We start from the raw sequence: 108,059 nt of genomic DNA, 5'->3' as shown, positions 1-108,059 counted from the left end.
TTTTATTCTACCTCCAACCTTATAAAATAAACATATTACTTTTTGAAGTTTACACGAAAGTCTTGACAGACTCAAATTTAAGAATTTTGCCTCCTATATCTAAAGTATCACCATCACTTACAACCAAAAATTCTCTATTATGAAGCCTGTACATCTCTTTAAGTTCATTTACAGCCGGCTCTGTGCATGCAATTACAGCATTTTTTGCTTTTGCTGCTAGGCTTCCAAGGGCACCAGAATGATCAGGTTCTGTATGATTAATTACAATATATTTAATTCTATCAAGTTCAATCTTATTATTTAAGTTTTGTACAAATTCTCTTCCAAAACTCATATCAACAGTATCAATTACTGTAGGCTTTTCTGTCATTAATAAATAAATGTTATAAGTAGTTCCTTTAGTTAAAGTCAATCTATGAAAAGGCACATCTCTATCATCTACCTTACCAATCCAAAATATATTTTTACCTAGCATAATGTTTTGTTCCATAATATAAAACCTCCATAATTTTTATTTGTTTTTATATTTCAATTAATTTTCTATGTTGTTGTCTTTCGATATTTTTATTGTATACCTATCTAAATTATAAAAATATGATTCAAATCAAAATATTAAGATTAAGTTTTTATGAGTTTTTCATTATAATAATACTAAGGAGGATATTGTTTGAGTGGTTTTAGTTAGGATTAAATATACAAGTGACACAACTTAATGTAAGATATTATTTGGAGATATATCTTATATGTAGGAGGATTTGTTATGGATATTCACTGTGGTAATTGCTGCAATAATTGCAGAGGAGGACTTTGTGCTAGTAAGGTTCCAATATTTGAGAATTTAAATAGAGACGAATTAGTGGAGATTGTAAATAAAATTAATCATAAAGAATTTAGTAAGGGCGATGTTATTTTTACTGAAGGTAATATAGCTAGTACACTTTATTTTATAAATGAAGGAAAAATAAAATTATATAAATATACTAAGGATGGTAAGGAACAGATACTACATATACTTTCAGAAGGAGATTTCTTTGGGGAATTAGAACTTATAAAACCATCTAAATATGGATTTAATTCCAAAGCTATAGAGGATGTTAAAATATGTACTCTTACTAAGGAAGAAATGAAAGATATAATGATGAAGAATCCGGAGATTGGAATAAAGGTATTAGAAACAGTAGGAGAAAGATTATCAAAAGTTGAAAATCTTGTTCAGAATTTAGCAACTAACGATGTTGACTCAAGAATGGCTTATTTAATTATAGAGCTTATGGAGAAGTATGGAGAAAATGTTGAAGGTAATATTTCTGTAAAACTACCCATATCAAGGGAAGATATGGCGAGTTATATTGGGGTGACGAGGGAAACCATAAGCAGGAAATTAAAGAAATTAGAAGATGAAAATTTAATAAAAATAATAGGAACAAAAACAATAATCATTATAGATGAAGAAGGCTTGAAGAACTATATATAAAATAAATATTCATTATTGCTTATTAATGTAATAATGAATATTTATTTTTATATAGATATCAAACTTGCGTATATCAGATTTTTTCTTGATTTGATTTCAATCACATTTTATTTAAATTAATAAAGTTATACTTATATCAAGAAATAGATAAAAAATAAATTTTTAAGTTAAAAATGATTGGAGGAAGTTATATGAAAATTATATATTTTAGCCAAACAGGAAATACAGAAAAAATGGCAAACTTAATTCTAGAAGGAATAGAATCAGAGGGGAAGAAAGCCGAATTAGTTGAAGTATCAAATGCAACACTTGATGATGTTAATAATGAAGAAATACTTATTTTAGGATGCTCAGCTTATGGATCAGAAGAATTAGATGAAAGTGAAATGGAACCTTTTGTTAAATCATTAGAAGGAAGTTTGCAAGGAAAGAAAGTTGCTCTTTTTGGTTCATGGGGATGGGGCAATGGTGAATGGATGACAGAATGGGAAAAGAGAATGGAGTCATATGGTGCTATATTAATAAGCGAAGGTTTAACCGTGCAGGAATCTCCTGAAGGTGAAGATGAAGACAAATGCAGAGATTTTGGAAAATTAATAGCAAGATAGGAATAACAAAAACCATGCAATAAGGAGAATTATCTCACTTATTGCATGGCTTTTAATTTTATACAGTGGTTTTATGCATTTTACAATAGAACAATTTATTGTCCAACTTCAAAGTTTAGCCTAATATTTGTTTTAAATCCTCATCAGGAGTACTGATTGGTTTAAGATCGAAATTATCAACTAAGAAATTTAATACATTAGGAGTTAAGAAAGCAGGTAAGCTTGGCCCAATATACATTCCTTTTACGCCTAATGAAAGTAATGCTAGTAAATCACATACAGCTTTTTGTTCATACCAAGACAATACTATTGATAAAGGTAAATCATTAACTGTACAGTTAAATGCATCAGCTAAAGCTAAAGCTATTCTAACTGCTGAGTATGCATCATTACATTGTCCAACATCAAGCAATCTTGGAAGTCCTGCAACTTCACCAAATTGTAATTTGGTGAAACGATACTTTCCGCATGCTAAAGTAAGAATAATACAGTCACTTGGAATTTTTTCAGCAAACTCTGTATAATAATTTCTTCCAGGCTTTGCACCATCACATCCGCCTATTAAGAAGAAGTGTTTAACTTTTCCGTCTTTAACTGCATTAATAATTGTTTCAGCATGACTTAAGGTTGCCTTATGCCCAAAGCCTACTAAAATTTCTTTAACTTCTTCGTCTTCTGCGAAACCACCAAGTTCAAGTGCTTTATTTATTATTTCAGAGAAATCCTTATATCCATTTTCATCTTTTTCAATATGTTTAATACCATCAAATCCAACAACACTTGTTGAGAATATTCTATCTATATAAGAATCTTTTGGTCTCATTAAGCAGTTTGTTGTCATTAAAATACAACCAGGTATATTATCAAATTCTTTTTGTTGATTTTGCCATGCACTTCCGAAATTACCAACTAAATGAGGATATTTGTTTAATTCAGGATATCCATGTGAAGGTAACATTTCGCCATGAGTATAAATATTTATTCCTTTACCCTCAGTTTGCTCAAGTAACATTTCTAGATCTCTTAAATCATGTCCAGAAACTACTATGAATGGACCTTTTTTAATATTTACATTAACTTTTGTAGGTGATGGAGAACTATAAGTAGTATTATTAGCAGTATCTAAAACTTCCATAATCTTAACACTCATAGTACCTGTTTCCATTGCAAGTTTAATCAAATCTTCAAGATTTAAACTATCATCAGCTAAAGCTGCTAAAGCCTTAAAATAGAAGTCATTTACTTCATCGCTAGTATATTTTATAAATCTAGCTTGATGAGAATAAGCAGCGATTCCTTTTAAACCATATTTTATAGTTTCTCTAAGAGAACGAATATCTGGATCTAAGTTTTCATCGTACATTATTCCAGCTTTTTCAGCATCTTCAAGTATAGATTCTTTAGAACCACTTAGGTTGTACAACGCTTCAGGAGAGGTGATATTTTCAGATTTAACCTTTGCTCTTAAAGACTCTTTAATTTCTTGAGACTTTTTAAGTTGAATAAGGTGAGCCTTAGGGTCAAAATTAACATTAGTTAATGTCATAAATAAAGAATCTTCAACAAAAGAGGCTACCGATGTGTCAACCTTTTCATTTTTATTTAAAAGTTCTTTTGCGTAAACACTGATTCCTTTTAATTGATAAATCAATAAATCTTGCATTGCTGCAATTTCAGGTGTTTTACCACACACACCTATTTTAGTACATCCCTTACCCCCAGCAGTTTGTTCACATTGATAACAAAACATTTTTTCTACCATAATAAAAACTCCTCTCATATTTACATAATATAATGCTACGGATATATTATACAATAAATTGGATAAAAATAAAATATAATAATATAATTTTCATAAAAATGTAAAAATAACCACAATAAATAACGAATTTTTGTCAAAACTTTGATTATAATTTAAAAAATGTGTGATGTTTTGCTGATTCTTCTATGAGAAATTCCGAAGTTATTTATTTAAATAATAATACTATCGAAAGGAATTAAATCTTATAAAGTTAAGGATTGGAAATAGAGTATAGCATTTTTAAATTATTATAATCATATACTTTAGCTGTAGATATGATTGAAAGTATTTGGAATCTAAACCAGTACATAATTTAGTATGTATTAATGATAATTGTTATAGAAAATGAAAAGTTTTAACTTTTTAATAAGAGAAAGGAAGTAATAAATGATGGAGGAATTAAATTGACAAGTGGCAAAGAATGTCCACTTACAAAAGCTAAGATTCATACGTCAAAGAGACTTGCAAATGATGTTGTAGGAATGCTAAAAGATAAAAAGACTAAAAAGATGAATGCTATATGGCTGGAAGTGACAGGATGCTCAGGAAATATAATTTCCTTACTTAACAGTGAAAATCCAGGACTTTATGATATTTTAACTGACATGGTGAATTTTACTTATAATAACACACTTATGGGATTAGAAGGGCAGCTTGCTTTTGAAAAGTTTTTAGAAACGTTAGATACAGAGTTTATATTATTAGTGGATGGGGCAGTTTCAACAAAAGAAAAGGGACGTTATAACATTGTAGCAAATTATAATGGGACAAATATCACAGCGTTAGAGGCAATACAACTAGCAGGCGGAAAAGCGAAGTATGTTGTAGCAGTAGGGACTTGCGCTTCTCACGGGGGCATATCGGCTGCGAAACCAAACCCTTCAGAAAGTAAAAGTGTACAGGAAGTTTTAAATCGCCAAGTTATTAAACTACCAGGTTGTCCTTGCCATCCAGATTGGATAGTAGGAACTTTAGCACATTTGATTGGTTATGGCGTACCTGAATTAGATAGTGAGGGAAGACCATTACTTTTCTATGGAGTTACAATTCATGATAATTGTACAAGGCGAGGATTTTTCGATAAAGGTATATTTGCACAAAAGTTTGGAGACGAAGGCTGCATGATCAAACTAGGATGTAGAGGGCCTGTCACAAAAACTGATTGCCCAAGGAGAAAATGGAATGGATACGTTAACTGGCCTATTGGAGATAATACAAATTGTATTGGGTGTGCAAATGCGCAATTCCCAGATGGAATGGAACCTTTCGTAAAGTATTAGGAGGAGTTATGGGCAAAATAATAACTATAGATCCGCTAACAAGAATCAGTGGTTTTTTGGAAATAAAAGCAGAAGTAGAAGGGAATACAATTGCTAAAGCAAATGCAAGTGGACTACTCTTCAGGGGATTTGAAAAAATGTTAATAGGAAGATCACCTTTAGATGCTGTATATTTTACAGAGAGAATTTGTGGAATATGCTCTACTGCTCATTCAATGGCTTCTACTTTAGCGTTAGAAGATGCATTAAAAGTAACAGTTAGTTTAAATGATAATTACATTCGAGATATTTTACATGGCTTTGAATTTATACAAAATCATTTGAGACATTTTTATCTTCTGTCTATGCCAAGTTATGTAAAAATATCAAACATAAAATTAATAGAAGAACAACAATATACTGATTATAGACTACCAGATAAAATAAACAAAAAAATAGAACAGGACTATATAAAAAGTATTGAACTCAGTAGATTAGCTCATGAAGGATTAGCACTTCTAGGAGGAAAAGCGCCTCATAACCATGGGATTTTTGTAGGTGGAGTTACTGTGAATATAGATGCATATAAACTAGAAAAAGTAAAAAGTATTATTAGAAAGATAGAATCTTTTGTAAAAAATATAATGAAAGAAGATGTAGAGATAATTTCTAAATATTACTCTGATTATTTTAAAAAAGGACAATCTTATCCATATTTTATGACTTATGGAGTATTTGATAAATATGAAGATCCTGAGATTACGTATGTTAAGTCAGGAGTAATGAAGGATAATGTAAAATATCCTTTGGAACCAGATAAAATCACAGAGCAAATCCATTATTCGTGGTATAAAAAGGACGAAGGATTGGAAGAAGTAGATTTATCTAAATTAGATGCGTACACTTTTATAAAAGCTCCCCGTTATTTAGGACTTCCTATGGAAGTTGGTCCTTTAGCAAGGTTAATAGTGAGTGGACAATACACAAATGGACATTCATGTATGGATAGAAATATAGCAAGGGTATTGGAAACAGAAAAGATTATAGGAATAATGAGTAAGCTTATTGAAAGAGTAGAACTAAGACCTAATAATCAAAAAACTTATAATATTCCAGAGAAAGCTTATGGTGCAGGTTTAACTGATACTACTAGAGGTGCTCTTGGTCATTGGATTGAAATAGATAAGAATGTTATTAATCATTATAATATCATAACACCAACCGTATGGAATTTATCACCTAAGGATGAGTCAAATCTTCCTGGAACTATAGAAGGAGCCTTGATTGGAACTAAATTAAACAATATTAGAGAGCCTATAGAAATCGGTCGTATTGTAAGATCATTTGATCCGTGTGTATCTTGTGCAACTCATTTGATTGGATCAGCAGGTGATACAGAAATAGTAGAGGTTTTGGTTTAAAAATATATGCATAGATAAATAAGTTAAAAATCATACTTATGTGATAACTCGCCGGAAGAATGAATACTCTGTTGTTTCGGTTACTGGAGAATACAGCTGTGGATTTCTAATAGCAGAAGTTGCACCCACTGTTGCATGCTCCTGAGGGAAGCTCATGACAAGCAACAGTGGAACAACTTCTGCTAAAGAAATACCTACAGCGATATTCTCAGATGCAACACTATACAAAAGAGTATTCATTCTTTCTAGTGCGGAATACATTTTAAAGTACAAATTTGGATCGAAATTCGTTTATCTATAGAAAGTGGAGAAATATATATTATGGTAAACTCTAATATTAAAGTGATTGCGATTGGAAATGTTTTAATGAGGGATGATGGTATAGGAATTGAAGTAGCAAAAAAGATAGAAAAGAAGCTTTTAGAAAAGAATATTAAAGTTATTTATGGAGAAACCGATGTTCAATACAGTATTGCCAGTGTAAAAGAAGATGATTATATTTTTATTTTAGATGCTGCATATTATGGAAAGAGTCCAGGTGAAATCACTTGTTTGCAGTTAGATGATTTTGTTTCTAAGAAAAAGGGATATTCCCAGCATAGTTATAATTTCTTGGATTTATTAAAACTTTTTTATCCTAGTGCTAAAGGGCAAATTTATGGAATCGAAGTTAATGATGTTGGAATTGGCTTTGGATTGAGCGAAGAATTACAAGAGAAATTAGAAGGGATTTCTAAAAAGATTTTAGATGAAATAGAAACATATGTACTTAAGTTACAGTCAAAAAATAAATGAAGGGATAGTGAAAAATATGCATGATACTATTTTATTAAGTAAGATTTCAGAAGAATTGAAGAATATATGTGAAGCTAATAATATTAATAAAGTTAAAACATTCACTGTTATTGTAAATCATAGAAGTCATGTTAATGAGGAGAATCTTTATGAACATCTTCAGAATTTTAATTCAAAGTTAGTTGGAAAATGGACAAAAATTAATGTACAGAGGGAAGATATACAGGATCAAACAGCAATTCTTAAAAGCATTCAAGGCGAACAAAATGAAAATTACTTAATACGATAGCTCATAACATATAAATAGAGAAGGTCTTTAATATATGAGATATATAGTAAAAATTTACGGAATTGTTCAGGGCGTTGGATTCCGTCCATTTGTATATGAAAAGGCAAGGGACTTTAAAATTCGTGGATCTGTTCAAAATATAGGTGGTGCCGTAGTAATTGACTGTTTAGGTGAGAGGGAAAACATAAAACGGTTTATGTTTAATGTTATAAAAAGACCTCCGAGTATTGCAAAAATAGAAAGAGTTGAGTGTACTTTAATTAAAAAAGATCTAAGTACTATTTCATGTTTAGATGAAAATAAATTCATAATTAAAGGAAATATTGATAAAAAATTTGTTATTAAAGAAAGTGCTGAACAAAAGAATGAAATGAGATTTGTTTCACCTGATATAGCAGTTTGTGATGAATGTTTAGAAGATATTCGAAGTAAAGGAAACCTTCGTTATAAATATGCTTTCACAAATTGCACTCAGTGTGGACCTAGGTATTCAATTATCAAGGCTTTTCCATATGACAGACAGAATACTACTATGAAAGAATTTTATATGTGCGAGGAATGTAAAGACGAATATGAAAATCCACTCAGTAGGAGATTTCATGCGCAGCCAAATTGCTGTGAAAATTGTGGACCTAAACTCTTTTTAACAAATAATCATGGAGAACAAATTAAGTGTGAAGATCCTATTAAAGAAACTATTTCACTTATTGAGGAAGGAAAAATATTGGCGATTAAGGGAATCGGAGGATTTCATCTGGTTTGTGATGGAAGAAATGAGCAAGCTATTAATTTGCTTAGAAGTAGAAAACAAAGGAAAGATAAACCATTAGCTTTGATGGCAAAGGATATTGGAATTGTTAAAGAGATTTGCTATATATCTGATAAAGAAGAGGAAGTAATAAGCAGTAATAAGAGACCCATTGTAATTTTAAAGAAGAAATATCCTTTTGTATTACCAGAGGCTATAGCACCAAAGCAAAATAGTTTAGGAGTAATGCTTCCGTATACTCCCCTTCATTATCTATTATTTAATGAAAAGTTAGATCTTTTAGTTATGACTAGTGGAAATATAAGCAGTATGCCAATGGAATATAAAAATGAAGAAGCACTAAAACATTTAAATACAGTGGCAGATTATTTTCTGATGAATGACAGGGAGATTTACGTCCAGGTTGATGATTCTGTTGTAAAAGTCATAGGTCAAGTAGAAAAGGTTATTCGTGGTTCAAGAGGATATAGACCTTATTCATTAAAAGCAGGAGTTAAAAATGAAATTATAGCGGTTGGAGGACAGCAGAAAAGTACTATTTGTGTTTCTAAAAATGGATACGCATATTTGAGTCAGTATTTAGGTGATTTAGGAGAATTTAATTGTTATAAGAATTTTAAATATGTACTAAAACATTTTTGCAATTTATTTGATATTAATTCGGATGTATTGGCGTACGATATGCATCCAGCATACTCAAGTACTAAATATGCAAAGGAAAAGAAAATGAGAAAAATAGAAGTACAGCATCATCATGCTCATATGGTTAGCTGCATGGCTGAACATTCTATTTATGATTCTGTAATTGGAATTATATTCGATGGAACTGGATTTGGACTTGATGGCGCAGTATGGGGTGGTGAATTTTTGGTTGGAAATCGAAGAGTATTTAAAAGAGCAGGGCAATTGAAATATGTAAATCTCCAAGGAGGAGAACAAGCTATAAAAGAACCTTGGAGATGTGCTTCAAGTTATTTATATGCTTTAGGTTATGATCCAGAAAAAATAATTCAAGGAGTAGATAATGAAAAAATTAAAGTAGTTAAACAAGCTTTAGATTCAAAAATAAATTGTTTTGTATCTTCAAGTGTTGGAAGATTGTTTGATACAGTAGCAGCCTTATGCGGAATCAGAAATAGTATATCTTATGACGGACAGGCAGCAATAGAACTAGAAAATATTATTGATTATAAAATTAAAGAAAGTTATTCATGGGATATTAAAGAGGAAAATGGTATTTTTAATATTCAATACAAAAGCATTATTGAAGGAATCTTGGGGGATATTCAGAAAAAGGAATTGATTTCTAAGATATCGTCTAAATTTCACAACTCACTTATTAAAGCTTCATGTGATTTAGTTTGTAAGCTTAGAGAAAAGGAGAATATAGATAAAGTTGTTCTTAGTGGTGGTGTTTTTGAAAATCATTATCTTTTAAAAGGAATATATGTAAATCTGATTAAGCAAGGATTTAAAGTGTTTTATAATGAACAAATCCCAACTAATGATGAGGGAATTTCTTTTGGCCAGCTCCATGTGGCAAATGCAATTATTGAAAAGAAATAATATATTTAAATTTGTTATGTATATTTTTCATAGGACTAAGAAGCAAAGTGAATTCATATTGTATTCACTAAGTTAATCTACTAATGTTATGTTAGAAAAATAGGTTGTCAGATTGATTTACGATTTTTATAAGTGTGAATAAAGAAGGAAGGTAAGTTTATGTGTCTTGCAATTCCAGCACAAGTTAGAAACATAGATAACTATAGTGCAATAATGGATATTATGGGATTAGAGAGTAGAATTAATATTCAGCTTATTGAAGAACTAAAAGTGGGAGATTATGTTTTAGTTCATGCAGGCTGTGCTATTCAAAAGATTGACAAGGATTATTTTGAAGAATTACAAAGGATATTTAAATCAATACTTAATAGCGAGGAAAAAGTATGAATAAAGAAATCTTGATTAAAAATATTCTTAACGAAATTCAAAAGTCTCCAGTCAAAAAGTTTAATGTCATGGAAGTTTGTGGAACTCATACTCAAGCGCTCTCAAAACTTGGAATTAGACAATTGGTTAATCCTAATATAAATTTACTGTCAGGACCAGGGTGTCCAGTTTGTGTTACTCCAGAAGGTTATATAGATGCAGCTATAGAATTACTTAAGAATTCAAATGTGATTTTAAGTACTTTTGGAGATATGATTAAAGTAAATGGAAGTAGAGAGAATTTAATTAAGCAAAGAGAAAAAGGAAAAAATATTAAAATATTATATTCACCTCTGGATTCAATAACACTTGCAGAAGAAAATAAAGATAAGGAAATAGTTTTTCTTGGAGTAGGCTTTGAAACTACAACTCCTATAATTGCTTTAGCTGTAAAGATAGCACAGGAAAAAAATATAAGAAATATTTCATTTTTAATAGGAATGAAAAGAATGGAGCCAATACTCCATTACATACTTAAGCAGCCTAATCACAATATAAATGGATTAATGTGTCCAGGACATGTAGCAGCAGTAAAGGGAGCAGATTATTTTAAATTTATTGTAGAGGAATATAATATTCCAGCAGTAATTGCAGGTTTTCAAGCTCTAGATATTGCTAGTGCTTTATATTTTTTAACGAAAGAACAAAATAAAACTGAAAAAAGTTTTGAAAATCTATATAAAACTTGTGTAAGCCAAGAAGGAAACAAAAGAGCAAATGAATTAATGAGTAAAGTATTCACATATTGCGAACATGAATGGAGAGGAATAGGAGTTATTAAAGATTCTGGATTTACTTTGAGGGAGAAATATAAAAAGTATGATGCTTCTGAAAGATTTGGAATAAATTTAAGTAAGACTTCTGAGAAAAACTATATTAGAACTTGTGCATGCAGTGAAATTTTATTGGGGAAGAAATTACCTAATAAATGCGAGCTTTTCGGAAAAGGTTGTACACCAGAGCATCCAATAGGACCTTGTATGGTATCTACGGAGGGATCTTGCTCTATTTTTTATAAGTATGGGGGAGTGGAATAAATGAATGAAATGATTAAGCTTATTCATGGTGATGGAGGAAAGCATACAAAAATATTAATTGAGCAGCTTTTTTACAAATATTTTAATAACAATATTCTTTTACAAGAACAAGACTCAGCAACATTTACAGCAGTACAAGGAAAAATGGCTTTCACCACAGATTCTTTTGTGGTAAAGCCACTGTTTTTTTCTGGGGGAAACATAGGAAAGCTTGCAGTTTGTGGTACTATTAATGATTTAGCTGTATCTGGAGCAAAGCCATTTTATTTAAGTTCGAGTTTTATAATTGAAGAAGGATTTTCAATGCAGAGCCTTGAAGAAATTGTTAAGTCTATGGGGCAAACCTGTTTAGAATGTGGGGCTAAGATAGTAACAGGAGATACAAAGGTAGTTGAAAAGGGAAGTGTAGATGGAATATTCATTAATACTAGCGGAATCGGATATATAATTAACGGATATGAAGTAAAAACTATTGAAGAAGGAGATAGAATTATAATAACTGGTGGAATCGGCGAGCACGGAACAACAATTGCAGTAGAGAGATATAACTTAAAAGTAAAAGGAGACTATAAAAGTGATTGTGCACCACTATTTGCTTTTATAGAAGAACTTAAGGAACAGTTTCCTTCAATAAAAATAATGAGGGATCCAACTCGAGGCGGATTAGCCACTGTATTGCATGAATTTTCATCACTTTGCAAGCTTGGGATACACCTAATAGAAAAGGAAATTCCAATTAGTGAAAGTGTTAAGGCTATAAATAATCTTTTAGGATTAGATCCATTGTATATGGCTTGTGAGGGAAGAATGGTACTAGTTGTTAAAGAAACCGAGTCTAAAAAAGTACTTGATATAATTCGCTCACTTGATCAAGGAAAAGGAGCGAGAATTATAGGTGAATTTGTTAAAGACTCTAATCAGGACATATTTATAGAAAACGGATTTGGTGGAAAGAGATTATTATCGCCTTTAGAGGGAAGTATGCTTCCTAGAATATGCTAAGGTGAGTAAATAAGAAATAACATAATAATGATTTTAATTTTGTAAATATGATAATATGGAGTAAAACTGCTATAGATAATTAATATTATTTATAGCAGTTTTACTTGTTCCTATATTTTGCTTTAATGGGTTTGGATAAAAGTATATTTATATTATTTATTATTATGATATTTTATGGTGAAAAGTAAAAAATATGAAAAATTATATTGACAATTCAGATAAAAATGGTTAGAATTAAAAACAACAAAACACACTAACCCTATAGGGGATAAGTAATAAAGTCTTTTTATTATATATAAAGGGAGGACTTTTAATGATAGAGTTGAAAAATATACAAAAAATATTTAATAAAAAGGGCGTAAAAGTAGAGGCTTTAAAGGGCGTCAACTTACAAGTTGATAAAGGAGATATTTTTGGCGTTATTGGATTTAGCGGAGCGGGAAAAAGTACGTTAATAAGGATGGTAAATTACTTAGAACAACCTACTTCAGGCGAAGTGATTGTTGATAATAAAAATTTGGGAAAGCTTACAACTAAAGAACTTCGTGAGGTTAGGAAACAGATAGGAATGATATTTCAACATTTTAATTTACTTGAGTCTAAGAATGTTTTTGAAAATATCGCTATTCCTCTTGTATTAAATCATAGAACAAAGGATGAAATTGAAAGCAGGGTAAATGAACTATTAGAGTTTGTTGGACTTGAGGATAAAGCTAAAGCTTATCCTAGTGAATTATCAGGAGGTCAAAAGCAAAGAATTGGTATAGCGAGAGCACTTGCTACTAATCCATTAATACTTTTATGTGATGAGGCAACTTCAGCATTAGACCCTCAGACTACAGGATCTATATTGCAGCTACTTAAGAAAATAAATAGAGAGTATAATATAACAATTTTAATGATTACTCATGAAATGGCTGTAATTAGAGAAGTTTGTAATAAAGTAGCTGTTATGGAAAATGGAGAAATTATTGAACAAGGCAATCTATTAGAAGTATTTGGTAATCCTAAAGAACAAACGACAAAGAATTTTGTTAAGACTGTTGTGCATGACGAGGTACCACAAGTTATATTGGATGAAATTAATAGTGAAGATGAGAATAGCAAAGTCTTAAAACTTAAATTTATAGGTGAAAATTCAAAGAAGGCTATACTTGCAGAAGCATGTAGTGAATTCAATGTACAACCAAATATATTATTTGCTAATGTTACGGAATTACAAGGGAACATACTTGGGAATCTCATAGTTGAATTAAAAGGTGAAAAAGAAGATATAGAAAATGCTCATAAATATATGAAAGATAGAAAAGTTGGAGTTGAGGAGGTTTTGATATGACAACAATAACAGGACCGCAGATTATTAAGGCTATTATTGAAACTTTACAAATGGTAAGTGTGTCGCTTTTGATTGGCTCCCTTTTGGGAATTCCACTTGGAATATTACTTGTTATTACTAATAAGGGAGGAATTATAAAAAACAAGGCTGTATATTCAGCACTAAATAATGTGATTAATATTGTTCGTTCAGTACCATTTATAATTTTGCTTGCAGCAATTGTTCCATTTACAAGACTTATTGTTGGGACCTCAATTGGAACTAAAGCAGCAATTGTTCCGCTTATAATATATATAATTCCTTATATTGCAAGGCTTATAGAAAATTCTTTGCTGGAAGTTAATGATGGAATAATTGAAGCAGCAGAGTCAATGGGAGCAACGCCAGTACAAATAATATGGCACTTTCTTTTGCCGGAGGCAATGGGATCTTTAATATTATCGCTAACAACAGCAACAATTGGATTAATCGGAGCAACTGCAATGGCAGGAACCATCGGAGCAGGAGGAATAGGTGATGTGGCTATTTCTTATGGATATCAAAGATTTGATACAAAAGTAATTCTTATTACTGTAATAATATTGATAATTTTCGTACAAGCTATTCAGAATTTTGGAAATAAATTAGCTAGAAAGGTAAGAAGGCATTAACAAATAGTATGCCAATTATTATAAATTTATAAGAATAAATAGAATGGTTATACCTTTAAATGCTAGTGAAACCATAGGAAATATAAAAATAGAACTAAATAATCAATAAGTTAGGAGAATAAAAAATGAAAAAGAATATAGTTACTAAAATTATTATAGGTTTAACAACAAGCCTGTTTGCATTAGGGTTAGCAGGATGCGGAAACAGTGGAAGTACTGATACAAAAGCTACGGAAAAGAAGGATTTAACAATAGGAATATCTCCTGGACCATATAGTGAGCTATTTACAAGTGCTGTTAAGCCTATATTAGAGAAGAATGGTTATACAATTAAAGAAGTGAATTTTTCTGATTTGAGACAAGCTGATGTGGCCTTAACAGAAGGAAGTATTGATTTTAATGTAGATCAACACAGTGCATATGCAAATAATTTCGATAAAGAAACTAACAATAAGCTAACTCCAATTACGCCTATTCCAACAGTTCCAGCAGGAATTTTTTCGAATAAGCATACTTCAATTGACCAAGTAGCTAAAGGTCAAAAAGTAGCAATTCCTAATGATCCATCAAATACAGCAAGAGCTTTTAGACTTCTAAAAAAAGCTGGATGGATTAAGTTAAAGGAAGATGCAAATTCAACAACATTAACTATAAATGATGTAAGTGAAAATACTTACAATCTTGATATAACACTAATGGATTCAGCACAAATTCCACGTGCGTTAGATGATATAGACTTCGCAGTACTTCCTGGAAGTATGGTTTACGCATCTAAAATAGATCCTTCAAAATCATTATTATCAGAAGATGTTAGTAAAGAATTACAACTTCAAGTAGTTGTTGATGAAAAGAATAAGGATAGTAAATGGGCAAATGATATAGTAGAGGCATATAAATCTAAGGATTTTAAAGATTATATGGCAGAACACAATAAGAATAATTACTGGTTCATACCAGATGAAATAAAGTAAGACAGTTTTATATAAGCAATTATATATTGATATTTAATATTAAAAGGTTACTCTGATTAATTTTTTTAAAAGAGTAGCCTATATATTTATTGAATATGAAATTATAGAATATTACTAACTTGAAAGACCGATGAAATTACGATTAGTAGATCTATTATAAAAGGAGGAAATAATTATGAATGAAATTGAAAAAAAGATAATAGATATCATTGATAAAAATAGAGATAAAATTATTGCTTTTGCAACAGATATATATAAGCATCCAGAGCTTGGCTATAAGGAAAAGAGAACATCAGAAAAGGTATTGAAAATTTTAAAAGAGAATAGTGAAGAAATTGAAACCAATCTTGCAATTACTGGTATAAAGGGGTATTTAAAGAGGAGAAATTCAGAGGAGATAAAGGTGGCATTAATTGGTGAGTTAGATGCTGTTGTATCACCAGATAACCCATTTGCTGATAAAAAAACAGGAGCCTGTCATGCATGCGGTCATCATACTCAATTGGCTGGAATCATAGGAGCGGCATTTGCACTGTCAGATGATGAAATAAAGAATTCATTAGATGGAAATGTAGTGTTTTTTGCGGTACCCGCTGAAGAGTATGGTGAAGTAGAATTTAAACTTTCTTTAAAAGAAAGGAATTTAATTAAGTATGGAGGAGGAAAAAGCGAGCTTATTAGAATAGGAGCATTTAATGATATAGACCTTTCTGTGGTACATCATTCTGATCCTACAGGAGCTGATATTGTAGTAGGAGATAGTACAAGCAATGGGTTTGTATCGAAAGTTACAAAATATAAAGGAAAAGCATCTCATGCAGCAGGAACACCACACTTAGGTATTAATGCTGTAAACGCAAGTTCACTGGGCTTGAATGCAATAGCATATCAAAGAGAAACTTTTAAAGATGAAGATTCAGTTAGGGTTCATTCAATAATAACCAAAGGAGGCGGATTAGTGAATGTAATTCCTGATGAAGTAGTAATTGAAAGTCTAGTCAGAGCAAAAAATGTTGAAGCTATTAGAGATGCCAGCAGAAAGGTGGATAGAGCCTTTAAGTCTGGTGCTTTAGCAGTTGGAGCGGAAATAGAGATAATTACGGCACCAGGTTATCTTCCAGTAGTACCTTTAAGACCGTCAAAAGAAATTTTAGAAATAGCACATGAAATACTGCCTAATGGAAGGGTTGAGGAAGTTGATCCTAATAAACATACAGCAGGTTCTAGTGATGTTGGGGATTTGACTCATATTATGCCAGTATTAAAATTTACTACAGGTGGAGTTGAAGGCGGATTACATTCAGAATATTTCAAAGTAGTAAATGATGAAATAGCTTATATTGCTACTGCAAAAATCATGGCTTTAACAGCCTATAGATTACTAAAAGAAAAAGCAAAGGAAGCTAAAAAGATTAAGGAAGAATTTAAACCTAAGTTTACTATTGACGAATATAAAGAATACATGGATAATTTTGATGAGATATTTAAGGGTGATTATAAAAATGAATAAACCCGATAGCAGGCACATTTAGTGAATCAAGAATATATTGTTCACTAAATGTGCTTTATGCTTAAAAGACAGATATGTAAGCATAAATAATAATTTGGAACTAGAATTAAGGAACAAGCAAAAAAAATAACAATTTAACCACATTGCTTAAATTAAAACTTATATCCATAATGGCTAAAAGATGATATACTAATATGAGAAAGGGAGCGAGTTTCTTGGAAGCATATAAAAGTTTTGAATCGTTAAATGATAGGTGCAGATATATCTTTCGCGTTATACAAGAAAATGGTCCTATATCTAAAAATGAACTGGCAAACATAACTAAGATAAAATTAACTACATTAAATAGAGATCTTAAAATATTAATTGAAGAAAAAATCATTGTGGAAAGTGACATTGGAGAATCTACAGGGGGAAGAAAGCCTAGTTTATATGATGTTAATCATAGTGAATTTTATATTATTGGAATTGATATTTCAAGAATTTACACTAGAATAGTTATAACAAATCTGAAATTAAGAATAATAGAAGAAAAATTATTAAGCCATGAATATGATATGGATACAATATCTGAAATTATACCTAATGTTATAAAAGAATGTTGTATGAAATTAAAAATACAAAAAGCATCAATTGTTGGAATTGGAATAGGAATAGTTGGTGGATTTAATTCAGATCAATTAAAAGATGAACTAAAAAGAGAATTTGATACAATAATATGTATAGATAATGGTGCTAATGCAGCTGTTATAGGTGAATATAACTTTGGGACTGGAAAAGGTAAAAAGAATATTGCATATATTAACTGCGGTGTAGGAATAAGAACTGGGATTATATCATCTGGAGTTCTAATTCGAACTATTAACAACGTAGAAGATGCATTTGGACATATGGTTGTTGATGCTGACGGGGAATTGTGTTCCTGTGGAAATTATGGATGTATAGAAAGTTATGTATCAATACCCAATATAACAAAAAAGTTTATAGATGAAATAAAAGAAAATGAATCATCTTTGTTAAATAAAAATTTAAATGATATTAATTATATAGATGTTTGTAGCCTTGGAGAAAAAGAAAATGAAGCGGCTATGGGTATTATAAAAGATTCAGCTTTATATTTTGGAATAGGACTTTCAAATTATATTAAGCTATTTAATCCAGAGCTTATAATTTTAAGTGGTCCATTAATACAACAATCAAAGTTGTTTTATGAAACTACAAAAGAAATAGCTCTTCAGAAGTGTCACATAAAAAACAATAATATTCAATTTATTAGGGGTGGATATTTTGAAGATAAATCTATAGCTGTAGGAGCTTGTGCTATGGTTATACAAAAAATACAAAATTAGAAGATAAGGAAGTGAAATTATGAATCCAGTGGCATTTTCAATTGGAGGATTTGATATTAGGTGGTATGGGATATTAATTGCAACAGGTATTATGCTTGGAATACTAATATCTCAATATAATTGTAAGTGGAGAGAAGTTGATTATGATAATTTGCTAAACATTGTATTATTATCTATTCCAATTGGTATAATAGGTGCAAGACTATATTATGTAATATTTGAATTTGATAACTATAAAGATAATATTATTGATGCTTTTAATATAAGAAATGGCGGACTTGCAATACATGGAGGCCTGATTTTTGCATTAGGAACAGCATTAATTTATACAAGAGTTAAAAAATTAAGCTTTATTAAGTTTGCAGATGTGGCAGCACCGTCAATTATTTTAGCTCAGGCACTAGGAAGATGGGGAAATTTCTTTAATCAAGAGGCACATGGTGATGTAGTTAGTTATGAATTTATTAAGCATTTTCCTATGTTCATTCAAAAGGGGATGAATATAAATGGATTGTATTATAATCCAACTTTTTTATATGAATCTCTCTGGAATTTAACTATATTTATAATACTGATGATTATGCTTAGAAAATGCAAAAAAAATGGAATAGTATTTTTTACATATATAGGATTGTATTCTATAGGTAGATTCATAATTGAAGGAATGAGAACAGACAGTTTAATGATAGGAAGTTTTAGAATGGCTCAATTGGTAAGTTTAGCAGGAGTCATTGTATGGATAATATTTATAGCAGCAAGTTATTATAATAGCAAATCTAAAGGGAATAATTATAAAGAGTAAATATTATAATTTTATCTACAAAAAAGGAACTCAATTTAAGAGTTCCTTTTTTATAGTATTTTAAAATAGCATTTGTTTAGTAAATGAAATTTTACAAATAACTTAATGGAGTTAGAATAATGTTAAGTAAAAGGTAAGCTGATATTTTAATGATATATGGGCTTATCTTTTTTTGCATTAATATATATGTTGCAAAAATAATTCTTCATCACAGTTATAAAAATATTGCAAGAATTTCAGCCATAATTGTGAAATGTGTATTGCAACATATACATAGTTTTATTGTGTGATAAAGTTACTGATAATAGAGGAGCAATTTTATAAAATAAAAAAGAGCCAAACAAGTAAGGTTAGAAGTTTAGCTGCATTTTAAACTTTAGAATAATGAAAGAAATAGGAGGAATGTTTAGTGGAAAAATTTTTGAAATTATGGAAGAAGTATTCATTTACGCTATTAATCACATTCATAGTGTTAGGTATGATTGATTTAAGGTTTGGGTTTGTAGCAGTCATTTGTATGATAGCGCCTATAATCGTTTCTATTTTTAAAGGAAGATTTTGGTGTGGGAATTTATGCCCAAGAGGAAATTTTTATGATAATGTGGTCTCAAAATTTAGTAATAAAAGGATACCACCAAAGTTATTTAAATCATATTATTTTAGATCTGCAATGTTGGGAGTAATGATGGTAATATTTATTTCAGGTGTATATAAAAATTGGGGAAACCTTTATGGTATAGGAATGGTATTTTATAGAATGATTGTTGTAACAACTATAATTGGAATAATATTATCTTTAGTATATAATCATAGGGCTTGGTGTAACTTTTGTCCTATGGGGAGTCTAGCATCAATTATTGGAAAGCTTAAAGGGAGCAAAAAGGTATTACATGTATCATCTTCATGTATTTCATGTAAATTATGTGAAAAGAAATGTCCGCTTGGTTTAGTACCATATAACTATAAAGGTGATATATTAAGTCATCCAGATTGTATTCAATGTGGAAAGTGTGTTATTGAATGTCCTAAAAAAGCAATTGGATATAATAAAATTACTATAAAGTAAGGAACTAAGCACAAAATTGTGTTTTGAAATATAAAATTTAAAACTTATATCCAAAATGGTTAAAAGGTAGTGTATAATATAGGAGAGTTATATTAATATAATTAATAGTTTTTAAATTTTAGAAACTTGTTTAATTATAATGCATAATTGTTATGGAAGAAGGTTTTAAATTTGATACAATTTTTATGGTTAACCCCCTTGGGATTTTTAATTGGAGCATTTGGAACTCTAATAGGGGCAGGAGGAGGATTTATACTGGTACCTATCTTATTATTGTTATATCCAGATAAGAGCCCAGATACAATAACGAGTATTTCTCTAGCAGTTGTATTTTTTAATGCATTATCCGGCTCTTTTGCTTATTCGAGGATGAAACGTATTGATTATAAATCAGGAATAATTTTTGCAATAGCAACTCTACCAGGATCAATATTAGGATCAGTGATAACATCATACGTACCAAGGCAGCTTTTTAATGGGATATTCGGTGTGTTACTGGTTATTATATCCGTATTCTTGATATTAAGGACCAAGGAGGAGAAATCAGAAAATAGATTAGTAGTTAAGAATGGCTATATTACAAGAACAGTGGTAGATATTGAAGGGGTAGAACATACATTTTCATATAATCCTGTAACTGGAATAGTTGTAAGTATTTTTGTTGGCTTTATGTCTAGTTTTTTAGGTATAGGAGGAGGAATAATACATGTTCCAGTACTTGTCAATATATTGAATTACCCCGTTCATATTGCAACTGCTACTTCGCATTTCGTTCTAGCAGTAATGTCATTATCAGGAACTATGGTTCATATAGTCAATGGAGTGCTTCAGTCAAGCTTTATCCAAACAGCTGCATTATCTATAGGTGTATTATTTGGAGCGCAGTTAGGTGCGACGCTTTCAAAAAAGATTCACGGAGTAGCGATAATTAGAAGCCTTGCAGTTGCGTTAGCTATTGTGGGTGTACGAATATTTATTATGGCATTTTAAATTTCGAACCATTAAATATTTTAATGGTTATCATTAGGTATTTATATTTTATTTATTATCATATATCTATTATACTGAAACAAAATGAGAAAGAATTAGTAATTCATAGTTAGGGAGATGTATGATTATTATGGTTAATGAGAAGAGACAAAAAGAAATGAAGGCATTAGGTTTTTTATTACAAAATGATAGGGAACATTACGCAGTAAGGTTTTTAAGTAGAGCAGGAAATTTTACAGTTGAAGAATTAAACAACATAAATGGGATTGCTAAAAAATATGGACGAGGGTATTCAGGACTTACAACAAGACTTCAAATTGAAGTTCCTTGGATTAAAGATGAAGATGCAGAAAAAGTAATGGAAGAAGCAAAATCTTTGGGACTGCGTCATGGTGGAACTGGTCAGAAGATAAGGCCATTAGTTGCATGCAAAGGAACTGTATGTCTGCATGGTAACATTGATACTCAGGCAATTTGCAGAGAACTAGAGGAAAAATATTTTGCTACAGATACTCCTCATAAGTGCAAAATAGGAATAGTTGGTTGTGCAAATAATTGTGCAAAAGCTAATATAAATGATATTGGAATAATGGGAAAGACAATCCCAGAATTTAATTTGGACAACTGTGTTGGATGTGGAATTTGTGTTAAAGGTTGCAGGCAAAAAGCATTAGAGGTAGTAAATAGAAAAGTAGTATATCATGAAGAATTATGTGTAAGTTGCGGTGAATGTTCTAGACTATGTAGAACCAATGCAGTTGGTATTAAAGAAAAAGGTGCAGAAATTTTTGTTGGTGGAAGATTTGGACGAGGAATAAGAATAGGAGATTCTTTAGGAAAGATATTTAAAGAAAAAGACATAGTATTTGTAGTTGATAAGATTATGGAATGCTATAGAGAAATTGGAGTAAAAGGAGAAAGAATCTCGACAGTAATGGATAGAGTGGGAAAAGAAAAATTCATATCTGAAGTATTAAGCAGACAATAAGACATTTTATTTATTTTCCTTTATAAACCTTATGCTTAGGTATTAGTTAGAGAGAAAGGCTATGAATTGGTTTGTTCTCTCTTTTTTGTTACAAATTGTTTATGTGACTATGTCACTTATATTTTCTAAAGATTTATATATAATAAAGTCATGGAAGGAAATAGGTAAATAATCGTGGAAAATAAACATAAGGCAACTTAACAGAATTTTCAATAATTGTGATTAACTTAATTAGCAGAATACTAATAAGTATAAAAAGAAAATACATAGAGCTTAATAGGTATAAAATCATAATTGATAGAGATTTATATTAAAATTATAAGTTGAGGTTAGGAGGAAATGGTCATGAAGAAAAAAATATTAATAGTTGGAGGAGTTGCGGGTGGAGCATCTGCCGCAGCAAGACTTAGAAGACTTAGTGAAGAAGATGAAATAATAATGTTTGAAAAAGGACCTCATGTATCTTTTTCAAATTGTGCACTCCCATATCACTTAAGTGGAATAATAGACGAGGCTGATAGGTTGGTTCTAATGAGTCCTGAAAAATTTCTTGTTCAATATAATATTAAAGCAAGGGTGAACAATGAGGTTTTATCAATAAATAAGGAGGAGAAGTATATAACAGTTAAAAACTTAGAAAATGGTGAAACATATAAAGAAAACTATGATAAGTTAGTATTATCTCCAGGAGCTAAGCCAATTGTACCTAATATTCCCGGAATTGAAGAAGTGAATATTTTTACAATAAGAAATGTTGTTGATATAGATAAGTTAAATAAATATGTTAAATCAATTGATAAACAGGATATTGCAGTTATTGGTGGTGGATATATAGGAGTTGAAGCAGCAGAAAACTTAAGAGATGCTGGTTATAATGTATCCCTAATAGAGGCAACTGACCAAATATTAAGACCTTTTGATTATGATATGGTTCAAATATTTCATAAAGAATTATATGATCATAGTATAAATTTAATTGTTGGAGATAAAGTTGAAAAGTTTGAGAAAGATACGGTGATACTATCATCAGGCAAAAGAATTAGTGCGAAGGTTGTTGTAATGGCAATAGGAGTTTCACCAGAAACAGCCTTAGCAAAAGGTGCTGAATTAGATATCGGTGAAACTGGTGCAATGAAAGTAGATACAAATTACAAAACTAATGATGATAGTATATATGCAGTAGGAGATGCCATAGAAGTTTATAATTCATTAACCCATTCCAATGTGAAATTATCCCTTGCAGGCCCAGCTCAAAAGCAGGCAAGATCTGTTGCAGATCATATAAATGGAAAGAAAGGTTTAAATAAAGGATATATAGGTTCATCAGCTATAAAAGTTTTTGATTATAATGGAGCATCAACGGGGTTAAATGAAGCACTTATAAATGTTCTCAACATGAATATACAATATGATGTTGTAAGAGTAATACTTACAGATAAAGTTGGAATAATGCCTAATTCATCGCCTGTACATTTAAAATTATTATATGAAGTTCCAACAGGAAAAATTTTAGGAGCTCAAGCTATAGGTAAAGGTGATGTTACAAAAAGAATTGATGTAATTGCTACTGCTATAAAGTTTGGTGGAACAGTAGAAGATTTAAAAGATTTAGAATTATGTTATGCACCACCATTTGCTACAGCAAAAGACGTTGTTAATTATGCTGGTTATGTTGGTTCCAATCTTTTAAATGGCGATTTTAAGCAGGTTAATATAGATCTAGTCAGAGGACTTGTTGAACGTAATGCTTATATAATAGACGTTAGAGAAAGAGGAGAATATGCTAATGGGCATATTAAAAACGCAATTAATATTCCATTAAGTGAACTTAGACAAAGGATAAATGAGATACCAAAAGATAAACCAGTATATTTACATTGTAGAACTGGTCAAAGAAGTTATAATGCAACATTAGCACTACAAAACTTAGGTTTTAATAATGTTTATAATATTACAGGTAGCTTCTTAGCACTATCATTTTACGAATATTTTAACGACCAAACTAAGAATAGGGAAAGTATAGTTACTGAATATAATTTTAAGTGATTTGTCATATTAAATTTATTAGTTGCAAAAGGAAAAGTAAGTAAATTATAATATTCAAAAGGTTCAAGTGTTGAATAAAAATAGCACTTGGACCTTTTATTAAATGCAGATGTAAAAAATAATTAGATATATGGTATCTTCATAATTCCTCCACAGTTAAGCTGTAAAATAAATATATAAAGAGAAGATGATTAAAAGAGTGATATGGGAAGAATATTATAGAACAATAAAATTATAGTCATATGAAAGGAAAGATTTAATACTTTTTTACATGACTTTTATGTATATTAGTTGTAAATAATAAACTTAGTTATCTGTAAAGTTATTTGATTTATAATAGCTAATAGATTAAATATTAAATCGAATCACTATGAACTAAACCTTTGAGAAAATAGATTAAAATATAATTTGTATTACTATCATCGACTTCTTCATAAAATCTTTACAAATATTTTGTATTATAAAATAAAAAAGATTAAAGATCTTGATAAGGAGAAGAGATCAATGGGATTTAAAACAATAATAAAACTTATGGATATAAAAACCCTTGTTGCAGGGTTAGTTCCTGTAATTTTAGGTTCAGTTTATTCAAAGTATGCTTTTGGAAAGTTAAATGCTTTGTATGTTATATTATTAGCAATTGCTATGATATTGATTCAAAGTGCTACTAATATGATTAATGATTACTTTGACTATAAACGTGGAGCAGACAGTAATAAGAGTGGAGATGAAAAAGCTCTAGTTAGTGGTGAAATCACATCTAAGCAAGTATTATTTATAATAATCTTATATCAGTTTATTGCTCTTATGATTGGTCTTTTTTTAGCTAGCCAAACAAGCTATTACATTTTACTAGTCGCTGTAATAGGAGGTCTTATTTCAATTTTATATGCTTTTGGTCCTTTACCTATTTCATATACGCCATTTGGAGAGATTATATCTGGAGTTACTATGGGGATTGGTATAACTACTACAGTGATTTATATTCAATCAGGCATATTTAATATAAATACAATTTTGGTTGCAGTCCCTACAGTATTATTTATTAGTACTATATTACTAACAAATAATTTAAGTGATATAGAAGAGGATAGTGAAGCTGGAAGAAAAACACTGCCTATTATGATAGGTAAAAAAAATGCAAATAAGCTTTGGGTTTTTAATATAATAATGTTACTTGTACTAACAGTCTGTTTAGTGTTAATGAGCATTTATCCCATTGTCGTGTTATTACCTGTAATTTTAATATATCCCTATAAATCAATTAGGAGTTTTCTTTCATATGAAAAAAGTTCTAAAACAAAAGGTAGGAGTATGGGACTTATAGGACAGGTTGGTCTAAAATATCATTTGGCTGTAGTTATTGGATTGATAATTGCAATTATAATGTAAAAAATTATTATGATGTAATGTATTAAAATTTAGATTCTGTCTGATTTGAAATTATAAAAATTCTATGAATATGCAAAAGGTTCAAGTGTTACAATCAATATAGCACTTGAACCTTTTATTATATATAATTAGAATATTTTTTTATATTATCTTCATAATTACTCCATAATTGAGTAGTAAAATAAGCATATAAATTAAGAAGAAAATTAAAGGAGTGATACACAATGAAAAAGAAGGTTATGATTCTAGCATTAGCAGGTATATTAACTGTAAGCGGAATATCACTTGCATATGCGGCAGATAAAAATAATACAAGGTTTAATAAATTTAATGGACAAATGATAAATGTGCAAAATGGTGAGGTTAAATCATCATCAAATTATAGAGGAACAATGATGAGCATGATGGGGTCTGGGGCGCAATCAGATGATAATATCAATAAAATGATTGAACTAATGAAGGAGAATGGTTTTAATGATGAAGCAAATGCTATGGAAAATAGAGATTTTAATGCCATGAAAAATTTAATGTCTAATATAAGTGATGAGGATTATAACAAGATGATTGATGTAATGAAAAATAACGGATATGGATCTATGGCAAATATGATGCAATCTGTAGGAAAAGAAAAGATGGCAAAACTTCATCAAAGCATGATGAGGAATTAGTATCATTAAATTTTAAAAAATCGAAATAAATTTAGAATGATAATATGAGAATGGAAGGATAATTAGATATGATGGGAGGATGGTCTGGAATGATGATTATACCAATAATTTTAATTATTGCTGTTATATATTTAATTTTCAATCAAGAAGAAAGTAAAAAGCTTAAAGTTTGCAGTGTTAGAGATAATTCTCTAAATATACTAAATGAAAGATTTGTTCGCGGAGAAATAAGTGAAGATGAATATAATAGAATAAAAAGTACATTAAGATCATAGGTAACAGTAAAAAGTCATGTAAAAGGAGTATAGATAACTCTTCTTTTACATGACTTTTTCTGTATAGAGAAAAGGAGTTATCTTAATACATATTGATCGATTTGTAAGAATTTTAATTTTCAGATTTAATAAGAGCATAATTTATAGCTTTACGAAAATTTTTTCTACATAAAATCTTTATAAATATTTTGTATGATAAAAAATAAAAGTTAAATAATTAAATATGTGTAATAAGTCGCTTATTAATAGGAATAATGCAGTAAAACAGAAGTTTGTATTTTATAAACCTCTGTTTTTTTGATATTTATTATGAATGGCTTTAATAAAAAATTCTTTAAATTTACTTTAATAATGTCTCGGATTTCATCGGCACATGTGGAATAATTTGAAAATTATGTGTTAACCTATAGGATTTCTACATAATAACTTCATAAAAACTTGTTAATATGTGAGCAGATATAAAATTATTAATAACGTTTAGAATTTGTACCTGTAGAAGGAAGGTTTGAACGTGTTGATTTTGATTTTAAAGTAAATTGAAAGGGGATAAAAATGATACAAGATTATTTGATTATTGGAATTTTTCTTATAGCTTCATTTATTTTTGGAATGGTCGTCTTATTAACGGCTTCACTAGTAAGACCGAAGAAGCCAAATAAAGAAAAATTATCTACTTATGAGTGTGGCGTTGAAACTACTGGTTCAACGTGGATTAGATTTAAGGTTAGTTACTTTATGTACGGCTTAGTATTTCTACTCTTTGATGTTGAAACAGTATTTTTATTGCCATGGGCAGTGAAATTTAAATCATTAGGATTATTCGCACTTTTTGAAATGGTTATTTTTATAGGCATTTTAATCATTGGTTTATGGTATGCGTGGAAAGAGGGGGCATTAGAGTGGAAGTAAATTTTAAACAAGATAAAGAGATTCAAGAGCAAATAGAAAAAAATATTATTTTAACTAAATTAGATGATACTTTAAATTATTTCCGCGCACATTCTTTTTGGCCGTTAACATTTGGACTCGCATGTTGTGCTATTGAAATGATGGCAGCAGGAGGTGCTCGTTATGATATTGCACGTTTTGGATATGAAGTTTTCCGTGCTTCACCAAGACAAGCAGATTTGATGATTGTTGCAGGAACAATTACTGAAAAAATGGCACCTATAGTTAAAAAGATTTATGACCAAATGCCAGAACCTAAATGGGTAATTGCTATGGGAAGCTGTGCAACTAGTGGGGGACCGTTTGTAGATTCCTATAATGTCGTTCTAGGTGCTGACACATTTTTACCAGTAGATGTTTATATTCCAGGATGCCCTCCACGGCCAGAAGCATTAATCCATGGGCTTTTAACTTTAAAAGAAAAAATTATTCATCCGAAAGAGGTGGGAAGAAGTGAGTAAAACTTGTGAAAATCTAATCTTGGAACTGAAAGCAGAATATAAGCAAGATATTGAAATCATAGAAAATACGCAGATTGCTATTCACACAGAAGCAAGTAAATTTCTAGACGTTATAAAAAAGGTAAAGCAATATGGATTTGATTTTTTAGTTGATTTAACAGCTATTGAAGATGATGTATTAAGCTGCGTTTATCATTTTATGTCATTAACTACTCATGAGCTGATTAGAATTAAGGTAAAACTTAATGAAAAGCTTGAAATTCCATCATTAACTAAATATTGGCTTGCAGCAAATGTTCAGGAAAGAGAAGCTTATGATTTATTTGGAATTAATTTTATTGGCCATCCAGATTTAAAAAGGATATTATGTCCTGATGATTTTGTAGGACATCCGCTTAGAAAAGATTTTAAGGTTGAAAAGCGAAGGTAGAAAGGAGGAAGTTTGAGAATGGAATATGACAGAGAGTTGCACACTGAAGAAATGACTTTAAATTTTGGACCACAGCATCCTAGTACCCATGGTGTATATAGAGCAATCTTTACTTTAGATGGTGAGCATATTGTCAATGTAGAAAATATCATAGGCTATTTGCACAGAGGGATGGAAAAGCTAGCTGAATCCAGAACTTATACTCAATTTATACCTTATACTGATAGATTAGATTATTTATCTGGAATGTTAAATGAGTTAGGTTACGTTCAAACAGTAGAGAAGCTTGCTTGGATTGAAGTTCCAGAAAGAGCAGAATACATTCGTATAATAATGGCTGAATTGCAGAGAATAGCAAGTCATCAAGTTTTTTTAGGAAGTATGGCTCTTGATTTAAATGGGCATACCCCTTGGATGTATTTCTTTAGAGATAGAGAAAAAGTTTTGGATTTATTCGAGATGGTTTGTGGTTCTAGAATGACTACAAATTATATGCGTATCGGTGGAGTAAGCTATGATCTGCCTGAGGAATTTATGCCTAGCTTAAAAAGCTTTCTTAATGATATGGATAAGAGCTTTATAGAGTATGAACGAATCATCACTGGCAATGAAATATTTCAAGCAAGAACTAAAGGTGTTGGAATAATTAGTGGAGAAAAAGCTTTAGCTTATGGTTTAACAGGTCCAAACCTTAGGGCTTCTGGTATAGACTTAGATTTAAGACGTGATGCGCCATATGGTATTTATGATCGTTTCAATTTTAAAGTGATTGTCGGTAAAGATGGCGATTGCTATGAAAGATGGATAATGCGTATTGGTGAAATGGAAGAGAGTATAAAAATAATTAAACAGGCGCTAGAGCAAATAAAAGAAGGTCCAGTTTTAGCTAAAGTTCCAAGACTAATAAAACCACCCAAAGGAGATATTTATCATCAAATTGAAGGAGCTAAAGGTGTGCTAGGTTATTACATAGTAAGTGATGGATGTGATAAACCTTATAGAATTCACATTCATGGACCATCTTTTGTTAATATAGGTGCCTTTCCTGAAATGGCGACTGGAAGCACTATTCAGGATGCTGTTGCAATACTCGCATCACTTGATCCTATATTAGGCGAAATTGATAGGTAGTTCAGGCGCATTCAAAAAATAACAAGTCCATTTGCCAGCCTATTTTCCATCATGCTGCATCGGTAAATTGCCCTGATAGGCCCGCTATGAGGGCAACTTGTCTCCTTGCCTGATGAAAAATAATCATGGCAACTTTGAACTTGTTATTTATTTTCATGTGCCTTAGGAGGTTGGAATGGAGAATATATTTTTAAACATATCTAATTGGATTAATGGTTTAACTTCGGCATTGGCAATACCAAATGCCTTTGTAAGTATTATTATGAGCTTAGTTTATTTTATTGGGATTGTAGCTTTTGTTTTATTAAATGCTATGTTTTTGATTTATTTAGAAAGAAAATTTTGTGGTTATCTTCAGCAGCGTCCAGGGCCTAATAGATTTGGGCCACAAGGAATATTTCAAAGTGTAGCTGACGTTGTTAAGCTTCTAGGTAAAGAAGATATTATTCCAGAAAAAACAGATAAATTAGTTTTTGTAATGGCATCATTGTTAGTTATGGTTCCTGCTTTATTAATATATGCTGTGTTACCTTTTGGGAAAAATATGGTTGCTGTAAATTTAAATTTGGGATTGCTTTATTTCTTAGCCATATCTGGAGTTTCCTCAATACCTATATTAATGGCAGGTTGGGGATCTAATAATAAGTATTCCCTTTTAGGTGGAATGAGAGTAGTTGCCCAAATGATAAGTTATGAGATACCTATGATTTTTTCTCTTCTTGGAGTAGTTATGATAAGTGGTTCTTTAAATTTGACAGAAATTATAACAGCCCAAAATAGCGTGTGGTTCATTTTTTTACAGCCTGTTGCATTTATTATTTATCTTATTGCCGCGACTGCAGAGTTAAATAGAGCTCCTTTTGACTTAGCTGAAGGAGAGCAGGAAATAGTAGCTGGTCCATTCACAGAATATAGTGGAATGAGATATGCACTTTTTTATCTTGCTGAGTATACTAATATGTTTGCAGTTTCAGCACTTACAGCCACTTTATTCTTAGGTGGGGCAAGTGGACCTATTTTACCCTCTTGGATTTGGTTTATCTTGAAAACTTATGTAATAGTATTGGTGCTAATGTTAGTTCGATGGACTTTTCCTAGATTTAGGTTAGATCATATGATGTCTTTAAACTGGAAATACCTTATTCCTATTTCTCTAATAAACATTTTACTAACTGGAATTGGTATTAAAATATTTCAGTTAGGTATATGAAAGAAAATAATAAGTCCATGATGCGATGTATATTTTCAGTCAGACAAGGAAGTATTTTTATCTCATAGTGGGCCTATTAGGTAAAAATGCTGACGTAGTATGACTAGAAATAGACTAGCATGATGACTTATTATTTCTTGAATATGCCAAAATTAGTTAAGAGGTGAATTTAATGTTTGGTAAAGGATTATTAAATGGTCTTAGAGTAACACTTGGACATTTATTTGAAAAAAATATTACTCAGCAGTATCCAGAAGAACATCCAAAGCTTCCATTGCGTTCTCGTTGTTCTTTTAGACTGGATTCAGAAAAATGTATTTCATGCAGCATTTGTGCTTTGAGCTGCCCAAATAGAGTTATTAATGTTGAAAGTTATAAAGATGAAAATAATAAAAAACATTTAACTAAATATGAAATGCAATTAGAATATTGTCTTTTTTGCGGATTATGCGTTGAAAGCTGCCCAACTAAGGCACTTCAGGTTACTTCGGATTTTGAACTAAGTGCTTACAGTAGAGCAGAAACTAAGTTAACACTATTTGATGAATATTCAAAGAAGTAACAGGTCAGAATACTTTTTTGCATGATGAGAAACATGCATTATATTAATGACCAATATTTACTTCATATTCTTAACAAGGAGGATTTATAATGATTTCAGCTTTTGTTTTTTGGCCTATAGCATTTTTAATTATAGCTTTTGCTATAGGTGTCGTTTATTCAAAAAATATTATCCATAGTGCTTTATCAATGATTTTAACATTCATAGGTATAGCAGTGGTTTTCATCTTGCTTCAAGCTGATTTTCTAGCTTTAGCACAGATTTTAATTTATGCTGGAGCAATGTCAATCTTAATCGTATTTGCTATAATGCTTACACGAAAAAATGATATGAAAAACAGTAATCCCTTTAATAAATTAAGATGGACAGGTTTAGCATTTTGTTTAGGATTCTTTGGGCTTATTACACGTTTAATTTTACGTAGTAACTTTACTTATAAGAATTTAAATATAGAAAATACCATTAGTGCTATTGCAGATGGATTCTTTGGAAATTATATGATTCCCTTTGAAGTTTCTGCATTACTCTTATTAATAGCCTTGGTAGGCGCTATTATTTTAGCAAAAGGAGTGAAAAATTAGATGGTTGGTTTAGAAGGTTATTTAATACTCGCAGCAGCTCTATTTTGTATTGGTCTTTACGGAGCAGTTGTTAAAAGAAATGTTATCAGTGTATTAATGTCAGTAGAAATCATGATGAATGCAGTCAATATTAATTTAGTAGCTTTTAATAGATTTTTAGCACCAGAAAAGGTTACAGGACACCTTTTTGCTATATTCGTTATTGTTGTTGCAGCAGCTGAAATTGCTGTAGGTCTAGCTATTATCTTAAATATTTATCGAAGTCTACCTACATCTAATGTAGAAGATTTCAATATTTTAAAATGGTAGGTGTTATGATGAGATTTATAGATTTAGCGTGGATGATTCCCGTATTTCCTGCAATTGCATTTTTAATTATTGGGTTTATTACAAAAAAATCTAAAGTAATTAGTTCAGCAATTGCAATAGGTGGGATGGTTCTCTCTTTTATATTTTCTTTAGGTGTTTTTTATGAGGTTATTACTTCGAAAGTTAGCATAAATAAACCTGTTGAATATGCTGTTTCGTGGCTATCAGCTCCAATTAAGATTGAAGTAGGAGTATTAATTGATCCACTTACAGCAACTATGCTTATAATCGTGACTTTTATAGGTTTATTGGTTGAAATATATTCCTTGGGTTACATGAAAGGAGAAAAAGGTTTTTCAAGATTTTTTGCGAATTTATCTCTATTTACAAGCTCAATGTTAGGACTCGTAATTTCTAATAACTATTTTCAAATGTTCTTTTTCTGGGAACTCGTAGGGTTATGTTCTTATCTTCTAATTGGTTTTTACTATGACAGGCCTTCAGCTGTAAAGGCTAATAAAAAGGCGTTTGTCGCTAACAGAGTTGGAGATTTCGGATTTTTAGTCGGAATGCTTTGCCTTTTCATGGCTTTTGGAACTTTTAACTTTAGAGAACTAGCTGCAAGTATTCCAGCATATCAAGATGTTGTTTATTTAACTATAATAGCATTATTAATTTTTGCAGGACCAGTAGCAAAGTCAGCTCAATTTCCACTTCATGTTTGGCTTCCAGATGCCATGGAAGGACCAACACCAGTAAGCGCATTGATTCATGCAGCTACTATGGTTGCAGCTGGAGTATATCTTTTAGCGCGTGGCTATATATTATTTTCTTCTTTACATGAAGTAAGTTTAGTAATTGCGTACATTGGTGGAATAACTGCATTCATGGCAGGTACAATTGCAATAGTTCAAAGAGATTTAAAAAGAATATTGGCTTTTTCAACTATGAGTCAATTGGGATATATGGTTATGGCAATGGGAGTAGGCGGATTTACTTCTGGAATGTTTCATCTTACAAGCCATGCATTTTTTAAGGCATTATTATTTTTAGGTGCAGGTAGCATTATTCATTCTATTGGTGTACAGGACATTTTTAAAATGGGCGGCTTAATTAAAAAAATGAAACTTGTAAGTATAACTTTTATAATTGCATCTTTATCACTAGCAGGAATTCCACCTCTATCAGGCTTTTTTAGTAAGGATGAAATTTTAACTGTAACTTATGAGCATGGCTATATATTTTTATATTACTTAGGTTTAATTACAGCATTTTTAACAGCATTTTATATGGCTCGTTTAGTTTTAATAGTCTTCTTTGGAGAGGAAAGAGAAAAACATTCTGTCCATAAAACGCCTTGGTGTATGACTGTTCCATTAATCATATTATCAGTTTTTTCAGTATTCTATGGTTTTATAAATGAAACATTTGCTTCATATATATACTTTCAAACATCTCAAATTCCTGAAGCAAATTTAATGGTTATGAGTGAATCAGTAGCAGCAGCTTTTAGTGGAATACTGCTCGGGTGGCTTATATATGGTAAGAAAATAATATCAAGTGAAGCTCTAAGTGTGAAGCTTAGACCAATTCATCAATTTCTTTTTAATCAATATTATATAAATGAACTTTATCAATGGATATATGAAAAAGTAGTTTTAAATATTTCTTATCTTTTTAATTGGTGCGATCGTAACGTAGTAGATGGAATTTTTGATAACACGACTTCTTTCATAAGCAGAATAGGAGATAAGCTTAGACTTATTCATTCGGGCAGAGTGCAAAATTATGCTCTAATTTTTTTCATAGCAATTGCTTTGATAATTATTTGGCTCGCAGCACCGATTTTAGGAGGGATGTAGATGCAATTTCCGATATTAACATCAATATTATTAGCACCTATTTTGGGTATAATCATAATACTTTTGCTTCCAGAAAGTAAGAAAAAGGAAATAAAGGTTACAGCAGCAATTGTCACGTTTATTTCATTGTTGCTTTCGATTATAGCTTTTGTTACTTACAATAAGGAAATGGGAGGACTTCAATTTCAAGAAACCTATTCTTGGATACCTGCCTTCGGAATTAATTATTCTGTAGGGGCGGATGGTTTAAGCATACCTTTAGTATTGCTTACAGCTATTGTTATTTTTGCAGGTGTTTTTGCATCATGGAAAATGGAAAAAAGAATAAAGGAATTTTTCATATTTCTGCTTTTACTAGTTGCAGGTGTTTTTGGGGTATTCATTTCAAGAGATTTATTTTTATTCTACGTATTTTTTGAAATAGCTGTTATTCCAATGTATATCTTAATTGGAGTTTGGGGAAGTACAAGAAAAGATTATGCCGCAATGAAACTTACTTTATATTTATTAGTAGGAAGTGCATTTATTCTAATTGGAATTATTGCGACCTTTGTATATGCTAACAATTTAGGAATAAGAAGTTTTGATATACAAACTCTTAGTACTATTGAATATAGCGCCAGCTTTCAAAAATTTACTTTTTTCCTAATGTTAATAGGTTTTGGTATATTAGTTCCTATGTGGCCTTTTCATACATGGTCTCCAGATGGACACGTAGCTGCGCCAACAGCTGTAAGTATGCTTCATGCAGGGGTTTTAATGAAACTAGGTGGTTATGGAATTATCCGCGCGGGGGTGTTTTTATTTCCAGAAGGTGCAAAATACTGGGTTCCTTTAATTGCAGTGCTATCAATAGCTAATGTAGTATATGGTGCTATGGTTGCTATGGCTCAAAAGGATTTGAAATTTGTAATTGGTTATTCTAGTGTAAGCCATATGGGGTACGTACTACTCGGAATTGCTTCATTAAACTTTGAAGGAATAGATGGAGCAGTAGCTCAGATGTTTGCCCATGGTATTATGACAGCGTTGTTCTTTACGCTAATAGGAAATATTTATCATCAGGCTCATACAAGAGAAATAGCTAAGTTTGGTGGTTTAATACATCAAATGCCAAGAGTGGCAATTGGTTTTATAATTGCTGGTTTTGCGTCTTTGGGACTTCCAGGGCTAAACAATTTTGTTGCTGAATTTCTAATATTTTTAGGATCTCATGATGAACCAAGAACATTATTTTCAGTAATACCTTTTAAAGCAATCTCAATAATGGCTATTCTAGGAATTGTTATTACTGCGGCTTATATATTAAAGGTAATTCAAAGCACTTTTCTTGGTCCAAGAAAAGAAGAATGGAATCATTTAGAGGATGCAAAAGGAGTGGAAATGATACCTATAGTGATGCTCGCAGGTGTATTAATATTTTTTGGTTTATTCCCTTCACCACTAATTGACCTTATTCATAGTGGAGCAATGTCACTTATGGGTAAGATATCAGACATAGGAATGATAATGGGAGGATTTTAATTATGAGTTATATAGTTGAACTTTTAACTGCAGCTTTATGTATTGTACTTTTGATAGCAAGTTTATCACTGCAAAGGTATAAAGAAAAGCTTAGTTTATTTACAGGAATATGTCTATTTATAATTTTAATAGTATCATTATTTAGTGAGGCACTATTGAATGGGAGTCAGTCACAATCTCTTTTTGGTGGAGCTTATATTAATGATCCTTTTAGTACTTTTTTTAAACAGCTTTTCTTGATAGCTGCAGTATTAACAGTGTTAATTTCTAGAGATCATCTAGTTTCAAAACAAGGAGAGTTCTATGCATTAATTGTGTCTGCGCTACTTGGAATGATGATTATGGTATCATCGGGAGAACTCATTGCAATATATATAGGGCTAGAATTAATGACTATATCATTTTGCGTTTTAATTGCTTATAAAGGTGATGATAAATCAAAAGAAGCAAGTTTAAAATACCTTATTTTAAGTGCAATGTCTTCAGCAATTTTCTTGTATGGATTAAGTTTAATATATGGGATTACTCAAACAACGGCTATTAAAGAAATTGCAGAAGCACTGGTGACAGGACAGATAGCACCATTAGAAATACTAGTCATGATATTTTTAATTGCAGGTTTTGCTTTTAAAATAGCCATTGTTCCTTTTCATATGTGGGCTCCAGACATTTATGAAGGAGCACCTACTTCGATTACAGTATTTTTAGCGGTAGCATCTAAAACAGCAGGTTTAGCAGTTTTATTAAGATTATTTATGACTGGCATGTCATCTGCGTCTAGCTACTGGATTGATCTAATAATAGTATTATCTGTTATAACTTTAGTGCTTGGAAATTTAGTTGCTATTCCCCAAACTAATATTAAAAGGCTGCTTGCTTACTCAAGCATTTCACAAGCAGGTTATTTTTTACTAGGGATTATTGCGAATTCAAGTCTTGGCATCGCATCAATTTTGCTTTATAGTTTGTTTTATCTGTTTGCAAACATGGGAGCATTTGGAGTTGTAATTGCAGTTTCAAAGGCAACAGGAAGTGATCAAATTAAAGATTATGCTTATTTAGCTAAAAGATCACCATTTTTAGCTGCTGTTATGCTTATTTCCTTACTTTCTTTAGCAGGAATTCCACCTTTAGCAGGATTTATAGGCAAGTTCTATTTATTCTTATCTATAATAGAAAAGGGACAGATATGGTTAGCATTTTTAAGTATTGGTATGAGCGTTATATCAGTATATTACTATCTTAAAGTTGTTAAGGTTATGTATTTTGGAGAAAGTCCTACTAAACTTGAATCAATTCCGGTATCCATAAGTACAAAATTAGCATTAACTATATCTATGACAGTACTTGTTATTCTTGGAATTTATCCTAGCCAAGTAGTAAATGTAGTTTTGTCAGTATCTAAAGCATTTTTATCCTAATATAAGAATTACTAAAAATTCTATTTTGTAATAATCATTATTTTCATAATTTCTACATAATTTTAATGTACAATAAGAATCATTTTCAAATGATAGATAGTAGGAAGGATGAGGAAAATGGTTGCTACAATATTAATAATTGCAGTTGTTGCTTTTATAGTTTTTAGAGTATTCAAAGGCGGTGGAGGATGCTGCCATTAAGGATGTACTTCAAAATGATTTTTTTATCATTTTGAAGTACTTTCTTTTATTAAGTGTAACAGAATTTGAACTTTAAAATAATAAAAGAACTTATTGGAGGAATAATTTTTAGTTAAATTATTAAATATATGATAAAGTAATATTAAAATTAACTATATGGGGGGAATATTATGAACAACATTTTAATAATTGAAGATGAAAAAAGCGTATCAGACGTTGTAAAAGCATATTTGGAAAGAGAAGGATATGGGGTGTATTCCACTGAAAATGGATTAGATGGAATTGAAGTTTTTAGAAAAGAAAGGATTGATCTTGTAATTTTAGATTTAATGCTTCCAGATATTGATGGTGAGGAAGTTTGTAAGATATTAAGAAAAATATCAGATGTATATATTTTTATGTTAACTGCTAAAAGTACATTAAGCGATAAAATTGAAGGCTTAAATATTGGAGCAGATGAATATCTAACAAAACCATTAAGCCCAAGAGAACTAACTGCTCGTGTAAATGCATTATTTAGGAGAGTTGGATGTAAAAAAGAAAACGTAATTTCTTTTAATGATAACAAATTAATAATTGATGTTGATAAGAGATTAGTTAAATTGAGTGGAGAGGAAATAAATTTAACTCCAAATGAATTTGATATATTATATATTTTGGCTTCAAATCAAGGAAAAGTATTTACACGGGAAGCAATAATAGAGAGAGCTTTTGGGATGGAATTTGATGGATCAGATAGAAGTATAGATGTTCATATCAAAAATTTACGTAAGAAAATTGAAGAAGATACCAAGTCTCCTCAATACATAGTTACTGTTACAAAAATTGGTTATAAATTTGGTGATAAATTATGAAGCAGAGTATTAGAAAGCGTCTTAGTATAATTATTATATCTTGCTCTGTAGTTGCTGTACTTTTGTCAGCTTTATTAGTAAATATAACTATAACGAATACATTCAATAAGTATATGGAGAAGATACAAACTCAAAGAAATACAAGGTTAGTAGAATACTTTCAACAAGTTTATAAAAGTGATGGTGGATGGAATAGTACTTCAGGGGAAGAAATGATGCATGAAGCGTATATGAGTAATTACTGTTTAAGTCTTTTGGATGATAATAAAAAAGTTGTATGGGAAATGAACCATGAAGATATACAAAATAAAAATCATATGACAGTAAATGGCAAGGAAGAAACCGGAGTGTATACTTCCAATACTTTTGATATAACTGTAAATGGAAAAACAGTAGGGTATATTATTGTCGGACAGTATTCGCCTGTTCTGCTTTCACAGGAAGACATAAGCTTCAAGGGACAAATTAATAAGAGTATTGTGTTTAGCGGAGTATTAACACTGATAATAGTTGCAGCAATAAGTTTGATTTTATCTAAGCAATTTTCTGAACCAATAAAAGAAGTTTCAAAAACTTCTGTAAGTTTATCAAAAGGAAATTATAATTCTAGATCAAATATAAAAAGTAATATTGAAGAAATTCGGAATTTAACTGAGAGCATAAATGATTTAGGTGAGAAATTAAATAGTCAGGATTTACTAAGAAAGCGTCTTATTTCAGATATATCCCATGAAATTAGAACTCCACTAAATGTGTTACAAAATAATTTAGAGGCAATGATAGATGGAATTATACCTGTAACTACTGATAAGCTTAATAGCTTAAATGATGAAGTAATAAGATTTGGCAAGCTTTTAAATAATTTGAATTCACTAAAACAAATAGAGTCAGATGAAATAGTGCTTAAATTAGGAAGGGTTAATATAGGGGAGCTTATTTCAAATGTAATTAGTGATTTTAATATTGCTGCTGATGAAAAAAATATAAAGTTAATTATTAATAAAGAAGAAGGTAAAAATTTTATTGTAGTAGGCGATTACGATAAATTGAAACAAGTATTTATAAATCTTATATCTAATGCAATTAAATTTAACAATATAAATGGAACTGTATGGGTTAATATTAGTAGCGATATAAACTCAGTTATCATTAAAATTAAGGATAATGGAATTGGAATTAAAAAAGAAGATTTACCTTATGTTTTTGAAAGAATGTATCGTGGAGATAAAAGTAGACATAAAATTGAGGGAAGCGGAATAGGTCTTACACTTGTAAAGAAGATATTAACTTTGCATTCTGGAACAATAGATGTAGAAAGTAAGGAAGATAAGGAAACTGTATTTACAGTATGCATAAACAAAAGTAATTAATACATAAATTTTTATCACAAACTGCATAAAAAAAGAAGGTATCTATAAACACTTTAAAAAGTGATTTTAAGATACCTTTTTTGTTTTTTGAGAATTATTAAATTGACATTTATTTCCTTGAAATATAGATGATTTATTATGTTTTAACAATAGCATATAACTACCAATATAATTTGACAGAAATTTCATATATCATCCTTATAGAATCTTCATAACTTTTTATTATACTTTACTATATAATAAGTGACTTTTTTCTGAAATAAAATATTTATAATTATAGAGGTGACAAGCATGAATATTATAAGAAAAGTTAATAAAGCAATATATAAATGTTTAAACAACAGAAAATATGTAAGATTATTTGCTATAGGTGCAATTATTCTATTATTTAGTACTATTGTATCAAGTTTTGATATGAGTGAAAAATTAAAACATAACTTATCAGTAAATAAAGCTAATGCATCTCGCTTAAATATAGCTAATGCGTCTATTGAAAATGGGGTTCAGGTAGTAAGAATAACAGTAGATAATAATGGTTATACCCCTGATGTTATTTATGTTCAAAAAGATATTCCTGTTAAGTTGATATTTGAAGGAGATCAACTTAATTCGTGTAATAATGGAATAGTATTACCATCTTTCAATATAGATAAAGATTTCAAATCAGGAGAAAATATAATAGAATTTATCCCAAAAGATGAAGACATAGAGTTTAGTTGCTGGATGGGAATGATAAAAGGAATAATTAAAATTACAGATAGCATTGAGTCCATAAATGAGACCGAAAAGTTTTAATAGAAATTCAGATTTTATTGTGAAAGTTATGTAATATAAGCACTAATTATATAGAGGATTACATTTATCCTGATAATTAGATTTTAATTAATATTTAAAATTTATTTTTATCTACACAATATCTTCATAACATTTATTTATAATGTATTTACAGGGAGGCGATAGTGATGAAAAGCTATAGTTTACGTTTTAAACAAGAAAATATGCTTTGTCATAGGTGTCTAATGAATGTTGTAAAAACATTAAGCTCCATTCAAGGTTTATTAGGAGTTGATGTTAGTTTAGAATCAAAGAAAATTAAAGTAATCTATAGAGATAAAGAGATATCAAGAGATGATATTAAAGAAATAGTAAATAGATCAATTTTAAGTGGTAAAGTAGTTAAGCTTAAACATTAATTATAATGAGAATATGAGGGGGAATTTATTATGAATTGTCATGGAAATAATAAAAATGAAGGAAATAAAAAACACAATCCAATAAAGCATATGTTAATGATGGTGCTTTGTTGTGGATTACCTTTTGTGATTATAGCAGTACTTCCTTTTTTAAATATTGGAACAGGATTTAAAACGGCAATAGGTGGGATAGCACCTTTCATATGCCCAATAATGATGGTACTTATGATGGGAATGATGTTTAAAGGCAAGCATGGAAGCTGTTGTAGTGAGAAGAAAGAAGTTAATGAAAATCAAAATAAAATAGAGCAATAGGCTAATAAAAAAGAAGTTAACCAGTATCGCATGTTACTATTAACTTCTTTTTTAGTTAGACAAAGAAATAAAGAATGAACAGTTATTAGATTGGTTTTGGGTATAATAAAGGGGAATTTACAAATAATAGATTAGGTATTTAAAATATCTAAATATTATTTGTAATTTAAATTTAACATAATATAAAATATATTTAATAAAAGGGAGTGAATGAAAATGAGAACAATAACATGGGTATTGGTTGTTGCAGCCGCTATAAGATTGGGGATAATAGGTTTTTTGGGAGATGATTTCATAGGGCTTGCCTTTGGTTCTGCACCTGTAACAATGTCTTGGCTTGATCGGATAGTTTGTGGCATTGTTGGTATAGCAGGGATATATGCAATTTATTTATTATTCAAAGGAACGAATAGTGAAGTAGCCTAGAAGGATAAGAAAAATAACACAATCATTTTAAATATGTTTAAGCAAAAGTACCATGGATATGTAAAAGGCTCAAGTGCTGTAAAAGCTAAAATTTGAGTCTTATTTTATTTGAATTGATTATAAGAATGTTGTAAAATAGCAGATAGTAATCAAGATAGTACGTGATAAATAGATGGCATTTAGAAATTAAGATTTTAAGTTAGAATATTAATAAAGGAGAAATCCATGTTCAATATAAATGATGTAGTGGAGATCTTGAGAAATAATATCTCTATTGCGATACCTATAAGTCTAATAATAAGTATAGTCATTTCCCTTGCTGGTATATTACCGTCAGTATTTATAACAGGAGCGAACATAGTTTTCTTCGGGCCTATTAATGGCTTTTTCATATCTCTGTTAGGTGAAACAATAGGAGCATATATTACTTTTATTATCTATAGATTAGGTTTTAAAAGGAAGATTGAAAAATTCACAGATAGAAATAGGTTAATTTCTAGAATAGTTAAAAGTGATGGAAGAGAGGCGGGGCTACTAATATTTCAAGGAAGAATAATTCCATTTATACCATCAGGAATTATAACACTTGCAGCATCAATAAGTAATGTTGATAGTACAATATTCACTGTTGCAACATTGATTGGAAAGGTTCCATCTATAGCGTTAGAGGCACTTGTTAGCTATGACATAATTAATATTTACGATAATTGGATAAGGCTAGTCATAACATTTATTAGTCTAATAGTTATTAAATTTACAATTGCAAAGAAAAAAGATGATCAGGTAAATAAATGAATTAGAATGATCTCATATTAGAGACTTCTAATTCATTTTTTATTAAAGCTAGTTATTATTTATCTAAAGTTTTGATATAGGCTTTCATTTGAGTTCAAATCTTTTAATTTAAAATCAATGGCTAGCAAACGACATTCCAATAATTATTGAGCTAAAAGGACATTTAATTTTATTTACATGGTGTGAAATTTATTATAATTAGACAGCGTAAAATTAGGAAATCAGAAATTGAATATATTATTATAAATTGGAACATTCTTCATAAGTTCTTCATAATAGAATGGTATTATTTGAGTTGCTAAAAGTTAATATTTTAAGAATGATTTAGAAAACAAAATAATGTGTGTATTCAATTAGGAAATAACATATAAACTGAGGAGGAACAATATGAAAATATTTAATAATTTAAAACTTGCACAAAAACTTATATTTTGCTTCTTATTAATTTCATTCCTTATAGGGATCATTGGATTTAGAGGGATATCAGAAATAAAAAAAATAAATGCAAATTCAACATCTATGTATGAAGATAATTTGAAACATTTAAAAACAGTTGAGGAGTTAAAAGCAAACTTTTTACAGATACACTCAGATTTATTAGCGCTTTTAACAACAAAAGATGCAGCTAAAAAACAGGATATTGAAAGTGAAATAGAAAAATTAACAAATGAAGATATGATGATTTCTGAGGAATTTAAAAATGCAGGTGAAACAGGTGAAGAAGAAAAATTATTAACAAATTTTATTAAGCTTCACGAAGAATATATGATGTCGCGTAAAGATTTTATGGATTTAATAAATGCCAATAGATATGATGAAGCACAAACGGCTTTTCAAAAGGTAACTGAGGCTAGGGATAAAACTTTTGATAGTATTAATAAAATAATAGATTCAAATATAAAAGAAGCTGAAAATGCAAATAATGCTAATAATTTAATATTTAAAAATTCATTCGATTTAATGATTGGTATAGTTATCTTCGGTTTCATATTTGCAATTTTACTTGGAGTTCTGATTTCAACATTAATATCAAAACAAATAAATAAGGTTTTAGTATTTGCAGATGCTCTAGGTAGAGGTGATTTAACTCAGAGAATAGATTTCTATTCAAAAGATGAAATAGGAAAAATATCAAATGCTTTAAATAAAGCTGCTGAAAACACTAGAAGTCTTATATCAACAATAATTTCAAATTCTAGCAGTATAAAAGAATCAAGTGAAGAAATCTATAGCACTATAGAAGGAATCTCTACAAAAATGAACAATATTAATGAAGCTACAAAGGAAATAACAACTGGTACAGAAGAATTAAGTGCAACATCACAAGAAGTAAATGCATCAATTGAAGAAATAACTTCAAATTCTATTGAGTTATCAAATAAGGCAAAGGATTGCGATCAAGCTTCTAATGATATTCAGATACGTGCCTCAGAAATAAAAGATAAGGGATTAAAATCAATAAATATTTCTAAGAAAATATATAAAGAAAAGCAAGAAAATATATTAAAAGCAATAGAAGAAGGAAAAGTTGTTGAAAAAATTAAAGTAATGGCTGATTCTATAGCAAATATAGCATCGCAAACAAATCTTTTAGCATTAAATGCAGCAATTGAATCGGCAAGAGCTGGTGAAATGGGGAAAGGTTTTGCTGTAGTAGCAGATGAGATACGCAAACTTGCGGAACAGTCAGCAGAGAATGTTTCAAACATACAAGAAGTTATTACTCAGGTAAACAATGCTTTCAATAATCTTTCGCATAACACTCAAGAGATATTGGCACATATTGATAATAATGTAAATCCAGATTATGAACTTTTTTTAGAAACTGCTTTTAAATATGAAAAGGATGCAGTCTTTATTAAATCTATGTCAAAAGAAATTGCAAATGGTACAAATCAAATACTTAGTTCCATAGAGCAAACTAGTGCTGCAATAGAAACAGTTTCGTCTACTGCTCAGCAATCGGCAGAAAGTTCAGAAGGGATATTAAATAGTGTAGATGAAACAACTATCGCGACTCAAGAAGTTGCGAATTCCGCACAAAGACAAGCTGAATTATCTGAAGAACTTAATTTCTTAGTGCAAAAATTTAAAATATAGATAATATGTTGTATAAAAATATAAAGGGAATGGTACTATCGCAGTGGGAAAAGGACCTACTCAAGTTTACATTGAATCAGATGATAAATATGCATTCGTAGCAAATAAAGTAACAGAAGATGCACTATCAAATAATGTTTCAAAGATAGATATGACAACTGAGAAAGTAGTTGAAACAATAGAAACTGGAAAAGGAGCTCGTGGAGCAGTAGTTAGACCTGATAATAAATATGTTTATGTTACTAATATGTATGATGGGACTGTAAGTGTTATTGACAATAACACGGAAGATTATTAAGACAACAAAAGTCGAAAATGAGGCAAATGGAATAAGCTATAGATAAATAATATTATAGGGAGAATTAATTTAATTGAGTCAATTAAATAAGTGAGCTATACCAATCATAGATCATAATTTTAAAATATAAGAAAAGCGTATTGAATTCTAAAATAATTAGTTTTCAATGCACTTTTTTTATATGTTTTATTTATAAGATAGCAAATATGTTTATAACACATATATTTCTTCATATAATCTACATATTGTCTTGTTATAATCTTTAACTAAATAAGCTAATATTTTTAGCCATTAGAATAGAAAATATCAAATTTTAAATTAAGATATTGTAGTTGGAGGTATGAATGATGGTCATTGAAGTAGCAATAACGATAGTAGTAGTTTTATTTGTTGCGCATATTCTTTATCACAAAGTAATAAAAAATACTTCAGGGGGATGCTGTTGTAATAAAGATAGAAAGTCTAAGAAAAAGTGTAGTAAATAGTTTTATAGTTATTTTAAATTTGTAGGAAGGAAGTTAATAGTATGAAGGAACTGTTTAGTTTTGGCCCGATACATATATACTTTTTTGGATTAATGATAGCAATAGCAGCAATTACAGGCGGAGCATTTGCAATTAAGCAAGGGGAAAAAAGAGGAATAAATGAAGACATAATATTTAATCTAATTTTTATTGTTGTTATAGCGGGTGTATTAGGAGCTAGATTATTTTATATTCTTTTTTATAATCCATCATTTTATTTTAGTAATCCAGGAGAAATATTTAAAATAAATGAAGGTGGGTTATCTATTCATGGAGGAATTGTTTCAGCTGTGCTTGCAGGATACCTTTACTCAATTAAGAGTAAGATATCATTTTTAAAACTTGCAGATATCGCTGTTGTTGGAATAGCATTAGCTCAAGGTATAGGAAGAGTAGGTTGTGACGTATTTGGTAAACCAATGACAAATATAATGCTATGGGGAATTAACTATAATGGGCAAATACTTCATCCTGCACAAGTATATGAATTTATTTTAGATTACATACTATTTATAGTTCTATGGAGAAGAAGCTATAAGAAAAAGTTTGAAGGTGAGTTGTTTGTGATTTACTTAATTGCTTTTGCCTTAATAAGAGGTATTGTAGAATTCTTTAGAATAAATCCTGTTATATGGGGACCATTTTCAATTTCGCATTTATTAAGTCTTGCTTTAGTTATTATTGGGTTAGCTATTTATATATTGTTAGCCAAGAGAAATACAGAAAGTCAAAGGATTTATGTGGAAGATAATAAATTAAAAGTAACAACTTCAATAATTATTTTAGCTGCGTTAATCCTAGTATCTATATTTGTATTTTATTTTGTACAAGGGTAGCTAGGGTAATTGCCGAATTGTGTGAGTAACTGAATTAAAAAAGAATAAAATATTATAAAATTAAAGAGCTCTAATAAAACTTTGGTTTTTATTGGAGCTCTTATTATATTTTTAATACTATCTACTACATATGGCAATGATTAAGTTTGGATTAAATCTAAAAAGTAATGAATCAATTAACATTTTGGTTTTTAAAAATTATCTTCATAATTTCTACACATGTTCTTTGTATACTCTCTAAAGAACAGTAATTCAATTATATAAAAATTAAAATAAATAATTATATTAAAAGATTAGATTATTGAGAGGTGGTGAGGTCATGTCAAGTTTTATAAAAGCTAAAAATGCTGTGAGTAAAGAGCTTTGTGAAGTTGAGATGATTTTAAAAAATATTGGAAAAGATTTCAGTTCGGGCTCAACTCAAGAGATATTTGAATATTTTTTTAAGGTTCCAGGAAAATATCTTCGTCCTAGTTTGATAATACTTTCAGCTAAAGCTATAAATCCTGAAATGACTATAGATGAGAGAATGAAATTAATTAATTTATGTGTAGCAATTGAGCTAATACATAGTGCTAGTTTGGTACATGACGATATAATTGACAATGATTTATTTCGCCGTGGTCAAAAGACGTTAAATAATATATATGATAGAAAGATAGCGGTTCTCGCAGGGGATGCCTTTTATGCTAAAGCATTTTCAATATTATTAAAACTACCAACAAATGATGCAGAACAAATAATTACACAAGTTATTGAAAAAATGTGCGTTGCAGAAATTGAACAAGCTCAAAATCATGAAATTACAAAGCAGGATTACTTTAACATAATAGAAGGCAAAACTGCATCCTTTATGGCTGCCTGCTGTAAGCTTGGAGCAAAAACAGTTAATGCAAAAGAAGAAGAAATTGAAGCCTTGGAAAATTACGGCTTAAATTTAGGAATGTTATATCAAATCATTGATGATTGCACAGATGGTGATTCTAACGCTATTAAAAATAATATAACGGTTGAAGATGCTAAAGAGTTTGCTTTAAAAGCTGAACAAGCAATTAAAAATTTAGAGACTTCGGTTTATAAGGATAGCATGAATAGTCTTTTAAATCATATACTTGAATCTTCAAATAAGAAAACAAAAAATGCTTAATCTTAAATTCATAATAAATATCACAAGGGAGATGACATTAAATGAGATTTTTTAGAAATAAATATTTAGTTCCTGTGTGGACAATTTTGCGTATATGGCTAGGCTATCAATGGATAGTTCCAGCAATAGAGAAACTTAAGGATCCAACTTGGGTAGGAAGTCAATCAGGTGTAGCGATAACAGGATTTTTAAAAGGAGCCTTAGCTAAGTCAACAGGTGATCATCCATCGGTACAGTGGTGGTATGCAAGATTTGTTGAAAGTGCTGCTTTGCCAAATGTAGGAGTATTCACATATGTAGTTCCAGCCGGAGAACTTCTAGTTGGTATAAGTTTAATACTTGGAGCTTTTACTATAGCAGGTTTGATTGGTGGAGCATTTATGAATTTAAATTACTTATTAGCAGGAACTACTAGTACGAATCCAATTTTATATACTGCAGCTATAATTTTAATGGCAGCTGGAGCAAACGCTTATAAAATTGGGATTGATCAGTTAATTGTATCCTTTTGGAAAAAGAAATATGGTAAACAATAAATATAGCATAGAAAATTAAAATATAACAAAAAAGAAATTAAGTCTTTAGACGCAATAATGAAGGGAGTCAAAAACAATGAAAAAGAAAACAATTAGAGGTGCAATATTAAGTTTAATTCTTACGTTAGGTCTTTCAACAGCAGCTTTTGCTGATGGAATGGGTAACATGGATATGGGAAAAGGAACAGAAAAAAGTGTAAATGGTATAAATGCAGAATTAACGTTTAATAAAGATAACAAAGTTAAAACAGGTGATAATGATGTAATGATCACATTGCATGATGATAAAGATAAAGAAATTGGAAATGCTGATGTTAAGATAAGTGCAGAAATGGACAAGAACTCTGATATGGGCATGGATATGAATGGCAAAAAGCCAATTGAAGTATCATTAGAAAATAGTAAAGATGGTCAATACATGGGAAAAATTAATTTCACTGATAAAGGTAAATGGGTTATTACAGCTAACATTATGGTAAATGGAGAACAGAAGGATGTACAGTTTGATGCGGATGTGGTTAGCAGTGGACCAAACTGGGTAGTTATAGGTGGATTTGTAGGAATAGTGGCAGTAATAATTATAGTAGCTGCAGTAAAGAAAAAAAGTAGCAAATAAAGATAAAGAATAGAGGTGATAGTTTAATGTCAAAGTTGGACAAGAAACTTAGTGATGAAACAAAGGCATCACAAGAGCAAAGAGGAAATAATTTATTAAATAATAAAATACTTAAGAACTTCATTAAAAGTAAGTGGTATCCAGGAATATTTCAGTTATTTGTAGGAATAGTATTTGCATTCATCGTGTTTGAATTACTAACTGGACCTGACGAAGCTCACGATAACTTTGGTACAGCGGGAACTTGGGTATTGTGGTGGCCTATACTTCCAATACTATTATTTTTAACAGGTAGGTTTTGGTGTGCTATATGTCCATTTGGAGCCTTAAGTGATGTAGTACAAAAATTTGTAGGAAGCAAAAAGCCAGTACCTAAATTTCTAAGAAAATACGGAGTATGGCTTATAGATGCAATGTTCTTAGCAATTACATGGAGTGATCACGTTTTTGGAGTCGTTGAATCACCTAGAGGTTCAGGAACATTACTCCTACTTATTACAATTGGTGTAATATTCTCAGGTGCTTTTTGGGAACGTAGAACCTGGTGCAGATATCTATGTTTCTTAGGCGGATTATCTGGAAATTATTCAAGAGCAGGGATGCTGCAATTACGTGGAACAAAAGATATATGTGCTAAATGTACAGCAGCACATTGTTATAAAGGGAGTGAAAGGGCAGAAGGATGTCCTATGTTTGAATTCCCAAAAACTATGGAAGATAATGCAGAATGTAATTTCTGTGGTAATTGTGTAAAGAATTGTCCTAACAATTCAATTCAAATATCATTGCGTCCACCTACTAAAGAATTATGGTTTATTAGAAAGCCACGATTAGATGCATCATTTTTAGCTGTTGTAATTATGGGTATAGTATTTGTACAAAACATTACAATGTTAGAAATATGGGATGGAATGCTTGCATGGCTTGAAAATGTAACAGGAACACAAAATTATGCTATTACTTTTACTATAACATTTATTATAGCTATGGCTATACCAGTAGCATTGTTATCTATAACAGGATTAGTTGCAAAAACATTTAATAAAGCTTCATTAAAAGAAAATTTCACGAAGTATGGATATGCGCTCATACCATTAGATATGGCTGCACATATAGCTCATAATTTATTCCATTTACTAGCAGAAGGAAAATCTGTATTCTATACATTTATAGAATTATTTGGAGTTGAAATTCAACATACATCTTCAGCTATTTTAGATGACCCAACGATACAAGCGTTTCAGTTTATATTAATAGCAATTGGAACTCTTGGTTCAATATATACTGTATATAAAATATCGAAGAATAATTATGAATCTAAAAAAGTTAGCACAACAATAGTATATTCTATTCTTTTAATATTACTAGCAGTAGTTAATATAATGTTATTCTCACTACCTATGGCAATGCGTATGTAATAATTCTTTATAGCTTATCTAAAAATTATTTTAGATAAGCTATAATATTATTTTTCTTGCACCTTGTAAGAAGAATAAATTAATACAAATGAAGAAAGATTAGTTGATAGAGGAGATTAAAAGAAAATGACAATTGAAAAAATTAAGTTATTTATCAGAGCTTCAAGACCTTTTTCTTTAACAGCTTCAGCAATTCCAGTTGTGCTTGGGGAAATATTAGCATTAAAAGAGCCTAATTTTAATCTTGAATATTTTACACTTTCAATCATAGCAATTGTTTTTCTTCAGGCTTCAGTTAATTTACTGAATGATCATGATGATTTTATAAATAAAGTTGATACAAAGGAATCTCATAGTTCTAGCGGAGTTGTTGTTGAAGGCTTGCTGACTTTAAAAGAAGTTTATAGAAGCGGTATTCTATTACTTATTTTAGGATGTTTAATTGGTTTGTTTTTAGCTTACAATGTAGGCATTATGATTCTCATTTTAGGGATTGTTGGAGCTTTATGTGGATATTTTTATACAGGAAAACCGTTAATGATCAAATATAGAGGATTAGGTGCACCTTTAGTATTTACAATTTTTGGACCATTGATGACACTTGGAGGGTATTATTTGCAGATGCAGGAGTTTACCGTGCAGTCGTTTTTAATATCAATCCCAACAGCACTTCTTACTACTGCAATATTGCATGCTAATGATATTAGGGATATAAATCATGATAAGAAAGCTGGCATTAAAACACTGTCAATAAGTATAGGATATAAGAATGCACAAAAAGTATATTCAAGCTTGATTATACTTTCATATATTTCTCTTATCATAATGGTTATTTTTAAATATATTCCTTATCTAAGTTTAATCTGTTTATTAACAGTACCAGCTGCTATTAAAAACACTAATAAATTAAGAACTTCTGGAGATTCAAGTAGCAATATTGCCGAGCTTGATAAAGAAAGTGGAAAGCTTCAAGGTCAATTTGGAATTCTTTTAATTTTATCTATAATTTTATCTTATATTTTATAGAAAGGTGGAAAAGTTTTGGAGATACAGAAACGTAAGAATAAGATTATTATTTCTTCATTAATTATGGCTACAATATTGTGGTTTGTAATATTTGTATTAAAACCATTTAATTTTTGGATTGAAATGGGAGTATCCATATTAGCGTTAGTAATGGTAGCTTTGTTTTCTGAAAAGAACTTAATTTCATTTAGAAATATAAAGTTAAGACACATATTAATCGGAATTATTTCAGCAATAATATTGTACTTTGTTTTTTATGCTGGAAATATAATTTCAGGATATTTATTTCCGTTTAAAGATGCTCAAATTGCATCAGTTTATAGCAATAGAGCACAAGGAAATTCATTACTTATTGGAGCTCTATTATTATTTATAATAGGGCCGGGAGAAGAAATATATTGGCGTGGATTTATACAAAACAATCTTGCAAAAAAATTTGGAGAAGATAAAGGATATATATTTGCAACGCTATTGTACGCTGGTGTTCATATAATTACATTGAACTTTATGCTTGTGGTAGCTGCCTTAGTATGTGGAATATATTGGGGATGGATTTATAAGAAAGAAAAAAGTCTTGTTCCAATAATAATATCTCATGCAATTTGGGATTTCACAGTATTTGTTTTGTTTCCACTAATGTAATAAGATATATGGAAATCAAAAATAGTAGTTAAAAAGCTTAATTTAAAGAAATATAACTAATTTAAATACTTATTAGGTTTTATAAGCGTAAAATAAAAGAATGTGTGGTGGTTATAATGGCTGAAATTAATGTAACAGATGTGGAAAAGATTTTTTCTGTTATTGCAAAGAGATATGATATGTTAAATTCAATATTAACTTTAAACATCGATAGATTATGGAGAAGAAAAGCAATAAAGATATGTAATATTAAGGAGGGGCATCAAGTATTAGATCTGTGCTGTGGTACAGGACAAATGATTAATTATGAATGTAAGGCGGTTGGAAAAAATACAACAGTTATTGGTGTAGATTTTAGCCAAGAAATGCTTAACGTTGGGGCGAAAAGGCTAAATCAATCATTAAAGGATTATACGTATGAATTAATTAAAGGCAGTATTTTAGAATTGCCCTTTGAAGAAAATACTTTTGACTGTATCACAATTGCTTTTGGGTTAAGAAATATTCCAGATAAAAATAAAGCATTATCAGAAATGTATAGAGTTTTAAAACCAGGAGGGAAAGTGGTATGTTTAGAGCTTTCTAAACCTAATATACCTATTTTAAAAAATATATACGACTTATATTTTAATCATGTGTTACCAGCAGTAGGTTCAATAGGTACAGGTGATAAAAAAGCGTATTATTATCTTAGAGATTCGGTAAATAATTTTATGAATAAAAAGCAGCTTAAGGATGCGCTTGAGAAGATAGGTTTTAAAAATTCAGAATATGAATCTTTAACTTTTGGAATTGCATCTATACATTATGGCAATAAATAAAGTTAAAGTTACATCTAATATATTTATTATAAAATAGAATGTTAAACCATAGTAATATTAAACAATATAAAGGCAGCTAGCTATTAGCCGCCTTTATTTATTTTGATGAATTAAATACAAGTATTAACACAAATTTGAAGCATTTTATTTAATCTAGTATAATTAAATATATGGTTTCATTAATAAACTTATATTTAAACTTTTAGTAAGTAAAGTAAGGTACTTGATTAAGAAAAAAATATAGGAACTTAACCTTATCATATATATCAATATTTATAATAGATTTAGGTATTACGTGCTTTAAATATATAGTAATCCAAGGAGGATAAAAAAGTGGCAAGACCAACTAAATTTAGAAGAGTGGAATTTTTCCCAGAAGATGATTATTTTGTACCATGTGGAAAGCCAAAATGTCAAATCGAAGAAATAGCTTTAAAAGTGGAAGAACTTGAAGCCATGAGATTAAAGGATATTGAGGAGTTAAATCAAGAAGAATGTGCTGAAAAAATGCAGGTATCGAGGCAGACATTTCAGAATATAATAGATAGCGCAAGAAAAAAAGTAGTTACAGCTCTAACAGAAGGTAAGGCAATAAGGATAAGTGGTGGTCATTATACTACAAAGCTTTGTAAATTTAAATGTGCAGAATGTGAAACAATTTATGAAATAAATTATGATCAAGATAGAGCGGTATGCCCAAGTTGTGGATCTGATAAAGTTATGTGCAATAAAAAAGCAGGATTTTGTAAAAATTGGTGTAAAGGAAATAATATAGAGTAGTAAGTTATTTAAAGTTATAGAAGCTTAAGCTTATGAAAGTAAATAATAATAGACCAATATAATATTGAGTCTATTATTATTAGATATATTAGTTATGACATTCGTGATTGTGACACGAATCTCCAGAATCTATAAGAGAACCTTCAAGCCATTTTTCAGCAACTGCTTTTACATCTCCAGAACATCCACGTAATACTTCTATTCCTGCGTTGCTTAAAACTCTTACCGCTCCTTCACCCATATTGCCAGCAAGTAAAACTTTAACACCCATATCAGAAAGCGTAGATGCTATATTAGATTTGCAGCCACATCCAGCTGGAGATTCAAGGGTTTCAGAATCTATTATTTTTTTGGCTTGTGTATCAACTGTGAAGATTGTGTAATATTCACAGTGTCCGAAATGATCATCGATATTGTTATTACGTGAGGGTAATGCAATTTTCATAATATAAACCTCCAATAAGTATATAAATGTAGCATATGTAGCAAATAAAATTGTTGGCATATGCTATTTATATATTATAATAAACTTATTAATGGCATATGTCAATAATATAAAATTAATAAAAAAATATGTAATCTCAGTTAATTACAACATAAGTCTAAGTTAGTAAAAGCTATTTATCTATATATTAGGTCTTTATTAAAATGTGACTAAATCACATAAAAATTTTAATAAATAATTTATAATGTATAATAAAGGTAATATATTATAAAATCTCATGTTCATAAGGAAAGGACAAGCTATGGAATATTTTCTATTATTTTTAGAAGGAATTATAACATTTATATCACCATGCATTTTGCCTATGATACCTCTTTACATATCGTATTTTGCAGGAGACAATATAACAAATAATAAGAATAAGTATAATGCATTAGTAAATTCTTTAGGGTTTGTCTTGGGATTTACAGTGATATTTACGCTGCTTGGAAGTCTTGCAGGGTCTTTTGGAAGTTTCATAAAAACTGAAAGTAATATCATTAATATAATAAGCGGATTAATATTAATTGTTTTTGGAATCAATTATATTGGGTTATTTAAAATATCATTTTTAGAAAGAAGTTCAAAGATAAATGTGCAAATAAAAACTTTTAAGTTTTTATCATCAATTTTATTTGGAATGATTTTTGCAATAGGATGGACACCTTGCGTAGGCACATTCTTAAGTGCAGCTTTAATGATTGCAGTTAACTCTCACGATATATTAAAAGGGACACTAATGCTTTTAATATACAGTATAGGACTTGGAATACCTTTTATAATATGCGCTATTTTAATAGATAGCTTAAAAGATACTTTTAACTTAATAAAACGAAATTACAAAATTATAAATATGTTATCTGGGTTAATCCTTATAATTGTGGGAATTGCAATTATGACTGGATATCTAAACAAATTAATTTCATTCCTTACAATCTAGGAGGTTTTTATGAAAAATAAAAAATTAATATTAACAGTAACAGCAATAGGTTTTGCAGGATTTTTAGCTATATCTTATTTGGCATATAACTCATTAGGTCCCAAATATGATAAGAAAGATATAAACATAAGTAAAGATACTTCTCAGGATAAAGAAGAAGAGACTGACAATCCTACTGTACAAGATAAAAAAGCGGAAAAGGACTTTGTTGTATATGATGAAAAGCTTAATAAAGTGAAGTTATCAGATTATAAAGGAAGACCTGTTATAGTAAATTTTTGGGCTAGCTGGTGTCCTCCTTGTAAAGAAGAAATGCCTCTATTTAATAAACTTTCAAGTAAATATAAAGCAGAAGAATTAACAGTTTTAATGGTGGATTTAACAGATGGTCAAAGAGAAACAATGGATAAAGCTAAAAAATATATATTAGATAATGATTATGATATGAAAATTTTATTTGATAATGATGGAACTGCTTCAATAAATTATAATATTATATATATACCTAGAACTCTATTTATTGATAAAGATGGAAATATAACTGAAGATGAATTAAAAAGTCAAGTGCAGCTATTATTGAGTAAATGAGATAAACATTAAATTAAAATTAAAGTATTGATTAATCAAAGAAGTAAAATATATGGTGATTAAGTCACAGAATTAATTTGAAAATAAGACTATACTTTAAGTATAGGAAAAGAAAAATTTAAATTATAAATTGGAGGAGTTAATTATGGCTAGAATAATAAGCAGTAATGAATTTATTGAAAATGTTGAGAACTCAAAAGGAATAGCAGTTGTTGATTTTTTCGCAACTTGGTGTGGACCATGTAAAATGTTAGCTCCAGTATTTGAAGAAGCTAGTATGGAAGCTAGGGGGAAAGCTAAATTCTTTAAAGTTGATATAGATGCAAGTGAAAGAATAGCAGAAAAGTACGGAATATATGCAGTACCGACTATGATTGTATTTAAAGATGGGAAACCAGTGGAGAATTTAGCAGGCTTTATGCCAAAACAAAATATACTAAATAAAATTAATGCACATTTATAAATAATAGAATATAGGTTTAAATTCAGGCGGATTGCAAAAATCTACTTTTAAAAGTTTCGCTTTGTTTGAATAACTTTTAAAAGTGTATGAAGGCAGATTTGCAAATAAAGCGGTGGAATATGTTTAATCCATCGCTTTATTTAGTATAACTGTATCTAGATTATTATGATTATATATTCTGTATAGCTTAGCTTTAATCACACTTATTCTTACATTTAGCGCAATTAGGATTATACTCTGAAGATTCTAAGTGAATCATAATTTCGGAGTAATTTAGAGATTTTTTTATATCATTTTCAATTCTATCACATACGTCGTGAGCATCTTTAATTCGCATATTTTCAGGAAATACTAAATGTAATTCGATATACCTAATTCGTCCAGATTTTCTTGTTTTAAAGTTATGGTAGTTACAATAGATACTCGAAAACTTATTTATGCTATTTTGAATAATTTTGATTTCATCATTAGATAGCTTAGTATCTAAAAGTGGATTGAATGCAGATATTAATAGTTCAATGGCTTCTTTTAATATAAATATGGCAACTAAAATAGCCACAACTGGGTCTAAAAAATTCAACTTAGTTATCCATATAAGAAACAAACCAATTCCTACACCTAATGATGTATAAACATCAGCTTTTAGATGAAGAGCATCCGCTTCAAGAGCTATAGAGTCTTCTTGTTTAGCAACCTTATATATTTTTCTGGAAACCATAAAATTTATAGCAGAGGAAATAAACATAACTATAAATCCAAGGCCAATTGATTCCACAGATCCAGGAATTGTTAATTTTTTTGCTGCTTCAATTATTATCCAAATAGAAGCTGATAGTATAAGAATTGCTTCAATTACGCCAGAAACATTTTCTATTTTTCCATGTCCATAGGGATGTATATCATCAGCTGGTTTATCAGATATTTTAACTGAAAAAAACGCTATTATAGCGGCTAACAAATCCATAGTCGAATGTATAGCTTCAGATATTATGCTTACTGAACCAGTAGCAAGTCCAACAATTAATTTTAGAGTTATTAGGATGCTATTTGATAATAGAGATAATCTTGCAACTTTAACTTTTGCATTCATATAAAACGCCTCCATAATTTAACATAAGTTTTATCATTTGATAAAACAAATTAACACTATAATATATTTATATGCTTGAAAAGTCAATAGGTTAATGTTGAAGTGTGTTATCAATTGATAATGATAGCTATTGTGATAAGAGTTAGTGTTGGAATTGAGATTATAATGATTAAATTAATCATTAGCTATGGAATAGGGTATAAGAATTATGCTAGATTTAAAATATATAAAAAATATATTACTGCGCAGGTCAATATGGCCCTTTTGAAAAAATGATTAGTAAATTTAAAGCCTGGAGATAGTGGCTCAGATGTTTTTGAGATACAAAGAAAAATGAAGGAAAAAGCTTATTATCCTGGAAATTTAGATGGCATATATGGAGAAGGAATGAAGCAATATGTAATAAAATTTAGGAAAGATAATAGTATTAAAGAATGTCATGATATTAATAAGGAATTCTATGAAAATCTTGGGATAACCCTAGTAGATTAAGTATATTTAATCTACTAAAGCTAACCAATTATTACATCATCAGCTGCAGCTGATTTAGCAGCATTATTATTATTATTATTGGTGTTGTTGCTGTTATTGTTGTTATTTTGTGTAGAATTAGAATTCCTAGATTCCTGTAGTACAGTTAAATACTGTTGTTGTGAGGCTATTGTCAGTAGTAAACAACCTATACCCACAAGGAAATTTCCAATAACATTTATTTCATCAGCGTTTTTACCTTTTGCAAGTGAAATAGCAATTGCATTTGTTAAAATTAAAGAATCTTCAGGAGTTAAGTTTTCAAAACCTGTCATGACTTACACCCACTTATATGTAGTTTATAATTAATAACTATGATATTTACTTAAATAATATGAGTATATGATGTATTAAATAAATAATTATAATCTTCACAAGACGTCTCTAAATCTTTATGCTTTAAAGTAGATGTTAAAAATTAGAAAATATCTTTTAATACGAATATTTACTAAAAAATAGAACATTCATGGAATTATAACATATTATATTTTTGAAATAATAAACAAGGAAGAAAAATATGAATAATGATGGAATGTATTCAGTAGATTATTCATCTGAAACATCAGATTATAACTTAGAGAACGGATACAATAATAATTGGACATATCAGAATTCTAATTTCAGGTCTGTTCCATATTCTATGCTATTTGATGAAATGGAGTACGATTATAGGGCTGATATTCCACAATCATCAACTGGAAATAGCAAAATGGATTTGAAAGACTATGGACCACAACCTTTGGTAATTAACATTGATAAAGCTACAAAGCAAAATACCAACTTTCGTACTGCTTTATGGACAGGAGAGCATTTCCAAGTTACATTAATGAGTATCGATGTAGGCGATGATATAGGCCTAGAAATCCACCCAGATACTGATCAATTCATACGTATTGAAGATGGTCAAGGAATTGTTAAAATGGGAAAAAGCAAAGATAATCTAGAGTTTCAAGCAAATGCCCGTAATGACTTTGCAATCATTATCCCTGCTGGTACTTGGCACAATGTTATTAATACAGGTACGAAACCTCTTAAGGTATACTCTATTTATGCGCCACCTAAGCATCCACGTGGAACAGTGCATGTAACTAAACCTTCTGAATAAATTTTTTTATAAAATTAGAATTAAACTAATGCGAGTCTAACCTAGTAATTTATGATCATAGGGTTAGACTTTTTTAGTCAGTATAAATATACTGATTAGTATAAAACTGTTAGAATTATGTTAAGAAACTACAATATATGACAAATTAGTGCTATAATTACTTATATTGTTGCAATAGATTAGAACATAAGGGGGGACACGTTGCATGATTAAAAAGTTTAATTTAGGGACAAAAATAAGCATAATAATAGGATCAATAATTCTTGTGTGTTATATAGGAGTGTTTGCAAGTATATTAGTACAAATAAAGTCTAAAAGCATAATGGATAGTGAAACTTTAGCAAAAGAAATATCTTTATCTTATGCAGCACAAATCACATCTAACTTTGAAAAGCTAGAAACAATAGGTAAGGATTTAAGGGGGGCACTAACCAATGAAATTAAGCTTAATTCTCAGAATAGAGATCTTGTTATTGAAATTCAAAAAGAAATATTAAAGACTGATCCTGAAATTTTTGGAGTTACAGTTGCATTTGAGGCGAATGCATTTGATGGAAGAGATGATTATTATAAAGGCAGAAAAGAGTTTGCAGAGGATGGAAAGTTCATACCTTATGCAAGTAGAAATGGAGATCAAACAGTAGTATTACCAGCCTATGATGATCAGACAGATATGACATGGTACAATAAGCCAAAGGAATTAAAAGGAACTTATATTACAGAACCAACAGTTTATACTGTTAATGGACAAGATATTTCAATGGTATCTTTAGCTATGCCTATATTGGATGATAGTGGAAAGTTCTTAGGAGTAATATCTATAGATTATAAGCTCGATACATTAGAAAAACTTGTATTGGAAAAAACACCACTAGGAGGCACTGTTGAACTAATATCTAATCAAGGTATTTATGTGGCAAGTGGTGAAGATCCAAGCCTAAAGATGAAAGATGCAAAACAAAATAATGCTACTTGGGAGAAAGTTATAAGTGAAACTTCACAAGGTAAAGAATTTTATACTTATGGAACTTCTTTAAAAAAAGGACAGGAAGTTTTAATGGTAGCAGATCCGGTTAACTTAGAAAATACAAAGACTAATTGGATACTATGCAGCCAGATTCCAAAAGAGAAAACATTAGAAAGCTATAATAAAATATTTAATGTTATTTTAATTTCAGCAGTTTTATCATTATTAATTGTTATTGCTGTAATACATATTGTAATTAAAAGAATGACAAAAGGAATAAGATACGCGGAAGAACAAATGGAGTTACTGGCTAAAGGAGATCTTACAGTAGAGGTTGACAAAAAATATGTGGATAGAGAAGACGAAATAGGAAAAATGTTTAAGTCTATAAATGAAATGCAAAAATCATTAAGGAATATAATAACTGGTGTTAAAGGTGAATGTAATGTGGTTTTAGATTCAATAAACTTTACACAAGAGAATATAGTAGACTTAAACAACCAAATTTCAGATGTATCCGCTACAACTGAGGAGTTATCTGCAAGTATGGAGGAAACGGCAGCATCTACAGAGGAAGTAAATGCTTCATCAGTAAATATGAAATCCATAATAAAGACCATGGAATCAAGAGTTGGAAGCGGAGAGGTAACAGCAAAGGAAATTGAGGAAAGAGCTAAAAAACTTAAATCTGATGCATTGCAATCAAGGGAGCAATCTAGCAGCATAACTTTGAAAATGCAAGAAAGCTTAAGCGTTGCAGTGGAGAAATCTAAAGCAGTAGATAAAATAAATGAATTAACAGTTAGGATATTAGAAATAACCGAGCAAACAAATCTATTAGCACTAAATGCAGCAATAGAATCAGCAAGAGCAGGAGAAGCTGGTAAAGGATTTGCAGTTGTTGCAGATGAAATAAGGAAACTTGCTGAAAACTCAAAAGAAACGACAATGGAAATACAGCAGATAAATAAAGAGGTTGTTGTGGCTGTGAATGACCTTAAAGGAACATCAAATGAAGTTATTAATTTTATTGGAACTCAAGTGATGAAAGATTATGACAAACTTGTAGACACAGGGGAACAATATAGAAATGATGCTATTGTATTTAATGAATTAGTTAGCACTATAGGTGAAATATCAGATGAGCTGATTAATTCCACAGAAGATATTATAACAGCTATAAATGAAGTTGCAGAGGCAACTAATGAAGGCGCTACAGGAACAACTTTAATTGCAAATAAGTCAAATGAGGTAGTTAATTTAACAGAAGAAGTTGTAGAACAAACACATAAGACAAAAGAATGTGCAGATAAATTATTAGAAGCAGTATCTATATTTAAGATATAGGGAATTAACATAGAAAAATAGAAGCTTATAAAGGCTTCTATTTTTTATATAAAACTAATCTACTTTAAATTTTGAAACTTGTCTTTGATTTAATTGGGCACCAGATTTTTTAACTAAATCTCCATAATTCCTCCATAATTGACTTGTATAATTAGTTACATAGAAAATAATCAATTTATAAGTGTAAGGAGGAATTATATATGTTTTGTAGTGGTTTTGGAGGATATGGCGGTTTTGGGGCAGCAAGCTCTATAGGATATGGGGGAATGTTTTTAGCTATGGGAGTTAGAATGTTAATATTTATTGCATTAATTGTGCTTGCTTTTAAATTATTTAAAAACTACACCAATAAATCAAATGATGCAATGAAAATACTTAATGAAAAATTTGCTGGAGGAGAAATAACTCAAGAAGAATATTTGAAGAGAAAATCAGTACTTTCACAAAAGAATTAGGTTTATTATTAAGATTAGAGTGGAGAGATGTTTATGATTTAGTGTCTCGCTCTAGTCTTTTTTATAGGCTTACACTATAATATAATCACAAAAAGAGTGCTGGAGGTGTAAATGTGAATAATAAATTCAAAATATTAGTTGTAGATGATGAACAAAATATATTAGATGTAATAAAGGCATACCTCGAAAAAGACGGCTTTGATGTTATTACAGCCATGGATGGTAAAAGTGCGTTAGATATATATAGTAACGAAAATATTCATTTGATTGTTTTAGATTTAATGCTTCCTAAAATGACTGGTGAAGAAGTATGCAATAGAATCAGAGCAGTATCGAGTGTTCCCATTATAATGCTTACTGCAAAATCAGAAGAGGACGAGAAAATAGAAGGCATATCGATGGGAGCTGATGATTACTTAACAAAACCATTTAGTGTTCGTGAGCTTGTAGTAAGGGTTAGGGCATTGTTAAGGAGAGCTTACAGAGATTTTTCTCCAATGGCAGATATTTTGACTTTTAATAGTGGAGATTTAGAAGTAGATATTAAAAAGATGGTAGTTAAGAAACAAGGCGTGGTTGCAAATTTGACAACAAATGAATTTAAAATCTTAACAGTTTTTCTTTCAAATCCAACACAAGTATTTTCAAGAGAAAAATTAGTGGAAAAAGCTTTTGGAGCAAACTACGAAGGGTTTGACAGGACAGTTGATTCTTATATTAAAAATATTCGTCAAAAAATAGAAAGTAATCATAAGGAACCTACGTATATAACAACTGTATATGGAATGGGATATAAATTCATTCCGAGTAATGATGAGGTAAAAAAATGAAGGTATCTTTAGTGAAGAAATTGTCTTTAGGCTTTATTTTAGCAGTATTGGGTTCGATAATTTTAGCAAGTGCTATATCAAATTATACAGTAGGGAATAAATTTAAAGACTACTTAGTTGATGAACACAAAGAAAAAATAGATAATGCAGTAAAAATCATAGATGACCTATATGGTGGACAAAAAAACTTTTCACAAATAAATAATGATGAAATTCAAAGGTATGCTGAATTACAGGAATTATATATAGAAATTAGGGATTTAAATGATAATACAATATATACTTCAGGGAAATCTTATTTGCAGCATAGAGGAATGATGGGAAATGGAAACATGATGGGACCTATGGCTGGAATGATGCGTAATTATTCTGGGATAAACATGGGGGAATACACTGAAGAAAATTATCCTCTAAATATTGATGAAAAGGAAGAAGGCAAGATAATTGTGGGTTACTTTGGAACTTCTTATTTATCTTCTGCATCAGTAACGTTTATAAGTACATTAAATCACTCATTTTTGATATCAGCTATTGCAGCTTTAATATTTGGAGTTATTATTAGCATAATCATTTCAAGACAAATATCAAAACCTTTAGCTAAAATAACGGAAACTGCAAACGAAATGAGAAAGGGTAATTTAAATGTAAAGGCAGTGGTAAATTCAAGTACTAAAGAAATAGTTGAGCTGTCTGATTCTATGAATTATCTTGTAGAATCTTTAAATAGTCAAGAAATGCTAAGAAAAAGATTAACTTCAGATATGGCTCATGAATTAAGAACCCCTTTAACTACATTAAAAACTCATATAGAAGCATTTGCAGATGGAATTTGGGAACCAACTAGTGAGAGATTTGAAGTTTTTTTTGAAGAAATTGATAGAATGACTAAAATGATTGATGACCTTCGTGATCTATCAAAACTTGAGCAGACTAGTATAGGATTAAATAAAAGCAGGATTAATATTTCTAAAGAATTAGAAAAAATTATATATACCTTTAAACCACTTTATGGTAAGGAAAATTATGAGTTAGATACCAGTATAACTCCTAATATAGTAGCAATGATTGATGTGGATAAATTTAAACAGATTATGACTAATTTGCTTTCAAATTCTTACAAATATCTAAAACCTAACGGAAAAGTAAAAGTTGAATTAAAAAAGGAAAATGAGAATGTAGTCATTAAAGTTATTGATAATGGGATTGGAATACCTGAAAAAGATATACCTTATATTTTCGAGAGGTTTTATAGAAGTGATTTATCAAGAAATAAAAATACTGGAGGATCAGGTATAGGACTTACAATCACAAAAGCCTTAGTTGAAGCCCATGGAGGGAATATATCTTTAGAGAGTAAAATTAATCAAGGTACTAAATTTACTATTCATTTTCCGTTAAACCATCAATTATAACTGGTCAAAGAAGTTATAATATAGCTTTAGCGATGTAAAAGAAGAGGAAGATAAATTTTAATTATAAATGAATAAAAAATAGAACACTTTCAAAGAATAAAAATGGAGGTGTTTTATTATGCAAGTAAATTTAACGCAAAAAGAAAAAATGTTACTAGAAGACCAAAAAAGTCATGAAGAAATTTGTATACAAAAATATTCAAATTATGCTAATCAGGTACAAGATCCACAATTGAAACAAATTTGTAAGAATAATGAGCAAATTGAAAGGAGCCATCTTAATACAATTAATCAGTTACTAAGTGGCAATGTTCCTCAGATGAATCAACAACAAGGCGGACAACAAAACCAAGGTGTTGATCAAAATGTAAATAAATCTCAAAGTACTACAAGTAATTTGTCAGATAAGGAAATATGCTCAGATTTATTAATGACAGAAAAATATGTGTCAGGGGCTTATGATACTGCAATTTTTGAATTCAAGGATACTGAAGTACGAGATGTATTAAATCATATACAAAAAGAAGAACAAAAGCATGGAGAATCCATATTTAAGTATATGGAGAGTAAAGGCATGTATAACGTTCAATAATTAAAAAGCATTATTAAAAGTATAAGAAAGTTTAGCTTTTTTCAGGCTGAATTTTTTTGTACTTTTAATAATTTATAGCTATGTTTTATAGGGTAAAATTGACTACATAAGAGTCTTAGTGATAAAATTTAATGAAAAGTTATTTGGTTAAATTAGTTGTAACAAAAAAATAGATTATTTTGCAATTAAAAAACTAGAAACGATAAAAAATAGTTTTTATAATAATGGAGGAAAATGAATGATTTTTTTTGGACATTTGGGGTTAACAACTGAAGCGATAAAGGCATATGAGGTGATTTTACATAAAGATAATAAGTTAAGTGGCAAGGAAGTTTTTGTTGATTATAGATATGTTTTGATTGGATCAATATTACCTGATATTATTGATAAGCCAATTGGTGCCGGTGTATTTCGCAGTGTATTTCATAATAGCCGAATATTTGGACATACTTTGATATTTTCTCTAGTTCTGATTTTAATAGGTATATATATGTTAAATAGAAATGGAAAAAAGAATATTTTATTCTTGGGAATCGCTAGTTCTATTCATTTAGTATTAGATAGTATGTGGTTATACCCTAATATATTGTTTTGGCCATACTTTGGATGGAAGTTTCCTGCAAGACCTGAAGGCAATTGGGTAAATAGTGATATTGTTAGACTTATTACAGATCCAACTTATTATTTACCTGAATTAATAGGCTTTGCTATTATTGCATATTTCTTTATAAGACTTTTTAGGAGAAGGCAAATAAAATGTTTTTTAAATAAAGGAAAGTTATAGAGTTAATCGTGATAGGTATACTTGTGGGGCAGGGAATGACTTTTAATGAAGCCACTAATGAGATAGAAGATTGGGAAACATCTGGTATATCTAAACTTTTAGATAAGAGTAAAATGACTCAAAGTAAATGAAAAAATAATATTATGTATCTGCAAAACGTTAAAAACTCAAGTGATTCTAATAACAAATTACTTGAGTTTTTAATTTTATGTTTTGGTATTCAAAAAACCACTACTAAGCGGGTATTTCTGACTGTATTTAGTAAAATAATCTACATTGATCTAGAAGTGTAAAATTATTAGAAAAATTAAATTATTAATTCAAGATATTATGGTATAATACCTAATTATAGTAATTTATCTTAATGGAAGGAAAAGTATAATGAATTTTGCTACCTGTCATTATATAGTGTATAAATATGGATACAATTTTGAACGAAGAAAGAGACGTATTACTGCAGAAGAAAGATATAATAAAACAAGAATTAAAAGAAAAGAAACAAAAATTTGAAGAAGTAGGGGAAAAAATTAAGACTTTAAATAAACAAGTAAAGAGCTTTAGTGAAGAAAAGCAAGCTAATGAAAGAATATTTAGTTATTTATCTCAAGATATTGAGAAATATGAAGAGTCGTTAATAGAGCCTTATTTTGGTAGAGTAGACTTTAGAGAAAATATGGGGTTTACTGAAAGTATATACATTGGGAAAAAAGGTATAAGTAACAGCAAAGATGGAGAAGAAATTGTTGTTGATTGGAGAGCGCCAGTTGCGGATCTTTATTATAGCGGAACTGGTGGAGATGCGTACTACAAAGCACCACAAGGAATAGTTGAAGGAAAGCTAGAATTAAAAAGAAAATTTTTATATAAGAATAGTGATATAGAAAAAGTATTTGATGAAGGAATAAATAACATCATTATAAATGAAGAAGAAGGACAAAATTTAGTTGATGAGTTTTTAAAGATAAATCTTGAAGAAAGCAGTGGGAAAAAGCTAAAAGAAGTTGTTGCAACAATTCAGAAAGAACAAAATGAAATAATAAGATGGCCTAAAAATCTGCCTATAATAGTACAGGGGTCAGCGGGTTCAGGTAAGACAACAATAGCGTTACATAGGTTAGCTTATCTCATTTATAGATATAAAGAAAGCATGAGTGGAGATGAAATTTTAGTTTTAGCTCCTAATAAACTATTTCTAAGTTACATTTCAGATATTTTACCTAGCCTTGGAGCGGAAGAAGTAAATCAAAGTACCTTTGAGGAAATGGTATTATCAAAGTTAAAACTAAAAGGAAAAGTTTATAATAAGGATGAAAAATTATTAAAGATAATAGAAGAAAATGATGAGAATCTAAAAAAGCTTATTGTAAATTCAAGCAAAGTTAAAGGAACCATGCTATTTAAAACAATGCTTGATAGATATATAGCATTAATGGAAAAAGATGCGATTCATATTGAAGATATTAAAGTTGGAAATGAGATACTATTTCATAAAAAAGAAATAATGAGATTATATATAAAAGATCTAAAAGCTTATCCCATCAACAAAAGGAAAAAGGAGATAAAAAGATATTTAAATTTAAAAATAAAAGAAAGAATAGAAAGCCTATTAATAGAAATAGATAATGAATGGGAAAAGAAAATAAGAGAAATAAGAAGAGAAAATGAAGATTCGCCGGAAAGAAGAAAATTACTTATAAGTCTATATGAAGAGAGAGATAAAATAAAGGAAAATGTAAAAACTAACGGTAAAAAGGAATTTAATAATTACTTTAAAGATTGGAAGGATATAAATTCTAGAGATATCTATTATAATTTTTATAATGATGAGTTATTTGAAACGGCAACTGGAAGTAAGATTCCTAAGGTATTGGCAGATTATATGAAGGAAGAATTTAATAGTAATTTTGAAAAGAATATAATCGATGAAGATGACTTGCCAGCTCTTGCATATATAAGAATTTTACTTGAAGGAATTGATGAGGAAGAAAAATTTAAATATATTATAGTGGATGAAGCTCAAGATTATAGCCCATTCCAAGTATACTTAGTTAATAGTTTTGCTAAAGGCAATGCGTTAACTTTAGTAGGGGATTTAGCTCAAGGTATTTATTATTATAAAGGATTAAAGACATGGGACGATATAACCAAACAAGTCTTTGATGGAAATGCAACATATATTCAATTGACGCAAAGCTATAGATCAACAGTTGAAATAATTGATTTTGCAAAGAAAACATTACAATCTCAAAACTTAGGACTTAAGGATGCTAAACCAGTTTTAAGACATGGTGAAAAGCCTAAAATAGTAACGATTTCTAGTGGAGATGAGTACATTTCAGCTATAGAGAAAATCATTAATGAAGTGCAGAACCACGGAAAAAGAACAGTAGCAATAATTACAAAAAATATGTTACAAGGTGAAGAAATATACAAACTTCTAAAAGGAAAGAGCAAATATAATTTTGAACTAATATTAGGCAAAGAAAAAGAAATAGCAGAAGATCTAATAATAATCCCATCATATTTAACAAAAGGATTGGAGTTTGATTGTACAATAATATTGAATCCAAGTGAAGACAACTATAAAGAAAACATTTTAGATGAAAGGTTATTATATGTTTCTTTAACTAGGGCATTACATTTAGAATATATAATAATAAAAGATGAAGCTACAAATTTAATCTAGAGAGAAATTATTTGCTATAAAAGTTAGTGGAAAGGAAAGAACATATAGGCTAATACATTACTTAAAGTTATAGAAGTTTAAGCTTATCATATAATAAAAGATTATTAACATATGCCGTTTATATATTATGATGATATTATTAGTGGCATATGTCAATAATCTTTATTAAGTAAAAAAGAGAAATAAATAAATTTGAAAGTTTTTGAATTTATTTATCTATAAGTTCATCAATATGAACTGTAACATAATTATCGGATTTAAGAGTTTTAACTATTTTTTGCAACGGAGAATTTTCATCATAGGTTACATTAAGTTTATTATCATCAATATTAAAATGTACATAATTTAATTCAACAAATGGATGATAATAAAAACTATGAAGTATATCAGGATCATCATTATTAAGCCCATCAGTTATGGATGTAGGGTCTGAATTGTGTACATATCCTAAAGGTGTTGGAACAAATAAATGGTAGTCATCTAAATTATATATATTATTTCGTGTACTGTCGAAAGGTTCATATATAAATTGAAAATAATCTTCAATAACGTTTCTTTGAAGTTCAGTTTCCCCATAATGAGGACTTTCGTAGTAAGAAATAGGAATATTTAAAGCACTTGCAGTATCAATTCCATTTTCGACTATATCACGTACTTGATCAACTGTATTATTCACATCTTTAGTCATTTCATTACCAGGTCCACTTTTTTCATCATCATGTTGATGAGTATAACCATGCAGTCCTATTTCACCACCTTTATTAATGAGATAATCTAATAGATTGACAAATCCAACATTTGTTATATTGTCAGTTGTCAATAAATCATTATCAATATTCTCAGTAGGAGATTTAAATCTAGGAATCCAGCTAACGTGATATTTCATTCCTTGTGAATAAAAAAGATTCGCCATTAATTTTATTTTTGTTTGATTTTTATCACTAGAATAATTACCTCCACATCCGAAATCTTCTAATCTTATTAAAGCAACTTTATCACTATAAGATATTGAAGAATTTTCAGGTATTGAGACGCTGTTATCAAGTAAGCTTATATTATTGTTTTTAAAGTCAAAAATAGCAATTAAATTAAAAAGTTCCTCTATATCAGAAATAGAAATATAGTTAACGCCATCATTATTTATCAGATCCCCACGAAGAGAGCCTGTCCTAGAATTTTTAGTATAAGAATTTTCAGTTAAAGAAATTTTATTATCTTTATTGGATAATGAAGTTTTATTATTTGAAGTATCAATAGTATAGTTGAGTTTATTACAAATAAAATTGAGTGGTATATAGTATCGCTGTGATTTAAGCAGCATAGGAACATTAGTAATATTAGATTCATCTAAAATATTTAAACTTATGCTGTTAACCTTTGTTACAGGTCTATCTTCGAATTTGATTTTTGGAGTATATGTGCTTTTAAAAGTATTATCTGGAAGTGAACTAGCATATACAGTATTGTTTATAACAGTTAAATCCTTATCTAAAAACTTGTAGTAAAAAAGTGGATGAAAGAATATAAAAACTGATAAAGATATTGATAATATTAAAAAAATGGATATTTTCTTTTTCTTTTGCATAAATTTTTCCGCCTCTTTATTAATAAAATAATTTCCAAAAAATATACTACTATAAGTTTGTGACAAATAGTTGTCATAAATATATGCAATATGAATAAATTATTCTTTAAACATCTCTTTTGAGATTGATGATTCTCAACAATTAGCTTTATAATTGATGGAAGATATCTAAAGAAATAGCAAATGTGTTATTTTTAGATTTTTTGTTCTATTTTCTTTTTTCTATAATAAGCAATAGTTGATTATTTAGGGACTTTAATTAATTCGCTTTTGCTTATAAAAATCTTTTTAGAAGTATATATTTATCACGATTAACTTATTTAAACAATTTATACAAATACTAAGAGTTCAAAATAGATTAAGATAGTTTTACTACTAAACGATATCAAATCATATGCCTATAACATTTGAAGAACTATTATAAAATTTTATAAATTAGAAATTTAAAAGATTATACACGCTTCATAAATTAATAGTTTAAGTTTAATATGTATGATAATATATGAATTTATGTACATAACAGGTAGTCTAAGTAAAAATAGACTACCTGTTTTAATATACAGAAATTTTATTATAATATTGCACAATATATATAGGTTGCAGCATTAACCAGGATAAAAATATAACACAATTTTCAAAAGAATAATCTAAAAAGTCATATGTGTGATAAAGTCACAGACAATAATAACTATATAAATTAAACTTAAATTAAGATATATTGCAATGCAGAAAACGAGATTAATGAATATATCTTGAAGATATAAAAGAATAGCAATTTTATGATTTCCAATACTAGTTAGTTAATTAAAAGGAGAGATTCTTATGAATAAAAAGATTATTATTGTTGGTGGCGTTGCAGGTGGTGCATCTACAGCAGCTAGACTTAGAAGGCTAGATGAAAATGTTGATATAATTATGGTGGAAAAAGGTGAATACATATCTTTTGCTAATTGTGGACTTCCATATTATATAGGAGAAACTATTGATGAAAGAGGAAAATTAATAGTTCAAACAGTAGAAGAAATGAGCAGCAAGTTTAATTTAGATATAAGAAATTTAAATGAAGTTATAAGTATAGATAAAGAAAATAAAAAGGTTAAAATAAATAATTATAGAACAAATGAGGAATATGAAGAAACTTATGATATTTTAGTTTTATCTCCAGGCGCAGCTCCACTTAAACCGGTGATACCTGGGATAAATGAATGTGATAATTTATTTACTTTAAGGAATATACCAGATACAGATAAAATTAAATCTTATGTAGATAACAACAAACCTAAACATGTAACTGTAATCGGAGGTGGATTTATAGGACTTGAAATGGCCGAAAATCTTCATGCTAGAGGAATTGATATTACACTTGTAGAAGCAGGTGAGCAGGTAATGGCTCCTCTAGATATAGAAATGGCAAGTATAATACATGAACACTTAATTGATAAAAATGTAGAATTAATATTAAAAGATGGAGTGTCTGCATTCGAGAGTAAAGGTAAAAAGATAATACTAAGTAGCGGAAAAGAAATCACAACTGATATGATTATATTATCAATTGGTGTTAAGCCAGAAACAACAATAGCAAGAGAAGCTAATCTTAACTTAAATGAAAGAGGCGCCATAGTAGTTGACAAATTTATGAAAACTTCTGACCCAAGCATTTATGCATTAGGAGATGCCGTAGAAGTTATGGATTTTGTAAATAAAAAGCCAACAATGATTCCACTTGCTTGGCCAGCTAATAGACAAGGAAGAATAGTAGCAGATAATATATGTGGAAAAAATACTGAATACAAAGGAACTCTTGGATCATCAGTTGCAAAAGTGTTTGACTATACGGTAGCAACAACAGGCAATAACGAAAAGATACTAAAGAGATTAGGGATAGCATACGAGACTATTCATATTCATCCAGGTTCTCATGCTGGATATTACCCTGGATCATTCCCAATAGCTTTTAAATTGCTATTTGATCCAAAGTCAGGAAAAATATTTGGGGCTCAAGGTGTAGGACTTGATGGAGTTGAAAAAAGAATAGATGTACTTTCAGCTGCTATTAAAGGAAATTTTACAGTCTTTGATTTACAAGATTTTGAACCTTGTTATGCACCTCCATATAATTCAGCAAAAGATCCTGTTAATATGCTTGGATACTATGCATCAAATATTATTGAAGGATTTGAGAAAACAATTCAATGGAACGAAATAGATAAATTAGACAAAGAAAAATCATTAATAATTGATGTTAGAGAAGAGTTCGAATTAGTTACGGGAGGTTTTGATAATTCTATTCATATTCCTCTTGGGCAATTAAGAAGTAGATTGAATGAAATTCCAAAAGATAAAAACATATACGTAACTTGTCAGGTTGGACTTAGAGGATATGTTGCTTGCAGAATTCTAGAACAAAATGGAATACGGTGCGCAAATATAGATGGTGGTGTAAAGACATATCTATATGTAAAAAGAGCAGAAGAAAGCATTAAAAATCAATATGAAAATAATGAAGAAATAAAAGATGAGGTGGCTGTAATGAAATTAGAAGATCTAGATATAACAGAAATAAATGCAAATACTACGTTAAATGCATGCGGTCTCCAATGTCCAGGTCCAATAAAAAGAGTATTTGAAGAAATTAAGAAGATGGAAGATGGCAATATATTAGAAGTTAAAGCAAGTGATCCTGGATTTGCAAAAGATATAAAATCATGGTGTGATTCAACAGGAAATACTTTATTAAAATCTGAATTTGATAATAAAGAAAAAGCCTTCATAGCATATATTCAAAAGGGAACATCAGCATCCTTAAGTAAAAATGCTTCTTCACCAAATGTTGTGGGAAAGAATGGAGCAACATTGGTTGTATTTAGTGGAGATTTAGATAAAGCAATAGCTTCATTTATAATAGCAACAGGAGCAGCATCTATGGGGAAAGAAGTTACTATGTTCTTTACATTCTGGGGGCTTAATATATTAAAGAGTGCAGATAAGCCTAGTGTTTCTAAGGATATGATGGAAAAAATGTTTGACTTTATGTTACCAGCTCATCCTGGGAAATTACCGTTATCACAAATGAACATGATGGGAATGGGACCTGCAATGATAAAGCAAATAATGAAAAAGCATAATGTCGATAACCTAGAAACTTTAATAAAAAATGCTATAGACATGGGGGTTAAAGTTGTTGCATGTTCAATGAGTATGGACTTAATGGGAATAAAAAAAGAAGAATTTATTGATGGAGTTGAAATAGGTGGAGTTGCTTCATATCTGGGGGCAACAGAAGATTCTGGATTAAATTTATTTATATAGTATATAATATCTGCTATTCTTGATATTATATTTAAGGATAGAGTTTAGTAAGAAAATAGACTTTGTGAAAAAATACAATATGGAAAATAAAAAAGTGCTTAAAAAATTCCATATAAAATCTTTATAGGCTTCATATTATTAATTGAGAAATAAAGATATATGAAGCTTATAGTATATTTTTAAAAGGAGATGACTATCATTTTAGAATATAAAGTTATATTTCATATAGATGAACTAAGTAAATGGAGTATAGTCCTAAAAAATACAAATAATTTATTGGAGGCTATAAATATTAACAATTTTAATATTGAAATTTTAGCAAATTCAGAAGCTGTAAAGGCTTATGCTTACGATAATGAATTAGATTTAAGGATTAGCAGTGAAATGAAAGAGTTAGATCATAAAGGGATTAAGTTTGTTGCGTGCAACAATGCGTTAAAATCTTATAGTATAAAAAAGGAAGATTTAATGTCGTTTGTAGATATTGTTCCTACCGGAATTTTGGAACTTGTAAATAAGCAAAGTGACGGTTATAGTTACATAAAACCATGAATAATTTATAGTTTTAAGTATTTTAACAAGCAGATTATTTATTTAGAAAAGCTCTAATATTTATTTTCCAAGGTCATTCCAATGAGCATAAGCCTCATTTAAAGCAATAAGTGAACTAGATTTATCTCTAGCCATTATGGCACCGCGAAGATGTGAGATGCATATATTAAATTGATTTATTTCATCTCTTTCAGAACTAAATTGAACTCTTTTGGCTATTTTTTTCCATGAATTAGAGAGGTTGTCTGTTTTAATATTGGCACTTTCCCAATTTCCTGATTCTATATCCTGTATAAGTAGCTGTATTGATTCAGGAATGTTATCATCATTGCCCATAGGTTCCTTCAAAATATTGCCACTAAGCATGATTAATACAAAAAAAATTAGTGCAACTATAGGTATCGATATTACTAAAAATTTTCTCATGATAAATTCCTCCTTTAATATGGTCCTTTATAATCACCAATATCGGTTACTTTTACCATATGATCATCATATTTGTCTATATATAAGGAGCCAGAAGGAGTTAAGGTCGCAAGAAATACTTCTGAAACATCCTTAACTTTATGAATTTTTAGTTGATTCATAAGCCATTTTTCAGTCTTATTAAGTTGTTTCAAATTTTCATTTATAAGAATTCCATCATATATGAGTTCAGTACTTATACCGCTTGGTTCTTTTTGAATACTCATATCCTTAGGTGTTAAAGGTTCATACTCTGGTTTCTTTAGAACAGATAATTGGCCATTTGGCTCAATAATTGCAAAATCTACTTGAGACAAATGAAAAATATCTTTAACTCTTAATAGTCCCATGAGATCTGATGCTGTATATTTCATTTTTTTTAATGCACTTTCCATTATCTTGCCATTCATAATTACAATTGTAGGTTCGCCTTCGATATATTTTGCGGCGTATCTCCATTTCTCGGTAATGTACTCCATTAAATATCCAAGTAAACACCAAGTAAGCAATCCGACAAAATGAGGCCATGCCCTGCTTGATAAGTCAGTAGTAAGAGTTGCAGCAATTGATCCAATTGTTATTCCAAGGGCATAATCAAAGAATGTCAGTTGACTTATTTGTTGTTTTCCAAGTATCTTTGCGAAAATAAGTAAAGAAAAGAATGCAATAATAGCACGCACAAAAACTACTAATCCTTCATTCAATTATCAATACCTCCGATCTTAGCAGGATATATTTATTATTCTACTTGAATCATATTTTATACTGTTAAATTAATTTTTATGTAGTTCCGGAAGAATAAAAGGTTTTTCGGAGGTAGCAAATAAGTACATAAAAACCGAGAAGGGATCATTAGGACGTGTATGGCTTATATCGATCTTTACTTTTATAGATTATTGTTTCCACGCTATCTCTACAGGAACAATTGGAAAGGCATCGATAGAAAAAACTAAAGGAATCAAAGAAAAATTAGCCTTACAACATTGCTATCATAATAATTTCTGTTTACTATTTTGGAATTTACATATATAAATATATAACATAAGAGTTATTTTTGATTTTTAAGAACCAATAGAACTGATATAATGAATTACTAAGTTCTATTGGTTTTTTAGTTATTTTTTTAGGATGTTTTTAATTTTAATGAAAGCACCTTGGCTTGAAGGGGATACATATCTTTCCTTTGGATATCTGTCTTCTACTGCTTTTATGTATTTATCTATAATAGAATCAAAATTAGTGGATTCTGTCAGCTTAAAGTATGTATATTGCTTGTTTTCTAGGGAATGTATATTATTTTTGAAATAAGAATGAATCTTCATCCAATTAAATTGTTTTGATATATTTTTTTGATTAAATCCAGTAGCATAGCTTCCTGGCTCTATTAATATTACAGGAATATTAACATTTTTAAGTTCTTTAAGCTCTTCGTTTAAAGACGGACATATGGATTCCAGTGCAAATTTAGTTGCGCAGTATGGAGATAAAAATGGAATGGGGGAGCGTCCAGCCAAAGATGATACAAAAATTATCCTTCCTTTTTTTCGAGGAATCATTTGTTTTAATACAAGTTGAGTCAATTCAATTGGACAAAAAACGTTTGTTTCAAAAGTTTCCAGATATATATCAGAATCCACTTCAGCCACTGAACCTGAATTTCCAATGGCTGCATTATTTATTAAAACATCAATTTCAAGATTAGTTATCTTCAATCTATCATTGCTATTTAAAATATCCAATTTAAAGCTTTCAATAGGAAGGTTATATTTTTTATTGAAAGAGTTAATTTCATTGGCTTGTTCTTCAGTATGAGTTGTTGCATAGACATAATGACCTCTATTTGCTAAAGCAAATGAAGCTTTACGTCCAAGACCGGAACCACAGCCGGTAATTAGAATTTTTTTCATGAGATCACCTTAATTTACTTAAGTATAGTATATGATATTTATAAATTGTATTTTTGAATAAAAACTTAAAAATGCAATTTATATGAATACATTTATGTAAGAGTTACGTTATTATTATCTCTATATTTAACAAAAATATTAATAGAGTGAATATATCTATAGATGAATTAAATTAATATAGCTTAAATACCGCACGTTCACAATAGGAATTTGCGGTATTTTATTTTAAAACTATTTAATTATGAAATTAAAAATACAGATGTATTATATGTCTAATAAGTTAGTTAGACTTTTGATTATAAAATGGTTATTTGAGATTCTTCATCAACTCTTTGGATAGCGCCAATTATTCGTAATAAAGTACCAATACAAGAATATGTGAAACCAGTAGTTATATTTATATTAGGGGTAATAGTAAAGTTAGTATTACCTTCTTGAATATTGTTATATACTTCGTAAAGTCTAATAAAAGAAACATTAGTATATGAAAGAACGACATATATGCCAAGGCAACTTGCAAAAGCGGCTATTTCACTTGGGGTTGGATGTGAAATATTAGATTGTTGTTGAGTCAGACTATTTTGTTGCTGATTTTGTGCATTTTTTTGACTCTTGCCACTCTTCTGCTGCATTATACTGTTTAATAGTAGTTGTTTGGCTTTTTTGCTGAAATAATACCAAGTATAGTTGATAATATATCAAGATAAGCAGTTGATATTTCTATATTTAACAATTGCAAATCTAACTCGTCAGTGCCTGTTAAAAAGTGTATAGTACTATTGTAATTTTCTTGCATATTTTTGCCCTAAAGATTGATATACTATAATATATTGGTTAATATGGTTGATGTGATTATACACAGCTGATTTAATTACAAATGAATTTATCAAAAATTTTGTTTTAATAATTAAATAAGTTGTACTTTAAAGGCGTATGAAAGTTTAGTGAATGAAACATAAAGATTTAATATAGAATATTTTCTAAAGAAATCCAACCTGTTTATTTTTATTTAAAAGACAAATTAAATTATAATATATTTATTTTAGAATGTCAGAAGTTTCAGACATTAATAATAGGGTATCATTTATTTTAGGAACTCTATCCTCATTAGTTAAGACAGTTAAATAGTCTCCAGGCAAAATAACAGTATCTCCCTTAGGAATTATTTCATTTTCGCCACGTCTAACTGCTACAAGGAGACAGCGAGATGGCCATTTTACATCTTTGATTTGTTTACCATCTAACTTCGATCCTATACATACAGCAAATTCCAGTATAGCTTTATTTATCTTATCGCCAATGGGTGTTCTATCACCTTGATTTTGCAGAAATTTTTCTAGTAAAGCTTCATATATAGGCTTAGAAGCAAGAAGGTCTGCTACAATATATGATATTACCGAGACAATAGCCAAAGCAAGCAAATGGTTAAATGAACCTGTCATTTCGGTAATTAGGATTGTTCCTGTTATTGGCGATTTTACTACTGAGGCGAAATATCCAGCCATAGCTAAGATTATAAAATTATTTATGTAAATGCTATCTAAGTGAGCAATGTGCATAAGAACTTCGCCATATACATTTCCAATTAGTGCTCCAATTGTAAGTAGCGGAAGGAAAATTCCTCCGGGAGCACCTGAGCCGAAACTAGCCATAGTAAATGAAAATTTAATAACTAGAATAATAACTAATAATATTAAAGAAAATTTACCTTCAGTTAATGAAGTTATTAGTTCATGACCTCCACCTAAAGCTTCTGGTAATAAAAGACCTAGGGCTACTGATAATAATAGAGGAATTATAATTCTAAATTCTTTTTTTAGCCAAGCTTGTTTTATATATAGGTTTTGCGTCTTTAAAAGAACTTTATTAAAAAGGACCCCGAGAAATCCTACAATTACACCTAATATGATTACATAAAAGTAAAAGTTTAGTGGCAATGTAGCAAAAGCTCCAAAATTAAATACTGGTTTTAGTCCAAAGAAGCTGCTTGCAATAAAATCTGCTGATAATGCAGAGGAGAGTGCGGAAAGTAAAATTAATGGTGAAAAGTTTTTATGAACTTCCTCTAATGCAAACATTGCTCCAGCTAAAGGGGCGTTAAATGCAGCTGCAAGTCCTGCACTAGCACCACTAGTAATAAGATATTTTTCCTCAATTTTTATTCTTTTAAAGACTTTACTAAATCCTTGTCCTATTGCTGCACCTAATTGAACAGAAGGACCTTCTCTTCCTAATGAAAGGCCAGAACCTATTGAAAGGACACCTCCAAAGAACTTACCGAGAATGACTTTCCACCAAGTCATATCTAGTTCCCTAAGTAAAACTCCTTCAACCTGAGGTATTCCACTACCACTAATCATAGGTTCGTTTTTTACCATCAATCCCACTATGTAGCCAATGACTATCAGCAGCATAATCCATGGTAATATAATAATGGGGTTAATTGATATAAGCTTATAAATATAACTTAAAAGATATCCTGCTTCTTCAAGTGCTAAACGATATAGCACAATTACTAAACCAGTTACCATACCTATGCATATTCCTTCAAATACAAGTTTTAATTTAAAACTATGCCAATGAAACAAAGTGCTATAGGTACTCTGTTCTTTTTCCATTTCTATTCCTCCAATTTATTTACATGAAAATTATTTGCTATATAATTATACAAACATATATATGCTATCATATGTATGAGAACATGTTAATAGTTAATGTGATTTTTAATTTTATTAAAGGTGAATAATTCATAACAAATTTGCACTAGTTTATAAATATAAAAAAGACTGCCTTTTCTCTAAAACTGAAAAAGCAGTCAATTAGTTCTTATTAAATATATTATAATTTAAGCTTAAGCTCCAATTATTAATTAATATTCTTTACCCAAATATTCATATCTTCAAAAGTGCCACATATATTGCAGTTGTTTACCATTCTTCCTGTAAATTTATAATTATGCTTACTTAATACAAAGTTTATACTAGGGTTTATAGCTCTACATAAACTATATAAAGTAAGGAAACCTTTAGCTTTAAGATCGCATTCTAAAGAATAGATTACATTTGCAAGAATCCATTTACCTCTATATGCAGGAGAAGTAGCGCAGTCTGTTATTTCAGCATTTAAATTTTCCATATCCATATATTTTCATTCTAACGTTACTTTTTGGCGACAAATTCTTTCATCCCTATAGAGTTTTTCAAGCCTTTATATTCGTCTTTCTTAAATTTATCACATATTCCACAATTCTTGCATTCATGGCTTTTATCAGAAGGTTCAGTATAGGTGCACAATGTACCTTCATAATTTCTTTTACAAATTAAAAACTCCTCTCAAACGTTAACATATTTATTTGTAAATTCTAATTTATTATTGAATATCTGCTGCTATTAGACTATCAAGATTATTATTAGAGTCAAAATTATTTTCATGAGCATATAAATCTTTTATTATCTTTGATAAGCTTAAAACATCACTCATTTCATAGAATCCAATCTTATCTTGTATAAAACTTATTGCATGGATTGCTCCACTGGCAAAAACTTTTCTCGAAAAGGATTCATGAGAAATTGTAATTCTGTCATTTTCTCCAACAATCATAACTTCATGTTTTCCAACAACACCACCAGCTCTAACTGAATTAATTGGAATATTTTCTTTAGAAATATCCTTACCTAAGTAAACTAACCCATCTTTTATTTCATTAGCTATCTTTAAAGCAGTACCAGATGGAATGTCCTTTTTTTCTCTATGATGTATCTCAGAAATTTGAAAATCATAATTATTTAATAGGATGGAAGCTAATTTGGTTAATATCATCAGCACATTTACTCCAAGAGTTATGTTGGGAGCATACACTATGCCAGTGTGATTTCTATAGGCTAGATTTCTTATTTTATCTAAATCTACTTCTGAAAATCCTGTGGTACCTATTATCATATTAATCCCCATTTGAGATATTGTTCTAGAGTTCTTTAAAGTAGCTTCAGGCGTAGAAAAATCGACTACAACATCTGGCCTGCAAAGTACAAGTGTTTCTTCTAGTTTATTAGTTCCTTCAATTTTTATACCAATTTCTTGAATTCCAATTACTTCACCTAGATCAATATGCTTTTTCAAGCTCCCAGGGCTGCACATGGCAGCTACAATTTTTATATTCCTTTGGTTGAATATCATTTTTGCAATTTCTTTTCCTGTTTTTCCAAGTCCAATTAAACATACTTTTAACATAAAAAGCCTCCTTTTTTAAATTACTAGTTAAAAAATAATAAGCTATAGAGAAGTCTCTATAGCTTATTAAGCAATAATATTTATGGGTATACTAAAAAAAGTATATTAGCAGTATACAAAAACTTCTCTTCAACGCTTACGAGATTAGCTGACGGATTCGGATTGAAGAAAAATAACCCTACTTATCCTAAAATAAGATTCACCCCAAAAAATGGTTCTCCCGCTCAAAAAGATTCAGCGTTATAATTATTCTTTTTTTGTCATTATCTGTATATAAGCATATCATTTCTATATATATATGTCAATATATATAGATACGTATATATTAAATCAAATATTGGCTTTTGCTTAACATATATATGAATTTAATATTTTAGAAATTATAATAAATAATTTTAAATATTCATAGGATTTTTGAATATATAGCATAGCAAAAAGGATATTAATGTTTAGTATATATTGACGCATATATATGTTGGTGTTAGTATAATTAAGTCATAGTATATTTATAAGAAAATAGAGTGATTTATAATAAGTAGTTAATTATATATGGAGGTTATTTATGGATAACAAGCTTACATCAAAAGAGGAATTAATAATTAAAATGGAGGAATTAATATCTAATAATGAAGGTCCTTTTAGCATAGTTGTTGCAGATATTGATGATTTTAAGAATTTGAATAATTTATATGGTAATTCTATTGGAGATGAGGTAATAAAAAAGCTTATTTCAATTTTAAATAACAATTTATCTTCAACAGATATGGTATTTAGATCAGGTGATGAATTTAATATATTACTTGTAAAAAAGGGAGCGGAAAGAAGCTTTATGGAGCTTGAAGAAATAAGAAGGTATTTATCAGATAATACATTTAATTTAGATGAAAATTCTGATGATAATGTTTATTTTACTTTAAGTTTCGGTGTAGCAAGTTATCCAAGAGATGCTAAAAACGTAGTTGAACTTTTTAGAGTGGCTGATAGTGCATTATTTAGGGCAAAAGAATTAGGTAAGAATAGAATATGTCTTTCTGAGGCAGAGAGTATGGTGCTAAAATCTAATTATTTTACTAAGACTCAACTTGATAGATTATCAAGGTTGTCAAAAGCAACTGATAGAACCGAGGCATTTCTTCTTAGAGAAGCTCTAGATGATTTGTTTAAAAAATATAGCAAATAGTCATTAAGCGCATTGAGCAAATCTTGATTATTAAATTAATGTGTAATATAATATATAATATAAAATGAATTAATGTGGTTAGATACGGTTGGGCAAATTATATAATTTGTTTTCAAGCAATTAGTTTCTGGGGTGGGAAGCTCTTTTTTGAGTTTTACCGCCTCTTTTTTTTATGGAGATTTTTAATAAAGCCAAAACATTTTTAAGTAATATTCTAGCTAGCATCGCATTAAAAAGGAGGGTAATAATGAAAGATAAAATAAAAACTAAAATATTAAGTCCATTCTTATACTTTTTAAAAAGTGAGTCTTCTAGTGGTATAATTCTTTTAATTTGCGCTATTGCAGCAATTATGATTGCAAATTCGAGCTTTTCAGGAGGCTATGAGCATATATTCCACACAGATATAACGATTGGATATGGTGTGTTTTCATTATCAATGTCAGTTCTTCACTGGATTAATGATGGATTGATGGCTATATTTTTCTTAGTTGTTGGTATGGAAATAAAAAGAGAGGTTGTGTTTGGGGAACTAAAATCTTTTAAAAGGACAATACTTCCAATATCTGCAGCTATAGGAGGAATGATTGTGCCTGCAATTATTTATGCATTATTTAACTATAAGGAGCCAACCATTACAGGATGGGGGATACCCATGGCAACAGATATTGCATTTGCACTTGGAATGCTTTCTTTAGTTGCAAAAAATGCTCCAAAAGGAATAGTTGTATTTCTTACTGCACTCGCTATAGTTGATGATTTGGGTGCTATTATAGTAATAGCAATATTTTATAATAGTCAAATTTCATGGATAGCGCTTTTATTAGGATTAATAGTTTTTGCTACGCTTATCTTGGCTAATAAATTTAAAATTAAATATACATCTATTTATATTATTTTAGGTATAATTCTATGGATTTGTCTTTTAAAATCCGGTATACATGCAACAATTGCAGGAGTCTTACTAGGCATGTCATTGCCAATTGGAGAAAATATTCATAAATTTAAAACTTCAATATTGTATAAACTCGAACATATTTTAACACCATGGTCTAGCTTTGTGATTATGCCAATATTTGCGTTTGCAAATGCAGGTATAATAATTAATACTGATAATTTTTCAGGCAGTTTGTTTTCACCAGCTTCATTAGGAATTATATTTGGTCTTTTTGTAGGAAAGCAAATTGGTATATTTGGAACTTCATTTATTTTAATAAAATTGAAAATAGCTAAGTTTCCATCTAATGTAACCAAAAGACATTTATATGGTGCAAGTGTTTTTGGTGGCATTGGATTTACTATGTCAATATTTGTGTCATCCTTGTCATTTGCAGATGCCAATATATTATCTGAAGCAAAAATGTGTATTATGATTGCATCAATTTTAGCTGCAACATATGGTACAATAGTATTTAAATTTATAAATTTTAAAAATGAGAAATTAAACTACAAACAAAGCTAAAGGCTATAAGCATTGAATTTTCAATGTCTATAGCCTTTACTTAAGCCACTTTATTAGAATCATCACTAAGAGTTACATCTAGAGCTATTCAAAGTTTTGCTGATATTATAGTATTTAATTTATTAATTGAATTAGATAGGCTTCCAATTTGTTTTTCCAAGCGGATTAGTAATATGCAGTTACCGCTATAGGAAAACCATTGTTAGCCACGATACTAATTAATTCATTAGTATCCATTATGTTATCACCTCCTATTAAAGATATATGGCTAACATGTATATTTAACATGGTGAATTTAAATACAAGTTGATATTTGATGACTAGTTTAACAATAGAATATTTAAAATTGTTAAATTTTCGATATTATCAATTGCAATTCATAGTAGTGCTTTCATGAAAGTAATACAGTGCCATTTTTAAAATATGAGCTTTGGATATATGTTTAAATATCGTATGATGCTAATATGGCAAAGAATAAATATTGTGAAGAATATTACCATAGAAGAATACATGTTCTTCAGAATATTAGAATTTAGAAAATTGATGTATAATGTATTAAGAAATATCAATAAGAAAAGGAGGGGGACATAACATATGCTTGTACCTAATAAAAATCCAAAAGTATATGATCAAGTTATAGAGAAAATTAAGGATAAAATAAAATATGGAGAAATAAAAAAGGGAGATAAATTGCCGACAGAAAGAGAAATGGCAGAATCTCTTGAGGTATCGCGTGCATCTGTGAGGGAAGCGATGAGGGCTTTAGAAGTCATAGGATTAATAGAAAGCAGGCATGGAGCTGGAAATTATATACGAACAAATTTTAATAACTCTTTGCTTGAACCTCTTTCAATAATGTTTATGCTGCAAGAGAGTTCGCCAAAAGAAATGTATGATTTAAGGGAAACACTAGAACTTCAATGTTCTAAATTAGCAGCTAAGAATATAGACGATGGTGAGCTTAAACTCTTAACAGAGTTATTGGATAAGATGTATGTTGCTAGTAGTGAAGAAGAAAGTGTTGAATTAGATATTAAGTTCCATCAATTAATTGCAAAGGCTTCAAGAAATGTATTATTAATTAATGTACTTAATGTTATATCTCAACTTGTAGACGAATTCATACGGAATGCTAGAATGCAAATTTTTCATGAGGGAAATACCAAAGAAAGCTTATTATGGATACATGAGAATTTATTAAGAAATTTAAAGAAAAGGGATGAATCACTAGCTTACAATGCTATGCAAGAACATTTCGATCTAATTAGGAAATCTTATGGATACGAAAATTAGAATTGTGTTCTAAATGAAAATATAAAATCTTATAAGAGTGAGCTTAAAAAATTTAATAATGCTACGTGTTAAGATTTCATATCTAATTGAAGAAGATATTATATATTTTAGACAAGCCACTGAGAGAATGGGAGGAGTAAGATAATTTGAATAAAAATCCATATGAACAATTTCCTCATATTTCAGATGATGAAATAACACTAAGAAAAATTGTTGATATTGACCTTGACGAAATTTTCGAAATATATAGAAATGAAGAACTTTTTAAATATTCTCCTGTAATGATTAAAAAGAATAAAAATACCGTTGTTAATATGATAGGACATTTTGAGAGAGATTTTCATAAGAAAAAATGCATATTTCTTGGCATATGTCTAAATAATGAACCGGAGAAGGTTGTTGGAATAGCAGAGATATTTGATTATTCTAACGAGGTAAATATGATAACTATAGGCTATAGGTTGAACAATAAGTTTTGGGGTAATGGAATTGCGACTAAAGCTGTAAGGGTAATGGTAGACTATTTATTTAATGACATTGGAATTAATAGAATACAAGCATTTGTCATGCCAGAAAATATTAAATCCAAGAATGTATTAGAAAGAAATGGTTTTATTAAAGAGGGGACAATTAGGCAGGGATATACTTGGAAGGGAAAAGGTGTTGTTGATTTGAATCTATATTCTTTATTAAAATCTGAAGCTGAAAAATAGATATTTTTATTTCCTAAATTTCTCATTTTGTATACCAACAATCAAATCACATATAATACTATAAAGGATAAAACCAAGGAGCTTATTTTAATGCTAGATGTAGAAACTAATTTTGATGAATTAGTGGATTATTCTTTGAGTTAGAAAAAAGTGATAATAAATATCTAATCTGTAAATTTAAGATTTATGGAAAGAAAATCCCAATAAACATAGATTCTTCTCTAATAATATGTTACTATAATTATATCCATAATATTACTAGAAAACACCAATAAAGGTAGGTCAGTTAGAAATACTTGGCATGCCTTTTTTGTAAATTTTCGAAATTTTATATGCAAAAATCAATCATGAAGCAGAAATAATCATATTAATTGCCAGGAAAATAAAAATTAATAAGAATGTATATTTTACTTTGTTCTTATAAAAGTATTGTTTTATGAAATGTTGGGAATACTTAATAATGGGAAAAGTCTAGTAAACTATAAATCATAACTTGCTTCTACAAGTGATGATATGCTTGACAAATCAAAATACAATATTTTTATAAGGAGGATATTTATGAAAACAGGTACAGTAAAGTTTTTTAATTCAGAAAAGGGATTTGGTTTTATAGAGGTAGAGGGAGAAAAAGATGTTTTTGTACATTCATCTTCTCTTTCAGGATTTAGTATACAAGAAGGAGATAAAGTTCAGTTTGATGTTGAAAAAGGTACAAAAGGTCCTCAAGCAACCAATATTCAAAAAGTATAAAATAGCTTCTTGATGTTTATTAACAACATAATAGGTGATTTTTGCCGCCTTGTTTAAGGTGGCTTTTTATTGAAATAAAGTGAAATTTGATTAAGGTGGGGGATTGGAATCTCCATCTGAATCTTAGTTGAACCAATCTTAGGGCATGTTACTGCTATCTACAACCTAAAAAGAGGTGGGAGTGTTACATTGTCTAGAGATCAGATAAATTTATAAAAAAGAAAGAAGGGGTTAATTTGGGAAATAAGGTATTTAGTGAATTAGGTCTTGATGAGAGTATTCTTAAGGCCATTGATGCAATGGGATTTGAAGAACCTTCTAAGATTCAAGCTGAGGTAATACCAGTTCTTTTAGAAGGTCATGATGTTATTGGGCAGGCACAAACAGGAACAGGAAAGACACTGGCATTTGGTGCACCAATATTAAGCAGAATTGGAAAGCAAGATGGTAAGGTAAATAGTATAATACTAACGCCTACAAGAGAACTTGCTATACAGGTAAATGATGAATTGAATCGTATAGCTAAATTTACTAAGATTAAGTTGCTTCCTGTATACGGTGGTCAACCTATTGACAGGCAGATTTCAGCTTTACGTAGAGGGATAGATATAGTAGTAGGAACTCCAGGTAGAGTGTTGGATTTAATAAGAAGAAAAGTTTTAAATTTGAGCTCTATTAGATTTCTTGTATTAGATGAAGCCGATGAAATGTTAAACATGGGATTTATTGACGATATAGAAGAAATAATAAAAAATTCAAATCAAGACAGACAGACAATGTTGTTTTCAGCTACTATGCCTGAAGAAATCAAAAGACTTGCTAAAAGATATATGAAGTCTGAAACGAAACACATAGCCATTTTAAAAAATGCAATGACTGTAGCTACAGTGGATCAATACTATTATGAAATTAAAAACAAGGATAGATTTGAAACACTATGTAGGATACTTGATGTTGATGAACCTACATCTGCAATAATCTTTTGTAAGACCAAAAGGAACGTTGATGAACTTGTTGAAGGTCTTCAGGGAAGAGGGTATACTGCTGAAGGAATGCATGGAGATATGAATCAAAATCAGAGAATAAATACCTTAAGAAAATTTAAAGAAGGAAATTTAGAATTCCTGATAGCAACTGATGTTGCTGCAAGAGGCATAGATGTTGAAAATGTAACGCATGTAATAAATTACGATTTGCCTCAGGACGTAGAATCCTATGTTCACAGAATAGGCAGAACAGGTAGAGCAAATAGAAAAGGTGTTGCTTACACATTGGTTACTGCAAGGGAATATATGTCTCTTAAACATATTGAAAAGGTTACAAAAAGCAAGATAAGAAGAAGAGAAATTCCTACTGTTGATGAAATATTTGTTTCAAAGTACAAAAATATGTTTTCAAAGATAAAGGAAACTTTGGAGCAGGATAGCTATAAGAAATTTATACCAATGGCAACAGAACTTGATGAAGAGTTTAACCTCGTAGAAGTAGCAGCGGCATTAATGGATATGGTATATAGTAAAGAAGTGAACTATGACTATACTGAAAATGAAATAGGTTCGAAGACAGATTACAAGAGACTGTTTTTGAATGTAGGACGCTTGGATAAGATTAATCCAAGGAAGCTAGTGGATTTCTTTAATGAGAATGCAAAGGTAAAAAGAGAAGATGTCGGAGATATTGATATTCTTGAAAAGTTTTCATTTGTAAATGTAACAGAGGCTGCAGCGGAATCCATAATGAAGCATTGCACTGGAAAGAAATTTGCTGGAAGAAAGCTAAATGTCGAAATTTCAACAAAATCAAAAAGATAATTTAAAACTATACCTATGAACAAGACACATGAAGAAAGTGTTTGGTCTATAGGTATTTTTTTATTGTTCTTAGTATAGGGTCAGAATACTAGAGCAAATATGGTAATATTATAAAAAATATATATTCTTGAGAATATGCACCTTAAAAAGAAAAAATGGTGGAACTTGCATCTATTAAGGATTCTTAGGTTTCAGAGATATTTATGATTTGTTATTGCAAATATTTAGTATTGCATTTTATAATTTCCAATGTTATACTTCCTATAAGGTACTTTGGTACCTTATAGGAAGTATAACATTCGTACCTTTAGGTTTTTTAAATTCTAGATTATTAATTGGATTAGTAGAGAGGTGATTTATCTCCGATGGCCACAAAAATGTTATCTTATACTTGCTGTTATAAGCCAGCAAGCACTATCGATAGAATTAGAAATCGCTAATCATGGTTCATTAAGAGAAGATTTAATAGCTTTATTTAAGGTTTTAGATCCAATCTTTGAAATTATAAAACCTAATGACCTACGAGATGTAATTTCAGATGAAGGCATAAAATAGATTAGTTTGTTAAAGGAGTAATTAATTTATGAAGAAATATGTATTGCTAATTATATTATCAACACTTATAGGAACCTCTCTTTTTACGGGATGCGCTGTAAAAAATAATAAGAATGAAAATGCTGTTCAAGTAGAAGAGGTTAATAAGCAAAATTCCATATATCTTATGGCTGGAAGGATTGAGACTGATAATCAAGTTAATGTATCTTCAAAGATTTCTGCTAGAGTCTCAGATGTATTAGTTAATGTAGGATCAACTGTAAATCAAGGTGATGCCGTGATTAAATTAGATACTCAGGATCTTCAAGCACAGGTAGATCAGGCACAAGCAGCAGTAAATACTGCAAATGCAAATTTGAATAATGCTATGAATAGCACTCAGCCTGAACAAATATCACAAGCGCAAGCAGCTTTGGATAGCGCTAAAGCAACCTATGATGTTGCTAAAAAGAATTATGATCGTACAAAAGCTTTATTTGATGCTAGCGCAGCTACAGAGGTGCAGCTTGAAACTGCACAGCAGCAACTTACCTCAGCTGAGTCAGGACAAAAGTCTGCAGAAGAACAATTAGAAATGCTTAAAAATGGTGCTACAGAAACAAGTATAGATGTTTACAAGGCTCAAGTACATCAAGCTGAAGAGGCAGTGAAAACAGCGCAGGTGGCATTAAATAATGGAAGCATTACAGCGCCTATTTCAGGTAAAGTTACTGTTAAGAATATAAATAAAGGCGAAATGGCAGCACCTGGAAGCACACTTATTTCAATATCTAATCCAGATGCTTTGTGTGTGAATGCATATGCACCTCTAAGGCTTGTAAAAGATTTGGAAGAAGGACAAGCTGTAGAAGTTAAAGTATCCGAAATAGAAGATTCAGAATTTGAAGGAACCATATCAGTAATAAATTCAACATTAAACTCTCAAAACTCCAATGTTTTAGTTAAAATAGTTTTAACAGATTCAAAGGGGCAATTGAAACCAGGTATGTTTGCTGAAGTTGGTATAGAAGGCTAAGAAAGGATGATAGGGATGAAAGAAAAACGTAAAACAATAATTATATTCATATTATGTGCGATGTTAACTACCCTTGGTGGAGTAGGTTTTTATTACTGGTATAACAATGAAAACTTTGTTTCAACAGAAGATGCAAAGGTTGATGGAGATTTTATCAGCATAACTCCGCAAGTATCAGGTAAACTTCTTGAATTTAATGCAAAAGAAGGGGACAAAGATGTAAAAGATCAAATTTTAGGTCGTCTAGATGCTAATGGCTTAGCAGATGCTAATATTGATTCAGCGTTACTTAGAGCACCAACTAATGGGATAATTATTAAAAAGGAAGCTGAGGAGGGACAATATGTTTCGGCTGGATCGACACTTGCAGTAATGATTGATCCAGAAAAGCTTTATATAACTGCTAATATAGAAGAAATTAAGGTTGAAAAATTACATGAAGGACAAAGTGTAGATATAAAAATTGACCAATTTGAAGGGAAATCATTTAAAGGTAAAGTTGAGTATATAGGAAAAGCTTCAAATTCAGCATTTTCACTTCTACCATCCTCCTCTGGTGGAACTTTCACTAAGGTTGTTCAAAAGGTACCTGTAAAAATTGAATTTGAGAAAAATGATGCTAATCTTCTACCTGGTACAAATGCAGATATAAAAATACATATAAAGTAGGTGGAAGTATGGAAAATAAAAAAGAATCTTCATCTAAATGGCTTATTATGAGCATTGTAATTATGGCAATTTTTATGGTAAATCTAGATACCAGTATTATTAATATCTCTATTACTAAAATGATGCAGACATTTAACGCATCAATAGATCAAATACAATGGGTTGTTAGTTCATATACCTTAACCTTAGGAGTTGTAATTCCCTCAACAAGTTATTTTGGAGATAAATTTGGCACTAAAAGCGTATTTGTTATGGCGTTAATTTTATTTACTTTAGGTTCACTATTATGCGGTATTTCATGGAATGAGAATATAATGATAATTGCAAGAGTAATTCAAGGAATTGGAGGGGCTTGCATAATATCGCTTGGTATGACGATATTAATGACTACTTTTGATAAAAGTGAAATTGGAATGGCTATAGGGTTAATGGGAATGTGTGTAATGGCAGCTCCAGCTTTAGGACCAAGTTTAGGTGGATATATTATTCAAAATTTCAATTGGAGATTTCTTTTTTTTATAAATCTTCCAGTTGGGATAGTTGCCATAATAATGGCTATACTCATATTCAAGAAATCAGAACATAAGTCATCAAAGAAATTTGATATTATTGGATTTTTAACTTCGAGTATTGGAATGTCCTGCGTTCTCTATGTACTTGGAAAAAGTGATTTGGACTGGAACGATATAAAAAATATAGTGCTTATGATTGTTGGATGTTACAGTCTTATAATATTTGTTGTAAATGAATTACTCATTGAAGAACCTATGCTTGATTTAAAACTTTTAAAGAATTACACTTTTTGCATGAGTAATATTATCATGAACGTTGCAATGTTAGCTCTTTATGGTGGTGTGTTTCTTATGCCAATATTCCTTCAACAAATAAGAGGACTTGATTCAATGAGTACAGGCTTGATTTTATTTCCAGAAGCAATAGCCACAGCCATATCTATGATCTTATATGGGAAAATTGGTAACAAATTTGACGTTAGATTATTTGCTGTATTTGCATTGATTTTGATAGGTATTAACAGCTATAGTATGTCAAAAATTACGTTGGATACACCTAATATAGATATTACGATTCTATTAATGATTAGAGGCTTTGGTGTGGGATTTCTTATGGCACCAGTTCAAACAGTAGGTTTTAGTGGATTACCAAAGGCAGCAATGTCAAATGCATCTGCTTTGACTAATACAGTAAAGCAAGTAGGGACTTCTATAGGTGTCACAATTATTACAAGTATTATGCAGCATAGAAATGTGATTGATTATTCTAACTTAGCTTCACAAGTGACATCTTTTAATAAAAATAGCATGAAGTTATTTGAAATGCTTCAAGGTGCACTTATTAAGGGCGGGATATCGAGCAGTGATGCTACAGGAATTGCTTTAAGTAAGATTTTTGGCGAAGTTGCAAGTCAGGCACAACTTCAAGCACTTAATGAGACAATGTTTATAATTTCAATCATAACTGCTATTATAATAATTCCAACACTTTTATTAAAACAAGGCAAACAAGAAGAAACAGATGCAGCAGTGGCAGAATGATAAAAACGACTTAATGAGGTATTTTACGAATAAAATCATTAATTGTCATAATGATATAGAATTAATAAATATGCAGTTACAATTGTAAGCGTATTTTTCATGAAATTTATTAATACATTAATAATAACAGCTCTAAGGTAAAGATTGACCTTGGAGCTGTTATACTTTCATCTCATGCCTAGATAAAGTGAAAATTTATACATATAAGGAGCAGATGTGTAAAAATGAGTAGTTTTATAGTAGCAGTAGGCCATATTATTATAAGTGGACATATTGGTTGTGAAGTTATTGATAGGTTAGTTTAGAATGATTGAATTATTAAAATACTAGCATTGATTAACGATGAATAAAGTGGTATTTTATATTATAATTATGTTAATTTGTGAGAGTAAGCTAAAAATTAGCCATTTTGTGGGGCATATTTTAGCGAAAGTATTTGATTAACAGAGAAATTAGAAGGAGATATTGTAATTATGATGATAAAAAAACGGCTGGCTATGTCAAATCTTTTTATGTTGATAGTTCCAGCAATATTGATAGTAGTTATTGCAGTTGGAGTTCTAGAAGGATTTACAGAGATATATGGTAAGAAAATAAAGGTTTTTGAAGAGGATAGTGGAATATCATTTATTCAGAAAACTTTATTTATGTATAATAAAGAAATTAGAAATAATTATGATAAAATTAATGATTATAACAAAACGAAGGAAGATCTTAAAAATGCCGGTTATGACTTTATAATTACAAGTGACGGCGACACAATATTTTCTAATATAACTGATGCTGATAAAAATGCTATGTCCAAGCTTGAGCGAGACGTTCTTACATCTTCAGATTCAATAGTCCTTGAGGTTAATTCTATTAGTTTAGTTAAAAATAGTTTAACTAAAGATGGAAAAAATATTAATATGCTTGCTGTAAAATCAAATAATAATTTAATGAGCAGACAGCAAATGAAAGCAGAGGCAAGAACATTTCTATTAAGTTACATGGGGGTTGTATTCATAGTAGCGCTGCTTATAATTATTTTAACTAATGGGATATTATCGTCACGAGTAGCTAAAAGTTTGATTAAACCTTTAGAGCTACTAAGCTATGGTGCGGGACAAATAGAAGAAGGGAACCTTGATTTTAAGCTGAGTTATCAAGGGACAGATGAATTTGCAAAAGTTTGTAGGGATTTTGATAAAATGAGAGTAAGGCTTAAAGAATCAATTGATATGCAGCTAAAATATGAGCAAAATAGAAAGGAATTGGTCGCAGGAATATCTCATGATTTACGTACACCATTAACAACAATTAAAGGATATTCAAAAGGATTAAAGGATGGAATTGCAAATACAGATGAAAAACGTGAAAGGTATTATGAAATTATATATAGTAAAACTTGCGATATGGACAAGCTTGTAGATAAATTATTTTTCTTTTCCAAATTAGATACTGGAAAATTTCCTTTTAACTTTGAGAATATAAATTGTAATGAGTTCTTTTTAGATTTTTTTAGTAATGCTATACCAGAATTTGGAGGTAAAGGGCTTAATTTAACTTATAAAAATTTTTGTAAAGATAATATTTTTATTATAATGGATTTTGAAGAAATTCGAAGAGTGCTTACAAATATACTTGAGAATAGTGTAAAATACAAAGTGAAAGAATTTGGTAAGGTATATATTACTATAGAAGAAATGGAAGACAGTGTTGTTTTAAAAATAAAGGATGATGGGCCAGGAGTTTTAGAAGAAAACTTATCAAAACTATTTGCTAGTTTTTATAGGGAAGACCAGTCGAGAGCCAATTCAAGTGAAGGAAGTGGACTTGGGCTTTCAATTTGCGAATATATAATAAAAGCTCATAATGGCACAATTACTGCTGAAAATGACAATGGATTAGCTATTATTATAACTTTTCCGATTAATAATAAAATTTAACATATATACTCTAAAAAGTTTAATTTATAAAAATATATCTTAAGCTAGAAGGAATTGTTGACTAAACGATAAAAAATGAATTGTATTGCCTAGGGTTCATATATTGACTGTGATAAGAAAAAATATATTGACTATTAAGCTTAATTGCATATAAACATAATGGGAGAAAAGAAGATGCGAAAAATATTGATAATAGAAGATGATAAATTGATTGCAGAACTAGAAAGGGATTATCTTGAGGTAAGCGGATTTAAAACTGAAATTGCCTTTAATGGAGAAGACGGATTAAATTTCGCATTGAATAGAGAATTTGATTTAATACTGCTTGATTTAATGCTTCCAAGTAAAGATGGGTTTCAGCTTTGTAAAGAGATAAGAAGTAATAAAGAGATACCTATACTAATGGTTACAGCTAAAAAGGATTCGGTAGATAAAATAAAAGGTTTTAATCTTGGAGCGGATGATTATATTGTCAAGCCTTTTGACCCAAGTGAGCTTGTCGCTAGAGTAAATGCACATCTTTCACGCTATGATAGATTAACTTCAATGGGGAAAAAAGATAATATAAATAATGGAGTCATGGTGTTTAAACGATTAAAAATATTGAAAAGGGAAAGAAGGGTATATGTTGCTGATAAAGAAGTTAAATTGGCTAACAAAGAATTTGAACTTCTGCTATTTTTAGCAACAAACCCTAATATCGTATTTTCAAAAACAATTCTTTTAGATAGAATTTGGGGCATGGATTCCTTTGCTGATGTTGCAACTGTTACTGTGCATATTAATAGAATAAGAGATAAAATTGAGGAAGATAGTAGTAATCCTCAATTTATTGAGACTGTGTGGGGCGCGGGATACAGATTTAAATTATAGTTCGTTATTAAAAATATCACAAATGAGATAAGCAATATTACTTATATTTAAGTTATAATTTCTAATGAATATGTAAGATTGAAGTTTTGACAAATTTGTAAATATGTTTATTTAAAAATTTGAATGTTTAAATTATATATCTATAAAATTAAGAAAAGATCTTAGGCTAATAATAAATTTATTAATCTAAGATCTTTTTATTTTCTAGTATTTATAATACTAGAAAGGAGCGAAACTTTTGCGTTTTCAAAGGCAGTTATATAAATAAATAGACAAATAATATGGGGCTAACTTGCAAAAAAAGTTATCAAGAGAGTGTGTTGCGTAGCCACTTATGTTTTTATCTTGGAATTTATATCGTTAGTTTCAGATTATATTTTAAAATCTAAAAAAGTTTAGAAATTGTTTATAAAGATATGAAAAAATATACATAGATGCCCAGATTAATAGTGTTCTACATAATATGGAAATATAAAATATAACTAATGACAATGGGATTAGATAAAAATTATGCTTCTAAGAATTACGGATAAGTTAAATGTTAAATTCTCGGAAGTTTAATAAACATGAGCAAAAATGAAAATTATCCTATAGGAGCGTTTAAGAGGAGTGGAAGCACAAGAAAATGTTGAAGTAATTATATAAGAAAAGCAAATACATGGTGTGTTATAAATAGAGGAGGATCACAATGAAAAACGTAAAAAAAATAGTTGTGTATGCTGTGATTATTGCAGTTATTGCAGGGGGAGCAACTGTAGTTAAAAGTAAGTTATCAACAAGTGCTAAAGGCAAACCAACTCAGGCAGTTGCAAGCAAAACATCGGTAGAAGTACAGACAGCTAAAACAGTAGAAAAAAATATGGGAGATACATACAAGGCTAGTTTAGAAGCTGTTCAGCAAGGTACAGTAACAAGTAAGATAGCAGCAAAAATTATTTCTGTATCAGTTGAAAATGGACAATATGTAAATGCGGGTGATACAATAGCAACTTTAGATGATCAAGATATACAAAATAGTATAAAAACTGCACAAGCTCAAATAGCTGTAAATGAGAAACAAGTAGAAGTCGCAGAGCAATCATTAAATGTATCCCAGGCAGCCCTGCAAAAATATAAAATTAATTTAGATGATGCTCAGCGTAATTATGATAGACAAAAAACATTATTTGATGGTGGAGCCATATCACAAACAGATCTTCAAGCATCTGAAAAAACTTTAAATTCAGCTAAGGCAGATTATGATTCAGGAAATGCAAGTATTCAAAGTTCACAAGCAAGTATTGAAACAGCAAAAGCAAATTTAGAAGCACAGAAGGTAGCTTTGGATAAAAATCAAAGTGATTTAGCCAATACAGTAATTAAAGCACCGATAAGTGGAGTGATAAGTGGTAAAAGTATGAATGTTGGGCAAATGGCATCTACAGGTACAGCCCTTGCAATTGTTAATGATGTATCATCTGTATATGCAACAATACAGGTACCACAAGAAAAAATAAGTGAAGTAAAAATAGGACAGGCAGCTACCGTTATAGTTGAAGGAAGTGACCAAACTCATAATGGAACAATACAAACTATTGATGCAGCAGCTGATCCAACTTCAAGGGTATTTAACTGCAAAGTTAAAATAGATAACAGTGATAAGTCTTTATTGCCAGGTATTTATGGAAAGGTAACGCTTGTAAGTGATCAAAACAATGAAATAATCACTGTACCAGTCAATGCTTTGGTAGGAAATGAGGGCGACTATTATGTTTTTATTAATGATAATGGAACGGTTAAGAAAACTAAAGTTACTATTGGAGAAACTAATGGCAATAATGTAGAAATAGCATCTGGCATTAAAGATGGAGATCAAATAATCTGTTCAAATACAAGTACACTGCAAGACGGTAGTGAAGTAGATGCAGTAGTAAAGCAAGATGACAGCACAGAAGACACAACTTCTAAGTAGGAGGGACCATAGGTGAATATAGCAAATATTAGTATTAAAAGACCAGTATTTATCACAGTTATCATGTTAGTTTTTGCGATTGTGGGTATGGTATGTTATGAAAGATTAGTTGTTAATGACATGCCAGAAGCTGAGAATGCATCAGTTTCAGTTTCGATTACAGAAACAGGAGGATCTCCAACAGATATAGAGACAAATGTTACAAAAACTGTAGAAGATGCAGTTGGAAAAATTTCAGGAGTTAGTCATATAACATCAACTGTAACAGAAGGAAGTTCAAGGACTAATATACAATTCGATTTAGATAAAGATCCAGAAGTTGCAGCGCAAGAAGTTAGAGATAAAGTTTCAAGTATCAGGGGGTTACCAAGTGATATAGATACACCGATTATTTCTAAATTCGATTCATCAGCAACATCAATTTTATCTGTTGCTGTTTACGGACTAGATGATAATCAACAATTATCAGATGTTGTTGATAATATTGAAAAGAAATTATACACAGTTTCTGGTATTGGTTCAGTAAATATATCTGGTGAAGATACAAGGGAAATCCATATAAAGTTAGATAATAATAAGCTTTTAAAGTATGGACTTGCAACAACTGATGTATCAAATGCTATTAAAAGAGATAATGTAGACCAATCTACAGGTAAAATCATCGATAAAGATAATGAAATTTCTGTTAAAATAAGCAGCAAGATAAAAAAAGTAGATGATTTTAAGAATATTTTAATAGCTAATAAAAATGGTACAGAAATTAGAGTAAAAGATATTGCAGAGGTTGAGGACGGAGTTGCAGATAGAAGCAGTTATGCATATTACGATGGAAAGCCAGCAATTGGTATTGATATAGTAAAACAATCTGGTTCAAATACTGTTCAATTGGCAGATGATGTAAAAAAGACATTGACTAAGCTTAAATCTTCTTTACCAAAGGGGGTGCATGTTGATATTGTAAGTGATGACTCAGTATCAATACAAAGTACAATAGATAGTGTTTTAGAAACTATGAGAGATGGGTGTATATTAGCGGTTGTCATAGTATTCTTATTTTTAAATGAATGGGAAAGTACCCTTATAAGTGCAACAACACTTCCAATTTCAATAATAACAACTTTTGTTTGCATGAAAGTAAAAGCTTTTTCTCTAAATACAATGACTTTAATGGCATTATCAGTTGCAGTAGGGCTTTTAATAGATGATGCGATAGTTGTTATAGAAAACATTGTGCGGCATTTGCATATGGGAAAATCCCCAAGAGAAGCAGCTAGAGAAGCGACGTCTGAAATAGGCTTTGCCGTAATAGCTACAACATCAGCTGTTATCTCTGTATTTTTGCCGGTATCAATGGTAAGCGGAACAATTGGAAGATACTTCTTTCAATTTGGACTTACAGTTGTATTTAGTATGGCAGTTTCGTTATTTATATCCTTTACTCTTGTGCCTATGCTGTCATCTAAAATGCTAAGAATAAAAAGAAATAAGAAAGAAAATATTCTTAGCAAATTCTTTAAGGGATTTAATAGTAAGTTTGAAATATTAGCGCATAAGTATTCAAGGCTTTTAGTTATGTCTCTTCATCATAGATTAGTAATTATAATAGTTGCAGGAGTTATGTTTGCAGGAAGTCTTACACTTATTTCATCTCTTGGATTTACTATGATGCCATCAACAGATAATAATCAAGTGACTGTAAGTGCAAATTTTGATTCAGGTATAACATTAGATAATGCATCAGAAAAAGCTAAACAAATTGAAAGTATTATTAAGAAATATCCAGAAATCAATGGCATGTATACTACTGTTTCAAAAAGTAGTTCATCAATTAAAATAGAACTAACAGACAAAAACAAACGTAAAGAAAATTCAAGAGATTTTGCTAGAAAACTTAGTGGAAATCTACAGAACATACCAGGAGCACAAGTTTCAGTAGCAGCTGCCTCTATGGCAAGTGGTGGAAGATCATCAAAAGATGTTACTTTTGAGCTTGTTGGAGACAATAGGGAAGAGCTTCAAGCTTTTGGACAAAAAGTAAAAGAAGAATTGGCTAAAGAGTCTGGGGTAAGAGAAATAAGTAGTAATGATAAATCGGGTCTTCCAGAAATAGCTTTAGAAGTTAATCGTGATAAAGCAGCAGATTTAGGAGTAAGCAGTTCGGATGCTGCGACTACATTAAAGACTTTATTTAGTGGTACGACTGTCACTAAGTATGATGATGGAAAAAATAGAGATGACGTAGTATTGTATTTACAAAAAGATCAACGTGCAAGTCTTGATAATCTTAAACAAGTTTATGTTTCAGGTTCAAATAATAAGCTTGTTCCTTTATCAGAAGTAACGGATGAGGTTTTTGAAACAGCGTCAGCACAATTGACTAGATATGATAGACTTGCAGAAATGCAGATTTCTTGTAATATTTCAGGTTCAGCTTCAGGTACTTTCATGAATGCCTTCATGAAAAAGATTCAAACTCAAATGAATATGCCAGAAGGAATCTCAGTATCTTTAGGAGGAACTGGAGGATCTATGACAAGCAGCCTTGGAAGTTTAGAACAGGCAATGGCAATGGCAGCCTTATTCTTATATTTAGTTATGGCAGCACAGTTTGAAAGCTTTGTTGATCCTATATCCATATTATTCTCTTTGCCACTTGCAATTATTGGAGCTGTTTTAGGTTTATTTGTTTGCAAAACTCAATTAAGTTTAATGTCAATAATAGGTATAATAATGCTTATGGGCTTAGTTGCAAAGAACGGAATATTGCTTATAGATGCGGCTAAACAAAGAATTAACGAAGGCATGGAAAGAGAAGAGGCTATAAAGCAATCGGGTTTAATACGATTGCGACCAATAGTTATGACAACTTTAGCTATGATCTTTGGGATGATTCCTCTTGCCGTATCTAAGGGTATGGGTTCTGAAATGCGTGCACCAATGGCAGAAGCTGTAATTGGTGGATTAGTTACTTCTACAATTTTAACATTATTTGTAGTACCAATCATGTATACAGTTTTTGATGATTTGAAAAGAAAGTTTAGAAAAAAGATTCATTCTAAAGAATCACAAGGAACAGAAGATATGAATGAAAATATAAGTTTATAAAGTGAAAGATAAAAGAGATTATTCAAATTCATTTAATAGAAAGCAAAGCTTTGAATTGTTTGGGGAATTAAGATAAAAAATAGAATTTAATATATAGAAAAGAGATAGCAGGGAGAATGGGGGAATTGCTATCTCTTTTTGTGTTTGAGTCTGAACAATTATATTATTTGCAGAACATTGAGAAATATTCATTAAAGATAATTAAAAATTACTTAAAGAGCATTCTGGCCAGTCAATCCTTTATTCCTGTGTAGGATTATTTAGATTATATTCAAATATATCATCATTATCTGACATATAAATATTTCCGTTCGAATCCACATCAGTACTATAGTAATTTTTATCAGGTAAAATGTTAAGTAAATTGCCATTAAGGTCAAATTTATAATTTCCATTAAAACTTTTTACATATAAATTATCGCTATTATCTATAGAAATTGTCTCAATGTTGGTATCTTCATTATTAAGTTTTAAATCTAAATATTTAATGAAATCTCCATTAGAATTATATACATATATCTTTTTGCTATATTCACTAAAGATATAAATATTACCAGAACCATCTAATGCCAAGTCAGCATTCATACCTGGATCATCTTTATTAGCTTTCTTTATAATATTATTAAAACGAGCAAGTATTGCTCCATCAGAGTTTAGCTTAAATAATGTGTTTTCTGTTGCTGAAGAAGTTAGCAAATATATATTATTATCCTTATCAACTGCTAAAGGTCCATAATAATCATTTCCCTTAAAAGTTGAGGATAAACTACCGTCAGCTGTTTTGTATTTTTGAATCGTGCTGCCAGAAGAGACGTATAAATTTCCATTCATATCTGCAGATAGTCCTTTAATCAGTTTGGAATCATTTTTATCTCCATTTATTTGAATCATCTTAATGAATTCACCAGAGTTATTAAACTGCTGAATCCTCCCATCAGTGTAATCTGCTATCCAAACATTATTATCAGAATCTACTGTAATATATCTTGCGTCATTTAATTTTCCAGAATCTGTACCTTTTCCGCCAAATATAGCGACTAATTCTCCAGCAAAATTACTGTTATTAATAGAAAGAATTTTTATATTTAACTCTTCAAGCTTTTTCTTGAGAGTAGAGTTTTCAGGATCCAGTTTTAATTGATCTTCTATATTAGATCTTTCTACTAAATAATTATTAAGCTGAAGCTTTGTTGCGTTTTCACTAGTATTACCACTATTGCTATCAATAATAGATTGAATTTTATTGTCCAATTCTTTAAGTTTTTCTTTAAGATCAGAGTTTTCAGGATCCATCTTTAGTTGGTTCTCTATATTAGATTTTTCTGATGAATACTTATTAATCTGAAGTTGTCTGCCATATTCACTATCATCATTGGCTATAATAACAAAAGCTTTTGGATAAGCTTTTATATACTTTACATTAAACTTGACTCCAGTTGAAGGATAGGAGTATCTATTAAGTGAATTATTATGAACAATATTAAAATCTGATGATAAAAAGTAAGTTGAAATAGCATTGCCATCATTCTCTGGTTTAATCATAACATTATAACGATAGACTCTTTCATTATTATATTGGTCTGATGTTGGCGAATTATCTAAAATTATAGCTTCTCCTTTTTCACCAAAATTGTCAATAATAATATTAGTTAAAAAATGTCCTACAAAGATATTAGCAATAATAATCACAAAAAAGATTATAGAGAATTTTGCTAAATAGAATCTGGCTTTTTTGGGGAAAGCAAACTGACTAATTATACCAAAAAGAATACATCCCCAAATACTCAGCACTGGGTGAGATTTTAATATAACCAAAAGAATAGCTATATATGTCATTTTATTACCTCCATAATGTTAAAAAATATTCAATACACATAACTTGTATTTTTAAGCATGTTTTTTTTTATATATATTCATGATATGGCTTTTTAGATATGTATTGAGTAGATTTAAATTTATTTTATTAAAATTAGCTTTAGTAATATGAAAGAAAATAGCAAGTACAAAATATAAAGGCAGATTGATTTAGTATTTTTTTATAATGCCTTATTATATCAATAATAAAATTTTCAATCAAGAAAGAATTGAAAAATATGTTACTTTATGCTAAAAATTATATGCTTTTTGTAAAATTTAGTTCCAATCTTTTTATGTATTGTATATTTGAAATCATATTAATCTGTTTTCATTATCTGAGAGAAACATAGAATTCTGATTGAAGTTTAGAAAGGGGAATTCAAAGAATCAGAAGCTCAATCAAAAAAGGAAGCCGATAAAAGGGTTGCATGGTTAATATCTATAAAGGTGAATTTGTAAATGATAAAATAGAAGGAAGAGGTACATTTAATTACGCTAATGGTGCAAAATACCAAGGTGAGTGTAAGGATAGAGAAATGAATGGGATAGGAACATTAATAATATGCGCCAAGAATGCGGGCTTAGAGTTATTTTGTATAAAATAGAATTTATATTTAGTATTTTTTGTTTACTATGAGCTTCAATTGTAGAATTCATGGAAGAAAAAACTAGGGAATAATTTTATAAGCAGTAGCTAGGCAATTCAGCTACTGCTTTTGTGGTTTATATTCCTGATAAGGGATGTTAATTGTAACTCCACTTTCATCAAATTTATAATTTGTACCATTAAGAGGAGTGTTGCCAGAAATTAGATTCATTCCTATTGTATAAATTGCATTAGCATGAGCACGTGAATCTTGTACAACAGTACCTGTCATAATACCTTGATTAATTAATTCTTGAGCTTTTGGCAAACCATCAATACCAACAATCGGAATGTTTCTTGAGTTATAACCTTTATTATAACCATATTTTTGGAGCGTTTTAATGGCACCTATTGCCATGGCATCATTATTAGAAATTATTGCTTCAATTTTACCATCAAGTGTTAATAAAGTTGATTCCATTGAAGTTCTGCCGCATTCCTCTTCCCAATTGCAAGGTATTGATAAAAGCTCTTGAGTTTTTATTCCTGCTTCATTAATTGCTAATATAGAATATTTAGTTCTTTCAATTGTTTCTGGGCTATTAGATGGGCCCTTTAACATAATATATTGAATTATATTATCTTTATTTTTATCTAATTTTTCTTTATTAGCATTCCATGTATCTACTATGATTTTGCCTTGAATAATTCCAGACTGATCAACATCTGTATCAATAATAACAGAATTATGATAATTTTTTATAAAATTTACTATTGGTTTAGTTTTTGCATAGTATAAAATTAATGGAATGTTCTTTTGTGCTACTTTATTAAGAGTATCTTGAAGCTGATCCATATTAGTGCTGACTGGATTTAATACAAGAAGATTAAAATTCTCATTGAGTGCTTTGTCAACATCTTCATTTTGAATAACTTGGTTTCCATTAGCATTAAAAAAAGTAAATTGAACTTTATTTTCATTTTGTTTTTGAATATCCTCTAAGTTTTTCTTTACGTTAGAAATAAATAGATCACTAAAACTATTTAAGAATACACCTACTTTAAGTGGAGTTTGAGAACTAATATCCGGGCTAGCATATGTAGTTTGGCTAATAATATATAATAAAAATATAGATATGAAAGTAAGAGACAATATCTTTTTTAATATCTTCATTTTAATCCTCCGTGCACACTTGTCAAATTATAATATTCAACATTAGATTATCTCTCAATGAAAAATTTATACTATATGGAAATCATTTTTTTAGAATTAGAAGTGCAACACTAAATGTAAAATAACATAAAAAAATCGTAGGTGATTCTGGAACTGTAGATTTCAGAATTAGTCTCTCCAATAACTTCTCATAGATTTAACTTAAATATGAATTTCTAGAAAATAAAAAATAGGCTTATAAAAATAAAAGCCTATTATCTTAAAACATCACTTTCAATATAATTTAGATTTTTTCTTAGTTCGGATGCTATATTCCAAGTTATATCTCCATTTTCAAATAAAGATTGTATAGTATTTCTTTCTAGTTGCATTGCTTTAATTTGAATTTTTTTCTTTTCATACTTGCTAGATTTTCCTAAGATTGGTTTGCTTGCAACCCAATAGACACCTTGATAATATACAATTATTTTCTTTAGCGTTTCTTCATTTTCAGGAGTGATGATAGATTTAACATATTGAATTAAGTATTTTGCATTAGTAGAATAAAGGTCTTTCATGGCTAAATCTTTTAATTGTTGTTCACTTCTTTTTTTGTTTTCAATTCCTCTTAATATATACCTAAGTTTTTTAATATTAAAAATTAAAGAAGAAATCCGCATTAAAGCCTCTTTGAAAATCAACGAAAAACCTTCAACTGATGACATTAATTTGATTTTATTTCTAACTGATTTTTCATAAAAGTATGCAGTTGATTCATCTATCTTATTTTCTTGTAACATCTTTCTGGTATTTTCAATTTCTTTTTTAAAACATATAAGCATCCATTTCTTTTCCTCTTTGCTGCTCCTGTTCCAGTTCTTATAATAAGAATTTCCACGTTTTAATTGATGAATACGATATTTATACTCGCTTATAATCATATTAATGTACTTTTTATTATCAAGTTCTAATTTTAATTTATTTATAGTGTTAGCCCAAACTTTTATCTGTGCTTTATTCATTATCTGTAAATAATCGGTCTCTTTAGGGATATTTTTGTTAGCAAATAGGGGTAATATGAAAGTTGTAATAAGAAGTGTAGTTAGAATTACCCCAACGGACAAAAATAAAATTAATGTTCTCTCAGGAAAGGGCTCTCCATTTTCTAATGCTAAAGGAATGGAAAGAACTGTAGCTAAAGTGACAGCTCCTCTTACTCCTGAAAGGGAAGTTAAAAGTGCAGCGTGAAATTTAACACTTCTTTTTTCTGCTTTGCAGGCATTATCTCCAAACTTATACATAAATAAAACCCATAGATATCTAAGTGTAAGTAAGGATAATGTTATTAATAAAACATCAATGATGGCTTCAAAATTATTGATTGTAGCTTCATAAAAAGCAATTTTAATTATATTTGGCAGTTGCAATCCAACTATTATAAATATAAGACCATTTAGAACGTAGGCCAAAACTGACCAAGTATTTTCTGATACAGCATTTAGTCTAGCGTTTCTAAACTTTAGCTTTTTAGATGATAGTGAATATACCATTCCAGCTACAACCACAGCTAATATACCTGAGACTTTAAATACTTCCTCTGATACAAGATATATTATAAATGGTGTTAGAATTTGAAGTAGTATTTCAACTGTAATATCCTCCATTCCAAGACTTCTTATCCAAAATTCAAATTTAATTAGAATATTCTCTAAAACGAATCCTGCAATTATTCCCCCTATAGATACTATGAAAAAACTCATAGTTGCATCGAATAATGAGAATGTTCCAGTTAGTGCTGCAGCTAATGCAAATTTAAAAGATACAAGGCCTGATGCGTCATTCATAAGTCCTTCGCCTTCGATAAGATGAAGCACTTTCCTTGGAAGTGAGATTTTTTTTGAAAGTACGCTAACCGCAACATAATCAGTTGGAGATAAAGCAGCTGCAAGTGCAAAAGCTGAAGGCAACGAAATAGATGGAATTAACTTATTTATAATGAATCCAACTAATATTACTGTTGCGATAACTAAAGCTAGTGCCATTAAAAGTATATTTCTCCTCTGTTTCCATAGAGATCTTTTATCTGCATTTTTTCCATCACGGAAAAGAAGGGGAGCAATAAACATTACTAAAAATGTATGAGGATCTAGCTCAATGCTAAATTCTGAGTGTATTATTGCGATTAGTGATCCAATTGCAATTTGTACAATAGGAACTGATAAGGAAGGTATAAATCTACTTATTATAGTTGATAGTAAAATGCAAATTAATAATATTAAGATATAAGTAAACATATATAATCCTCCTTATTTAATATTTATGTAAAAGCATATAATTAATGCTTTATGTGAAATTTGATAGACTAACAGAAAATACACTAATTATAGTATATTAAATTGCTGAGAGTTTATGTAAGAGATTTATTTCTCGGATTTAATGCTTGAATCTCATATTATATAGGTTTTAAACGATATAGTCCATTCTTTTATAAAATTATTTGTTTTGTATTGCCTAATAGTTTTAAGAGAAACTTTAATAAATTAAACTTTTTTAATATATATTGCAAAAATAATTCTTCATTATAACTCTAAAAATATTGCAAGAGTTTTAGCCCTAATTGTGAATTACAACATATATATATTAAAAAACACTTGGTAATTTACAGCAAACCTTTTATCGACAAGTCAGTATTGTCGAATATAACAATTTTCGATAAAAATAATAAGTATTGACAGTAAAAGACATCACATATATAATGGTAATGTGATTAAATCATGGTAAAAGTTAATATAATTAAAGTTATAATAAAGTCTTGTTTTATGAAATGAGACTTTTTTGTTTTTATGATACAAGAATTCTACTTTACAATAAAATTTTGCAAAATAATTACTTATAAATATTTAATATACTTACGATAAAGGGGAAATAATAATGAAGTTAAAGAAAATTAAACTAAAAAGTATTAGAACCAAGCTTGTTATGAGTTTATTAGGAATATGCTTAATTCCTTTGATAATTCTTGGATTTGGTGCCAATGAACAAGCTAAATCCATCCTTAATCAAAAATTGAAACTTACAAGTCAACAAACTCTTTTAGAATTAAATGATGGAATTGATAACTATTTCAGTGGGTTTGTAAGCATGACTAAAGCATTATCAACTAATTATAATTTTGTTAATTCTGATAAAGATGAATCATACTTAGCTATAACTAGTATGTTAAAAGATGTCAAGGAAAGTGATAACGATATCTTTAGTACATATTTTGCAAGTGTAGATGATAAATTTGAAATATATCCTAGTGAGAAAATGCCAGATGGATATAAGGCTAGTGATAGGGATTGGTATAAACAAGCAATAGAACATAAAGACCAAGTTATAATAACTTTACCATTCAAAAGTGCCCAGACTGGAAAAAATGTTGTATCTATAGCTAAGGCAGTAGAAAAGGATGGAAAATTAGTTGGGGTATGTGCAATGAACGTATCTTTAGATGCAATTACAGAAAAGATATCAACTAAGAAAATAGGGAATACTGGATATATATTTGTTTCAGATATAGATGGTCAAAATATGATAGCGCATAAGAATAAAGATTTAATTGGTACAGATGTAGCGTCTAAGCAGCCATTTTGGCAAGATGTAAAAAATAATAATGCAGGATTTTTGACATATGAATTTAATAATACAAAGAAATTTGGAGTATATGGGACAAACCCTACTACTGGATGGAAGGTCGTAGCTACTCTTGATGAGAAGGAAGTAACTAATGATACCAATTCAATACTTGCGACAACAGTATACATATCTTTAGTTATATTAATAATTTGTATAATGCTATCATTATTCTTAAGTAAAGGTATAGCACAAAATATTAAAAAGCTAAAAGAAGTATTTGAAAAAGCTTCAAAGGGAGATTTAACTGCATCGATAAATTTATCTACAAAGGATGAATTTATGGAGCTTTCACAATCCTTTAATGATATGATATCTAATATATCAAAGCTTATAGAAAATGTTACAGCATCATCTAAAATAGTATTAGAGACATCGTCAAACCTAGCAAATATGTCGGAAGAGGTAACGGCATCAATAGAGGAAGTCTCAAAATCAATAGAAGACGTTTCACATGGTGCGGTTAATCAGTCACAAAATGCCCAGCATGGGGTTTTAGAAATGAATGAGCTATCAGGTAAATTGGATGAAATTAATGAAAATTCACATGAAATGGACAAACTTTCTGCAAATACGAAGGAATTAGGAGCAAAAGGATTATCTATGATTGATACTTTGATAGAAAAATCAGATAAGACTAAAACTGCTACGGATGAAGTTAATGGTATAGTTCAAGAAATGGCTGAAAATACTAAAACAATAGATACTATATCTGAAAAAATATCTCAAATAACAGAACAGACAAACCTCTTATCATTAAATGCAAGCATAGAGTCAGCTCGTGCGGGTGAAGCGGGAAAAGGATTTGCTGTTGTAGCTGAGGAAATAAGAAAACTTGCAGAACAATCTAAAGTATCTACTGAAGAAATAAAGGAGATTATTGTAAATATAAGAAATAAGTCAGATAAAGCAACGGGGGCTATTATAGCTGCTGAAAATATAGCAAAAGAACAGGAGTTAGCAGTAAGTAAGACACTGGAGATATTTAACGAGATAATAGAATCAATTGGAGTAATGAGTGCTAAAGTTAATGAAGTAAAAGCATCTGTAATTGATATAAATAGAAGTAAACAAAGTGTAATCGTGGAAATCGAAAATATTTCATCAATATCACAAGAAACTGCAGCTGCATCAGAGGAAGTTAGCGCATCAACAGAAGAGATAGATGCTGCTATGGTTAGATTCACTAAGCATGCTGAGGAACTTCAATCACTTTCGGAAATGTTAGGAGAAGAATTAGCTAGATTTAAGATAAATTAATAATAAGAATTACAAATTTAGGTTTCTAAATATCTGTAGATAGATATTTCAGATACTAAACTATCAATGAATTCAACATAATAAAAATGCTTTTTACGTGGCGATTAAGCTATGTAAAAAGCATTTTTTAGCTTTAGCTTATACAAGTTAAAGTGTTATTGTATTAGATAAATAGGATCAAAATATTATTTGGATTTAAACCCTTGCTTATTTCTAGTTGTGAGATATTATCTAACTTATAATTAATTCATCTATATAACAATATTTATGATATTTATGTATCCAATAAAATAATAGAGTGTTACTATTAAATATATGTTGAAGTTTACAATGAACATTTCACAATTCACGATTATGGCTAAAATTCTAGCAATATTTTTAGAATTATTGATGAAGAAGTATTTTTGCAACATAATAATATACAATACTTAAGAATAGGAATGGAGTGGGATAAATGAAAAATACTATAGTGGTGAAAGCAATGAGAGAGTCTGATATAGATCAAGTAATTAAACTGTGGAGAGATATTTTTGGCTCATCATTTTTAGAAGAATCTGTGACTAAAGAACAATTAATCACATATTTAAAAAAGAATCCAAAAGCTAGTTCTGTGGCATGCAACGAAGATGGGAAGGTAATTGGAGCTTTATTATGTGGCAGCGATGGCATAAGAGGATTTATATATCATATTGCTATATATAGTGAATATAGAGTTAATGAAATCGAAAAAAGAATGTTAGATCGTTCTTTGGGAAAATTGAAGGAAATTGGAATAAAAACTGGTTTTATATTTACGCAAAGCAGCAATCATGATATGGAAGTAGCTTTTAATTCTATAGGGTGGGTTGTGATTCCTAATGAACTTAATTTGGGAATTTAGCCTACAAAGTAGATGTATAGATATTATATAAATACCAGAGATATATATGGCACTTTATAAATATTATAATGAAAGCTATAATATACATATTTAACTATAATAGATACTATGTGGACAACTACTTCTAGTGTGTCAATATAAATAAAAACCATGAATTTGAAGAAATATGACGAATACTATGAATAATATCATTAAATGGATAAATAATAAAGAATATAAGTATAACGCAGATGATATGATAAAACACGTCGTTAAGAGACATGATTTTAGAAATAACTTAATCTTATTAGATACCTATAGGAAAGGAAAAAAATCTTTTGAGAAAGTTATTGACAAGATTAAATAACGATGGTAAGATGTAATTCGTCGCTGAAAAGCACAGAATTCAATAACTTAAAGCTGGTAAAATGTTTGAGAAAAATGTTTGGAAAGTTTTTAAAAAAGGTTGTTGACAAAGTCTGAAAGCGATGATATACTGAGTAAGCTGTCAGAAACGACAAAAACTTGTAAAGCCTTGTAATAAGAAGGCTTAGAAAGAAAAAATGGTCTTTGAAAATTGAACAGAATAATATAAATACATTTAAGTAAACCAGCAATTTTTATTTGAGTAAGCTAAGATTAAACTTTTTATTGAGAGTTTG

At 29.7% G+C, this 108,059-nt stretch carries 101 protein-coding genes, 3 pseudogenes, 1 riboswitch and 1 other annotated feature; of the genes and pseudogenes, 86 read left to right on the top strand and 18 right to left on the bottom strand.

The window, feature by feature from the left end:
* Positions 1-73: 73 nt before the first annotated feature.
* Positions 74-490, bottom strand: a pseudogene (locus L3B96_RS19710) (MBL fold metallo-hydrolase); the annotation flags it as partial.
* Positions 491-760: 270 nt separating this feature from the next.
* On the opposite strand from L3B96_RS19710, the gene L3B96_RS19705 reads away from it, so the two are divergent.
* Together L3B96_RS19705 and L3B96_RS19700 are read left to right on the top strand one after the other, a co-directional pair.
* The gene (locus tag L3B96_RS19705) at positions 761-1,474 is read left to right on the top strand and encodes a Crp/Fnr family transcriptional regulator (protein WP_238948357.1); all 714 of its coding nucleotides are present in this window, start codon (positions 761-763) and stop codon (positions 1,472-1,474) included.
* A 191-nt stretch (positions 1,475-1,665) separates the two neighbouring features.
* A complete protein-coding gene (locus L3B96_RS19700) occupies positions 1,666-2,082 on the top strand; it encodes a flavodoxin (protein ID WP_238948356.1) in 417 nt (138 codons plus the stop codon).
* Between the two features lie 115 nt (positions 2,083-2,197).
* On the opposite strand, the gene hcp is transcribed toward L3B96_RS19700, so the two are convergent.
* Positions 2,198-3,844, bottom strand: coding sequence for a hydroxylamine reductase (gene hcp, locus L3B96_RS19695; RefSeq protein ID WP_238948355.1), 1,647 nt, complete (start codon positions 3,842-3,844; stop codon positions 2,198-2,200).
* Between the two features lie 443 nt (positions 3,845-4,287).
* Between hcp and L3B96_RS19690 the strand changes: the two genes are divergently transcribed.
* The 52 genes from L3B96_RS19690 to L3B96_RS19435 all read left to right on the top strand — a co-directional run bounded on the left by L3B96_RS19690 (position 4,288) and on the right by L3B96_RS19435 (position 52,827).
* Entirely contained in the window at positions 4,288-5,163 is an 876-nt protein-coding gene (locus tag L3B96_RS19690; RefSeq protein ID WP_238948354.1) for a hydrogenase small subunit, read from the top strand.
* A gap of 8 nt (positions 5,164-5,171) precedes the next feature.
* A complete protein-coding gene (locus L3B96_RS19685) occupies positions 5,172-6,563 on the top strand; it encodes a nickel-dependent hydrogenase large subunit (RefSeq protein WP_238948353.1) in 1,392 nt (463 codons plus the stop codon).
* 154 nt (positions 6,564-6,717) lie between these two features.
* The gene (locus L3B96_RS19680; RefSeq protein ID WP_238948352.1) at positions 6,718-6,864 is read left to right on the top strand and encodes a hypothetical protein; all 147 of its coding nucleotides are present in this window, start codon (positions 6,718-6,720) and stop codon (positions 6,862-6,864) included.
* 20 nt (positions 6,865-6,884) lie between these two features.
* Complete coding sequence (locus L3B96_RS19675; protein ID WP_238948351.1) at positions 6,885-7,358, top strand: hydrogenase maturation protease; 474 nt, start codon at positions 6,885-6,887, stop codon at positions 7,356-7,358.
* Between the two features lie 16 nt (positions 7,359-7,374).
* Complete coding sequence (locus L3B96_RS19670) at positions 7,375-7,647, top strand: hypothetical protein (protein WP_238948350.1); 273 nt, start codon at positions 7,375-7,377, stop codon at positions 7,645-7,647.
* Between the two features lie 34 nt (positions 7,648-7,681).
* The gene (gene hypF / locus L3B96_RS19665) at positions 7,682-9,982 is read left to right on the top strand and encodes a carbamoyltransferase HypF (RefSeq protein ID WP_238948349.1); all 2,301 of its coding nucleotides are present in this window, start codon (positions 7,682-7,684) and stop codon (positions 9,980-9,982) included.
* 159 nt (positions 9,983-10,141) lie between these two features.
* Positions 10,142-10,369: a HypC/HybG/HupF family hydrogenase formation chaperone gene (locus L3B96_RS19660; protein ID WP_077828926.1), complete on the top strand. Its 228-nt coding sequence runs from the start codon at positions 10,142-10,144 to the stop codon at positions 10,367-10,369.
* On the top strand, positions 10,366-11,445 hold the full coding sequence (gene hypD, locus L3B96_RS19655) for a hydrogenase formation protein HypD (protein WP_077828925.1): 1,080 nt from the start codon (positions 10,366-10,368) through the stop codon (positions 11,443-11,445). Before L3B96_RS19660 ends, hypD begins: the two co-directional genes overlap by 4 nt.
* Positions 11,446-12,447: a hydrogenase expression/formation protein HypE gene (hypE, locus tag L3B96_RS19650; protein ID WP_238948348.1), complete on the top strand. Its 1,002-nt coding sequence runs from the start codon at positions 11,446-11,448 to the stop codon at positions 12,445-12,447. It begins immediately after the preceding gene.
* A gap of 313 nt (positions 12,448-12,760) precedes the next feature.
* A complete protein-coding gene (locus L3B96_RS19645) occupies positions 12,761-13,783 on the top strand; it encodes an ATP-binding cassette domain-containing protein (RefSeq protein WP_023975569.1) in 1,023 nt (340 codons plus the stop codon).
* Positions 13,780-14,433, top strand: a complete 654-nt coding sequence (locus tag L3B96_RS19640; RefSeq protein WP_023975568.1) for a methionine ABC transporter permease — start codon at positions 13,780-13,782, stop codon at positions 14,431-14,433. Before L3B96_RS19645 ends, L3B96_RS19640 begins: the two co-directional genes overlap by 4 nt.
* Positions 14,434-14,558: 125 nt before the next feature.
* On the top strand, positions 14,559-15,404 hold the full coding sequence (locus tag L3B96_RS19635) for a MetQ/NlpA family ABC transporter substrate-binding protein (protein ID WP_238948347.1): 846 nt from the start codon (positions 14,559-14,561) through the stop codon (positions 15,402-15,404).
* Positions 15,405-15,579: 175 nt separating this feature from the next.
* Complete coding sequence (locus tag L3B96_RS19630; protein WP_238948346.1) at positions 15,580-16,914, top strand: amidohydrolase; 1,335 nt, start codon at positions 15,580-15,582, stop codon at positions 16,912-16,914.
* Positions 16,915-17,129: 215 nt separating this feature from the next.
* Entirely contained in the window at positions 17,130-18,263 is a 1,134-nt protein-coding gene (locus L3B96_RS19625; protein WP_238948345.1) for an ROK family transcriptional regulator, read from the top strand.
* Positions 18,264-18,282: 19 nt separating this feature from the next.
* Positions 18,283-19,065: a prolipoprotein diacylglyceryl transferase gene (lgt, locus tag L3B96_RS19620; protein WP_236897541.1), complete on the top strand. Its 783-nt coding sequence runs from the start codon at positions 18,283-18,285 to the stop codon at positions 19,063-19,065.
* 409 nt (positions 19,066-19,474) lie between these two features.
* A complete protein-coding gene (locus L3B96_RS19615) occupies positions 19,475-20,131 on the top strand; it encodes a 4Fe-4S binding protein (RefSeq protein ID WP_238948344.1) in 657 nt (218 codons plus the stop codon).
* Positions 20,132-20,302: 171 nt separating this feature from the next.
* Entirely contained in the window at positions 20,303-21,121 is an 819-nt protein-coding gene (locus tag L3B96_RS19610) for a sulfite exporter TauE/SafE family protein (RefSeq protein ID WP_238948343.1), read from the top strand.
* Positions 21,122-21,242: 121 nt separating this feature from the next.
* Positions 21,243-22,109 (top strand): 4Fe-4S binding protein, encoded by an 867-nt coding sequence (locus tag L3B96_RS19605; RefSeq protein ID WP_171780782.1) that lies wholly within the window; start codon positions 21,243-21,245, stop codon positions 22,107-22,109.
* 345 nt (positions 22,110-22,454) lie between these two features.
* Positions 22,455-24,155 carry an FAD-dependent oxidoreductase gene (locus tag L3B96_RS19600; RefSeq protein WP_238948342.1) on the top strand — a complete coding sequence of 567 codons (1,701 nt, stop codon included), beginning with the start codon at positions 22,455-22,457 and terminating at the stop codon, positions 24,153-24,155.
* Between the two features lie 504 nt (positions 24,156-24,659).
* Positions 24,660-25,547: a prenyltransferase gene (locus L3B96_RS19595; RefSeq protein WP_039771504.1), complete on the top strand. Its 888-nt coding sequence runs from the start codon at positions 24,660-24,662 to the stop codon at positions 25,545-25,547.
* A 224-nt stretch (positions 25,548-25,771) separates the two neighbouring features.
* Complete coding sequence (locus tag L3B96_RS19590; protein WP_238948341.1) at positions 25,772-26,215, top strand: hypothetical protein; 444 nt, start codon at positions 25,772-25,774, stop codon at positions 26,213-26,215.
* 89 nt (positions 26,216-26,304) lie between these two features.
* Positions 26,305-26,490 carry an SHOCT domain-containing protein gene (locus L3B96_RS19585; RefSeq protein WP_023975558.1) on the top strand — a complete coding sequence of 62 codons (186 nt, stop codon included), beginning with the start codon at positions 26,305-26,307 and terminating at the stop codon, positions 26,488-26,490.
* 552 nt (positions 26,491-27,042) lie between these two features.
* Positions 27,043-27,399 (top strand): NADH-quinone oxidoreductase subunit A, encoded by a 357-nt coding sequence (locus L3B96_RS19580; RefSeq protein ID WP_012059188.1) that lies wholly within the window; start codon positions 27,043-27,045, stop codon positions 27,397-27,399.
* Positions 27,390-27,899 (top strand): NADH-quinone oxidoreductase subunit B, encoded by a 510-nt coding sequence (locus tag L3B96_RS19575; RefSeq protein WP_238948340.1) that lies wholly within the window; start codon positions 27,390-27,392, stop codon positions 27,897-27,899. Before L3B96_RS19580 ends, L3B96_RS19575 begins: the two co-directional genes overlap by 10 nt.
* Complete coding sequence (locus tag L3B96_RS19570) at positions 27,892-28,329, top strand: NADH-quinone oxidoreductase subunit C (RefSeq protein WP_012059186.1); 438 nt, start codon at positions 27,892-27,894, stop codon at positions 28,327-28,329. Before L3B96_RS19575 ends, L3B96_RS19570 begins: the two co-directional genes overlap by 8 nt.
* A gap of 18 nt (positions 28,330-28,347) precedes the next feature.
* Positions 28,348-29,460: an NADH-quinone oxidoreductase subunit D gene (locus L3B96_RS19565; protein ID WP_238948339.1), complete on the top strand. Its 1,113-nt coding sequence runs from the start codon at positions 28,348-28,350 to the stop codon at positions 29,458-29,460.
* 175 nt (positions 29,461-29,635) lie between these two features.
* The gene (gene nuoH, locus L3B96_RS19560) at positions 29,636-30,670 is read left to right on the top strand and encodes an NADH-quinone oxidoreductase subunit NuoH (protein ID WP_238948338.1); all 1,035 of its coding nucleotides are present in this window, start codon (positions 29,636-29,638) and stop codon (positions 30,668-30,670) included.
* 172 nt (positions 30,671-30,842) lie between these two features.
* Positions 30,843-31,232, top strand: a complete 390-nt coding sequence (locus L3B96_RS19555) for an NADH-quinone oxidoreductase subunit I (protein WP_012059183.1) — start codon at positions 30,843-30,845, stop codon at positions 31,230-31,232.
* A gap of 89 nt (positions 31,233-31,321) precedes the next feature.
* Entirely contained in the window at positions 31,322-31,813 is a 492-nt protein-coding gene (locus L3B96_RS19550) for an NADH-quinone oxidoreductase subunit J (RefSeq protein ID WP_238948337.1), read from the top strand.
* On the top strand, positions 31,814-32,122 hold the full coding sequence (nuoK, locus tag L3B96_RS19545; protein ID WP_012059181.1) for an NADH-quinone oxidoreductase subunit NuoK: 309 nt from the start codon (positions 31,814-31,816) through the stop codon (positions 32,120-32,122). It abuts the gene before it with no gap.
* A gap of 8 nt (positions 32,123-32,130) precedes the next feature.
* Complete coding sequence (nuoL, locus tag L3B96_RS19540; RefSeq protein ID WP_343073103.1) at positions 32,131-33,984, top strand: NADH-quinone oxidoreductase subunit L; 1,854 nt, start codon at positions 32,131-32,133, stop codon at positions 33,982-33,984.
* Positions 33,985-35,508, top strand: a complete 1,524-nt coding sequence (locus L3B96_RS19535; RefSeq protein WP_238948335.1) for an NADH-quinone oxidoreductase subunit M — start codon at positions 33,985-33,987, stop codon at positions 35,506-35,508.
* A 2-nt stretch (positions 35,509-35,510) separates the two neighbouring features.
* On the top strand, positions 35,511-36,929 hold the full coding sequence (locus tag L3B96_RS19530; RefSeq protein ID WP_238948334.1) for an NADH-quinone oxidoreductase subunit N: 1,419 nt from the start codon (positions 35,511-35,513) through the stop codon (positions 36,927-36,929).
* Positions 36,930-37,300: 371 nt separating this feature from the next.
* Entirely contained in the window at positions 37,301-37,984 is a 684-nt protein-coding gene (locus L3B96_RS19525) for a response regulator transcription factor (RefSeq protein ID WP_012059177.1), read from the top strand.
* Complete coding sequence (locus tag L3B96_RS19520; protein ID WP_238948333.1) at positions 37,981-39,354, top strand: HAMP domain-containing sensor histidine kinase; 1,374 nt, start codon at positions 37,981-37,983, stop codon at positions 39,352-39,354. The genes L3B96_RS19525 and L3B96_RS19520 overlap by 4 nt, the downstream gene beginning before the upstream one ends.
* A 291-nt stretch (positions 39,355-39,645) precedes the next feature.
* Entirely contained in the window at positions 39,646-40,149 is a 504-nt protein-coding gene (locus tag L3B96_RS19515; protein WP_023975545.1) for a cupredoxin domain-containing protein, read from the top strand.
* Between the two features lie 167 nt (positions 40,150-40,316).
* Positions 40,317-40,547, top strand: a complete 231-nt coding sequence (locus tag L3B96_RS19510; RefSeq protein WP_012059175.1) for a heavy-metal-associated domain-containing protein — start codon at positions 40,317-40,319, stop codon at positions 40,545-40,547.
* A 30-nt stretch (positions 40,548-40,577) separates the two neighbouring features.
* Entirely contained in the window at positions 40,578-40,862 is a 285-nt protein-coding gene (locus tag L3B96_RS19505; RefSeq protein ID WP_238948332.1) for a hypothetical protein, read from the top strand.
* 216 nt (positions 40,863-41,078) lie between these two features.
* Positions 41,079-41,288, top strand: coding sequence for a DUF378 domain-containing protein (locus L3B96_RS19500; RefSeq protein ID WP_012059172.1), 210 nt, complete (start codon positions 41,079-41,081; stop codon positions 41,286-41,288).
* 225 nt (positions 41,289-41,513) lie between these two features.
* The gene (locus L3B96_RS19495) at positions 41,514-42,083 is read left to right on the top strand and encodes a VTT domain-containing protein (protein WP_238948331.1); all 570 of its coding nucleotides are present in this window, start codon (positions 41,514-41,516) and stop codon (positions 42,081-42,083) included.
* Between the two features lie 387 nt (positions 42,084-42,470).
* The gene (locus tag L3B96_RS19490) at positions 42,471-44,183 is read left to right on the top strand and encodes a methyl-accepting chemotaxis protein (protein ID WP_238948330.1); all 1,713 of its coding nucleotides are present in this window, start codon (positions 42,471-42,473) and stop codon (positions 44,181-44,183) included.
* Between the two features lie 43 nt (positions 44,184-44,226).
* Positions 44,227-44,481, top strand: a complete 255-nt coding sequence (locus tag L3B96_RS27490) for a cytochrome D1 domain-containing protein (RefSeq protein WP_238948329.1) — start codon at positions 44,227-44,229, stop codon at positions 44,479-44,481.
* A 344-nt stretch (positions 44,482-44,825) separates the two neighbouring features.
* Positions 44,826-44,966 (top strand): hypothetical protein, encoded by a 141-nt coding sequence (locus L3B96_RS19480; protein ID WP_238948328.1) that lies wholly within the window; start codon positions 44,826-44,828, stop codon positions 44,964-44,966.
* A gap of 41 nt (positions 44,967-45,007) precedes the next feature.
* The gene (gene lgt, locus L3B96_RS19475) at positions 45,008-45,841 is read left to right on the top strand and encodes a prolipoprotein diacylglyceryl transferase (protein WP_238948327.1); all 834 of its coding nucleotides are present in this window, start codon (positions 45,008-45,010) and stop codon (positions 45,839-45,841) included.
* A 319-nt stretch (positions 45,842-46,160) separates the two neighbouring features.
* Positions 46,161-46,988: a polyprenyl synthetase family protein gene (locus L3B96_RS19470; protein ID WP_238948326.1), complete on the top strand. Its 828-nt coding sequence runs from the start codon at positions 46,161-46,163 to the stop codon at positions 46,986-46,988.
* Positions 46,989-47,029: 41 nt separating this feature from the next.
* On the top strand, positions 47,030-47,524 hold the full coding sequence (locus tag L3B96_RS19465; RefSeq protein WP_238948325.1) for a DoxX family membrane protein: 495 nt from the start codon (positions 47,030-47,032) through the stop codon (positions 47,522-47,524).
* 76 nt (positions 47,525-47,600) lie between these two features.
* Positions 47,601-48,140 carry a FixH family protein gene (locus L3B96_RS19460; RefSeq protein WP_238948324.1) on the top strand — a complete coding sequence of 180 codons (540 nt, stop codon included), beginning with the start codon at positions 47,601-47,603 and terminating at the stop codon, positions 48,138-48,140.
* Between the two features lie 26 nt (positions 48,141-48,166).
* Complete coding sequence (locus tag L3B96_RS19455) at positions 48,167-49,558, top strand: 4Fe-4S binding protein (protein WP_012059160.1); 1,392 nt, start codon at positions 48,167-48,169, stop codon at positions 49,556-49,558.
* Positions 49,559-49,684: 126 nt separating this feature from the next.
* Positions 49,685-50,584 (top strand): 1,4-dihydroxy-2-naphthoate octaprenyltransferase, encoded by a 900-nt coding sequence (menA, locus tag L3B96_RS19450; RefSeq protein WP_238948323.1) that lies wholly within the window; start codon positions 49,685-49,687, stop codon positions 50,582-50,584.
* A gap of 15 nt (positions 50,585-50,599) precedes the next feature.
* Positions 50,600-51,226, top strand: a complete 627-nt coding sequence (locus L3B96_RS19445) for a type II CAAX endopeptidase family protein (RefSeq protein WP_017209164.1) — start codon at positions 50,600-50,602, stop codon at positions 51,224-51,226.
* A gap of 116 nt (positions 51,227-51,342) precedes the next feature.
* Positions 51,343-52,047, top strand: a complete 705-nt coding sequence (ubiE, locus tag L3B96_RS19440) for a bifunctional demethylmenaquinone methyltransferase/2-methoxy-6-polyprenyl-1,4-benzoquinol methylase UbiE (RefSeq protein ID WP_023975530.1) — start codon at positions 51,343-51,345, stop codon at positions 52,045-52,047.
* A 333-nt stretch (positions 52,048-52,380) separates the two neighbouring features.
* Positions 52,381-52,827, top strand: a complete 447-nt coding sequence (locus L3B96_RS19435; RefSeq protein WP_012059156.1) for a DUF134 domain-containing protein — start codon at positions 52,381-52,383, stop codon at positions 52,825-52,827.
* Positions 52,828-52,915: 88 nt separating this feature from the next.
* Here L3B96_RS19435 and L3B96_RS19430 read toward each other — a convergent pair whose 3' ends face one another.
* Positions 52,916-53,272 (bottom strand): NifB/NifX family molybdenum-iron cluster-binding protein, encoded by a 357-nt coding sequence (locus tag L3B96_RS19430; protein ID WP_017209162.1) that lies wholly within the window; start codon positions 53,270-53,272, stop codon positions 52,916-52,918.
* 301 nt (positions 53,273-53,573) lie between these two features.
* Between L3B96_RS19430 and L3B96_RS19425 the strand changes: the two genes are divergently transcribed.
* From L3B96_RS19425 to trxA, 3 genes are all read left to right on the top strand, one after another.
* Entirely contained in the window at positions 53,574-54,251 is a 678-nt protein-coding gene (locus L3B96_RS19425) for a cytochrome c biogenesis protein CcdA (RefSeq protein ID WP_017209161.1), read from the top strand.
* A 9-nt stretch (positions 54,252-54,260) separates the two neighbouring features.
* Positions 54,261-54,839, top strand: coding sequence for a TlpA disulfide reductase family protein (locus L3B96_RS19420; RefSeq protein ID WP_238948322.1), 579 nt, complete (start codon positions 54,261-54,263; stop codon positions 54,837-54,839).
* A 145-nt stretch (positions 54,840-54,984) separates the two neighbouring features.
* Positions 54,985-55,302, top strand: coding sequence for a thioredoxin (trxA, locus tag L3B96_RS19415; protein WP_012059152.1), 318 nt, complete (start codon positions 54,985-54,987; stop codon positions 55,300-55,302).
* A 193-nt stretch (positions 55,303-55,495) separates the two neighbouring features.
* Here trxA and L3B96_RS19410 read toward each other — a convergent pair whose 3' ends face one another.
* Positions 55,496-56,392: a cation diffusion facilitator family transporter gene (locus tag L3B96_RS19410; protein ID WP_238948321.1), complete on the bottom strand. Its 897-nt coding sequence runs from the start codon at positions 56,390-56,392 to the stop codon at positions 55,496-55,498.
* A 333-nt stretch (positions 56,393-56,725) separates the two neighbouring features.
* On the opposite strand from L3B96_RS19410, the gene L3B96_RS19405 reads away from it, so the two are divergent.
* Positions 56,726-56,884 (top strand): hypothetical protein, encoded by a 159-nt coding sequence (locus L3B96_RS19405; protein ID WP_012059150.1) that lies wholly within the window; start codon positions 56,726-56,728, stop codon positions 56,882-56,884.
* Positions 56,885-56,904: 20 nt separating this feature from the next.
* Here L3B96_RS19405 and L3B96_RS19400 read toward each other — a convergent pair whose 3' ends face one another.
* On the bottom strand, positions 56,905-57,198 hold the full coding sequence (locus L3B96_RS19400) for a hypothetical protein (RefSeq protein WP_238948320.1): 294 nt from the start codon (positions 57,196-57,198) through the stop codon (positions 56,905-56,907).
* A gap of 242 nt (positions 57,199-57,440) precedes the next feature.
* Between L3B96_RS19400 and L3B96_RS19395 the strand changes: the two genes are divergently transcribed.
* The 8 genes from L3B96_RS19395 to helD all read left to right on the top strand — a co-directional run bounded on the left by L3B96_RS19395 (position 57,441) and on the right by helD (position 67,101).
* On the top strand, positions 57,441-58,028 hold the full coding sequence (locus L3B96_RS19395; RefSeq protein WP_023975525.1) for a cupin domain-containing protein: 588 nt from the start codon (positions 57,441-57,443) through the stop codon (positions 58,026-58,028).
* Positions 58,029-58,233: 205 nt separating this feature from the next.
* Complete coding sequence (locus L3B96_RS19390) at positions 58,234-60,342, top strand: methyl-accepting chemotaxis protein (RefSeq protein WP_238948319.1); 2,109 nt, start codon at positions 58,234-58,236, stop codon at positions 60,340-60,342.
* Positions 60,343-60,542: 200 nt separating this feature from the next.
* Positions 60,543-60,797, top strand: coding sequence for an SHOCT domain-containing protein (locus L3B96_RS19385; RefSeq protein WP_039771429.1), 255 nt, complete (start codon positions 60,543-60,545; stop codon positions 60,795-60,797).
* 113 nt (positions 60,798-60,910) lie between these two features.
* Positions 60,911-61,627: a response regulator transcription factor gene (locus L3B96_RS19380; RefSeq protein ID WP_077828901.1), complete on the top strand. Its 717-nt coding sequence runs from the start codon at positions 60,911-60,913 to the stop codon at positions 61,625-61,627.
* Entirely contained in the window at positions 61,624-63,039 is a 1,416-nt protein-coding gene (locus L3B96_RS19375) for a HAMP domain-containing sensor histidine kinase (protein ID WP_077828900.1), read from the top strand. The genes L3B96_RS19380 and L3B96_RS19375 overlap by 4 nt, the downstream gene beginning before the upstream one ends.
* Positions 63,040-63,157: 118 nt before the next feature.
* The gene (locus tag L3B96_RS19370; protein WP_077828899.1) at positions 63,158-63,631 is read left to right on the top strand and encodes a spore coat protein; all 474 of its coding nucleotides are present in this window, start codon (positions 63,158-63,160) and stop codon (positions 63,629-63,631) included.
* A gap of 238 nt (positions 63,632-63,869) precedes the next feature.
* On the top strand, positions 63,870-64,415 hold the full coding sequence (locus L3B96_RS19365; protein ID WP_012059142.1) for a metal-dependent hydrolase: 546 nt from the start codon (positions 63,870-63,872) through the stop codon (positions 64,413-64,415).
* 418 nt (positions 64,416-64,833) lie between these two features.
* Complete coding sequence (gene helD, locus L3B96_RS19360; RefSeq protein ID WP_238948318.1) at positions 64,834-67,101, top strand: RNA polymerase recycling motor HelD; 2,268 nt, start codon at positions 64,834-64,836, stop codon at positions 67,099-67,101.
* A gap of 208 nt (positions 67,102-67,309) precedes the next feature.
* Here the strand turns inward: helD and L3B96_RS19355 are convergent, their stop codons facing one another.
* Entirely contained in the window at positions 67,310-68,686 is a 1,377-nt protein-coding gene (locus L3B96_RS19355) for a DUF2334 domain-containing protein (protein ID WP_238948317.1), read from the bottom strand.
* 822 nt (positions 68,687-69,508) lie between these two features.
* Between L3B96_RS19355 and L3B96_RS19350 the strand changes: the two genes are divergently transcribed.
* Positions 69,509-71,995 carry a CoA-disulfide reductase gene (locus L3B96_RS19350; RefSeq protein ID WP_238948316.1) on the top strand — a complete coding sequence of 829 codons (2,487 nt, stop codon included), beginning with the start codon at positions 69,509-69,511 and terminating at the stop codon, positions 71,993-71,995.
* A gap of 189 nt (positions 71,996-72,184) precedes the next feature.
* Positions 72,185-72,547: a DsrE family protein gene (locus L3B96_RS19345; RefSeq protein WP_012059138.1), complete on the top strand. Its 363-nt coding sequence runs from the start codon at positions 72,185-72,187 to the stop codon at positions 72,545-72,547.
* A gap of 60 nt (positions 72,548-72,607) precedes the next feature.
* On the opposite strand, the gene L3B96_RS19340 is transcribed toward L3B96_RS19345, so the two are convergent.
* From L3B96_RS19340 to dapB, 8 genes and pseudogenes are all read right to left on the bottom strand, one after another.
* Positions 72,608-72,973, bottom strand: a complete 366-nt coding sequence (locus L3B96_RS19340) for a DUF4363 family protein (RefSeq protein ID WP_017209145.1) — start codon at positions 72,971-72,973, stop codon at positions 72,608-72,610.
* A 14-nt stretch (positions 72,974-72,987) separates the two neighbouring features.
* Positions 72,988-73,716: a DUF421 domain-containing protein gene (locus tag L3B96_RS19335; protein ID WP_238948315.1), complete on the bottom strand. Its 729-nt coding sequence runs from the start codon at positions 73,714-73,716 to the stop codon at positions 72,988-72,990.
* Between the two features lie 411 nt (positions 73,717-74,127).
* On the bottom strand, positions 74,128-74,919 hold the full coding sequence (locus L3B96_RS19330; RefSeq protein ID WP_238948314.1) for an SDR family NAD(P)-dependent oxidoreductase: 792 nt from the start codon (positions 74,917-74,919) through the stop codon (positions 74,128-74,130).
* Between the two features lie 296 nt (positions 74,920-75,215).
* Positions 75,216-75,551 (bottom strand): hypothetical protein, encoded by a 336-nt coding sequence (locus L3B96_RS19325; RefSeq protein ID WP_238948313.1) that lies wholly within the window; start codon positions 75,549-75,551, stop codon positions 75,216-75,218.
* A gap of 8 nt (positions 75,552-75,559) precedes the next feature.
* Positions 75,560-75,715, bottom strand: a complete 156-nt coding sequence (locus tag L3B96_RS19320) for a hypothetical protein (protein WP_238948312.1) — start codon at positions 75,713-75,715, stop codon at positions 75,560-75,562.
* Positions 75,716-75,956: 241 nt separating this feature from the next.
* On the bottom strand, positions 75,957-77,537 hold the full coding sequence (locus L3B96_RS19315) for a ClC family H(+)/Cl(-) exchange transporter (RefSeq protein WP_238948311.1): 1,581 nt from the start codon (positions 77,535-77,537) through the stop codon (positions 75,957-75,959).
* Positions 77,538-77,784: 247 nt separating this feature from the next.
* Positions 77,785-78,060 (bottom strand): annotated as a pseudogene (locus tag L3B96_RS19310) (putative beta-lysine N-acetyltransferase); the annotation flags it as partial.
* A gap of 228 nt (positions 78,061-78,288) precedes the next feature.
* A complete protein-coding gene (gene dapB, locus L3B96_RS19305; protein ID WP_077828893.1) occupies positions 78,289-79,149 on the bottom strand; it encodes a 4-hydroxy-tetrahydrodipicolinate reductase in 861 nt (286 codons plus the stop codon).
* Between the two features lie 118 nt (positions 79,150-79,267).
* Positions 79,268-79,399: riboswitch (cyclic di-AMP (ydaO/yuaA leader) on the bottom strand.
* A gap of 312 nt (positions 79,400-79,711) precedes the next feature.
* Between dapB and L3B96_RS19300 the strand changes: the two genes are divergently transcribed.
* The gene (locus L3B96_RS19300; protein WP_238948310.1) at positions 79,712-80,329 is read left to right on the top strand and encodes a GGDEF domain-containing protein; all 618 of its coding nucleotides are present in this window, start codon (positions 79,712-79,714) and stop codon (positions 80,327-80,329) included.
* 86 nt (positions 80,330-80,415) lie between these two features.
* Positions 80,416-80,471 (top strand) — a sequence feature (sodium ion sensor (DUF1646 type); this cis-regulatory element may regulate processes involved in with the transportation of sodium ions).
* Positions 80,472-80,576: 105 nt separating this feature from the next.
* Positions 80,577-81,791: a Na+/H+ antiporter NhaA gene (gene nhaA / locus L3B96_RS19295; RefSeq protein ID WP_238948309.1), complete on the top strand. Its 1,215-nt coding sequence runs from the start codon at positions 80,577-80,579 to the stop codon at positions 81,789-81,791.
* Positions 81,792-81,879: 88 nt separating this feature from the next.
* On the opposite strand, the pseudogene L3B96_RS19290 reads toward nhaA, so the two are convergent.
* Positions 81,880-82,028 (bottom strand): annotated as a pseudogene (locus L3B96_RS19290) (YvrJ family protein).
* 357 nt (positions 82,029-82,385) lie between these two features.
* Between L3B96_RS19290 and L3B96_RS19285 the strand changes: the two are divergent.
* The 12 genes from L3B96_RS19285 (at position 82,386) to L3B96_RS19230 (ending at position 98,007) form a co-directional block, all read left to right on the top strand.
* Positions 82,386-83,084, top strand: coding sequence for a FadR/GntR family transcriptional regulator (locus tag L3B96_RS19285; protein ID WP_238948308.1), 699 nt, complete (start codon positions 82,386-82,388; stop codon positions 83,082-83,084).
* Positions 83,085-83,230: 146 nt separating this feature from the next.
* Positions 83,231-83,797 carry a GNAT family protein gene (locus L3B96_RS19280; protein ID WP_238948307.1) on the top strand — a complete coding sequence of 189 codons (567 nt, stop codon included), beginning with the start codon at positions 83,231-83,233 and terminating at the stop codon, positions 83,795-83,797.
* Positions 83,798-84,355: 558 nt separating this feature from the next.
* Entirely contained in the window at positions 84,356-84,547 is a 192-nt protein-coding gene (locus L3B96_RS19275; RefSeq protein ID WP_039771389.1) for a cold-shock protein, read from the top strand.
* A 236-nt stretch (positions 84,548-84,783) separates the two neighbouring features.
* Complete coding sequence (locus L3B96_RS19270) at positions 84,784-86,358, top strand: DEAD/DEAH box helicase (RefSeq protein WP_077869077.1); 1,575 nt, start codon at positions 84,784-84,786, stop codon at positions 86,356-86,358.
* A gap of 351 nt (positions 86,359-86,709) precedes the next feature.
* Positions 86,710-86,913: a hypothetical protein gene (locus tag L3B96_RS19265; protein WP_065417396.1), complete on the top strand. Its 204-nt coding sequence runs from the start codon at positions 86,710-86,712 to the stop codon at positions 86,911-86,913.
* A 28-nt stretch (positions 86,914-86,941) separates the two neighbouring features.
* Positions 86,942-87,928, top strand: coding sequence for an efflux RND transporter periplasmic adaptor subunit (locus L3B96_RS19260; protein ID WP_238948306.1), 987 nt, complete (start codon positions 86,942-86,944; stop codon positions 87,926-87,928).
* A 15-nt stretch (positions 87,929-87,943) separates the two neighbouring features.
* Complete coding sequence (locus tag L3B96_RS19255) at positions 87,944-88,597, top strand: efflux RND transporter periplasmic adaptor subunit (protein ID WP_238948305.1); 654 nt, start codon at positions 87,944-87,946, stop codon at positions 88,595-88,597.
* An 8-nt stretch (positions 88,598-88,605) separates the two neighbouring features.
* Entirely contained in the window at positions 88,606-90,150 is a 1,545-nt protein-coding gene (locus L3B96_RS19250; protein ID WP_238948304.1) for a DHA2 family efflux MFS transporter permease subunit, read from the top strand.
* Between the two features lie 473 nt (positions 90,151-90,623).
* Positions 90,624-92,078, top strand: a complete 1,455-nt coding sequence (locus tag L3B96_RS19245; RefSeq protein WP_238948303.1) for a HAMP domain-containing sensor histidine kinase — start codon at positions 90,624-90,626, stop codon at positions 92,076-92,078.
* A 174-nt stretch (positions 92,079-92,252) separates the two neighbouring features.
* On the top strand, positions 92,253-92,951 hold the full coding sequence (locus tag L3B96_RS19240; RefSeq protein WP_077828886.1) for a response regulator transcription factor: 699 nt from the start codon (positions 92,253-92,255) through the stop codon (positions 92,949-92,951).
* Between the two features lie 688 nt (positions 92,952-93,639).
* Positions 93,640-94,902 carry an efflux RND transporter periplasmic adaptor subunit gene (locus L3B96_RS19235; RefSeq protein ID WP_238948302.1) on the top strand — a complete coding sequence of 421 codons (1,263 nt, stop codon included), beginning with the start codon at positions 93,640-93,642 and terminating at the stop codon, positions 94,900-94,902.
* A gap of 12 nt (positions 94,903-94,914) precedes the next feature.
* Positions 94,915-98,007 carry an efflux RND transporter permease subunit gene (locus L3B96_RS19230; protein ID WP_238948301.1) on the top strand — a complete coding sequence of 1,031 codons (3,093 nt, stop codon included), beginning with the start codon at positions 94,915-94,917 and terminating at the stop codon, positions 98,005-98,007.
* A 240-nt stretch (positions 98,008-98,247) separates the two neighbouring features.
* Here L3B96_RS19230 and L3B96_RS19225 read toward each other — a convergent pair whose 3' ends face one another.
* Positions 98,248-99,843, bottom strand: a complete 1,596-nt coding sequence (locus L3B96_RS19225) for an NHL repeat-containing protein (protein WP_238948300.1) — start codon at positions 99,841-99,843, stop codon at positions 98,248-98,250.
* 449 nt (positions 99,844-100,292) lie between these two features.
* Between L3B96_RS19225 and L3B96_RS19220 the strand changes: the two genes are divergently transcribed.
* Positions 100,293-100,469, top strand: a complete 177-nt coding sequence (locus tag L3B96_RS19220; RefSeq protein WP_238948299.1) for a hypothetical protein — start codon at positions 100,293-100,295, stop codon at positions 100,467-100,469.
* 102 nt (positions 100,470-100,571) lie between these two features.
* Here L3B96_RS19220 and L3B96_RS19215 read toward each other — a convergent pair whose 3' ends face one another.
* Positions 100,572-101,624: a galactose ABC transporter substrate-binding protein gene (locus tag L3B96_RS19215; RefSeq protein ID WP_238948298.1), complete on the bottom strand. Its 1,053-nt coding sequence runs from the start codon at positions 101,622-101,624 to the stop codon at positions 100,572-100,574.
* 254 nt (positions 101,625-101,878) lie between these two features.
* Positions 101,879-103,897, bottom strand: coding sequence for a Na+/H+ antiporter (locus L3B96_RS19210; RefSeq protein ID WP_238948297.1), 2,019 nt, complete (start codon positions 103,895-103,897; stop codon positions 101,879-101,881).
* Positions 103,898-104,534: 637 nt separating this feature from the next.
* On the opposite strand from L3B96_RS19210, the gene L3B96_RS19205 reads away from it, so the two are divergent.
* The 3 genes from L3B96_RS19205 (at position 104,535) to L3B96_RS19195 (ending at position 107,764) form a co-directional block, all read left to right on the top strand.
* Positions 104,535-106,538, top strand: coding sequence for a methyl-accepting chemotaxis protein (locus L3B96_RS19205; protein ID WP_171788157.1), 2,004 nt, complete (start codon positions 104,535-104,537; stop codon positions 106,536-106,538).
* A 454-nt stretch (positions 106,539-106,992) separates the two neighbouring features.
* Complete coding sequence (locus tag L3B96_RS19200) at positions 106,993-107,418, top strand: GNAT family N-acetyltransferase (RefSeq protein WP_012059107.1); 426 nt, start codon at positions 106,993-106,995, stop codon at positions 107,416-107,418.
* Positions 107,419-107,596: 178 nt separating this feature from the next.
* Positions 107,597-107,764, top strand: coding sequence for a hypothetical protein (locus L3B96_RS19195; RefSeq protein WP_171788158.1), 168 nt, complete (start codon positions 107,597-107,599; stop codon positions 107,762-107,764).
* Positions 107,765-108,059: the final 295 nt, after the last annotated feature.

The organism is Clostridium sp. YIM B02569 (assembly GCF_022320765.1).
Taxonomy (GTDB): Bacteria; Bacillota; Clostridia; order Clostridiales; family Clostridiaceae; genus Clostridium; species Clostridium beijerinckii.
The sequence above is the reverse complement of the archived record's forward strand: the minus strand, read 5'-3'. Positions and strand labels throughout refer to the sequence as shown.

Excerpts from the sequence above, each read along its gene's own strand:
- L3B96_RS19585 (WP_023975558.1), top strand. The coding sequence starts at position 26,305 with ATGATGATTATACCAATAATTTTAATTATTGCTGTTATATATTTAATT.
- L3B96_RS19355 (WP_238948317.1), bottom strand. The coding sequence starts at position 68,686 with ATGCAAAAGAAAAAGAAAATATCCATTTTTTTAATATTATCAATATCT.
- L3B96_RS19245 (WP_238948303.1), top strand. The coding sequence starts at position 90,624 with ATGATGATAAAAAAACGGCTGGCTATGTCAAATCTTTTTATGTTGATA.
- L3B96_RS19345 (WP_012059138.1), top strand. The coding sequence starts at position 72,185 with ATGACTATCATTTTAGAATATAAAGTTATATTTCATATAGATGAACTA.
- L3B96_RS19205 (WP_171788157.1), top strand. The coding sequence starts at position 104,535 with ATGAAGTTAAAGAAAATTAAACTAAAAAGTATTAGAACCAAGCTTGTT.
- L3B96_RS19495 (WP_238948331.1), top strand. The coding sequence starts at position 41,514 with ATGTTCAATATAAATGATGTAGTGGAGATCTTGAGAAATAATATCTCT.
- L3B96_RS19320 (WP_238948312.1), bottom strand. The coding sequence starts at position 75,715 with ATGCAAGAAAATTACAATAGTACTATACACTTTTTAACAGGCACTGAC.
- L3B96_RS19215 (WP_238948298.1), bottom strand. The coding sequence starts at position 101,624 with ATGAAGATATTAAAAAAGATATTGTCTCTTACTTTCATATCTATATTT.
- nuoH (WP_238948338.1), top strand. The coding sequence starts at position 29,636 with ATGGAGAATATATTTTTAAACATATCTAATTGGATTAATGGTTTAACT.
- L3B96_RS19595 (WP_039771504.1), top strand. The coding sequence starts at position 24,660 with ATGGGATTTAAAACAATAATAAAACTTATGGATATAAAAACCCTTGTT.
- L3B96_RS19660 (WP_077828926.1), top strand. The coding sequence starts at position 10,142 with ATGTGTCTTGCAATTCCAGCACAAGTTAGAAACATAGATAACTATAGT.
- L3B96_RS19420 (WP_238948322.1), top strand. The coding sequence starts at position 54,261 with ATGAAAAATAAAAAATTAATATTAACAGTAACAGCAATAGGTTTTGCA.
- L3B96_RS19455 (WP_012059160.1), top strand. The coding sequence starts at position 48,167 with ATGTCAAAGTTGGACAAGAAACTTAGTGATGAAACAAAGGCATCACAA.
- L3B96_RS19705 (WP_238948357.1), top strand. The coding sequence starts at position 761 with ATGGATATTCACTGTGGTAATTGCTGCAATAATTGCAGAGGAGGACTT.
- L3B96_RS19300 (WP_238948310.1), top strand. The coding sequence starts at position 79,712 with ATGGATAACAAGCTTACATCAAAAGAGGAATTAATAATTAAAATGGAG.
- L3B96_RS19465 (WP_238948325.1), top strand. The coding sequence starts at position 47,030 with ATGAGATTTTTTAGAAATAAATATTTAGTTCCTGTGTGGACAATTTTG.
- L3B96_RS19410 (WP_238948321.1), bottom strand. The coding sequence starts at position 56,392 with ATGAATGCAAAAGTTAAAGTTGCAAGATTATCTCTATTATCAAATAGC.
- L3B96_RS19670 (WP_238948350.1), top strand. The coding sequence starts at position 7,375 with ATGCATGATACTATTTTATTAAGTAAGATTTCAGAAGAATTGAAGAAT.
- menA (WP_238948323.1), top strand. The coding sequence starts at position 49,685 with ATGACAATTGAAAAAATTAAGTTATTTATCAGAGCTTCAAGACCTTTT.
- L3B96_RS19405 (WP_012059150.1), top strand. The coding sequence starts at position 56,726 with ATGAAGGAAAAAGCTTATTATCCTGGAAATTTAGATGGCATATATGGA.
- dapB (WP_077828893.1), bottom strand. The coding sequence starts at position 79,149 with ATGTTAAAAGTATGTTTAATTGGACTTGGAAAAACAGGAAAAGAAATT.
- L3B96_RS19600 (WP_238948342.1), top strand. The coding sequence starts at position 22,455 with ATGAAGAAAAAAATATTAATAGTTGGAGGAGTTGCGGGTGGAGCATCT.
- L3B96_RS19200 (WP_012059107.1), top strand. The coding sequence starts at position 106,993 with ATGAAAAATACTATAGTGGTGAAAGCAATGAGAGAGTCTGATATAGAT.
- L3B96_RS19580 (WP_012059188.1), top strand. The coding sequence starts at position 27,043 with ATGATACAAGATTATTTGATTATTGGAATTTTTCTTATAGCTTCATTT.
- nuoK (WP_012059181.1), top strand. The coding sequence starts at position 31,814 with ATGGTTGGTTTAGAAGGTTATTTAATACTCGCAGCAGCTCTATTTTGT.
- L3B96_RS19385 (WP_039771429.1), top strand. The coding sequence starts at position 60,543 with ATGTTTTGTAGTGGTTTTGGAGGATATGGCGGTTTTGGGGCAGCAAGC.
- L3B96_RS19340 (WP_017209145.1), bottom strand. The coding sequence starts at position 72,973 with ATGAGAAAATTTTTAGTAATATCGATACCTATAGTTGCACTAATTTTT.
- nhaA (WP_238948309.1), top strand. The coding sequence starts at position 80,577 with ATGAAAGATAAAATAAAAACTAAAATATTAAGTCCATTCTTATACTTT.
- ubiE (WP_023975530.1), top strand. The coding sequence starts at position 51,343 with ATGGCTGAAATTAATGTAACAGATGTGGAAAAGATTTTTTCTGTTATT.
- L3B96_RS19260 (WP_238948306.1), top strand. The coding sequence starts at position 86,942 with ATGAAGAAATATGTATTGCTAATTATATTATCAACACTTATAGGAACC.
- L3B96_RS19525 (WP_012059177.1), top strand. The coding sequence starts at position 37,301 with ATGAACAACATTTTAATAATTGAAGATGAAAAAAGCGTATCAGACGTT.
- L3B96_RS19470 (WP_238948326.1), top strand. The coding sequence starts at position 46,161 with ATGTCAAGTTTTATAAAAGCTAAAAATGCTGTGAGTAAAGAGCTTTGT.
- L3B96_RS19685 (WP_238948353.1), top strand. The coding sequence starts at position 5,172 with ATGGGCAAAATAATAACTATAGATCCGCTAACAAGAATCAGTGGTTTT.
- L3B96_RS19430 (WP_017209162.1), bottom strand. The coding sequence starts at position 53,272 with ATGAAAATTGCATTACCCTCACGTAATAACAATATCGATGATCATTTC.
- L3B96_RS19325 (WP_238948313.1), bottom strand. The coding sequence starts at position 75,551 with ATGCAGCAGAAGAGTGGCAAGAGTCAAAAAAATGCACAAAATCAGCAA.
- L3B96_RS19400 (WP_238948320.1), bottom strand. The coding sequence starts at position 57,198 with ATGACAGGTTTTGAAAACTTAACTCCTGAAGATTCTTTAATTTTAACA.
- L3B96_RS19315 (WP_238948311.1), bottom strand. The coding sequence starts at position 77,537 with ATGGAAAAAGAACAGAGTACCTATAGCACTTTGTTTCATTGGCATAGT.
- L3B96_RS19365 (WP_012059142.1), top strand. The coding sequence starts at position 63,870 with ATGATTTTTTTTGGACATTTGGGGTTAACAACTGAAGCGATAAAGGCA.
- L3B96_RS19370 (WP_077828899.1), top strand. The coding sequence starts at position 63,158 with ATGCAAGTAAATTTAACGCAAAAAGAAAAAATGTTACTAGAAGACCAA.
- L3B96_RS19285 (WP_238948308.1), top strand. The coding sequence starts at position 82,386 with ATGCTTGTACCTAATAAAAATCCAAAAGTATATGATCAAGTTATAGAG.
- L3B96_RS19330 (WP_238948314.1), bottom strand. The coding sequence starts at position 74,919 with ATGAAAAAAATTCTAATTACCGGCTGTGGTTCCGGTCTTGGACGTAAA.
- L3B96_RS19275 (WP_039771389.1), top strand. The coding sequence starts at position 84,356 with ATGAAAACAGGTACAGTAAAGTTTTTTAATTCAGAAAAGGGATTTGGT.
- hypD (WP_077828925.1), top strand. The coding sequence starts at position 10,366 with ATGAATAAAGAAATCTTGATTAAAAATATTCTTAACGAAATTCAAAAG.
- L3B96_RS19255 (WP_238948305.1), top strand. The coding sequence starts at position 87,944 with ATGAAAGAAAAACGTAAAACAATAATTATATTCATATTATGTGCGATG.
- L3B96_RS19640 (WP_023975568.1), top strand. The coding sequence starts at position 13,780 with ATGACAACAATAACAGGACCGCAGATTATTAAGGCTATTATTGAAACT.
- L3B96_RS19630 (WP_238948346.1), top strand. The coding sequence starts at position 15,580 with ATGAATGAAATTGAAAAAAAGATAATAGATATCATTGATAAAAATAGA.
- L3B96_RS19535 (WP_238948335.1), top strand. The coding sequence starts at position 33,985 with ATGCAATTTCCGATATTAACATCAATATTATTAGCACCTATTTTGGGT.
- L3B96_RS19565 (WP_238948339.1), top strand. The coding sequence starts at position 28,348 with ATGGAATATGACAGAGAGTTGCACACTGAAGAAATGACTTTAAATTTT.
- L3B96_RS19390 (WP_238948319.1), top strand. The coding sequence starts at position 58,234 with ATGATTAAAAAGTTTAATTTAGGGACAAAAATAAGCATAATAATAGGA.
- L3B96_RS19240 (WP_077828886.1), top strand. The coding sequence starts at position 92,253 with ATGCGAAAAATATTGATAATAGAAGATGATAAATTGATTGCAGAACTA.
- L3B96_RS19530 (WP_238948334.1), top strand. The coding sequence starts at position 35,511 with ATGAGTTATATAGTTGAACTTTTAACTGCAGCTTTATGTATTGTACTT.
- L3B96_RS19510 (WP_012059175.1), top strand. The coding sequence starts at position 40,317 with ATGAAAAGCTATAGTTTACGTTTTAAACAAGAAAATATGCTTTGTCAT.
- trxA (WP_012059152.1), top strand. The coding sequence starts at position 54,985 with ATGGCTAGAATAATAAGCAGTAATGAATTTATTGAAAATGTTGAGAAC.
- L3B96_RS19555 (WP_012059183.1), top strand. The coding sequence starts at position 30,843 with ATGTTTGGTAAAGGATTATTAAATGGTCTTAGAGTAACACTTGGACAT.
- L3B96_RS19675 (WP_238948351.1), top strand. The coding sequence starts at position 6,885 with ATGGTAAACTCTAATATTAAAGTGATTGCGATTGGAAATGTTTTAATG.
- L3B96_RS19480 (WP_238948328.1), top strand. The coding sequence starts at position 44,826 with ATGATGGTCATTGAAGTAGCAATAACGATAGTAGTAGTTTTATTTGTT.
- L3B96_RS19700 (WP_238948356.1), top strand. The coding sequence starts at position 1,666 with ATGAAAATTATATATTTTAGCCAAACAGGAAATACAGAAAAAATGGCA.
- L3B96_RS19395 (WP_023975525.1), top strand. The coding sequence starts at position 57,441 with ATGAATAATGATGGAATGTATTCAGTAGATTATTCATCTGAAACATCA.
- L3B96_RS19225 (WP_238948300.1), bottom strand. The coding sequence starts at position 99,843 with ATGACATATATAGCTATTCTTTTGGTTATATTAAAATCTCACCCAGTG.
- L3B96_RS19250 (WP_238948304.1), top strand. The coding sequence starts at position 88,606 with ATGGAAAATAAAAAAGAATCTTCATCTAAATGGCTTATTATGAGCATT.
- L3B96_RS19680 (WP_238948352.1), top strand. The coding sequence starts at position 6,718 with ATGACAAGCAACAGTGGAACAACTTCTGCTAAAGAAATACCTACAGCG.
- L3B96_RS19590 (WP_238948341.1), top strand. The coding sequence starts at position 25,772 with ATGAAAAAGAAGGTTATGATTCTAGCATTAGCAGGTATATTAACTGTA.
- L3B96_RS19425 (WP_017209161.1), top strand. The coding sequence starts at position 53,574 with ATGGAATATTTTCTATTATTTTTAGAAGGAATTATAACATTTATATCA.
- helD (WP_238948318.1), top strand. The coding sequence starts at position 64,834 with ATGGATACAATTTTGAACGAAGAAAGAGACGTATTACTGCAGAAGAAA.
- L3B96_RS19460 (WP_238948324.1), top strand. The coding sequence starts at position 47,601 with ATGAAAAAGAAAACAATTAGAGGTGCAATATTAAGTTTAATTCTTACG.
- lgt (WP_236897541.1), top strand. The coding sequence starts at position 18,283 with ATGAATCCAGTGGCATTTTCAATTGGAGGATTTGATATTAGGTGGTAT.
- hcp (WP_238948355.1), bottom strand. The coding sequence starts at position 3,844 with ATGGTAGAAAAAATGTTTTGTTATCAATGTGAACAAACTGCTGGGGGT.
- hypF (WP_238948349.1), top strand. The coding sequence starts at position 7,682 with ATGAGATATATAGTAAAAATTTACGGAATTGTTCAGGGCGTTGGATTC.
- L3B96_RS19210 (WP_238948297.1), bottom strand. The coding sequence starts at position 103,897 with ATGTTTACTTATATCTTAATATTATTAATTTGCATTTTACTATCAACT.
- L3B96_RS19350 (WP_238948316.1), top strand. The coding sequence starts at position 69,509 with ATGAATAAAAAGATTATTATTGTTGGTGGCGTTGCAGGTGGTGCATCT.
- L3B96_RS19605 (WP_171780782.1), top strand. The coding sequence starts at position 21,243 with ATGATTATTATGGTTAATGAGAAGAGACAAAAAGAAATGAAGGCATTA.
- L3B96_RS19235 (WP_238948302.1), top strand. The coding sequence starts at position 93,640 with ATGAAAAACGTAAAAAAAATAGTTGTGTATGCTGTGATTATTGCAGTT.
- L3B96_RS19635 (WP_238948347.1), top strand. The coding sequence starts at position 14,559 with ATGAAAAAGAATATAGTTACTAAAATTATTATAGGTTTAACAACAAGC.
- L3B96_RS19500 (WP_012059172.1), top strand. The coding sequence starts at position 41,079 with ATGAGAACAATAACATGGGTATTGGTTGTTGCAGCCGCTATAAGATTG.
- L3B96_RS19520 (WP_238948333.1), top strand. The coding sequence starts at position 37,981 with ATGAAGCAGAGTATTAGAAAGCGTCTTAGTATAATTATTATATCTTGC.
- L3B96_RS19375 (WP_077828900.1), top strand. The coding sequence starts at position 61,624 with ATGAAGGTATCTTTAGTGAAGAAATTGTCTTTAGGCTTTATTTTAGCA.
- nuoL (WP_343073103.1), top strand. The coding sequence starts at position 32,131 with ATGAGATTTATAGATTTAGCGTGGATGATTCCCGTATTTCCTGCAATT.
- L3B96_RS19195 (WP_171788158.1), top strand. The coding sequence starts at position 107,597 with ATGAATAATATCATTAAATGGATAAATAATAAAGAATATAAGTATAAC.
- L3B96_RS19550 (WP_238948337.1), top strand. The coding sequence starts at position 31,322 with ATGATTTCAGCTTTTGTTTTTTGGCCTATAGCATTTTTAATTATAGCT.
- hypE (WP_238948348.1), top strand. The coding sequence starts at position 11,446 with ATGAATGAAATGATTAAGCTTATTCATGGTGATGGAGGAAAGCATACA.
- L3B96_RS19490 (WP_238948330.1), top strand. The coding sequence starts at position 42,471 with ATGAAAATATTTAATAATTTAAAACTTGCACAAAAACTTATATTTTGC.
- L3B96_RS19645 (WP_023975569.1), top strand. The coding sequence starts at position 12,761 with ATGATAGAGTTGAAAAATATACAAAAAATATTTAATAAAAAGGGCGTA.
- L3B96_RS19505 (WP_238948332.1), top strand. The coding sequence starts at position 40,578 with ATGAATTGTCATGGAAATAATAAAAATGAAGGAAATAAAAAACACAAT.
- L3B96_RS19515 (WP_023975545.1), top strand. The coding sequence starts at position 39,646 with ATGAATATTATAAGAAAAGTTAATAAAGCAATATATAAATGTTTAAAC.
- L3B96_RS19220 (WP_238948299.1), top strand. The coding sequence starts at position 100,293 with ATGGTTAATATCTATAAAGGTGAATTTGTAAATGATAAAATAGAAGGA.
- lgt (WP_238948327.1), top strand. The coding sequence starts at position 45,008 with ATGAAGGAACTGTTTAGTTTTGGCCCGATACATATATACTTTTTTGGA.